We start from the raw sequence: 112549 nt of genomic DNA, 5'->3' as shown, positions 1-112549 counted from the left end.
ACGTTAACGGCAGCGACATCACCGTGCACGGCGATGTGTTCGGCAATATCCACTCCAGCGGCGGCACCATCATCCTGGGCCGCAACCTGGTGGGCGGCAAGGCGATCAACGCCAAAGGCGATATTCGCGTCGACGGCGTGGCGTCGGGGGCGGCCATCCAAACCGCCTGCGGCACCGTGACCATCAAGGGCCGGGCCGAAAGCTGCGTGATCAGCGCCCCCAGGGTGGTGATCGCGGAGGCCTCCAATTGCGAGATCTTTGCCGACGAAGTCGTCATGGAACTGGCCATCGGCTGCGCCGTCGCCGGGCGCAGCGTGGCGATTGAAAGCGCCGGCCCGCGCAAGAGCACCGAAATGTTCGTCTACGTGGTGGTGAACGACGTCGCCGGCCATGAGGCCGAGCTGGCGGCGCTGCAACACGAGGTGGCCGGGCACGCGGCGAAAATCGCCGCCTGGAGCGCCGAGCACGCGCGCCTGAACGGATTGGCCGAGGTGCGCAGTTACCTGACGCTGACGGAAAAGCTGCGCAAGGGCGAGATCCACCTGACCCCGGCCCAGGTGCCGCATCTGAAAAAGGTGGCGGCCGCGGTGGCGCCGCAGATCAAGGCGCTCGGCCAGCTGCTGCAATCGATCAAGCTGGGCGAGGAGGCCCTGAGCGGGGCCCGCGCCCGGCGCGACGCGCTGGAGGCCCTGACGCGTGAGGCGGCGGTCCGTTCCTCGGTGCGCATCAGCATGGTCGACGGCGAAGTGCTGGTGCGCACCTTGCCCCTGGGCGAAGCGGCGGCCGCCCATTTCATGGGGCAGCCCAAGGACTATAAGGCCCTGCTGCGCGGCCCGCGGGGCGACAGCCAGGCCATCTTTGCCGGCGCCCATGGCAGCGTCAACTGGCAGGGCGCCGCCCAGGTTGAGGCCGGTGTAGCCTAGCCGTACAATGGCCGAAGAATACCAATCGGGAGACATGGTGCCTGCAGATGCTGCCACGGCCGCCGCGGCGGCCGGCGATCTGCCATCGTCGCTGGTTCAGCGCGCCGATGGCGTCTATTTCAAGGCGGAAGCCCCAGCGGCCTCGCTGCAGGGCGCTGCCAACCAAGTGTTCCTGTCCGGTGCCTGTTTCCGCGGCCTCGATTACGGGGTCTTCATCCGCGCCCTGTACGGCGCCGGGCCGGAGCTGCCGGACGGCATGAAAGGCCAGCCGCTGTGGCGTTTTGCCGACGCTATCGTGGCGTTTCCCGCCGCCCGGCGCGAACTGTACAAATCGGTGCGCATCGTCGGCGGCGAGGCGGAATATTACTTCGAACCGGTGTTCATCGATGTGGTGGGGATTCCGCCGGTGCCGGCCCAGCTCGACTTCGGCGAATTCGTCGCCGACTTGTGGAGCAAGGGCGTGCGCTTCGGCATCGATGCCGCGGTCGTGCGCGAGGCCATCGCCAGCCGCAAGGTGGCGCGCCTGGTGGTGGCGCGCAAGCTGCCGGCGGCGCCGGGGCGCGACGCCGCCATCGTGGAGGTGTCCGAAAGCATTCACCGCTCCAACGCGCCGCGTCTGCTGGCCAACGGCCGCTTCGATATGCACACCTTCCAGAACCGCTTCCCGCAGGTGAAGGCGGGCATGCGCCTGCTGCGGCGCGAACCGCCGGCGCCGGGCACGCGCGGCTTCGAGCTGTCCGGCATTCTGCTCGAGCCGCCGGCGGCGCGCGACGTCGAGCTGGTCAGCGTGGCCGGCGAGGGCACGCTGGTCGAACACCATGACGGCATCGATTACCTGGTGTCGTCGACGGAAGGCTTCATCAACGTCGACAGCAAGAGCCAGCGCATTTCCATCGGCCCCAAGATCATCAGCCGCGAAGGCGTGTCGGCGCGCACCACGGGCAACCTGAAACTGGACGGCGACTACGAGGAATTCGGCGAAATCCAGGAGCAGCGCACCGTGGAGGGCGGCAATATCACGGTGCACGCCGACGTCTTCGGCAATATCAGCTCGCGCGGCGGCACCATCGCGCTGCAGAAGAACCTGATGGGCGGCAGCGCGTCCAACGCCGACGGCGATATCCGGGTGGCGGGCGTGGCCTCGGGCGCGCTGCTGCAGGCAAAGCAGGGCGAGGTGGTGCTGGGCAAGGCGCAGAACTGCGTGATTACCGGTACCCGCGTTGTGATAACCGAGGCTTACAATTGCGAGATCATGGCCGAAGAAGTGCTGATCAAGCTGGCGGCCGGCTGCGCCATCGCGGCGCGGCGCATCGAGATCGACAGCGCCGGTCCGCGCAAGCAGGCCGAAATGCAGCTGCACGTGATGGTGCCGGACACCGCCAAATACGACGAGAAGCTGGCCGAATGCGCGGCGCGCGCCGGCAAGCATGAACAGCAGGCCGAGCGCTGCAAGGCGCAGATGGACAGCATCACGGCGGAGCAGGAGATCCGCAACTACCTGCAGCTGGCCAGCAAGGTGCGCAAGCAGGAAGTGACGCTGAACCAGGAGCAGCTGGTGCTGTTCCAGAAAATGGCGCAGAAAGTCGGGCCCTCGCTGAAGATGGTGGCGCGGCTGCAGGTGCAGATGAAGGAAGCCCAGGCCGCGCAGCAGAAAGAGCAGGAGCTGGGCGAGCACGTCTACCGGCAAAAACTGGCGGTCATGGGCAGCGCGCGCTGCACGGTGCGGCAGGTGGCCGGCGACATGGTGGTGCGCACACTGGTGTTCAACCCGGACCTGGGCCCGGCCTACCTGCTGCCGCCCAAGGAAGTCAAGCTGCGCGTACGCGCCCCGCTGGGGCAGCAGCAGCCCCTGTTCGTCGGCAGCGCCGGCATGATCGACTGGAGCGCGGGTGCGGCATGAAAGCCGGGGTCAGCTCTGGCAATCGGACATTCCCCGCTTTCAAATTGCAGCGTAACAGGGCATGGCGCCGATGGGCAGGTCGTGGAACAGGTTGTGTTCCGTGTCGTTCAGCGCATTATTGGACTGCAGCATGCGCACTTTCGCGAGATAGTCGCCCACGGCCAGCACGCGCCCCATCGGCGACGCGATGCCGCCCTTGCGCGTGCTGGCCTGCTCGCGGATGGCCACGGTGACGGCGGGCGGGAAGCTCCAGGCTTCCGAGATGCCGGCGGAAATGCCAATGGCCTCGCTGGCTAGGCGGGCGCGGAAGGTGGCCGAGCCCAGGTCGCCGGGGCCGGCGTTGACGCTGTCCATCACCCGTAGCGCCGTCAGCAGGCCCGAATTGAACACCAGTCCCGCCAGGAAGGCTTCAAACGGGTCGACCCCGAATTCCGGCGCCAGCATGCGGCAGGCGACGGCGCTTTTCTCCGACTGCGTCCAGATGCGCGGCGCCAGCAGCTTGGTGTAGTGGCCCGAGTTCAGGTCGATGATCGGACGGAAGGCGACCGAGGTGACCAGGTGGCGCAAGCCTTCCTGCCCGACCACGATGACGGCGTGTTCGACGCTGTGGATGGTGGTCGGCTCGCCGCTGTTCTGGATCGCCGCATTGGCCAGGCGCAGCACCGAGCCCACCAGCACCAGGTCGTTGGAAATCTTGCGCGCGATGTCGGCGCCGGCGAAATTCTCGCTGCGCAGGCTTTGCAGCAGCTGCGGGATGACGCCGGGCATGCGGCGCAGCATGTCGGCCGCGTTGTGGCCCGACTGGGCGGCCAGGATCAGCTCGTGCAGCACGCGGCCTTCGGGCGCGGTGGCGTCCAGGAATTCGCGCTCGGGCAGGGCAAACAGCCAGCGCTGGAAGGCGGAATTGACCAGGTCTTTCTGTTCGAAATCGGGGCCGCCTTCGAGCGCGGGCGAGCGCACCGGTGCCGGGGCCGGCGGCGGGGAAGGCCGTTGTGGCGCCGGCGCGGCAGTTGCCGCCGCCGCTTGCGGGCCGTTGTCAGGTTTGGCGAGCAATCGCTTCAACCATTGGTACATGGAGGCATTCCCGGCAATTGTTATGCAAGCATTGTAGCCCAGGCGGCTTCCTTTGAGGATGCGCAACATGCTTGCTGTTGCGTAACGGTACGATGGTACAGCGTATCCGTGGAATCAGAGGAGCAATATGGAAGCCGACCTGCGACAGTACCTGACGTTCCGCCTGGGCGGCCTGGAATATGCGCTGGACTACCGCCGCGTGCAGGAGCTGCGCCCCTTGAGCGCGCTCGAGCGGGTGGCCGCGGGCGGCGAGATCGTGGCGGGGGTGGCTTTGTCGCGCGGGGTGATCATGCCCATCGTCGACATGCGCGTGGCGTTCGGCCCGCGTCCGCCGGTGCACGATCCGCGCATCGACGTCATCATCCTGAAGCTGTCGACCTGCGTGATGGGCATGGTGACGGATGGGGTGACCGACCTGGTGAGCTTGCCGGCGTCGGCGGTCCACCCGCTGCCGCTGGCGGGCGGCGAGGTGGACTACCTGCTGGGGATGGGGGAGCTGGGCGGGCGCCGCCTGATCATGCTCGATATCGACCGCCTGATGGCGGTGCGCGGCACGGCGCGCCAGCGTCAGGCGGCCAGCGCTTCCAGCTGCTCCTGAAGCTCAAGCCATTCGCCTTCCAGCTCTTCCAGCGCCTTGCTGCATTCGACCTGGTCGGCCAGCAGGGTTTTCAGCTTGGCCTTCTGGTCCGCTTCGTAGAGGGCGGGATCGGCCAGGGCGGCGTCGATCGTGGCTTTCTGCCCGCTGCGCTGGGCCATGGCGGCTTCCACCTTCTTCAGGCGGTTTTCCAGCGGCTTGCGCTGGGCCGACAGGCGCTGGCGCTGTTCGGCTTCCAGGCGCTTTTGCTCCTTGCGGTCGGCCGGGGAGGCGTCCGGCGCCGCGGCGCCGGCGCCGGCGGCTGGCACTGCGGCGGACGGCTTGGCCAGCTTGGTCTGCAGCAGCCAGTCCTTGTATTCATCCAGGTCGCCGTCGAACTCGCGCAGGCGGCCGCTCTCGACGATGATGAACTGCTCGGTGGTGGCGCGCAGCAGGTGGCGGTCGTGCGAGACCACCAGCAGCGTGCCTTCGAACTGGGCCAGCGCGTCGGTCAACGCTTCGCGCGTTTCCAGGTCCAGGTGGTTGGTCGGTTCGTCCAGCAGCAGGAGGTTGGGACGCTGCCACACGATCAGGGCCAGCGCCAGGCGCGCCTTTTCGCCGCCGGAGAACGGGGCGATCTTGCTGCTCACCATATCGCCCGGGAAGTTGAAGCTGCCCAGGAAGTTGCGCAGTTCCTGCTCGCGCACGGTCGGCGCCATTTTCTGCAGGTGCCACAGCGGCGATTCGTCGTGGCGCAGCATCTCCACCTGGTGCTGGGCGAAGTAGCCGATCACCAGGCCCTTGCCGGTGGTGGCGGTGCCCGTCAGCGGGTCGATGTCGCCGGCGATGGTCTTGATCAGGGTCGACTTGCCGGCGCCGTTGACGCCCAGCAGGCCGATACGCTGGCCCTGCACCAGGGAGAAGGTCACGCCGCGCACAATGGTCTTGTCGCCTTGCTCGGTGTGGTAGCCGCAGTCGACGTCCTCCATCACCAGCAGCGGGTTCGGTGCGCTGACCGGGTCGCGGAATTCGAAGCTGAATTCGGCGGCCGCGCGCAGCGGCGCCAGTTCTTCCATCCTGGCCAGCTGCTTCATGCGGCTCTGCGCCTGGCGCGCCTTGGTGGCCTTGGCCTTGAAGCGGTCAATGAACGATTGCAGGTGGGCGCGGGCGCGCTGCTGCTTCTCGATGGCCGACGCCTGCAGCACCAGGTGGGCGGCGCGCTGGCGCTCGAAGCCCGAGTAGTTGCCCGAGTAGCGCTTCAGCCTGCGCTCGTCGATGTGCACGATCACGTTGACGATCTCGTCGAGGAAATCGCGGTCGTGGGAAATGATGATCAGGGTGCCCGGGTAGCGCTTCAGCCAGTCTTCCAGCCAGATGATGGCGTCCAGGTCCAGGTGGTTGGTCGGCTCGTCCAGCAGCAGCAGGTCGGAGGGGCACATCAGCGCCTGCGCCAGGTTCAGGCGCATGCGCCAGCCGCCGGAGAAACTGGCCACCGGCTGCTGCATCTGTTCCAGCGAGAAGCCCAGGCCCAGTAGCAACTGCTCGGCGCGCGACTGCACGGTGTAGCTGTCGGCGTCGGCCAGGGCGGAATGCACGTGGGCGATCTCGATGCCGTGCTCAGGGGAGTCGGGCAAGGCTTCCAGGCGCGCCAGTTCGGCCTGCAGATCGCGCAGGTGGGCGTCGCCGTCGATGGCGTAGTCGATGGCGGTGCGCGGCAGGGCAGGGGTTTCCTGCGCCACGTAGGCCATGCGCCAGCTTTTCGGGAAGTCGATGTCGCCCAGGTCCGGGTGCAGCTCGTTGCGCAGCATGGCGAACAGGCTGGATTTGCCGGCGCCGTTGGCGCCGATCAGGCCGATCTTGTCGCCTGGGTTCAGGGTCAGGTCGGCGTTTTCCAGCAGCGGTTTCAGGCCGCGCATCAGGCTGACGTTGGTGAAGCGGATCATTTTTTGGTCGTTTTCTTCAAGACCGGTAAACCAGTGCCTGACCCGCAGGGTCAGGCACTGGGCCCGCGGCGGCCGCGTATCGGTGCCTGACCCTGCGGGTCGGACACCGTCTTACCGGTTCAGATTTTCAGTTGGTCGGCAGTGAGCAGGAACACCATATCATCGCCTTGGCTGGTGGTCAGCCAGGTCAGGCCCAGATGGCCGAAGGCCGCTTCCGCGAATTCCTTCTCGTTGCCGATCTCCACGATCAGCAGGCCGTCGTCGCTCAAGCGCTCGGCCGCGCCGGCCACGATCTGGCGCACCAGGTCCATGCCGTCGGCGCCGCCGTCCAGGGCGATCTGCGGTTCGTGCAGGTATTCCTGCGGCAGCGCGGCCATCGACGAGGAATTCACATAGGGCGGATTGGTGATGATCAGGTCGTACTTCTTGCCAGCCGGGACGTTCGCGTACAGGTCCGACTGGATCAGGTTCACACGCTCGCCCAGCTTGTAGGTCTCGACGTTCTTGCGCGCCACATCCAGCGCGTCGCCGGAGATATCGACCGCATCCACCTGCGCATCCGGGAAGGCGTCCGCCATCATGATGGCCAGGCAGCCGGAACCGGTGCACAGCTCCAGGATGTCCGACACGTTGTCGGCGTCGTTGACCCACGGCGCGAAGTAGTTCGGAATCAGTTCCGCGATATAGGAGCGCGGCACGATGGTGCGCTCGTCGACGTAGAAATTGTAGGTGCCCAGCCAGGCTTCCCGGGTGATGTAGGCGGCCGGCACGCGCTCGCTGGCGCGGCGCTCGATCACGGCCAGCACGTCGGCCACTTCCTCGGGCTGCAGGCGCGCGTCCATGAACGGCTCCAGGCGGTCCAGCGGCAGGGCCAGGGTGTGCAGGGTCAGGTAGGCCGCTTCGTCGTAGGCGTCGGCGCTGCCGTGGCCGAAGAACAGCTTGGCCTTGTTGAAACGGGTGACTGCGTGGCGAATCAGGTCGCGCGGGGTGGTGTACAGGGTGGTATCCATAGTCTTCTTCTTAGCGCAGGAGGTTTTCCAGGGTGCGGCGGTAGATGTTCTTCAGCGGATCGATGTAGCGGATTTCGATGTGCTCGTCGATCTTGTGGATGCTGGCGTTCGGGGGGCCAAATTCTATCACCTGGGGGCAGATCTGGGCGATGAAGCGCCCGTCGGAGGTGCCGCCGGTGGTCGACAGTTCGGTGTCGACGCCGGTTTCGTCCTTGATGGCGTGGCACAGCGCTTCGGACAGCGTGCCGCGCGGGGTCAGGAAAGGCTGGCCGGACAAGACCCAGTCCAGCTCATAGTCCAGGCCGTGCCGGTCGAGGATCGCGTGCACGCGCTGGCGCAGGCTCTCGTGGCTGGAGGCGGTCGAGAAGCGGAAGTTGAAGTCGATGTGCAGATCGCCCGGGATCACGTTGTTGGCGCCGGTGCCGGCCTTGATGTTCGACATCTGCCAGGACGTCGGCAGGTAGTACTCGTTGCCATGGTCCCAGACTTCAGCGACCAGGTCGGCCAGGGCCGGCGCCGCCAGGTGGATCGGGTTTTTCGCCAGCTGCGGGTAGGCGATGTGGCCCTGCACGCCCTTGATGGTGAGCACGCCCGACAGCGAACCGCGGCGGCCGTTCTTGATCATGTCGCCCAAGGTCTGGTCGGAAGTCGGTTCGCCGACGATGCAGTAGTCGATGCGCTCGTTGCGCTCCCGGAGCTGTTCCACCACCTTGATGGTGCCGTCGGTGGCCGGGCCTTCCTCGTCGGAGGTGATGAGGAAGGCGATCGAGCCCTGATGGTCCGGGTGGGCGGCAAGGAACTCTTCGCAGGCGACCACCATGGCGGCGATCGACGTCTTCATGTCGGCGGCGCCGCGGCCATACAGCTTGCCGTCGCGCTGGGTCGGGTAGAACGGCTCGGACGACCATTTTTCGACCGGGCCGGTGGGGACCACGTCGGTATGGCCGGCAAACACCAGCACCGGGCTTGCCGTGCCCTTGCGCGCCCACAGGTTGGTCACATCGCCCGAGATGATGGTCTCGCAGCGGAAGCCAAGCGGTTCGAGCCAGGATTTCAGGTGGTCCTGGCAGCCTTTGTCGTCCGGGGTCACGGATGCGCGGCCCAGCAGTTTTTCGGTCAGTTGAAGGGTGCGGGAAGCGCTCATGCTGCGAAGATTTCCTGGTACATGGCGTCGTTGAAGCCGACATGGGCGCGCGCGCCGGCGCCCACCAGCACCGGGCGCTTGATCACGGACGGGTTTTCCAGCATCAGGGCGACGGCGGCGTCGGCGCTGGTGACGGCGGCCTTGCGCGCGTCGGACAGGGCGCGCCAGGTGGTGCCCTTCTTGTTGACCAGCACTTCCCAGTCCAGGGTGTGCAGCCAGGCGCGCATGGTGGCTTCGTCCAGCCCCTGCTTCTTGAAGTCGTGGAAGGTAAAGTCGAGCTGCTGGCCGGCCAGCCAGACGCGGGCTTTCTTGACGGTGTCGCAGTTCGGAATGCCGTAGAGAGTAATCATCAGGTAAAAAGATTGGTGCGGGGGCGGCCTGGAGGCCGAAGGACGACATTATATCCCGCGGCAAACCCTGCAATCGGGTTTGCTTGGCCCCCTTGCTATTACATCTAGTTACACTTCTGTGGCAATATGACAACGTTATAGATAATGTAATTGACGAATTTGCACCGAAAGTGCTTTGATGTTCCCCTCATCCTCATGGAGAACATCGGAATGAAGTACAAAGTCTTACCTTTGGCAGTACACCTGGCCTTGACCACGTTGGCCATTGCGCCTGCGGCGCAAGCGCAAACCAGCGCCGGATCGGAAGCACAGCCGATCCAGCGTGTTGAAATCACGGGCTCGACCATTCGCCGCGCCGACAAGGAAACGCCAAGCCCGGTCCAAGTGTTGTCTGCCCAGGACCTGAAGAATTCCGGCTACACCACGGTCTCCGAGGTGTTGCGCAATGTAACGGCCAACGGCCAAGGCACCCTGTCCCAGTCCTTCAGCGGCGCCTTCGCTGGCGGCGCCAGCGGCATTTCGCTGCGTGGCCTGTCGGTGGGCGCAACCCTGGTGCTGATCGACGGCCACCGCATGGCGCCTTACGCGCTGTCCGATGACGGCCAGCGCAGCTTCGTCGACATCAGCCAGATCCCGTTCGAAGCCATCGAGCGCATCGAAATTCTGAAAGACGGCGCGTCCTCCACCTACGGCTCCGACGCCGTGGCTGGCGTGGTCAACGTGATTCTGAAGAAGACCGTGGTCGGCGGCAGCATTTCGGCCGAAGCCGGCCAAACCTCCAAGCGTGATGGCCGAACCGCCCACGTGTCGGGCATCTACGGCTGGGGCGACCTGGACGCCGATGGCCACAACACCTACCTCGCGGTCGAATACCGCAAGCAGAACAAGATCCTGCTGACCGACCGCCTGGGTAAAGATTTCACCCGCGCCGACTGGACCGCGCTGGGTGGCCGCAACCTGACCCGTGGCGTGCCGACGGCAAGCAATAGCCGCCGTCCTACCTCGATCACCGGCTACTTCCTCGACCCAAGCACCAAGGCCATCACGGGCTTCCTGCCGGGCTGCGACCAGACCATGTTCAATGCCGGGCAATGCGCGTATGTTGACAAGGACCTGGAGCTGCAACCGGAAACCAAGAACGTCAACGTCATGGGCTCGTTCGTGCAGAAGCTGGGCGCAGACTGGAAGCTGAACCTGAAAGGCTCCTTGTTCGAGTCGAAGGCCGAGCAGATCGGGCGCTTCTCCACGTCGAACGCAAGGCGCGCCGCCGGCCTGACCGGGCTGCAATACGGCCCGGGTTATCCGAATCCCGTTTCCACGCCAACGGACGGTGCCCTGTTCCTGACCGTGCCATCCACCTACCCTGGCAATAACACGGGCAGCGAGCAACTGCTGCAATACGACTTCCCTGAGCTGGGCGGCGGCCGTACCGGCCTGAAGTCCGACACCGTGCGCCTGGTCGGCGACGTTACCGGCACGCTCGGCCAATGGGACGTGACCGCGTCCGTGGGTTACAGCAAGAGCACGGTGAAACAGGCGATTGATGGCAGCTTCCACCTGGCGAACCTCCAGGCTGCGTTCAACGATCCGGTTCATCCTTACCTGGTGGGTGCGGCGGCCTCCGGCAATGCGGCAACCCTGCGCCAGTTCATCGCCCCGACCCAGCACGCCAAGGCCACCAGCACGCTGGAATACGCCAGCCTGCGCGGCTCGCGCGATCTGACCGATCTGCAAGGCGGCGCTCTGGCCTTGGGTGTTGGCGCGGAATACACCTACCGTAAGCTGAATGCACAGGCTCCTGACAGCGTCGCATCGGGCGCCCAGATCGGCAACAACGCCTGGGCCATCGGCACCCAGAAAATCGCGGCGACGTATGCCGAGTTGGTGGCGCCAGTGCTGAAGAACCTCGAACTGGATGCCTCGCTGCGTTATGACCACGTGCAAGGTGTCGCCAACTCGACCACGCCGAAGTTCGGCTTCAAATACGTGCCTGCCAAAGAGTTGACCCTGCGCGGCACGTACACGAAGGGCTTCCGCGCACCGAACCCGGCAGAGACCGGCAACACGGGCAGCTTCTTCGCCGCCAATGCAACGGATGATCCGATCCTGTGCGCCAACGACGGAGACGCCAAGGAAACCGTCGCTGGCAACTATCCGCAGCAGTGCAACCTCGGCCTGGCCGGCGTGCAGCAGCCTGGCAAGAACCTCAAGCCCGAAAAGTCCAAGTCGTACACCCTGGGCCTGATCCTTGAGCCGAGCAAGATGTTCAACCTGTCGGCCGACTATTACCACATTCGCGTCGACAACCAGATCATCAGCGCCTACAGCGATCCTGGCTACGATGCCATGGCGTACGTCGTGCGCGGTAATCCGGTTGCACAGCCATTCGTCCTGCCTGACGGTTCGCTGGGAACGCGTACTCCATCGGTCGGCAATATGCTGTTCGCGCCGTATCCGTATGAAAACGCCTTGTTCACTTCCACCCGTGGCCTGGATCTTGACATGCGCCTGCGCTTCAATGTGGAAGGCGTCGGCAAGATCTCGGCCGAGCTGATCGAATCCCACATGTTCAGCTACAAGCAAGGCACCAAGGGCGGCGAAACGGTGGAACTGGCTGGTACGCACGGTCCGTCCGGCGTGTCGGGCGATACCGGCAATCCGAAGGACCGCGCACAGTTGATCCTCGGATTTGAAAATGGCCCGCTGAACCTGACCGGCACGGTGAACTGGGTGAGCGGTTACAGCGTGACCGATCCTTCCAACGCCAATGCGCTGACCTGCCAGGATGCGATCGACAACGGTAGCGGCGCCTTTGCCAATGCGCCGGCTCAGTTCTGCCGCGTGAAGCATTTCACCTCGTTTGACCTGAACGCGTCGTACAAGCTGACCGACCGTTGGACCATTCACGGCTCGATCCTGAACCTGTTCAACAAGCAGCCGCCGCTGGACTTCCAGACCTACGGCAGCGCAGCGTCGACGTTCTACAACCCGGCGCTGCACCAGGCAGGCGCGGTTGGCCGCTTCTTCAATATCGGCGCCAACTACAAGTTCTAATCGATAGGGCTTGACCACTGCGTGCGCCGCTTGCCGATAAGGCAGGCGGCGCACGTTTTTTTTGGGGGGAAAGTGTGGCGCGGCTTTCAGCGGTTGCGCGCCGGGTGCATTGCAAATAGGCTAAAGCGCTGCAAAGGCCGGCAGGTAAATCCCGCTGAATTCCGGCGGCAGCCGCTTGGGACGGCCGCTCGAAAGCTCGATGCAAACCAGGTCCCAGCGGGCGCGCAGGACCGTGGTGCTGTCGCTTTGGCGCACTAGCTGGAAGCGGCGCTGCATCGATAGCGGGCTATCGCCTGGCAGCAGCCAGGTGCCGAGCAGCAGCGCCTCGCCTTGCCCGGTGGCGAAAATGTAGTCGAACTCGCTGCGCCGGATCGCCATGCCCCGGTCGAGGCGCTTGTAGTCGGCCAGCGTCAGTCCGAGCGCGTTGGAGTGTGCCCAGCCGGCTTCTTCGCACCAGCGCACGTAGACCGCGTTGTTGGTGTGGTCCAGGCCATCAATATCGGCCGCCTGGGGTGTCACTGGCAGGATAAAAGGACGGGGACTGTCCCAGCTTGGACCGATCATGGCTGGGGTGCCAGGGCCGGCGCAGGCATGAGGACAGGGGCGTCGTAGCTGCCCTTGGTCTTGATCCAACCGCGGAAGGTGTCGCGGAATTCAAGCAGTTCCGTGTGGTAGGCGAAACCGCCGAATTCCACTTTCAATTCTATGCAGTCCTTTGCCGCGGTGCCGGCAAGCAGACGGCGCTGCGGTGGGCTGTCGGGATAAATCACGTCGGAGCCATTGAAATTCTCGCCGATGTCGGCGATGCCCGGCTGCGGCTTTTCGAACCGGCCGAGCTGCTTGAGTACCGCCTCTGGCAAGTCGCTGAGCGATGCGATAGGACGCGCGTTGTCGGCCGGGCAGGCCTGCGCCGTGAATGTGCACAGCAGCGCCGGCAGCAGGATCGCCGCGCGCACGGTCAACGGCCCTTCAGGATCGAGCCCAGTACACCGCGGATGATTTCGCGCCCCACTTGCGAGCCGATGCTGCGGGCGGCGGATTTGACCATCGCCTGCACGGCGGAGTCGCGCTTGCCGCCGCCGCCAAAGATACCCCCCAGCACATCGCCAAAGATGGAGCCGCCGCTGTCGGCGGGGACGGGGGCTGGCGCCGGAGCTGGCGCCCGTCCGCTGGCTGCGCCAGTTGTGCTGCGGCCATCATACGTCCCGCCGTTGCCGCCGCGCGCATTGGCGTTGCCGGCGCCCACGCGCCCGGTCAGCTTCTCATAGGCCGATTCGCGGTCCACCGTCTGTTCGTAGACCCCGGCCACGACCGAGTTGTCGCGCGCAGCCTGGCGTTCGGCGGGGGTGATCGGGCCCAGTTGCGAAGCGGGCGGCAGCACGAAGGCGCGCTGCACGATCTGCGGCGTGCCTTTCTCGTCCAGGAAGGACACGAGCGCCTCGCCCACGCCCAGTTCCGTAATCACTTGCGCGACGTCAAGCGCCGGGTTGGGGCGGAAGGTTTCCGCGGCCGACTTGACGGCCTTCTGGTCGCGCGGGGTGTAAGCGCGCAAGGCATGCTGCACCCGGTTGCCCAGCTGGCCCAGCACGGTCTCCGGGATGTCGAGCGGGTTCTGGGTGATGAAGTAGACGCCGACGCCTTTGGAACGGATCAGGCGCACCACCTGTTCGATTTTCTGCAGCAGGGCTTTCGGCGCTTCGGCAAACAGCAGGTGGGCTTCGTCGAAGAAGAAGACCAGCTTCGGCTTATCCAGGTCGCCCACCTCGGGCAGGTTCTCGAACAGCTCGGACAGCATCCAGAGCAGGAACACGGCGTAGATGCGCGGCGCGTTCATCAGCTTGTCGGCGGCCAGGATATTGACCACGCCCTTGCCGGCGGCGTCGGTCTGCAGCAGGTCGTCGATGTTCAGCATTGGTTCGCCGAAGAACTGCTCGCCGCCCTGTTCCTCGATCGCCAGCAGCCCGCGCTGGATGGCGCCGATGCTGGCGGCGCTGACGTTGCCGTAGCTGGTCTTGTAGTCGGCCGCGTTGTCGCCCACGTGCTGCAGCATGGCGCGCAAGTCCTTGGTGTCGAGCAGCAGCATGCCGTTGTCGTCGGCGATCTTGAACACCAGCTGCAGCACGCCTTCCTGGGTGTCGTTCAGGTTCAGCATGCGCGCCAACAGGGTGGGGCCGAGGTCGGAAATGGTGGCGCGTACCGGGTGGCCTTGTTCGCCGAACACGTCCCAGAAGGTGACGGGGCAGCCGGCCCATTGCGGGGTGTCCAGTTTCAGCGCTTCCAGGCGCTTGGCCATCTTCTCGCCCAGCACGCCGGGCTTGGCCATGCCGGACAGGTCGCCCTTGATGTCGGCCATGAAGACCGGCACGCCGATATCGGACAGGGCCTGCGCCATGCGCTGCAGCGTGACAGTCTTGCCGGTGCCGGTGGCGCCGGTGATGCAGCCGTGGCGGTTGACCAGGTTGGACAGCAGGTCGAGGGAGAGGGTGTCGCTTTTGGCGATGGGCAGGGCGGTGCTCATGGGGGCGGAATTCTTGTTGATATGAAATTCCGATCATACCTCATCGCATGCCCTGCGTAAGTCACCGTAGCGATTCAGCGCGTTGCCATCGCGTGTCGCCAGGTAGTTGAAGCCAGATGTGTTTCCAGGCGTTGCGAGTGCCGCCGGCCACTTGATTGACCAGCTGGGCAGGCGTCACGGCGGCGCCTTCATAAACGATGCAATCGCCCTCGACGCTGGCATGATGTGTGGCCTTCCTGATGGTGAGCCGCAGTCGCGTGCCGGACGGAAGGAATAGCGTCTTCCATTGATAGCCGCCGAACGACGAGCCGCCGTCATGGGTCGGTGTGGCATGCTGGAGTGCGATCCATTCGCTGATCGCGCGACCTGCCACTTCGGCGAATTCTTCGGTTGACCGCCTGCCGTCGAGATATGCACTGAGATCGAGAAATACCTGGAATGGTATTGAGATGCCTATCAGGCCTTCCATTTTGCGCTCCTTCGCAAATTCTCCTTAAACCGGCTCGAATCGCAATAATCGTGCTAATTGCTGCTAAATACTTGCTCGAACTGACTTATTTCGCGCTCGATTTCTCTTGAAACTTCTCGTTTATGCTCGAAATGACTCGGCGCATGGAACAATTTTTGCGCGGGAACTCGAGTGGAAATGAGCAAAAACGAGCAAGAAAATGATCGGAACGAGCAACAATAGGGCAAAACGAGGCTGCAATAAGCAGCTTTAAGCAGCTTTAAGCAACTTTAAACAAGGTTATGCAAGTTTGAGCATCTTTGAGCCAAGGAGCCCTAAATAGGACGGGCCACAGGGCAGGAGATAAGACCGCGGCAGGAACAGGAAGTTCCTGCCGCGGCTCAGAGGGGTCAGGAATTCAGCGTGAACTCGGTGAAAGAAGCGTCGGTCGGCGTCTGCAGCTCTTCTTCCGTGGTTGGCGGCGGCGCTTCCAGGCCGTGGTTCAGCAGCCACAGCAAGTTGGTGGCCGAATCCGCGTTGGCCAGCGCTTCGTCCTTGGTGATCGTGCCTTCCATCACCAGCTTGTACAGGGCCTGCTCGAAGGACTGGGAGCCCGGCGAGAGCGACTTTTCCAGCGCTTCCTTGATCTGGCCGATTTCGCCTTTTTCGATCAGGTCGGAAATGTAGCGCGTGTTCACCATGATCTCGACCGCAGGCGTGCGTGTGCCACCGCCGGCTGAGCGGATCAATCGCTGCGACACGATAGCCTTCACCGACGACGACAAATCCTGCAGCAGCGCTGGGCGGTTCTCGATCGGGTAGAAGGAGATGATGCGGTTCAGCGCATTGTAGGAGTTGTTCGCGTGCAGGGTCGCCAACACCAGGTGGCCCGACTGCGAGTAAGCCATCGCGGCGGCCATGGTCTCGCGGTCGCGGATTTCGCCGATCAGGATGCAATCGGGCGCCTGGCGCATCGAGTTGCGCAGGGCGGTGTAGAAGTCCTTGGCGTCGCTGCCGATTTCGCGCTGGTTGACGATCGACTTCTTGTTACGGAACAGGTATTCGATCGGGTCTTCCAGCGTCAGGATGTGGCCCGAACGCAGTTCGTTGCGGTGGTCCAGCATGGAGGCGATGGTGGTGGACTTGCCCGAGCCGGTGGCGCCGACCAGCAGCACCAGGCCGCGTTTTTCCATGATCAGGTCGGCCAGTACCGGCGGCAGGCCCAGTTCGCCCAGCGGCGGAATGGCGGCCGGGACGAAACGGAACACGGCGGAAATGCTGCCGCGCTGGCGGAACGCCGACAGACGGAAGCGGCCCAGGTTGGCCATGGAGATACCCATGTTCAGCTCACTGGTGTTTTCCAGTTCTTCCATCTGTTCGGGCGAGCAGACTTCGGCCAGCAGGGCGAGCAGGTTTTCGGGCTCAAGCTTTTGCTGGTTGATCGGGATCAGGATGCCGTTGATCTTCAGGTGCACCGGCGAGCCTACGGCGAAAAACATGTCCGAGGCGTTTTTTTCCTTCATCAGCTGGAACAGGCGGTCCATTGCCATTTTTTTTGTATCTCCTTTTTAAGCCCGGTCGGGCAGGGTCCGGCCCAAGTGCCGGACCCGGGTCTGCGGGGCTTAAACGCCGCGCAGCAGTTCGTTAATGCCTGTTTTGGCGCGGGTCTGTGCATCCACGCGCTTGACGATCACGGCGCAGTACAGGTTGTACTTGCCGTCGGCCGACGGCAGGGAGCCCGACACCACCACGGAACCTGCCGGCACACGGCCATAGAATACTTCACCGGTGGTGCGGTCGTAAATCTTGGTCGACTGGCCGATGTACACGCCCATCGAAATCACCGAGTTTTCCTCGACGATCACGCCTTCCACGATCTCGGAGCGGGCGCCGATGAAGCAGTTGTCTTCGATGATGGTCGGATTGGCCTGCATCGGTTCCAGCACGCCGCCGATGCCCACGCCGCCGGACAGGTGCACGTTCTTGCCGATCTGCGCGCAGGAGCCCACGGTGGCCCAGGTGTCGACCATCGCGCCTTCGTCGACGTAGGCGCCGATATTGACGTAGGACGGCATCAGCACCACGTTCTTGCCGATGAAGGAGCCGCGGCGCGCCACCGCCGGCGGCACCACGCGGAAGCCGCCCTTGGCGAAGTCTTCCGCCGAGTAGTTGGCGAACTTGGTAGGAACCTTGTCGTAGAACTGCATGGTGCCGTCGGATGGCATGACCACGTTGTTCTCCAGGCGGAAGGACAGCAGCACGGCCTTCTTGATCCACTGGTTGACGACCCAGGCGCCGTTTTCCTTCTGGGCGACGCGCAGCGCGCCGTTGTCCAGGCCGGCCAGCACCTGGCTGACGGCGTCGCGCACGTCGGCGCTGGCGTTGGACGGGTTGATCTCGGCGCGGTTATCCCACGCGGTTTCAATGATTTGCTGGATGCTCATGGTTTGTTTAGTTGATGGCAGAATTGGACAATACGGCGCGCCGCTTCCAGGCCTTCCCCGGTTTCGGCAACCAGCGCCATGCGGATGCGGTTGCGGCCCGGGTTGCTGCCGTGGGCGTCGCGTGCCAGGTAGCTACCCGGCAGCACAGTGACATTGTACTCGGCGTGCAGGCGGCGGGCGAATTCGGTGTCGGACAGGCCGGTGCGGCTGACGTCGGCCCACAGGTAGAAGCTGGCGTCCGGCATTTGCACGTCCAGCACTTCCTGAATCAGGGGCGTGATGGCGGCGAACTTGGCGCGGTACTGGGCGCGGTTTTCCTCGACGTGGGTTTCGTCGTCCCAGGCGGCGACCGAGGCGGCCTGCACATGCGGGCCCATGGCGCTGCCGTGGTAGGTACGGTACAGCAGGTATTGCTTGAGCACTTGCGCGTCGCCGGCCACGAAGCCCGAGCGCATGCCCGGCACGTTGGAGCGCTTGGACAGGCTGGAAAACACCACCAGGCGCGCGTACGGCTCGCCGGCCCTGGTCAGGCCCAGGATATGGGCGGCCTGCATGGCGCCCAGCGGCGGCTCAGCGCCATGGTAAATCTCCGAATAGCACTCGTCGGCGGCGATGATGAAGTTATACCGTTCGGACAGGGCGAACAGGTTTTCCCAGTCGGTCAGCGTCAGCACCGCGCCGGTCGGGTTGCCCGGCGAGCAAATGAACAGCAGGCGTACGCGCTGCCAGACTTCTTCCGGCACGCTGTCGTAATCCGGCGCGAAATTGCGGGCCGGATCGGAATTGACGAAATACGGTTCGGCGCCGGCCAGGAACGCCGCGCCTTCATAGATCTGGTAAAACGGGTTGGGGCACATCACCAGCGCGCCGGTATCGGGGGCGATCACGGTTTGCGCGAAGGAGAACAGCGCTTCGCGCGAGCCGTTCACCGGCAGCACCTGGGTGGCGCGGTCCAGCGGCGGCAGGCCGTAGCGGCGCTCCAGCCAGGAAGCGATGGCGTTGCGCAGCGCCTCGCTACCGGCGGTCACAGGATAGCAGGCCAGTCCGTCCAGGTTGTCCACCAGCGCCTGGCGGATGAAGGCCGGGGTGGGGTGTTTGGGCTCGCCCATGCCCAGGCTGATCGGCTTGAATGCGGGGTTGGGCGTGCTGCCGGCGAACAGTTGGCGCAGCTTCTCAAACGGGTACGACTGCAGCTTGTCTAGATGTGGATTCATGGCGCTTACGGCTGGTTGAGCTATTGATTATATAGCGACACCGCGCAACGGTGGCATTGCTGCAAAATTGACAACGGGCTATGATCGGCCCATGGACGCCTCGCTCACCGACACGGAGCTTGCCGTACGCGATGCCGCCGTCACCGGACGCGTGGGGCGGTTGCGCCTCGCCGTCGGCCTGGCGCAGGGCGGACTGCTGTATTTCCTGTACCACGCCCTGCAGGCCGGGGCTTGGCCGGCCAGTCATCCGGGCCTGTTTTTTCCACTGGTGCTGAGTGGCGTCCTGCTGCCGGTCCTGCTGATTTCCAGCCTGGGCCACCTGGAGCGGCGTCCGCTGCTGCGCTGGCTGGGCGCCGCGGCCGCGGTGCTGGCCGTCACCGGCATGCACGAGGCGTGGCGCAGCGCGCTCGATCTGGCCCCGCAACGGCGGCCCTCGCTGCTGGTATTCCCCTTTTGCCTGGGCTTCTTCTTCATTGCCCACAGCCTGGTGCTGGCCGGCGCGCAGGACCGGCGCCGCATCGCCCATTACGCCACCTGCTTCGAAAGCGCATGGAAGCTGGCCATCCAGCTGTCGTTTTCCGCCATGTTCGTCGCTGCCGTGTGGCTGGTGATGTGGCTGGGCGCGGCCCTGTTCGCCCTGTTGAACCTGCATTTCCTTGAAGAGCTGCTGCGGCAATCGTGGTTCTCCGTACCGCTGGTGTGCCTGGCGTTCTCCAGCGCCATGCACACCACCGACGTGCGGCCCGCCATCGTGCGCGGCATCCGCAGCCTGCTGCTGGTGCTGATGGCCTGGATACTGCCGATCGCCGTGCTGCTGGAGGGCGGCTTCCTGGCCGCGCTGCCGTTCACAGGCCTGCAGGCATTGTGGCAAACGCGCCACGCCACGGCCGTGCTGCTGGCCAGCTGCGCCGTGCTGGTGGTGCTGGTGAACGCGGCGTTCCAGGCCGGCGATGCGGCGGCCGGGCTGGCGCGCAGCGTGCGCCTGGCCGCCCGCCTGGCCTGCCTGCTGTTGCTGCCGCTGGTGCTGCTGGGCGCGCACGCGCTCGGGCTGCGGGTGGGCGACTATGGCTGGACCATGGATCGCGTGCTGGCCGCCGCCTGCCTGCTGCTCGCCTTGTTTTATGCGGGCGGCTATGCGCTGGCGGCCGCGCACCGCGGCGACCCCTGGCTGGACGGCCTGCGCCGGGTGAACCAGGCCGCGGCGCTGCTGACGCTGGCCGTGTCGTTTGCCTTGTTCACCCCGGTCGCCGACCCGGCCCGCATCGCTGTGAGCGACCAGGTGGCGCGCCTGGAGCAGGGCGCCACCCCGGCCGAGAAATTCGACTATGGTTTCCTGCGCTTCCACGGCGCGCGCTACGGCATGGAGGCGCTGCAGGAACTGGCAGCGCGCGGCGCCGGCAAGCATGCGGACCTGGTGCGTACCCGCGCCGCCAGCGCCTTGCGCCAGCGCTATGAGGACCCCTCAGGCGCCGTATCGTCCGCGCCCGCCGATATTGCCGCCAACCTGGATGTGTGGCCGTCCGGGGCGCAATTGCCGGCGGGCTTTCTACGGCAGGATTGGGCGCCCGCCCAGCTTCCCGGCATGATGCCGGGCTGCCTGCGCCGGGCGGGCAGCAAATGCGATGCGTTCGTGCTGGATGCCGACGGGGATGGCCGGCCGGACGTGCTGCTGGTGGGGACGACGCGCGGCGACGGCGCCGTGCTGCTGGCCGAGCGCGGCGGCGCCTGGCAGGTGGTGGCGCGGCCGCCAGTGCAATTGGCGGGATGCGCCGGCATCCTGCAACGCCTGCGCGCCGGCGACTTCACCCTGGCCGAACCGCATCTGCGCGATATCGAAACCGGTGGCCAGCGCATCGTGCTGGCCCCGTCCGACGCGGCGCCGGACTGCGCCCAGCCCGCGGCCGCGCACTAAGAGGCTGTTCCAACATGGGCGTGGCTAGGCGCGGCGACGAAGGCAGTGCGCTTGCACGGCAAGGACCTGCGACAAGGCCATGGCCATGTTGAAACGGCCTCTAAGGCGTCGGCGGGGCGCCGATCCGCTGGCCGGGGCGGGCGCGGCCGAAATCGAAGAACGATATTTCCGCCACCGGTGCTGCGCCATGCAGGACAAAGGTCAAGGTGGAGTCTTTCTCGCGCATGAAGAAGCGCTCTTCGCTCTCTGGAATCAATTCCAGTTTTTGCGGTCCGAGCGGCGCCGCCTCGACAAACAGTTTGCCGTCCTGTGCCGTGACATGCAGCGGCAGGCCGCCCACGCTGTAGTCGCCGGCATAGCGTTCCAGGTGGGCTGGATAAGCCACCGCAGCCTTCTCGCGCTGGCGGTAGTCGGGCCAGCCATATTCGGCCGCGATGGCGCGCAGGATCTCGTCAATGAGCATGCCGCCATAATCGCCGTTGGTCATGATGACGGCGCCTTTGCCGGCTTCCGCATAGGCAAACAGCATGGCCTTGTAGCCCAGGTTGGAACCGCTGTGCCCAAATACCGCTTGCGGTCCGTCATGATCGAGCTCCATGCCCAGACCGTAACCGCCCAGCACGGGCGTCGTCATTTGCCGCGTCGAGGCAGGCTACCGGACCGCGCAAGCCATGTTCGACGCGCTGGATGCGTTGGCTGGATGCGGCGTGGGCGGCGAGCGGCAGCAGGGCGAACAGAAAAGCCAGGGACAGGTGCATGGAATTGCCAGCAATGCAAATCGGCGATTCTAGCAGGACTCCCGCTCGCCGCCAGCCACGCCCTGGCTGGCCAGCAGCACCTGCATGCGGCGCCAGTGCGAGCCGCGCCAGAAGACGCCGCGGCAGACATCGCAGGTCAGGAATGCATCGTGGGCGGCGCGCACCGATGGCGGCAGTTGCGCCGCCACCTCGGCCTTGGCAACGGGCTGCAGCGGGGCGTTGCATGCCAGGCATAGGGTGAATGGCCGGGCGCTGGCCGCCAGGTCCAGCCGCTGGAAGATCTCGGCAAACTGCAGGGCGGGTTTCAAGGCCCGCACATAGCAGCCATGCGTGATGCCGCGCCGTTTCAGCAGATCGCGGTCGCGGGTCAGGGCGATGCGGCCCTCGTCCTGCGACAGGGACGCCACCGTCGGATCGTCGATGCGGTTGTCGTACAGCGTATCGAAGCCGGCCATGCGCAGCAGGCGCGCCAGGCCGCCCAGGTGGGCATCGGCGACAAAGCGTACGGTGCGCAGCGGTTCGCCGCGCACGCGCAATAGCGGGCGTACGTCGAAGCGCTCGAATTTGGGATAGACTGCCACGCGGTCCCCATCGCACAGCGGGCGCTCGAAACCCGACGATTCGCCGTTGACCAGGATCAGCTCCACCTCGGTATGCGGCACGCCCAGGGCTTCGATCATGTGCTTGGTGGTGGCGGCGCGCGCGCAGGGCACGGTGAACGCCACCTTGCGACGTGCGCGCGGCAGGAAGTCGTTTAGTTCTTCGTAGAAACGGAATGTGGCGCTGACCATATGCCAGTATAGATTCCCGGCGCCGGCCGTCGCGCTTTGTCGATTTTGCGTTGCGCCAGCCGTCGTCGGTGCAGGACAACCCACTCAGGAGACGAGCATGCAGAAAATCACCCCATGCCTGTGGTTCGACGGCCAGGCCGAGGAAGCGGCCCGCTTTTACATCGGCGTTTTCAAGGACAGCCGGATCACCGAAACCAGCTACTATTCCGACGCGGGCAAGGAAACCCACGGCCAGCCGGCGGGCCGCGTACTGACGGTCGCTTTCGAACTCAATGGCCAGCCGTTTACGGCCATGAATGGCGGCCCGGCCTTCAAATTCAATGAGGCGCTGTCGCTGCAAGTGCCGTGCGACTCGCAGGAGGAAATCGACTATTACTGGGACAAGCTGGGCAACGGCGGCGATCCGGCGGCCCAGATGTGCGGCTGGCTGAAGGACAAGTATGGCCTGAGCTGGCAGGTCTTCCCGCGCGCGATCATGGACATGCTGATGGACCCGGACCGTGAGAAAGCCGGCCGCGCCATGACCGCCATGATGGGCATGAAGAAAATGGACCTGGCGGCGCTGCGCAAGGCCTACCACGGCTAGCCTGGCGCCGCGGCGGGCCGCAGCGGGCAGGGCGCCATCTGCGCCTCGAGCCGGCGCGCCAGTTCGCCGCGCAAGGATTGCAGGCCGTCGATACGGCGGTCGATCTCGGCCAGCTTGCCCTGCAGCGCGGCGCGCAAGGCGGCCGCGCTGTCAGTAGCGGGCGCCGTCAGTAGCGGCAGGTCCGCTTCGATTTCCTGCAAGGTGAAGCCAAGCGCCTGGGCGGTGCGGATATAGCGCAGCCAGTCCGCCGCTTCCGGCGGGTAGTCGCGGTAGCCGTTGGCGCTGCGGCGCGCCACCAGCAGGCCGCGTTTCTCGTAAAAGCGCAAGGTGTCGCGGCTGATGCCGGTCGCCTCGGCCAGTTCGCCGATCTGCATGCTGCGTCTCCGAAAAAAGTACTTGACCATGGAGTGTACTCCAGGGTTCACACTGCGCGGCATGCAACCTTCAACCATACAAAAACTCGTGCGCGCCAGCGCGGCCTACGACCTGCTGGTGACGGCGCCATTCGCCACCCCGTGGACCTTCGCCGTGGCGCGAGCCCATCTCTCCACGCTCAACGCAGCGCTGGGCGGCGCGCCGCTGCCGCCGTTCGGGACCCTGCACATCCTGTTCGCCTGCCTGCTGGGCAGCGTGGTGCTGGTGTGGTCGCTGTTGCGCCTGCGCGACCCGCAGCCGCGGTTCGCCACCTACGACGGCGCGGCGCGTTTTCTGTTTAGTACCTGGTTCGTCTGGGCGCTGGCCGGCGGCGGCCTGCCGCTGCTGTGGTTGTTCCTGCTGCCCGAGTTCGTGTGGGGGGTGGCGCAATGGTATGCTGTTCCTCCGTGGAGCAAAAAGGGAGGGTGATATGCAAGCGCAACCTCTGATTGCTGTCAGCAATGTCGAAGCGGCCAGCCGCTGGTACCAGAAAACCCTCGGCCTGCAGAGCGGCCATGGCGGCAACGACTACGAACAATTGCTGCACGACGGACGCATGGTGCTGCAACTGCACCGCTGGGACGCCCACCACCATCCGCATATCGGCAATCCCGAGCAGCGCCCCTACGGCAACGGTGCGCTGCTGTGGTTCTGGACCGATGAATTCGACGACGCGGTGGAGCGCGCCGCCGCGGCCGGGGCCACCGTGCTGGAAGGGCCGAAGGAAAACAGCAATGCCCAGCACCGCGAGCTGTGGCTGCGCGACCCCGAGGGCTATGTGGTGGTGCTGGCCGGGCCTTACGGCGACGTCGGCATGTGACTAGCGCCAGGTCGCGCGCGCCACGCGCAGCATATTGCGGCCCAGGACCTGTTCGATCTCGCCGGGCGACATGCCCAGCTTGCGCAATTCCAGCGGCAGCGATTTCCAGGCGTCGAGCGGCACGAAGGCGGGCGCGCGGCCGGCCCGGTAGCCCGCCGCTTCCGGCCACCACCAGGCGGGCGCGAAGCCGCCGGGCGGCGTGTCGTCCAGCTCCTTTTGCGTAATGCAGATATCCAGGCCGATGCCCACATGGGCCGGACCCACCAGGTCCGCCACATAGGCCGCGTGGCGCGCCACATCGGCCGCCGTGGGCTGTTCGCTGCCAAGGAACCAGGACAGGCCGGAAATGCACACCACGCCGCCGGTGGCGGCGCAGGCCTGGATCTGCTCGTCGGTGATATTGCGCCCGTGCGGCGCCAGCGCGAACGGATTGGCGTGGCTGAACACCACCGGCTTGCTCGACGCGGCCATGATCTCCAGGCTGCACAGGCGACCGCTATGGGCGCAATCGACGATGATGCCGGCGTCGTTGACCGCCTGCAGGACCTGGTGGCCCAACGGCGTCAGGCCGCGCGCCGTGTCGTGGCAGCCGTCGGCCACGCTGTTATTGCGGTTGTAGGCGAAGTGCATCTGGCGCACGCCCAGCTGGGCGTAGACGTCGGCCATTTCGGGCTGCTCCATCAGCGGCATGGCGCCTTCCAGGTCGAAACCGAGGGCCAGCACGCCGTCGGCGGCGGCCTGGATCACCTGGTCGGCTCCCGAGACCAGGCGGAAGCGTCCAGGATTGGCGGCGATGGTGGCGCGGTAGCCGGCGATCACCGACATCACCTGGGACACGGGGTTCATGTCCGCCCCCACATTGATCGACACATAATTCACGCCGGCGGCGTGCAGCCGGTCAAGCGGCGAGAAGTCGGCCTGGGGGTGCTGCGGCAGGCAGAAATGGGCGTCCCAATTGATCATGCTTCGATGGCGCTGGTGGTTGGATGGGCAGCTTATGGTCGCATGAAACGCCGTGCAAGGTATACTGCGGGCTTATCCAACCGAAGCACACCATGACATTTTCCAGCCTGGGCCTCGCGCCCGCCCTGCTCAACGCCATCACCGAGACCGGCTTCAGCACGCCCACCGCCATCCAGACCGCCGCCATTCCGCCCGCCCTGCGCGGCGCCGACGTGCTGGGACAGGCGCACACCGGCTCCGGCAAAACGGCCGCTTTCGCGCTGCCGCTGCTGAACGCCTTGCTGGCTGCCGGCCGCCCCGGCGCCGGCGCGCGCAAGCTGTACGCGCTGGTGCTGGCGCCCACGCGCGAACTGGCGGCCCAGGTGGGCGAAACGCTGCGCGGCCTGGCCGCGCACCTGCCGGCGCCGGTCAAGGTAGCGGTGGCCTTCGGCGGCGTCTCGATCAACCCGCAGATGATGGCGCTGCGCGGCGGCACCGACATCATGGTCGCCACGCCGGGCCGCCTGCTCGACCTGGTGGAACACAACGCCCTGAAGCTGGACGACGCCTCGGTGCTGGTGCTGGACGAAGCGGACAAGCTGCTGGATATGGGCTTCGCCGACGAAATCGCGCGCATCATGGCGCTGCTGCCGGCGCGCCGCCAGAACCTGTTCTTCTCCGCCACCTTCCCGCCGGCGGTGCAGGCGCTGGCCGACAAGCTGCTGCGGCAGCCGGTGCGCGTGGCCACGCTGGCGGATGACGCGCACACGCCCGACATCACGCAGCGCGCCATTGAAGTCGACGAAGCGCGCCGCACGCAGCTGCTGCGCGCCTTGCTGAAGGAAGAAGGCTGGCGCCAGGTGCTGGTATTCGTGGCCACCAAATACGCCTCCGAACACCTGGCCGACAAGCTGCGCCGCAACGGCGTGGCGGCGGAAGCCTTCCACGGCGACTTCAGCCAGGGCGCGCGCAGCTCGGTGCTGGGCGATTTCCGCGACGGCAAGCTGCAGGTGCTGGTCGCCACCGACGTCGCCGCGCGCGGCATCGATATCGCGCAACTGCCGGTGGTGGTCAACTACGACCTGCCGCGCTCCCCGGCCGACTACACCCACAGGATCGGCCGCACGGGCCGCGCCGGCGCCTCGGGCCTGGCGGTCAGCTTCATCGCGCCGGACGCCGAGCAGCACTTCCGCCTGATCGAAAAGCGCCAGAACGTCAAGGTCGAGCGCGAGCGGGTGGCCGGCTTCGAACCGGCGGCCGCCGCCAAGCCGCTGCCGCCGGGTGCCAGCGACGGCACCGGCGGCATCAAGGGCAAGCGCAAGAGCAAGAAGGACAAGCTGCGCGAAGCCGCCGCCAAGGCCGCCGGCTGAGGTCGTGGCAACCTTGGGGTCAGGCTCTTTGCTTGCCACGCGTGGCAATCAAAGAGCCTGACCCCAAGGTTGCTACGGACTGGGCTGTACAGGGCTGTACAGGGGGCGCTAGGGTGTGCTGGCGAGCTTGATGCGCCGGCGCAGGCGTTCGGCTTCGGCCATGTCGCCGGCCTTTTCGGCGCGCTGCAGCTGGATGTTCAGCCAGGCCAGCAGGGGGCGGCGCCAGCCTTGCGCGGAAGCGGTGTCGATCGCCATCGCCACCAGGGCCGGGGTGGCGCGGTTGGCGCGCAGCAGGGCGCCAGCGGCGACCAGGCGCGACAGCGGTTCGCCGATGGCCGCTGCCGCCGTTGCCGCGCCGGTGTCGCTGGATGCCGCCGCGACGGCGCGCTGCGGCTCCGGCAACTGGGCGGCGTCGGCCGGGGCGGCCTTGCCGGCCAGGTAGCGCGCGTAGGCCAGGTCGGCTGGCGTGGCGTCGGGCTGCAGCGCGGTGAAGCCTGCGCATTCGTCGAACACCAGGGCCGCCACCTGCACCGCGCAGCGCAGCAGTTCGACGCGGATCGCCAGCGCGGGCTGGCCGGTGCTGCCGACCTGGCTGCGCGCCAGGGCGAATTCGCGTTCGGCGATGGCGCTCCTGCCTTCCAGGTAGGCGGCGCCGGCGCGCTCGGTGGCGCTGGCGGCGTTCATTTGCCAGTCCGGTACGCGCGGGCCGCTGCCGCAGGCGGTGAGCAGGGCGCAAGCCAGGATGGCGGCAAGGCGGGTCTTCTTCATGGGAGTTTGACCTCCGGCTGGCTGCCTTTGAACGGCCATTTGCGGTTCAATTCATTGATCATCTGTTCGACCTTGCGCAGGTTGGCGTCGACTTCGGCGCGCAAGGCGCTGAGATCCTCGGTGGCGGCGCGCGTATTGGCGCCGACCGCCTGCGCCTCCACCAGGACGGCGTCCAGTTTCTTGAGCGAGGTGCGGGCGTCGGCCAGCAGGGCGTTCAGCTGCTGCACCGCTGCCTGGGCGTCGCTGGCCAGGCCTTTGTCGCCGAACACGCGCTTGTCGGCGTTGCCCACCAGGCTGTCGGCCTTGACCACCAGCGCGTTGGCGTTGCGCAGCAGCTCGCGCGCCTTCTGGTCTTCGCCGGCCAGCACGCCAAGCGCGCCGCCCGGGCCGTTCAGTTTTTCCGTCACGCCCTGCACGTTGCGCAGGCTGTTTCCCAGCGCCGATTCGTCGGCCGTCAGGGCCGCCAGGTTGTTCAGGAGGTCCTTGGCCGTTTGCAGCAGGCGCGGGATTTCAGCGGCCATATCGCCCACCAGCAGCGCGCGTTCGGCGTCCGGCGGCAGCGCCGGGTCGGACGGAATGCCGGTGAAGGCGCGCAGCTTGGCGCCGCCCACCAGGCTTTTTTCCAGCGTGAAGATGCTGCTGGTGCGCAGCCAGTGCGCGTCATGGGTCGGCACATCGACCAGGATGCGCGCCTTGCCGTCCGCAGCCAGTTCGATGCGCTGCACGCGCCCGATGGGAAAGCCGGCGAAGGTGACGTCCATGCCGACCGCCACGCCTTCCGAGTCGTCGGCGGTCAGCACCAGGCGCTGGGTGGGTTCGAAGGCGCCGCGCGCATACATCAGGTAGAGCACGGCGCCCAGCACCAGGGCCACCAGCAGGACCAGCAGGGCCATCGCCTTGGCTTCGGCATTGTGGACCGGGGCCGCTTCGGGCGCATTGGCCGCTTTGTTTGAATCGTCGCTCATATCGTTAATAGTAATTGCCCATCAGGGAAGCCGCTTCCACCACCAGGATCACGGAGAACACGCGCACCATGTCGGCCAACCCGTGCGCCGCGCCCATGCGTTGCAGCAGCGGGCCCGATGCCCCGCTGTAGTAAGAGGATGCGAGCGGGATCACCGCCACCGCGATGCTGAAAAATACCACCTTCAGCACCAGGATCAGGCACACGGCGGGATTGAAGATCTGGCCTACCACGCGCGTGTAACCGGGCAGCGCCCACGGGGTGAAGCCGTACATCATCAGGTAGGCCAGCACCAGGGTCATGGCGCAGCTGACCGCCGCCAGCATCCACACGGCAAACACGCCGGCCGCGGCGCGCGGATAGAACTGGGTGCGCAGCGCGGCGCGGGCGTCGGGGGCATTGCCGGCCAGCCTTTGCTGGGCGAATTCGACGCCGGCCGGCAGCGTGGTGCGCAGCGCCACGAACAGGGCGGCCGTCAGCGGCACCAGTTCCAGCACCAGCACGCGCACCACCATTTCCAGCGCGTAGCGCGAGAGGCCGTAGCTGGCCGAGGTGACCACGACGATGCGGATGATGACAAGGCTGATCAGGGCGCACAGGACCGAAAACCAGGCCAGGTTGACCGTGGTGGCGACCACGATCTGTTCGGACAGCATGCGCCGGTTGTCGCGCCGGTAGCTGGATGGCGCCATGGCGCGCGTGAGCAGCAGGGCGGCGAATTGCAGCAGCTGCCACCAGCTGCCCAGCCATGCGATTGCGGAGCGGTGAGCGTTCATGCCGCGATACTAGCACTAAGGATGGCCTATGGTGTATCGTACAGCGTTATGAAATCACTAAAACTGCTCCTGGCCGCGGCCCTGGCGGCGTGCTCTTTCGTGGCTTCGGCCGCGCCCGATCCGGCCGCCTTGCTGCCGCTGGACCCGCAGATCAGGATGGGCAAGCTGGCCAACGGCCTGACTTACTACATCCAGCAGAACCGGCGTCCGGAAAAACGCGTCGAGCTGCGCCTTGTGGTGCGCGCCGGGTCGGTGCTGGAGGATGAGGACCAGCTCGGCCTGGCCCACTTCACCGAGCATATGGCCTTCAACGGCTCGACCCACTTCAAGCGCCACGAACTGGTGTCCTGGCTGCAGTCGGTGGGCGTGAAATTCGGCGCCGACCTGAATGCCTACACCGGCTTCGACGAAACCGTCTACATGCTGCCGCTGCCGGTCGACCGCAAGGAAAACCTGGACAAGGGCTTGCTGGTGCTGGAGGACTGGGCCCAGGGCGTGACCTTCAACGATGCCGATATCGAGAGCGAGCGCGGCATCGTGCAGGAGGAGCTGCGCCTTGGCAAGGGCGCCACCGACCGCATGAACAAGGTGCTGCTGCCCAAGCTCTTCAACGGTTCCCTGTATGCGAGCCGGCTGCCGATCGGCAAGGCCGACGTGCTGGCCAGCTTCAAGCCGGCGGCGATCCGCCGCTTCTACAAGGACTGGTACCGGCCTGACCTGATGGCGGTGATGGTGGTGGGCGATATCGATCCGAACGAGGCGGAGCGCCTGGTGGCCAGTCATTTCTCGAAACTGGTGAATCCGGCCAAGCCGCGTCCGCGCCTGTACCCGGCGATCCCGGAGCGCAAACAATCGGAAGCCGTGGTGGTGACCGACCGCGAGGCGCCTTCCAACGCGGTGACGATCCGCTATCCCTTCGTGCAGCGTTCGGAAGCGAAGACGGTCGGCGAGTACCGGCAGAACATGGTGGAGTCGCTGTCGGCGGCGATGCTGAGCCAGCGCATCGCCGAACTGTCGCAGCAGACCAATGCGCCGTTCATGCAGGGCTTCAGCAGCATGGCCACGGCGGTGCACGGCTACCGCGCCTTCGTCTCGAGCGCGGTGGTCGGCAAGGCCGGCGCGCTCCCGGCCATCGTGGCCCTGGTGGAAGAAGGCGAGCGGGCCCGCCAGCTGGGCTTCAGCGCGGCGGAATTGGAGCGCGCCAAGAAAAATATGACGCGCTTCATCGAGAACCTGTACAGCGAGCGCGACAAGACCGAATCCGCCCTTTACGTGGGTGAATTCACGCGCCACTTCCTGGACGGCGAATCGATGCCGGGCATCGAAAACGAATACAACTACTATAAGGACTTGCTGCCGGGCGTGACGCTGGAGGAGGTCAACGCCCAGGTGCGCAGCGCGATCCCGGTGGGGCAGAAGAAGCTGATCATCTTCATGGGCAACGATAAGTCGGGCACCGTGGTGCCGCAGGCGGAGCAGATGCTGGCCACCGTGGAGGAGGCCGAGAAGGCCACCGTGGCGGCGCACGCGGAAAAAGCGCTGGCCGCCAGCCTGATGGCGCGGCCCCCCAAGCCCGGCCACATCGTCAAGGAAAGCGCCGACAAGGCGCTCGGCACCACCGAGCTGCTGTTGTCGAACGGCGTGAAAGTGATCCTGAAGCCGACCGATTTCAAGAACGACGAGGTGATGATGACGTCCACCCGCTTCGGCGGCCAGTCGCTGGCGGAAGAAGCCGATATCGTCAATGCGCGTTACGCCAGCGCGATCCTGGCCAGCATGGGCGTCAAGGACTACACGCCGCTGGACATGCAGAAAATCCTGGCCGGGCGCAGCGTGCGTTCGGCCTATGCCATCGGCGCCTTCACGGAAGGCTACGGCGGCGGCTCCAGCAGCGCCGACGTGGAAACGCTGCTGCAGCTGGTCTACCTGCAGATGACCGAGCCGCGCCGCGACCAGGCGTTGTTCGATGTCTTCATCGACAAGCAGCAGGAACAGGCGCGCAACGCGCTGGCCCGTCCCGACGCCGTGCTGACCGATACGGTGCGCACCGCCATCTACGGCAACCATCCGCGCGTGGGCCTGACGCCGCGTCCCGAGGAACTGGACGGCATCCGCCTGGAGCGCGTGATGGCGCTGCACCGGGAGCGCCTCGCCAGCGCCTACGGCATGACCTTCATCTTTGTCGGCAGCTTCGACCCGGCGAAGATCAAGCCGCTGCTGGCGACCTATCTGGGCGGCCTGCCGGCGCCGAAGATCGCCACCGAGTACCGGGACCGCAATGTGCGTCCGGTGCGCGGGGTGGTGAAGAAGGAAGTGCGGCGCGGCCGCGAGCAGAAGAGCCAGGTCAGCATCTCCTTCACCGGCGCGGCCGCCTTCAGCGAGTTGGAGCAGATGCGCCTGCGCGCCCTGGTGGAGATCATGCAGATCAAGGCCACCGAAGCCTTGCGCGAGCAGCGCGGCCTGGTCTACGCCGCCAGCATCGGCGGCGGCATGAGCCGCCATCCTTACGCCAGCTACTCCATCCAGATCGGCCTGCCGACCGCGCCGGAAAATGTGGACAAGGCGATCGAGGCGACCTTCGCCGAAGTGCGCAAGCTGCAGGAGAAGGGGCCGGAAGCGGCCGACCTGGCCAAGGTGAAGGAAAACTGGACCAGCAATTACCGCAAGGCGCTGCATGAAAACGCCTGGTGGCTGGCCGGCCTGCAGCAGTCCATCGTCAACAAGACCGATGCCAGGATGCTGCTGCGCCAGAACGACCTGATCGCCGGCCTGACGGCGGCGGACGTGCAGGCGGCGGCCCGGCGCTATTTCGACTTCGGGAATTATGTGCAGGTCGTGCTGCAGCCGGCCGAGGGCAAGTCCGGCGCAAAGGCGGAGGCGCCCGCGGAAGCTGGTAAACTGCCGCTTGCCGATTGATTTCCTGTTGCAATAAATGCATTTTCGTCCCGACCTGGCCCGCTGGCGCCAGCTGCCATCGCCGACATGGCTGGCGCACCTGCTCGCTGGCGCGCCCGTGCCGGCGGCGCCGGGCGGGGCGTGGCGCCTGTTCGAGGTAGGCTGCGACAGCCTGCCGGCCTATGCGGCCGGCCATATTCCGGGCGCGCGGTATATCGACACCAACCGCCTCGAGCGCCAGCCGTTGTGGAACAAGGTGTGCGACCATGCCCTGCTGGCGCTGCTGCTGGAAAACGGCATCCGCCACGACACCACCGTCATCCTGTACGGCCGCAGTTCGCTGGCGGCGGCCCGCGCCGCCCACCTGATGCTGTATGCCGGGGTGGCCGACGTGCGCCTGCTGGACGGCGGCTTCGACGGCTGGCTGCGGGCCGGCCAGGTCCTGGAGCAGGGCGCCGGAGCGGCGCCGCAGCCTGCAACGTCCTTCGGCGCCGCCTTCCCGGCCAGGCCCGACTACCTGATCGACACCAGCCAGGCGCGCGAGCTGCTGCGCCAGCCGGACGGCGCCCTGGTCAGCATCCGCACCTGGCAGGAGCATGTGGGCGCCACCTCCGGCTACAGCTATATCGATGCGCGCGGCGACATTCCCGGCGCGCGCTGGGGCCGGGCCGGCAGGGACGGCGACGTCCACAGCATGAGCGAATACCAGCATGCCGACGGCACCATGAAAGCGCCGGCGGAAATCAGCGCCTTGTGGCGCGAGGCGGGCATCGTCCCGGGCCAGCGCACCGCCTTCTATTGCGGCACCGGCTGGCGCGCATCGCTGGCCTTTTTCTATGCCTGGCTGATGGACTGGGAGCGTATCAGCGTATACGACGGCGGCTGGTGCGAGTGGAGCCGCCTGCACCCCCGGTGTTAAAGTAGGACTTCCACAAAAGAGGAGGTGCGCAATGGATCACCTGCCTGGCCCCGCCGGCTTGCCGCTGGTGGGTAATGTCGGACTCGATACCTCGGCCTTTCACCATACGCTGGAGCAGTGGGCGCGCGAATTCGGCCCGCTCTACCGCTTCCGCATGATGGACCGGCGCTTCGTCGTCACCAGCCGGCGCAGCGATATTGCGCAAATCCTGCACGACCGGCCCGAGCAGTGGCGCCGTTCGCGGCGCGTGGCCGGCATCATCGACGAGGCGGCGGCGCGCGGCGTCTTCTCCGCCGAGGGCGATGAGTGGCGCCGCCAGCGCAGGCTGGTGATGCAGGCGCTGACGCCGGAAGTGATCAACCGCTTCCATCCCACCTTGCAGGCCATGACCGAGCGGCTGCGCCGGCGCTGGCTGGCGGCGGCCGAAGGGGGGCAGCCCCAGCGTTTGCTGCGCGACCTGAAAGCCTTTGCGCTGGACGTCATCATCGGCATGGCCATGGGCCAGGACCAGGACATGCTGGCGCACGAGGACAACCCGCTGCAGCGGGATATCGAGTTCGTCTTCGGCCAGGTGGCGCGGCGCATGGTGGCGCCGGTGACCTACTGGCGCAAGGTCAAGCTGCCGGTGGACCGCGCCACCGAAGCGGCAGGTCTGCGCATCCGCGCGGCGGTCGACGGATTCATCGCCGATGCGCGCGCCCGCATGGCGGCCAACCCGGCCCTGTTCGACAAGCCGGGCAACCTGCTGGAAGCCATGCTGGTGGCGCGCGACCGGCCCGATTCGGGCATCAGCGACCAGATCGTGCAGGCCAACGCCATCAATATGGTGTTCGCGGGCGAGGACACCACGGCCAACACCATCGGCTGGCTGCTCTATCTCTTGTCGCGCGCGCCGCAGGCAGCGGCGCGGCTGGCCGAGGAGGCCGATGGAGCGCCCGGCCTGGAGCAGATGCCCTACCTCGATGCCTGCGTGCAGGAAGCGATGCGGCTCAAGCCGGTGGCCCCCATCATGGGCGCCGAAGCCGTGCACGATGTGGCGCTGGACGGCGTGCAGGTGCCGGCCGGCGTGGTGGTCTTCATGCTGCTGCGCCATTCCTTCGAGCGCGAAGTGCCGCTCGACGATGGCGGGCAATTCCGTCCCGAGCGCTGGCTCGACCCCGCCATGAAGGAAAAATTCGACGATCCCGGACGCAAGATGGTGCCCTTTGGCGGCGGCCCGCGCTTTTGCCCGGGACGCTACCTCGCCATGTGCGAGATCCGCACGGTGATGTCGATGCTGGCGCGCAGCTTCACCATCGAGGCAGTGCCCGATGCGCCGCCGGTGCAGGAGTTGTTCACGCTGACCATGACGCCCAGTGCATTGCCCGTCGTGCTGCGGCCGCGCGCCCCGGCATAGCTTTGCCTGTCTGATAATATGCTGCGGCAACAGGGAGGTGCAATCGGGCCAACAGGACTATACTGGTCCTAATCATTCCCCGGGGGCTGCCATGAAACCAACCTTGTTGTTTGCCGCAGTCCTGCTGGCTGGCCAGAATGCACTGGCCGCCGCCCCGCTGCGCACCGACCATCCGATTGTCGGCACATGGCGCTTTGAATTGCCGGACGGTTCCTGCCACGAAATGTACCGCATCCGCTCGGACGGCACGGCCTTGATCACCAGCGCCGCTGAAATCGCGGAATCGGAGTTCGTGATCGACGACCAGCCCGATGGCGACGGCTTCTACCGGTCCAACGACAAGATCGTCAAGGACAACGGCAAACTGGACTGCACCGGAGAAGTGACCGCGGTCGGCCACCAAATCCAGTCCTTCATCGTGTTCCATCCCTCGAACAATATGTTCCTCATGTGCCAGCGGCGCGATATGGCCAGCTGCATCGGGCCCTTCATCCGCGTGCGCGGCACTGAAATCTAGCGTGCGGCGGCGCGCCATGCCCCCGGGTTCATGCCGGACCACTCGCGGAAGGCATGGGTGAAGGCGCTTTGCTCCTGATACCCCAGCAGGAAGGCGATATCGACCAGGGACAGGCCCGGCTGGCGCAGGTAGTCGCGCGCCAGCGCAAAGCGCGCCTCGTCCAGCACCTGCTGGAAGCTGGCGCCGGCGTCGGCCAGCTTGCGCTGCAGGGTGCGCGGCGACATGCCCATCTCTTCGGCCACGCTGGCCACCCGCACCTGGCCCTGCGCCAGGCGGCGCACGATGGCCTGGTGCACCTGCGCCGCGATGCCCGCGGCGGCCGGCACGGCACGCTGCCGGAGCAGCTGCTCGGCGTGCTGCTGCAGCACCGGATACAGGCTCACATCGGCGTTCGGCACCGGCCAGGCCAGCATGGCGGCGTCGAATTGCGCCACATTGGACGGGGCGTTGAAGCGGGGCAGGGCGCCGAACACGCGCAGGTATTCGGCATGGCCGGCCGGGTCGCCGCCGTCGTGCGCCAGCGACAGGCTGGCCGGCGGCAGCGTGGCGCCGGCCAGCCAGTTGCCGAACACGCGTATGCCGGCGAACACGCTGTCGGCCAGGTGGCGGCAGTGCGCCGGGTAGTTCGAATGCCAGGCATAGTCGGCCAGCGCGCCGTGCACCTGCAGCGTGGAGCGCCCCAGGTCGTGCGCCAGCTGCTCATAGCGCATGGTCTGCTCGAAAGCCTGGCCGAAGTCGCGGCAGGAGAGCAGGATCAGGCCGTACACGGTGTAGGTGCCCAGTTTCACGCGTTCGCCCACGTGCAGGCCGAAATGCGGGTCGCCCGCCAGGTCGGCGGCCAGCTCCAGCAGCGTCACATAGGTGTCGGCCGGCAGCGCCTCCGGCAGGGGTTCCAGGGCGCCGGCGGGCAGGCCGGCGGCCAGCGCCAGGGCTTGCGCGCTCACGCCGCGCGCAGCGGCCGCCTCCAGCATCGGTTGCAGGTAGGAGCCCGCGACGCGGGCGTGCTTGGCATGATCTAACAATTCGGCTGGCATGAATACGCAAGACTGTCGGGCGGCGATGGTTTAATCTCTATTGAGTAAAGTATAACAAGGGATTGCATATGAAACGTTGGAACGGTTGGGGCGAGGAGACATTCGAGTATGCGCTGCATGGCGAGGCGCTGGCCTTCCTGGCCGAGCGTGTCGGTCCCGGAACGGCGGTGCAGGATGCCAGCTTTGAGGCCGCCTGCGCTTCGCTGGCGCCGTCGCGCCTGGCGGCGCACCCGCAGGTGGACGCCAGTCCCGCCACGCGCCTGCGCAACGCCCTCGGCCAGAGCCTGCCGGACTGGCTCAAGCTGCGCTACGGCCGCATCGGCACGGCGCCGGACGGCGTGGCTTATCCGGAAAGCGCGCAGCAGGTGCGCGAGCTGATCGACTATGCCCAGCGCCAGGGCTTGTCCTTGATCCCGCAGGGCGGCGGCACCAGCGTGGCCGGCCACCTGACCGCGCCGGACGGCGACAAGCCGGTGCTGGCCGTGAACATGACCCGCATGGGGCGCCTGCACCACCTGGACAAGCAATCGCAGCTCGCCACTTTCGGCGCGGGCGTGCTGGGGCCCGACCTGGAAGCGCAGCTGCGCGCCCACGGCTATATGCTGGGCCACTTCCCGCAATCGTTCGAATATTCCACGCTGGGCGGCTGGGTGGTCACCCGCTCGTCCGGCCAGCAGTCGCTGCGCTATGGCCGCATCGAGCAGATGTTCGCCGGCGGCGTGGTGGAAACGCCGCAGGGGCGGCTGGACATCCCGACCTTCCCGGCATCGGCCGCCGGCACCGACCTGCGCGAAATCGTGCTCGGTTCCGAAGGCCGCATGGGCATCCTGACCGAAGCGACGGTGCGCGTCAGCCCCGTGCCCGAGTATGAAGCCTTCCACGCCGTGTTCTTCCCGGACTGGGAGCGCGCCGAAGCGGCGGTGCGGGCGCTGGCGCAGGCGCGCGGCGGCCTGTCCATGCTGCGCCTGTCCAATCCCCTGGAAACGGTGACCATGCTGGCGCTGGCCGGCCACAAGCGCCTGATCGGCCTGCTGGAAGGCTGGCTGCGCCTGCGCGGCTGCGACCAGGGCAAATGCATGCTGATGCTGGGCGCCAGCGGCCCGCGCGCCCAGGCCCGCGCCGCGCTGCGCAGCGCCATCGCGGCCTGCAAGGGCTACAACGGCGTGCACGTCGGCCGCCGCATGGGCGACAAGTGGAAGGAGGGCCGCTTCCGCAACGTCTACCTGCGTAACGCGGCCTGGAAGCACGGCTATGTGATCGACACGGTGGAGACCGCGGTCGACTGGCCGCGCGTCGGGCAGATGATGCGCGCCGTCGAGGCGGCGGCCACCGATGCGCTGGGCGGCCTGGGCGAGAAAGTGCATACCTACACCCACCTGTCGCACCTGTATGCGCAGGGCGCCAGCGTCTACACCACCTTCGTCTACCGCCTGGGCGGCGACTACGACACCGATATGGCGCGCTGGCGCGCGCTCAAGCACGCGGTCAGCTCGGCGATCGTCGCCAACGGCGGCACCATCAGCCACCAGCACGGCGTGGGCAGCGATCACGCGCCATACCTGGCGGCGGAAAAGGGCGCGGCGGGTATCGCCGCCATGCAGGCGCTGTTCGCCCACTTCGACCCGCAGGGCATCATGAACCCGGGTAAGCTGCTGCCGGCGGGGCAGGCGGCATGACAGCGGCGCACTGGGCGCCCGGCGGCCGCGCGCTGGCGGCGGGCCTGCTGGCGCAGGAATGGGACCTGCTGGTGGTCGGCGGCGGCATCACCGGCGCCGGCATCCTGCTGGAAGCGGCGCGGCGCGGCCTGCGCGCACTGCTGGTCGAGCAGCGCGATTTCGCCTGGGGCACCTCCAGCCGCTCCTCCAAGCTGGTGCACGGCGGCCTGCGCTACCTGAAAGAGGGCCAGTTTTCGCTGACGCGCGAATCGGTCCATGAACGCGACGCCCTGCTGCGCGACGCACCCGGCCTGGTCGAGCCGCAAAGCTTCGCCTTCGGCGACTATGCCGGCCGCAAGCCGGGCCGCAAGACCTTCCTGCTTGGCCTGGCAATCTACGACCGCATGGCCGGCCAGCATGCGCGCCATTACTTCCGCGCGCAGGAATTCCTGGCCATGGCACCGCATATCCGCACCGACGGCCTGCAGGGCGGCATCTGCTACCAGGATGCAAAAACCGACGATGCGCGCCTGGTGCTGCGCGTGCTGCAGGAAGCCCAGGGTCTCGGGGGCGCGGCCCTCAATTACTGCGCGGTGCAGGCGCTGCTGCGCGAAGACGGCGAGGCGGGCCGCGTGCGCGGCGCACGCCTGCGCTGCGGCATCAGCGGCCAGACGCACGAGGTGCGCGCCAAACTGGTGGTCAACGCCACCGGCGCCTGGGCCGACCGGCTGCACGCGCAGCCGGCCGTGCGCCTGCGCCCCTTGCGCGGCAGCCACCTGGTGCTGCCCGCCTGGCGCCTGCCGCTGGCGCAGGCGATCAGCCTGATGCACCCGAAAGACGGCCGCCCGGTATTCGCCTTCCCGTGGGAGGGCGTCACCATCGTCGGCACCACCGACGTCGACCACCGCGCCGACCTGCAGCAGGAAGCGGCCATCACGCAGGAAGAAACCGACTACCTGATGGCGGCCCTGCACGACCAGTTCCCGACGCTGGCGCTGGCCGAGCGCGATGTGCTGGCGACCTACGCCGGTGTGCGTCCCGTGATCGACACCGGCAAGGCCGACCCGTCGAAAGAGGCGCGCGACCACGTGCTGTGGCAGCAGGACGGCCTGTTGACCGTCACCGGCGGCAAGCTGACCACCTTCCGCGCCATCGCCCTGGACGTGCTGCGCCATGCCGCGCCGCAGCTGCCGCACTGGCAGCCCGATTTCGATCCACAGCCCATCTTCGCGCCGGCGCCGGTGCCGGACGGCGGCCGCACTCCGCACCTGCCGCCCGGCCAGGCACGCCGCCTGCAAGGGCGCTACGGCGCGCAAGCCGCTGCACTGGCCGCCGCCGCGCAGGCGGGCGAACTGGAAGCGATCCCCGGCACCGAAACCCTGTGGGCGCAGCTGCGCTGGGCGGCGCGCCACGAATCGGTCCAGCACCTGGAAGACCTGATGCTGCGCCGCAGCCGGCTGGGCATCCAGCTGGCGCAGGGTGGGGCGGTCATCCTCGACCGCGTACGCGCCATCTGCCAGCCGGAACTGGGCTGGGACGGCCAGCGCTGGGCTGCCGAAGAAGCGGCCTATCTGGCATTATGCCGATCCCATTACAGCTTGCCGAAAGCACGCGCATGAGCAAATACCTTCTCTCCATCGACAATGGCACGCAAAGCGTGCGCGCGCTGCTGTTCGACCTGCAAGGCAATCTGCTGGCCAAGACCCAGGTGCACCTGGAGCCGGCCTACTATTCCGAACAGCCCGGCTGGGCGGAACACAAGGCCGAAGGCTACTGGGACGCCGTATGCGCCGCCTGCCAGCGCCTGTGGACCGTGACCGATATCCCACGCACGGCCATCGCCGGCGTTGCCGTCACCACCCAGCGCGGCACCGTGGTGGCGGTCGACAGCGACGGCAAGCCGCTGCGCGCCGCCATCACCTGGCTCGACCAGCGCCGCACGGAACAGGTGCCGCCCATCAGCCCACTGTGGAAGGCCGCCTTCAAGCTGGCCCGCGTGGACGGCACCATCGACTACTTCCGGCGCGAAGCGGAAGTGAACTGGATCAAGGCGCACCAGCCCGGCCTGTGGGACCGTACCCACAAATTCCTGCTGCTATCCGGCTACTTGAACTACTGCCTGAGCGGGCGCTATGCCGACTCCACCGGCTCGCAGGTGGCCTACATGCCCTTCGACTACAAGCACCACGCCTGGGCCGGCGCGCGCGACTGGAAATGGCAAGCCCTGGCCGTGCGGCCGGACCAGCTGCCGGAACTGGTGCAGCCGGGCAGCGTGATCGGCGCCGTCAACGCCTTCGCCGCCGCCGCCACGGGCATCCCGGAAGGCGTGCCGCTGGTGGCGGCAGCCGCCGACAAGGCCTGCGAAGTGATCGGCGCCGGCGGCCTGGAACCGCACATCGGCTGCCTCAGCTACGGCACCACGGCCACCATCAACACCACCACCAGCAAATACGTCGAAGTCACGCCCTTCATCCCGCCATACCCTGCGGCCATTCCGGGCGCCTACAGCACCGAAGTGCAGATCTTCCGCGGCTACTGGATGGTGAACTGGTTCAAGGAGCAGTTCGGCCACCTGGAACAATCGGCGGCGATGGAGCAGGGCATGCCGCCGGAAGCGCTGTTCGACCGCCTGGTGAACGACGTGCCGCCCGGCTCGATGGGCCTGATGCTGCAGCCCTACTGGAGCCCCGGCATCAAGGTCCCGGGACCGGAAGCCAAAGGCGCCATGATCGGCTTCGGCGACGTGCACACGCGCGCCCACATGTACCGCGCCATCCTGGAAGGCCTGGCCTACGCCCTGCGCGAAGGGCGCGAGCGCATCGAAAAGCGCAGCGGCACGCGCATCACGGAACTGCGGGTGGCGGGCGGCGGCTCGCAAAGCGACGCCGCCATGCAGCTCACGGCCGACATCTTCGGCCTGCCGGCCGCGCGCGCCCACGTCTACGAAACCAGCGGCCTGGGCGCCGCCATCGCGATCGCAGCGGGCCTGGGCCTGCACCAGGACTTCCACAGCGCGATCAACGCCATGACGCGCAAGGGCCGCGTCTTCCAGCCCGACCCGGCGCACCGCAAGACCTACGACCAGCTCTACCACCGGGTCTACCTGAAGATGTACAAACGGCTGCAGCCGATGTACGCCGAAATCGCCGACATTACCGGCTATCCCGAGAAGCTTTAAAAGAGAAAGCCGGGGTCAGCTCTGGCTTTCAACTTTATCGTTTGGCGAGGGCGGCGCGGGCCGCTTCGATGGCGGTGGTGGGCGGGCGGGTGGCGCGCACCTGGTTGCGGCCGTCTTCCTTGGCGGCGTACATGGCGCGGTCGGCGGCGACGAACAGCGATTCGATATTGTCCGCCGGCGTCGGGCATAGCGTGGCCACGCCGATGCTGACCGTGATGTGCGGCGAGGTCGCCGAACGCGGATGCGGGATGCGCAAGGCTTCCACGTGCAGGCGTATCGATTCGGCCATCTGGAAGGCGGAATCGGCGTCGGTTTCGGCAAACAGTAGCACGAATTCTTCGCCGCCGTAGCGTGCCGCCAGGTCGGTCACGCGCAGCGCGTGCGCGCTGATCGCTTGCGCCACCTGCTGCAGGCACAGGTCGCCTTGCGCATGGCCCAGCGTGTCGTTGTACAGCTTGAAGTGGTCGACGTCGAGCACCACCAGCGACAGCGGGGCGCCGGTGCGCATGGCGCGCTGCCATTCCTTTTCGAGGAAGGAGTCGAAGTGGCGCCGATTGGCGATCTTGGTCAGCGGGTCGATCATGGCCGCCCGCTGCAGCGCGTCTTCCGACAGCTTGTGGTGCGTGATGTCGTGCAGCAGGCCGATGAACAGCGGCTGGCGCAGGAACATCGGCGTCAAGGTCAGGTCCATGCACACCGATTTGCCGGTGCGGTGGCGGATGATCACTTCGCGCGTGCCGTGGCTATGCGCCGCTTCCGGGTTGGCGGCGTAGCGCGCGAAGTATTCCAGGTATTCGTTGGCGACCAGCGGGTTGAGCAGGTCGGAAATCGTCTTGCCCGCCAGTTCGTGCGACATATACCCCAGGTACTGGTCGCAGGCCGGGTTGGTGAACTGGATGCGGCCGTCGGCTTCGATGATCAGCAGGCCTTCGGCCATATTGTTGACGATCGTGCGCAGGCGCTCCGATTGCTCCTGCTGCGTCTCGGTGGCGAAGCGGATGTGCAGCTGCGTGCGCACGCGCGCGCAGACTTCGGCCATGCGCAGCGGCTTGCCGATGTAGTCGACCGCGCCCAGTTCAAAGCCGGCCACCACGTCTTCCTGTGCGTTGCAGGCGCTCATGAACAGCACCGGGATGTCTTCCGTGGCGGGATGCGATTTGAGCTGGCGGCAGGTTTCAAAACCGTCCATGCCGGGCATGACCACATCGAGCAGGATCAGGTGCGGATGGACGCGGCGCGCAATCTCCAGCGCGCGCTCGCCGGAATTGGCGACATAGGTCTGGTAACCCTGCTCGACCATCGACTTGCGCAGGACCGAGAGGTTGTCCGGCGCATCGTCGACAATCAATATCACAGCGTCACGCCGTGGAGTAAAGCTGGTACCGCCTTGGTTCATGCTGACAGTGGGGTGTGGAGGATATGCCGACGATAATACCGTGTTGCCAATTGGAATTGTCAAAATTCAAGGTCGCTTTGGTTGAAAAAAGACGTTCCCATGGGGTTCGGTCGGGATAGTTTCCGCGGCTGCATGGGATTTGTGACATTGTGTGCATATCTGACTACATTTGCTGACATTCCGGCAACGGTAATCCGCCCGTCTTTTGCATGTTTTTTATCTGTCTGAAGAGCAATAGAATGATGGCTCATTCAACTTTTCGAGATCACCATGAAAAAACCTGCACTCCTGCTGCCACTCCTGTTGACCGCTGTCGCCCTCAGCGGCTGCAAGGTGATCGACACCGGCGAGGTGGGCTTGCGCGTCAACTTCGACAAGACCGTCGAAGCCGAGGAGCGCGTGGCGGGCAGTTTCAACCAGACCATCATCGGCTCCATCCTGACTTTCCCGATCAAGGATGTCAGCGTCGACGTGCGTGACCTGATGCCGCTGGCGTCTGACAATTCGACCATGAAGGACTTCGACCTGGCGGTGATCTACAACATCACGCCGTCGGCCGTGTCCGACCTGTGGGTCAACAAGAGCCGCGCTTTCCACACCACCGATGCCAGCGGCGATATCTACCTGATGCACGCCTACATCTACCAGACCGCGCGCAATGCGGTGTACAAGGTGGCGCGCAAGTACGAGGCGCTGAACATGAACGACAACCGGGCCCAGATCGAGCAGGAGATCCAGGCCACCATGATTTCCACGCTGGCCGACGAGAAACTGAACGGCATCGTGATTTCCCAGGTGCGTGTGGGCAGCATGGTACCGAGCGATGCGGTCAAGGCCAGCGCCGACAATCTGGTGCGCGCCAAGAACGAGGAGAAGACCAAGGAGGTCGAGGTGCAGATCGCGAAGAAGGAAGCCGAGCGTATCGCGGCCCTGAACGCCAATGCCGGCGCCATCTCCTATATGCAGGCGCAGGCCCAGATGAAAATCGCCGAGGGCATTGCGGCGGGCAAGGTGCAGACCGTCGTGATCCCGTACGACTTCAAGGGCATGGTCAACGTGTCGAGCAAATAAATGGGCGCATCCGCTGCCCCGTGTCATAATCGAAAGCAGCGATTGGCGACATGGGGAGGGCGGCATGCGGAGCTTCTGGCGCAGCGTGGCATTTCTGCTGGCAGGTTCTTGCCTGCCGGCGTATGCGGAAAAGATCCCGGCGCCAGCCTGTCCGGCCCGTCCCATCGTGGTGGGCCTCTACGAATTCGGCAACTTCTATCACGCTGGCGCGGGCCTGGACAAGGATCTGGCGGAGGAGCTGCGCAAGCGCAGCGGCTGCAATTTCACCTATAAGGTCATGCAGCGGCGCTTGATCTGGGCCGGCCTGCAAAGCGGTTCGGTCGATATGACCTTTTCCGCCGCGGTCACGCCCGAACGCCTGGTCTTCGCCTGGGCCGAACCTTATATGTGGGTGAAGAATATGGTCGTCCTGCGCAAGGATGCCGGCGCCAACGTGCACTCCCTGGCCGAGTTCATTGCCGACCCCGGCCTGCGCCTTGGCTATGGGCGCGCGTATGCGGCGGGACCGGCGTACGAGGAGTTCGTGACCCAGCTGCGCAATATTGGCCGCGTCGAGGATGTCGACGATGGCGAACGCCTGTACGCCATGTTCAAGGCGGGGCGCTTCCAGGCGCTGCTGGCGCCCAAGCTGGTGTATGCCAGTTATCTGAAGGATGAAATCGCGGCCGGGGACGTGCGCGTCGAGGACTGGAGCGCGCCCAGGCCGCATGGCGCCGCCAGCATGATGATGGGTAAAAAGCTGTTCAGCCCCGAGGCGGCGCGGCGCTGGGGCGGCTTGCTGAAGGAGATGCGCGCCGACGGCACGCTGCTGCGCCTCATTGCCCGTTATGCCGAGCAGGATGAGGCGGGCAAGATGCTGGTGCCGGCGCCTTAGAGGCTGTTTCAAAATGGGCGTGGCTAGGCGCAGCGACGAAGGCAGTGCGCCTGCACGGCAAGGAGCTGCAACAACGCCATGGCCATTTTGAGACGGCCTCTTAGGGCTTATTGCCGCAGCGTCGGCGCGGAGTAGGCCGCCACACGCGCCAGCTCCTCCTGCGTGAAAGCGGCGCGCGCCTGGCCGCAGTCCGCGTTGCCGGCGCAGGCCGCCTGCAAGGCAGCCACCCGCCGGCGCCAGTCTGCTTCGGCCGCCTCCATCCGAGCCAACGCTTCCATTTGCTGCGCCGTCAGGCTTGCCGCGCGCAGGCGATGGACCTCCTGTTCGCCTTTACCCTGCCGGCGCGCATCGTGCACGCGGGCTTCGACGCTGGCAATGCCGACTGCGGCGCTGGCAGCGGGAGGTGCCGCAGCGGGCGGCGTTGCCTGCTCCCGGGGCATGGGTGCGTTGGCGCCGGTTGCCCTGGATGCCGCTGGTGCGGGCGCGGGCGGCGCTATCCCCGCGCCGGAGCGCCATAGCGCCGCCGCCAGGCCGAGCGAGGCAAGGGCCAGTGTGGTGCGCACGCTTACAGCCCTCCGATGATGCCGAGAAGGTTGTCGTAGATCGGGTAGACCGCCCATGTCGGCGAATCCCAGCCGATCACGTCGAAGTGGTCGTATTGGTCGTAGTAGCCGATATAGTTCCAGCTGCCTTTGACCGGCCTGCCGTCGAAGTTGCGCTGCGCCTGGCCGGATGGCCCGCGCATCGAGCTGGTATTCACCACGCCGTCGTTGGCATACCATTCCGGCCCGCGGTAGGAGCCCATGCCGCGCTGCAGGATGGACGGCACCACCCATTCGCCGGCGGTGTTCTTCAGGAAGAAGATCATGTCGTTGCGGGCGTACTGGTAGTCGCTGTTCTGGAACGGGGCGATGACGCGGTCCGTGTTGTTGCAGCACCAGCTGCCTTGCTCGGTGGCGCGCGAACCGATGGAGAAGTAATAGACATTGGGCGACGTCTTGACCCAGGCGTTCAATTGCGCGGCGCCGTCGGGCGCCAGGTCCCACTGCGCGGCGTCGTGGTTGGACAGCTGCCAGAACGGCGCACCGCGCGTGCGGCCGATGAAGTCGCCGATCGATTCGGCGGGGCCCTGCGCCAGTCCGTATTGTTCGAGGCGGAATTTGTAGCCGCTGCCGCCCGATCCGCCCAGCCCCGCCAGCTGAACGATGCTGCCAGCCAGCTCTGAGACTTTCGGCACAAAATCGATGACCACGTCGCGCAGCGTGGTGCCGTTGTGGGGCGAGGAGATGGAGGTGGCGCTCTTGACCCAGCCCGTTTTGCCGCCCGCATACAACTCGCCGCCGCCTTCGCTGCCGGCGCCGTTCGGGGCGCCGTTTTCCAACAGCTGGACCAGGGTGCGGATGGTTTGCCCGCCCTGGCTGTGCGAGACGAAATGCACTGGATGCTGGGCGTCCCATTGCGGGTAGAGCGCCAGCGGATAGCTATTCGGGTTGTTGTTGGGATCGGCGGCCCAGCATTTGCCGGATGGCTTCTGGAGATGGCCGGCGGCCGCATTGTCGGCCGTATGGCGTGCGCCATAGTCGGCGCAGCCGCCCTTGATCTGGTAATACAGTTCGACCGCGCGGTCCCAGTTCGAGCTGACCGGCCCGACGCCGGCGGTGAATACCGGGCGCTGGGTCGCACGGATATGCGCGGCGATGTCGTTGAAGCCGCCCCAGTATTTGAATCCTGTGGCGGCGAAGGTGTCAGGCCCGAAGCCGAGGAAGCCGTGCACCAGCACGACCGGATCGTTGTTCGCGGCATGGGCGGAGGAGGCGGCCAGGCAGGCGGCCAGCGCGAGTTTGGATAGCACTTTCATGCGGTGTCTCCCGTGGTTTTTTAGTGTGATTCATTTCACCACGGTGCGCGTGCGCACGGTTGCGGGACAACCGTGCCTGCGGAGCCAATCGCCATGCACGGCGAGCCATCCGGCCCCGCTAGTCCAGCCCGGCCAGGATCGCCATCAGCCTGTCGTACATCTTCAGGGAGGCGGATGGCTTGCCGTCCCAGCCGATCACGTCGAAGTGATCGGCGCCCTTCATGAGCTCCAGGTGATTCCAGACGCCCTTGGCCGGCTTGCCGTCCAGCGCCTGGATCCTGCTGCCTTCGGGGCCAGCCATGCTGATCGTGTTGACCACGCCGTCGTTGGGGAACCAGCGTTCGTCGGTGGGCACGCGGCCCGCTGCGGTTTGCTGGAAGGAGCCCATGCCGCGCTGCCCGAAGGAAGGCACCACCCATTCGCCGGCGGTGTTCTTCAGGATCAGGGACATGTCGGCGCGCGGGTACTGGAATTCCTTGCCGAACAGGGTGAGCGACTCGGTCGCTTGCGCGCTGACGGAAAAATAGTAGACGCTGGGCGAGGTTTTCACCCAGCTATTCAATTCCCTGGCGCCATCCGGGGTCAGGTCCCATTGCGCGGAGTCGTGGTTGGCCAGGTTCCAGAACGGATGGCTGCGGGTGCGATCGAAAAATTCCTTGAACGATTCGGCGGTGCTGGCGGCCATGCCGTACTGCTCGAGGCGGAACTTGAAGCCGCTGCCGCCCGACCCGCCTGCGCCGGTGGCCTGCACGGCCAGGCCGGCCAGGGTCGACGTGTCGGGCAGCCAGCCAACCACCACGTCGCGCAGGGTGGTGCCATTGTGCGGCGTTGCGATGGACGTCGCGCTGATAACCCAGTGGCTGGCCCCGGCCTGACCCACGGTGCCCTGGTCCAGCATCTGGATCAAGGTGCGGATGGTTTGCCCGCCCTGGCTATGCCCGAGCAGGTGGATAGGGTGGTTGGCATCCCACTGCGGATACAGGGCGAGCGGGTAGTTGTTCGGATTGTTGGTGGGGTCGGCCGCCCAGCATTTTCCAAGCGGCTTCTGAATATGCCCGGCGCCCGCGTGCTGAGCCGCGTGGCGCTCGCCATAGTCGGCGCAGCCGCCCTTGATCTGGTAATACAGCTCGATCGCGCGGTCCCAGTTGGAACTGACGGGACCCACGCCAGCCGTGAAGACGTCCCGGCCGCTGCCAGCTCGGATGTACTGCGCGATATCGTTAAAACCGCCCCAGTACAGGAAGCTGCCGCCCATGGTGCTGCGGTCGAAGCCGAGGAAGCCGTGCACCAGTACCAGCGGCGGCTTGCTGGCCGCTTGCGCGCCGCCGGCGGCCGCCAGGCATGCGGCGAGGAGGAGCCGCGCTATGGTTTTCATTGTCCTTCTCCATGAAAAACGGGGCATGCCCTGCATAGGACATGCCCCGTTCGATTCAGCAAGCCAGGCTTACATGCGTGCTTTGATCAGCTTGCCCAGCACTTCGATGCCGGCGTGGATACGCTCCGGCGGCACGGTCACGAAGGACAGGCGCAGGGTGTTGGTGGCCGGTTCGTTGGCGTAGAACGGCGCGCCCGGCACGAAGGCAATCTTGTTCTTGATCGCTTCGTCCAGCAGTTCCATGGCGTTGATGTGCGCTGGCAGCTCGACCCAGATGAACATGCCGCCGTCCGGCTTGGTCCAGGTGGCTTCTTTCGGGAAGTGCTGGTCCATGGCGTCCAGCATGGCCTTGCACTGGTTGCCGTACAGTTCGCGGATGGTCGGGATGTGCTGGTCCAGGAAGCCGTCCTTCACCACTTCGTGCACCACCATCTGGGTCAGCTGCGCGGTGTGCAGGTCGGCGGCCTGTTTGGCCAGCTCCAGGCGGCGCACCATCGGCAGCGGCGCCACCACGTAGCCCAAGCGGATGCCGGGGGTCAGCACCTTGGAGAAGGAACCCATGTAGATCACGCCTTCCGGATTCATGGCGATCATCTTCGGGCTTGGCTGGCCGGTATACGACAGCGCGCCGTATGGATCGTCTTCGATCAGCGGCAGGTTCAGGCGGGCGCAGGTCTCGACCAGCTCCTGGCGGCGCTGCACGGACAGCGAGCGGCCGGTCGGGTTCTGGAAGTTCGGCAGCGCGTACAGCAGGCGCGCACCTTCGGCGATGGCGTCCAGCGACGATGGAATCAGGCCGTGTTCGTCCGATGGCACCGAATGGAATTCCGGACGGTACACCGAGAACGCTTGCAGCGCGCCCAGGTAGGACGGGGTTTCGACCAGCACCTTGCTGCCTTCGTCGATCAGCACCTTGCCGATCAGGTCCAGCGCCTGCTGCGAGCCCGACACCATCAGCACCTGTTCCGGCGAGATCTTGGCGCCGTTATGGGACAGCGAATCGGCGATCCACTGGCGCAGCGGCATATAGCCGTCGGTCGGGCCGTATTGCAGGGCGACTTTGCCGTGGGTCGACAGCACCTTGTCGAACGCTGCCTGCATGATCTCCACCGGGAAGGTGGCTGGCGATGGCAGGCCGCCGGCGAAGGAGGTGATTTCAGGCTGCTGGGTGACCTTCAGGATCTCACGGATGAAGGAAGCCTGCATGCCTTTGGCACGCTTGGAGAAATTCCACTGCAACGGGTTTGGGGTCTCGATTTTCATTTTTCAATTCTCAAGCGGTGAGGCGGGATTAAGCGGCGATTTCAGCGATCAGTTCAATTTCCACGCAGGAGCCAAGCGGGATCTGCGCCACGCCGAACGCGGAGCGCGCATGCTTGCCGGCGTCGCCGAACACCTCGCCCAGCAGCTCGGAGCAGCCGTTGGTGACCAGGTGCTGTTCGGTGTAGTCGGGAGTGGAATTCACCAGGCTCATGACCTTGACGATGCGCTTGACGCGGGTCAGGTCGCCGCCGCAGGCTTCCTGCAGGGTGCCCAGCATGGTGATGGCGATGGAGCGTGCTGCCTGCTGGCCTTCTTCGGTCGAGATATTCTTACCCAGCTGGCCAACCCAAGGGGTGCCATCGGCCTTCTTTGCGATGTGGCCGGACAGGAATACCAGGTTGCCGGTTTGTACATGCATCACATAGGCGGCGACCGGGGCGGCCGGCGCGGCCAGGGTGATATCGAGCGACTTCAGTTTTTCGTAGACAGACATGTAATTTCCAGGAAAAGGGGTGCCGTGAAAACGCTATTGTACTCTGCGGCTTGCCGAATTCGTCACGGTCAACGGGCCACTTTCATGCGTTTTCCTGCGCCGACGACGGCAATTACGGCAAAAGTGAACAGAATATGCTCAATATGCAAAGTTTCGTTCAGGACCAGGGCGGCCGCCGCCAACGATAATCCGGGCTGGGCCAGCTGGACCTGGCCGACCCGCGCCACGCCGCCCAGCGCCATACCGCGATACCAGAAGAAGAAGCCGATAAACATGGAGAACACGGAGACGTAGCTGAAGCCCAGCCAGGCGCTGGCCGGTGCGGCGGCAATGCCGGCCCAGTCGCGCCACAGCAGCCAGGCAGCGGCCGGCCCGGCCAGCGGCAGGGACAGCACCAGGGCCCAGCCGATCACCTGTTCGCCGCCCATGCTTTGCGACAGGCGGCCGCCTTCGGCATAGCCCATGGCGGCCAGGCCCACGGCGGCGAAAATGGCCAGGTCGGCGGCGTGCAGTCCTCCACCCGATTGTTTCAGCGCGAAGCCGACCACCAGCGCGCTGCCGGCAGCGGCCATGATCCAGAAGCCGGCCGAGGGGCGCTCATGGCCGCGCAGCGCGGCGAACAAGGCCGTGGCCAGCGGCAGGATGCCGACCAGGACCGCGCCGTGAGAGGCGGGCAGGGTGCGCATGGCGATGGATGTCAGCAATGGGAAGCCGAGCACGCAGCCGATGGTGACGGCCAGCAGGGTTGGCAACTGGGCGCGCGTTGGCAGGGGCGCGCGTTTCCAGCGTAGCCAGCACAGTGCCAGTACAGCGGCCGCCACAGCGCGGCCCATGGCCACAAAGAGCGGGTCGAGGCCGGCCACCGCCAGGCGCGTGAAAGGGAGCGTCAGGCTGAAAATGGCGACGCCGATGAAGCCGAGCAGCATGCCTTGCGATTCGCCGGCCAAAACCGGTAAACCAGGGTCTGACCCAAGGGTGAGACCCGCACCTTCAGCCGCCGCAAGCTCGGGTCTGACCCTCGGGTCAGACCCAGGTTTACCGGTTTGGCGCTTCGCCTCCCACCGCGGAAAATCATGCGAATACGGCGTCACGGCAGCACCTCCGACAGCACCCGCATCGCCTTGTCCGCATCGACATTGGCGCCCGTCAGCGGCAGGCCCACCTTGCAGCCCGCCACGCGCGGATCGTGCTTCAGGCGCAAGGCCGCCGCCAGCGCGGCCGCCCCGGCGCCTTCGGCCAGGTTATGCGTAGCCCGGTAATAAAGACGGATCGCCCGCGCCACTTCCTCATCGCTGACGGCAACCACCTCCTCCGCATAACGCTGCACCACTTCCAGCGACCCGGCATGTGGCCGGCGGCAAGCCATGCCGTCCGCCAGTTCGGTGGTCGACGGCGCCTCGCGCAGCTCTCCGCTGCGGTAGGAATCGAGATAGGCCGTGGCATGCCCGGACACCACCCCGATCACGCGGGTGCGCAGGCCGAGCGCCTCGCGCGCCGCAATCGCCGCGCAAAAGCCCGAGCCCTGGCCGATCGGTACGAACACCGTGGCAAGCGCCGGCTGGGCATGGAATAGCTCCATCCAGTAGCTGGCCACGCCTGCCACGTTGTCCGGGTGGCAGGACGGCACCATATGCAAGCCTTCGCGCCGCGCCAGTGCCTGGGCGTACTCGTGGCTGGCCTGGAAATCGTCGCCATATTCGACCAGCTCCCCGCCGAGGGCGCGCACGGCGGCGTTCTTTTCAACGCTGTTACCGTGCGGGACCACGATGACGGCCCGCACGCCATGGCGCCGGGCGGCGTATGCCACCGCCTGGCCGTGGTTGCCGCGCGTGGCGGCGATCACTCCGGGCAGCCCCGGCTCGCGCTGCATCAGCTGGTGCATATAAACCAGGCCGCCGCGTACCTTGAAGGCGCCAGTCGGCGTATGGTTTTCGTGCTTGACCCAGGCTTCGGTGCCCAGGGCGTCGTTCAGCAGCGGCCAGGAATACTGTGGGGTGGCCTGCATGGCGCCATAGACGATGGCGGCGGCGGCGTCGAGTTCCGTGCGGGATGGCAGCAGGTTCATGGCAATCTCTCTGGTAATTTCTTTGGCAATTGAGGGGGAATGCGTGTATCGTAGAATAAGTGACCAGTACAGTACCAGTACACTTAAGCGGATAATTTCACGCACTGTGATGGTGATATGACCAATACAATCCTCCTCAGCCGCGCGGGCGGCGAGTCGCTCAGCGACCAGATCGTGCGCAGCGTGGCCGCCCGCATCGACGACCGCGTGCTGCGCGCCGGCGCGCGCATGCCCTCGATCCGGCAGTTCGCCAACGCGCACGGCGTGTCGCCCTTCACCGTGGTTGGCGCCTACGACAAGCTGGTGGCGCGCGGCTATCTGGAGTCGCGCCGCGGCGCCGGCTTTTTCATCCGCGACCGCGCGCCGCTGCAGGCGCCGCCGGCCCCGCGCGACGCCGGGCTGGCGCCGCACGAGGGCACGCAGGGCCTGGACGTGGTCTGGCTGGTGCGCAATATGTTCCGTACCGTGCCGCACCAGTACATGCCCGGCACGGGCGTGCTGCCGGCTGACTGGCTGGACGGGGTGGCGATCGGCAACGCGCTGCGCGCCATCAGCCGCCAGCACAGCAGCATCCTGCTGAACTACGGCGTGCCGCAGGGCTATCTGCCGCTGCGCCAGCACCTGCAGCACAAGCTGGCCGAATTTGAAATCGGCGCGGCGCCCGAGCAGATCGTCACCACCGCCGGCGTGACGCAGGCGCTGGACATGGTGGCGCGCGAATTCACCCGGCCCGGCGATACGGTGTTCGTGGACGATCCGGCCTGGTTCCTGATGTTCGGCTCCTTCGCCGCCCTGGGCGCGCGCGTGGTCGGCATCCCGCGCCTGGCCGACGGGCCCGATATCGCGCAGCTGGCCGAGCTGGCCGCGCTCCACAAGCCCAAGCTGTACGTGATCAATTCGGTGCTGCACAACCCCAGTTCAAGCTCGCTGTCGGCCGCCAAGGCGTTCCAGATCCTGCGCATCGCCGAGGAGCACGACATCACCATCGTGGAAGACGATATCTACTGCGACCTGCACCCGGGCAGCAGCGTGCAGCCGGCCACCCGCATGGCGGCGTTGGACCAGTTGCAGCGGGTGATCTACCTGGGCGGCTTTTCCAAGACCATGGCCGCCAACCTGCGCGTGGGCTTCATTGCCACCTCGGAGGAGCTGGCGCAGCGCCTGGCCGACCGCAAGATGCTGCAGACTCTGACCACCAGCGACATCGGCGAGCGCGTGGTGCACAAGGTGCTGTCGGAGGGCAGCTACCGCAAGCATACGGAGCGCATCCGCACACGCCTGGACGGCCTGCGCGCGCGTACCGTGCGCCAGCTGGAAAAGACGGGAATGCGCATTGCCAGCGCACCGCCGGCGGGCATGTTCGTGTGGGTGGACGCGGGGCGCGACACCAATGCGCTGACCGAAAAAGCGATGGCGCAGGGCTTGCTGCTGGCGCCGGGCAGCCTGTTTTCGCCCAGCCAGCTGCCGTCGCAGTTCATGCGGCTGAACATCGCCGCGCTGCAGGCGCCGGAGATCTGGCGTTTCCTGCAGCGCGAACTGGGGGCCTAGGCTATTTGCCGTCCTGCATGGCGACCAGGGACAGGCCGGCCGCTTCGGTAGCGGCGGCCAGGCTCAGTTGGGCGTCCTTGCCCAGCACCAGCCGGACGTCGCTGCTGGCCAGCTGTTTGCTGGAGAGCTGCGCCTTGCCTTGCAAGGCTTTTTGCAAGCCGGCCGCCTGCTTTTCGAAGCCGGGGCTGTACTGGATGGTGGTGCTCACCTGCTTGTACGGCTTGTCGTTGCTCAGGCGTTCGACCGGGATGCCCATCTGTCCCAGCACATTGCGGAAGCGGCGCGCCATGCCGGTGACGCCGTTGCCGTTGGCCACCTCCAGGCGCGCCATGCGGACCTTGTCGGCCTGGGCTACGGCCTGCACGGCGGGCTTGGGCGCGACGGCGGCAACAGCTGGCGCTGCCGTCGCAGCCAGGGTAGCCGTGGCGGCCGGTGCCGCCACCGGATCCGCGGCCACGCGGGCTTTCAGCTCGTAGACATTGCCGGCGACCTTGACCAGCTCCATATGGCTGGCCACCTCTGGCGACGACGATGGCAGTACTGTCAGCAGCTGCGGCTCGCGGCGCGGCGCGGGGGCTGGCAGCGGCACAACCGACGGGGCCTGGGCCGAAGGGTCAGGCACGGAAGCGGCGACGGCGGCCGCCGCGGCAGTGGCTGGGGCAGTGGCTGGGGCTGGGGCAGGTGCCGCAGCCAAGCGCGGCTCGGCGCCGCCAGGCGCCTTGCCCAGCGCCGCTTCAGCCAGTTGCAGGTTCTGGAACGCCTTCGGCCCGGCGCCCAGCGCCATTGCGCGGTGCAGCGTTTGCGCGGCGCCGGCATGGTCGCCCATCAAGTGCAGCACATAGCCAAGGTTGGTATGCGGCTGCGCCTCGCCGGGAAAGTCATTGACCAGGGCCACCAGCGCCTTGCGCGCCGCTTCCAGGTCGCCCTGCTGCGCCTCGATCACCGCCACGGCGTTGCGCGCCTCGAGCTGGTTGGCGTCCAGGGCCAGCGACTGGGCGTAGGCGCCGAGCGCCAGGGCCAGCTGCCCGCGCTCATGGTGGAAGCGCCCCAGCCGGTTCCAGCTGGCGGCCTGGTTGCCCGGCATGTCGCCGCGCACGACCGGCTGCACCGCGAGCGGGCGGGCAGGAGGGGGGGCGCCGCAGCCCTGGATGAGGCCGCAACCCATTACGGCCAAGGCGATTGGCTTGAGCTTGATCATGGCAATTCCTTTCTAGCCGCCTTCGCCGCCCATGGTGGGCAGCAGCACGCGGTAAATCGAGATAAAGGCAGGCCCCATCAACACCACCAGCAAGGATGGGAAGATGAAGAAGATCAACGGGAACAGCAGTTTCAGCGAAATCTTTGCCGCGGCTTCCTCGGCGCGCTGGCGGCGGCGCGTGCGCAGCTGCTCGGACTGCACGCGCAGCGAATCGGCGATGCTGGTGCCGAAGCGTTCGGCCTGGATCAGCATGGCCACCAGCGCATCCACGTCCTCCACCCCGGTGCGCAAGGCCAGGTTGCGCAGGGCGCGCTCCTTGGACAGGCCGGCGCGCAGTTCGAGGGTCACCAGGTTCAGTTCATCGGCCAGGATCGGACTCTTGATGCCGATTTCGTCGGCTACGCGCAGCAGGGCGGCGTCCATCGCCAGGCCGGCTTCCACGCACACGGTCATCAGGTCCAGCGCGTCGGGGAAGGATTCGAAAATCTCCAGCTGGCGGCGGTTGACTGCGCGGCGCAGTACGAAATTTGGCAGGTAATAACCGAGGGCGGCGGCCAGCAGCAGCCAGAACATCAGGCCATTGCCGGACAAGCGTGAATTGGCCACCACCAGTGAGGCGTACAGTGCCATCGGCAGCATGATCGCAAGCGCCGTCTTGGCGGCGAAGTACAAGGGACCCATCGAGGCATGGCGCAGGCCGGCATTCATGAAGCGCGTGCGCAGCGCCGATTTTTCCCATTCCTCCGTTTCGCCTCCCGACAGCTTGGCGACCGGCGCCAGCCAGGCCGCGATGCGTGACAGCAGGTTCGGATTGATGCGCTCTCGCCGGCGCGAAGTGCCCGGCAAGTCGCTCACCTGTTGCAGCCTACCCTGGACCGGGTTGCCACTAAAACGCAGCATGAACGCATATGCGGTGCCGAATACAAGCAGGAACACCAGGGCCAGGAAAGCCATTTGAAGGACGTTCATAGCAATCTCCCTCTAGACGCGAATCCGGATAATCTTGCGCATGGCCAGTACCCCTAGCACCATCATGGTGAGGGCGCCCGCGACCATCTTTTGGCCGGCCGGGTCGGTATACAGCACGGCCAGGAAGGTCGGGTTGGTAATCTGGATCATCAGTGCGGCAGCGAAGGGCAGCAAGCCGAGGACCCAGGCCGACATGCGCCCCTCGGCCGACAGCACGCGGATCTGCCCGAGCAGCTTGATGCGCTCGCGCACGATCTTGCTGATGTTGTCCAGCAGCTCGGCCAGGTTGCCGCCGGTCTCGCGCTGGATCATCACGGCGATGACGAAGTAGCGCAGGTCGGTGCTGGGGACCCGCGTGGCCAGGTTCATCAGCGCATCGTTCATCGAGATGCCGAAATTGACCTCGTCGAAGGTGGTCTTGAATTCGTCGGCGATCGGCGCATTCATTTCATCGCCCACCATTTTCAAGGCGGTGGGGAAGGCGTGTCCAGCGCGCAGGGCGCGGCCGATCAGGTCCAGCGCATCGGGCAATTGCTGGTCCACTTTTGCCAGGCGTTTGCCTTTGGCGCTGACCACCAGCAGCAGCGGGATGGCGACCGAGAAAGCCATCAAGGGCAGTATCGCGAGCAGCGGCAGGCGCAGGAACAGGGCGAGACCGCCAACCAGCACGGGGCTGACCAGTGACAGAACGAGCAGGTCCGATACGGTCCATGTCATGCCCGATTGCTCCAGCAAGCGGTCAAGCTGGCTGACGCGCGGCATTTGTAGCAGCAGGCGCTGCATGACGGGCGTCTCGCTGAGCAGGCGTTTCTTGATCATCGAGGCGCTTTCTCCGCCGGCGTGGCCGCCGGCCGACATCATGCGCAGGCGGCGCGCGATGCGTTCCGCCTCTGGCCCCTTGGCTGAATTCCAGGTCAGGTACATCCCTTCGATCATCAGCACCACGGCCAGGAAGACCAGGATGCCGGTTGCGTAGTAGAGGTAATCCATGGCTTACATCCTCTTTTGCACGGTGGGGTCGAACATGTCGTCGGCCAGAGTGACGCCGAAGGTGCGCAGGCGCTCGCCGAAGCGCGGCCGCACGCCCGTGGCGCTGAAGAAGCCCTGCACCGAGCCGTCGGTGCCGACGCCGGTCTGCTTGAAGCAGAAGATTTCCTGCATGGTGATCATCTCGCCTTCCATGCCGGTGATCTCCTGGATCGACATCAGCTTGCGCTTGCCGTCGGTCAGGCGCGCCACCTGCACCACCACGCCGATCGCGGAGCTGATCTGCTGGCGCATGGCTTTTACCGGCAGGCCGGGGGCGCCCATGCTGATCATGTTTTCCAGGCGGGTCAGCGCGTCGCGCGGGGTGTTGGCGTGGATGGTGGCCATCGAGCCTTCGTGGCCGGTGTTCATCGCCTGCAGCATGTCCAGCGCTTCGGCGCCGCGCACCTCGCCCAGGATGATGCGGTCGGGGCGCATGCGCAGGGCGTTGCGCACCAGGGCGCGCTGCGTCACTTCGCCCTTGTTTTCGATATTCGGCGGCCGGGTTTCCAGGCGCACGATGTGCGGCTGCTGCAGCTGCAGTTCGGCGGCGTCCTCGATGGTGACGATGCGCTCGCTGTGGTTGATGTAGCCGGAAATGGCGTTCAGCATGGTGGTCTTGCCGGAGCCGGTGCCGCCCGAAATCAGGATATTGACCTTGCTCTTGCCCAGCGCCTGCAGGATGGTGGCCATGGCCTCGGTCATCGAGTTGAAGCTGATCAGCTCGGCCAGGCCGAGCGGGTCGGCCGAGAAGCGGCGGATCGACAGCACCGGGCCGTCGATGGCCAGCGGCGGGATGATGGCGTTTACGCGCGAGCCGTCCGGCAGGCGGGCGTCGACCATCGGGCTCGATTCGTCGATGCGGCGCCCCACGCGCGAGACGATCTTGTCGATGATCTTCATCAGGTGGGCGTCGTCGTTGAAGGTGATCGGGGTCAGCTCCAGGCAGCCCTTGCGCTCGACGTACACCTGGCGCGCGCCGTTGACCAGGATGTCCGACACATTGGGGTCGGCCAAGAGCGGCTCAAGCGGCCCGAAGCCCAGCACCTCGTACTGGATGTCGCGCGTCAGGTTGCGCCGCTCGCTGTCGTTGATCACGACCATGTTCTCTTCCAGCAGGCGCTCGACCAGCACTTTGAGCTCGTCGCGGATCTGGTCCTGCGTCAGGCGCTGCATGCCTTCCAGGTCGACCCGGTCGAGCAGCGTCTGGTGGATGCGGTGCTTGAGCTGCTGGTAGGCGCGATTGTCGATCGCCTCGGAAGTGCGCAGTGCGGCGACGTTGCTGTTGACCGGCGCGTTGGCGCCAAGGCGGTTGCGGAGGGTCTGGGCTGGGATCTGCATGGTCGGCTCCATGGGCTAGGCGTGGGTGCGGCTTATGCGCGCTGAAGGATTCGGGATAGCCAGCCGCGCGCCTCGGTACTGCTTTCGCCGGCCAGGGTGCGTGCCAGGTCTTGCAGGGCCTTGGAAATTGGGCTGGCGCGCTGCAGCTGTAAGATCGGCACGCCCTGGTTTACGGAGGCGGCTGCTGCTTCGTAGTGATTGGGGATGGTGCGGAACATCTCCATCCCGTAGGCCTGCTCGCAATCGCGCAGGCGGATGTCGCCGGTGTTGGAATGGCGGTTGACGATCAGGTGAATTTTGTCCTTGCGGTAATCCAACGAGCGGAATACCTGCAACAGCCGCTTGCCGTCGCGGATATACGGCAGCGTTGCTTGCAGAATGGGGAAAATCATGTCGGCCTGGTCGAGGGCACGCACGGACACGGCGTCCAGGCTGCGGCCGACGTCCAGCAGCACGAAGTCGTAGTGCTGGCGCGCCAGCCTCAGCAGGGCGTCGATGTGTTCCGGATGCACGTCGTTGGCCTGGGTAGGATCGTCCGGCGCCGCCAGCACGTGGAAATTCGGGGTCACCTGCACCATGCTGGAAAACAGCAACGACGCGTCGAGACGGTGCATTTGTCCCGCCACGCTGGCAACGCTGGCAGCCGGGCGCTGGTCGGAAACGAACAGGGAGGCGTCGCCGAACTGCAGGTTTAGGTCGAACAGCGCCACCTTCTTGCCCTCGGCGGCCGCCAGTGCATAGGCCAGGTTGGCGGCCAGGAAGGTGGCGCCACTGCCGCCCTTGCATGAAATGAAGGCCAGCACTTTGCCCAGCGAGCGGGTGCTGAAATTGCGCTTGTCGTCGATGCGCCGTACCGCGGCCTGCAACGCGGCCTGGTCGATGGGCATCGGCATCACTTCGCGCACGCCGGCGCGCATGGCCTGCAGCAGGAAGTCGGGGGTTTGCTGGCCGCAGGCGACGATGATCGCCATGTCGGGATGTTGCGCGCTGAGTGTTTCCAGCCGCTCGAGGTCCGCGCCGTTAAGCAAGGGTTGCGCCACCAGCAGCAAGTCCGGTGCGCCATGCTCGAAACGGGGCAGCTTATCGACCAAGCCAGGCAGAACGTCCACCTGGTCGGACTGGCTGCGCTCACGCAGGATGCGGGCGATGTCGAACAGTTGCTTATCGTTGCTGGAGATGGTGGTGATCTTCATGGGATCGCTCAGTTGGTGAAGCCGAGGCTTTCGGCGTAGACGATGGTGGTCGCTTGTGGCATGGCGTTGGTGGGCCGCGAGGTGGTGACCGCGCCGGCTTTGAAAATCAGCGGGCTGAATTGGACGTTCTTGACGGAGACTTCGACGTACATAATGCATTCCGTGGTGCGGGTGATATCGTTGCAGGCGGACAGGTTGTCACCTGCGTCTAGCGGCACGGTGGTGACCTCGTCGACGCCGTTGGCGCGCAGGTAGCGGATGGAGATGTTCGAGCTCGTGATCTCGGGACCGCCCGGCAGGGTGGTCGCGCCGAATAGCGCCACGCTCTTGATGGCGGCGGCGTCGCTGACCCAGCGCACGGTCGCCTCGCGCGCGCCGCGCCGGCTGATCTCCTGCATGGTGTTATACACGAACATCATGCGGCCGAACTCGAAGATGGCGTAGATGAAGGCCAGCAGCAGGCCGCCGATGATGGCAAACTCCACGATCGCGGCGCCGGTCTGGCGCCTCAGGCTGGGGCGGCGGGCCGGATTTTTCATGGCATCCTCACAGCATATAGCGCATGGTGGTGCGCGGGGTCAGGTTGATCAGGCGCACGGAATTGCCGATCAGCGGGATGGTCTGGCCGATATTGACCGAATAGTTCGTGATCTCGACCCGTATCCCGCCGGGCGCGGTGCCGTCGACGCAGTTGCTGTCGTTGTAGGAGGCGTCCAGGCAGGTGACCACCACATTGCTGCTGGTGAAGCCGGGGACCTTGGCGGCGTTGGCGGCGGCCACCACCACGCTCTTGGCGTTGCTGACAGAGGCCGAGTTGATGGTGGCTTTTTTTGCCACGCTCATGTAGCGGGCGCCGTCGCGCGTGGCCTTGCTCAGGGCGTCGTAAAAGGCGAAGGCGCGGCCGAATTCATACGTGCCTGCCAGCAGCAGAAAAAGGATCGATGCCACCAGTGCGAATTCGACCAGGGCGGCGCCGGATTGTTTGTTGGAGGGATGGCTGCGCATGGCATTCACTTGTATAGTTTGACTTCGGACGAAGGCACCGGCGCCACAAGGCCCGTGAACTCAACGTTCAATTTCTTCGGCGAGCCGCTGAAGTCGGCCTTCTTCTGCATGAAGAATTTTCCAATGCCGACTGCGTTCATGACGCCGCAAGAGCCGCTTCCCGCCGGCGCAGTGCGACAGTCAATCAGGACGATGTTCAGGATGCGGCGATCCTCTACCCCTGTGTGTCCGGAAGGGGCCAGGAAGTTCGCGCCGCTGGCCTGGTTGTAAGGCGCGGCATGATCCGACGTGAAGCCGGCGCCGATGCTGGTGGGGTAGGTGGCGGCGTTGATGTAGTCGAGCGACCCGCCGGTGAGCGATCCGTACATCTTGCTTGATGCTTTGGTGCCGTTGGCCTGGGCCGGCGTAATAGCGGTCGTGCCGTCGGCCTGCACGGCCGGCGTGTACGACCACATCACCCCGTATTGCGGATATGTTGCCGGCGTGGGAACGCGCGTCGATGCCGTGCTGGGATAGGCGCGTTCGAACGGCAGCGAATACTTTGGAGTATCAAGGCCGCCACTGCTGACAGTGTCGACCGACTGCTGGCTGGGCAAGTTGGTGGTGCCGGAATCTTGCCAGGCCGCCGGCGGGTTGCCGGTGCCCGGCAGGTACTCCTTGATATTTTTATCGGGCGGAGCGGTAGCGGGATCGCATTTGGATCCGCCCGAATAATCGTTGAAGCGCGAGTTGAGCGCCTTGTCCAGCGAGGCGGTCATGCCGGTGTTGGTGTAGACCTGTCCGACGCCGGTGGTCAGCACGGCGCTATTACCGATGCACATGAACGGTGCTGTGGAATTGGCCGAGCTGTTGGAAGCGTTACAGGCATTGGGCGGTGAATTGACCGGATTGATCTGATAGGGATCCGAGGCTGCGCCGCCCAGCGAACCCAGATCGAATATATTGTACGAGACCCCACGGCGGAAGCCGTATTCGACAAGTTCGGTAAATGTACCGTAGTTATAGCTGGCGTTGCGCCGGGTCGGGTCGATGGCGCAGACACCGATCGGCGTTACATAATTGATGAAGCGCCCCGCCACCGCCCAGCCGTAGGTCGAGGTGCTGTTGTCGCCGGCGATGCGCATCAGCCAAGTATTGATCGATTGCTTGGTGCCGCCGGTGCCGCCGACCCGGGTGTCGACTTCAACGAAGGTACGGCCATTGGCGTTGCCCAGGCTCTGCGCCAGGGTGTACCACGGGCCGTCCGGGCTGGCGGCGAAGCGGAAGTTGGCGTCCTGCAGCGTGAGCGTGCTGCCGAAATTGTAGCGGTTCTTCAATGCGAGCGCCTTGCCGGCGGCGACCGCCTTGTTCAGGCCGGTGTCCGAGTTGTCCAGGTCCTTGGCGGCCGCCAGGGCCGCCGAGTCGGACATGTTCTGCAGTTCGGTCTTGACGATATACAGGTGGCCAAGGTCCAGCACCAGGCCGCTGACCGGGATCAGGACGAACATGAGCAGCAGGCCGGTCATCACGGCGACCCCGCCGCGTTGCTTGTGCTGCTGTTGGATGCGCTGGACCATGGCAGTCTCCTAGTGACCGACGCCGATCAGGAAGGTGTTGTTGTTCTTCTCGGGCGCCTTGAACGATTTCTGGTACTGGTCGTAGGCCGAGGCGGCGGCGGCGCCGTCAAGCCCGTTCGGCACCGCCGTATTGCGCTCGGCGCCGGGATTGATGATCTGGGCGTTGCGCATATCGGTCATCGCCTTGCCCAGGTTGCGCTCGACATTGGGCGCCGGTTCCATGCAGGCTGCCAGAGCCAGGGGGAGCAGGGCGCCGGCGGCGCGGCGCAGGAAAGTGGTGTTCATATGGCCTCCTAGTTCACGTCAAAACCGCCGGACTGCTGGGCAGATTGTTTCTGCGATGGCTGCTTGGCAGGCGGCGGGTCGCCTTCCATCTTGCCGTTGAAGATGCGGGCGGCGCGGCTGGGCTCGGTCACGTTCGAGGTCGGCAGATTATTCGCAAAGTCCGGCGGCAGCGGCTTGACCAGGCGCGGCGTGATCACGAACACCAGTTCCGAGCGGTCGGTCTGGAAATCGTTGGAGCGGAACAGGGCGCCCAGCACGGGGATTTCGCCCAGGCCCGGCACGGCCTTGATATTGTTGGTGGTGTTGTTCTTGATCAGACCACCGATGGCGAAGCTCTGGCCGTCGAACAGCTGCACCGTGGTGGCGGCGCGCCGCGTGGTGAAGGAGGGCAGGATGGCTGTGCCGTTGATGCCGGAAGCCGAAATGCCCACGCCCTCCTTGTTCAGTTCAGACACTTCCGGCGCCACCTTCAGGTTGATGCGGCCATCGGCCAGCACGGTGGGGGTGAAGCGCACGGCGACGCCGAATTCCTTCTCCTCCAGCGTGATGCGGGTGATGCCGCCTTCCGGGGTGGAGGCGACCGGGATGAAGATCTTGCCGCCGGCCAGGAAGCTGGCCTCCTGGCCGCTGATGGCCATCAGGTTCGGCTCGGCCAGCATCTTCACCAGGCCGTCGCGCTTTTGCGCGTCGATGGAGAAGAAGTTGCCGTTCGAATTCTTGGTGGCCGCCGCCAGCGAGGGATTGCCGCTCAACAGGTTCGACAGCAGGGTATAGGTCCAGTTGCCGATGCTGTGGCCGACGCCGATGCTGGCGCCCAGCTGGTCGACCAGGGTCTTGGACACTTCGGCCACCTTCACTTCCAGCATCACCTGCTGCGGCGCGGCGACGGTCATCATATTGATGATCTTGAGCGACATGCCGCCCTCGGTGGGCGCCGGCGCCGTGCTGGCGCCGGCCGGGGCGGCCGAGCCGGTGCCGGGGCCGCCCGCGGCGGGGCGCGGACGGGTGACGAAGGCATTGGCCATCTGCAGCACGTGTTCGGCCACCACCACGTCGGGCACGGTGCCGCTCAGCATGATGGAGTCGGCGGCGGCGCTGACCTTGACCATGCCGGCCTGGCCGGTCAGCTTGTCGACGCCGGACTGCAGCGCGGCGGTGTCGGCGCTGACGGTCAGGTCGGCAATGACGGTATCGCCGGTCTTTTGCCAGACCATCAGGTTGGTGGCGCCGACCGTGCGGCCCAGGACATAGACTTCGCGCTGGTTCAGCAGGATCACGTCGGCGATGCGGGCGTCGCCCACCGCCACCCGCGCCGCCGGGTGCTGCAGGCGCACGATGCTGGACTTGCCCTCGGCCAGCTGCAAGGCCGGCGCCATCTCGGTGCGTCCCTCCGGCATGGCGGCCACCGGCGCCTCGGCCTTCTTGCCCGGGGCGCTGGCGCCCTTGGCCTTCATCTTCGGCTGCTGCGCGACGACGGCCGCTTCGGCGCCCACCTGGGCGTGCGCCGGCAGGGCCAGGGCGGGCAGGACCAGCAAGGCGCCCAGGAGGTTCGGTACCGCGGTGCTTAGACTTTTCATGGGAAGCTCCGTATGTTCGGTCATGCGATCAGAATTGTTGGCTGCTGCGGTCGAGGCCCTTGATCATTTCCACTTTCACTCCTGGCGGCGGTACATTGGCGACCTTGCGCACCGCGACTGGCTTGGGTGCTGGCGCCGCTTCGGCTTTCGCCGCCGGCGCCGGCGCGCTCTGGGCGCCCAGCAGGGTGGACTTGGTGGCGCCGGTGGTCAGCGAAGGGTTCGGGTCGACCTGGTTGCGCAGCACCAGCGACAGGCTGCCGACGCTGCGCGCCAGGTCCAGCTTCTCCACCTGTTCCGGGGTCAGTTCCAGCGTCACGGCGTTGACCACCTTCGGCTTGGTTTCATCGCGCGACGATTCCTGCGCCACGGCCAGCACCAGGATGCGCTCCAGCACGATCTTGGAAATGGTCGGGTCCTTGGTCTGGGTGCGCTGGCCTTCCTCCTGGGTGTTGACCAGGATGTCGACGTAATTGCCCGGCAGCGCGAAGCCGGCCACGCCCACCACGTCGTTGACCCGCACCGTCATGGCGCGCTTGCCTTCGGCCACCACGGCCGACAGCCCGCCCTGGGTGCCGGGCGGCGCCAGCTTCGATTCCAGGATGGCCTCGCCGCGCGTGATGCTGGTGCGCGTGACGCGCGATTCGAGCAGCTTGTCGTCCTTGATGGCGCCGGGCGGCTGCACCGAGGCGGGCCAATCGACCAGGCGCACCATGTCGGGTGTGATGCGCGCGCCCAGGTTGATGTCGACCTGGGCCACGGCCACTTTGGCGGTGTTGCCGCTGGCCTGGGCGTTGATCCAGCGCGCCGCCACCACAACGGCCACGAAGGCCAGGGCGATGGCAACCACCATCATGATCATTGCACGTGTGTTCCTCATGATTATCCCCTTGGTGTGCTACGGTTCAGACAGCGGCAAAATAGTTATTCCAGGCCCATTCCAGCGACGCGATATCGAGGCTGGGCAGACGTCCTTCATAAGCGGCCAGGTCGCGCAATTGCGACACCAGGTCGCGCGGGTAGCAGGCCATCAGCGGCCGCTCATGCAGCTGGTGGTGGCGCATCAGCCAGGCGAAGCTCTCGGCCTCGAAGGGCACCGAGAAGCGCTGGCAGACCTGGCGGAACACGGTTTCGTACTGCTCCGGCTGCATCGCGCCGACATGGATCTTGTAGCCCAGGCGGCGCAGGAAGGAGCCGTCGGCCAGCGATTCGGGCGGCAGGTTGGAGGAGAAGATCACCACCACGTCGAACGGCACCGGGAACTTGTAGCCGTTCTGCAGCGACAGGTAGTCGACCTGGCGGTCCATCGGCACGATCCAGCGGTTCATCAGCTCCACCGGCGAGCAGCGTTGGCGGCCCAGGTCGTCGATGATGAAGATGCCGCCGTTGGCCTTCAGGTGCGGCGGCGCCTGGTACAGGCGGCTGGCCGGGTCGAAGCGCAGATCGAGCGCTTCCAGGGTCAGTTCGCCGCCGGTGATGACGGCGGGGCGCTGGCAGCGCACCCAGCGCTGGTCGCGCGGCGTGCGGCGGTCGAACAGCATGCCCGGTGGGGCGCTGTCCTCGATGGCGCTGTGCACCACCGGGTCGAAGACGGGAATGATGTCGCCGTCGACCAGCAGGGCGTGCGGCACGGCGATCTGTCCCTGCAGCAGGCCGTTCAGGCGCTCGGCCAGGTAAGTCTTGCCGCTGCCGGCTGGACCATGGATAAAAATGGCGCGGCCACTATTCATGGCCGCGCCCAACTGGTCAAGCACTGCGGGGCTGGCGACGATGCCGTCGAACGTCTTGCGGATATGTTCGCGCTTGACGCGCATCTGCGCCACGCTATGGGCGCGCACGCGTTCGGCATAGTCGCTAAAGGTGACCGGGGCGGCGCCGGCATAGGCGTCGCGCCGGACGAATTCGGCGCCGCGGGCGCGGCCCGTGTCGCTCAGGTTGTAGACGATGTCGGCGTCGGTATTGCTGCTGCCGCGGCGCTGCATCTCGGCCAGCTTCTCGGTGCGCATGAAGGCCAGCACCGGATCGAGCACCGAGGGCGGCAGCTTGAGGTGGCCGGCCAGCTCGTTGAGCTTGATCTGCCCGCGCTGGTACAGCACCTTGCTGGCCAGTTCCACCAGCAGCAGGAAGGGCAGCCCGGTTTCCTCCACCGTGCGCGGAGCGGGGACGCGCAGCGGGTCGTCGGCCCAGGAGCGCTTGCTTGGTTCTTCAAAGTCGGCGGGCATGGCGAACCTCTCTTAAAACACCATTGGCAGGACGCGATATTTCACGCGGCGCATATACAGGGCATACTCGCTATCGCGCGACAGGAAGCGTTCCTCGCGCTGCAGCCTGGCCAGCAGCAGCAGGGAGGCGACCAGGCAGGTGGCGACATTGCCGGTACTGGTATTCGACAGCACGTAGCCGGTGTAGCTGAGCAGGTAGCTGGCGTACAGCGGATGGCGGATCCAGCGGTACAGGCCGGACGTCTTGATCTGGCGCTTGGCGGCCACCAGGCCGAAACTGCGGTTGAGCGAGAGCAGGCCGCCGATTTGCAGCAGCACGCCTAGCACGATCAGGACGCGCGCGGCCGGCAGCAGGCCTTCGCCGCTGGGGGCGAAGAAGAAGGGGGCGCCGGTGGAGGTGATGGCCAACAGCCAGTCGAGCGGCGAATGCGAGACGGCGGCCGGTTCCGAGCGCAGCATGAAGAGCGCCGCCACCAGGGTTTCCGAGGCCACGAACAGCAGGTAGGTCCAGTCGCCGCTGGCGCTGAAGGCGCGCGCATGGGCGACCGAGAACAGCAGCCAGGTGGCGACCAGGGCCGTGGTGGCCAGCAGGCCGACGGGGCGCGAGGCGAGGATGGGTCGGGCATTCATAGCAGGCTCCAGCCAAAGTAGCGGGTCAGTAACAGGTAGCTCACGGTGCCGCAGGCAATCGCCACGGCATAGGGCAGTTGGCCGGTGGCCGCCAGCGGGGCGTCGATGCGGGCGCTGCCGCCGGACATGCCGCGCAGCACGCTGCCCAGCACCATCTGCCGGACATTGCCGCTCACCTTGCGCAGGCTGCCCTGGTACAGCGCGACGCCCAGGGACAGCAGGCCGCCGGCGACGATGCTGGCCAGCCCGGCGCCCAGGATGTCGAGCGGGCCGAGGAAGGTGCCGACCATGGCTAGCAGCTTGGCGTCGCCGGCGCCCATGGCGCCCAGGGCGTACATGGGCAGCAGCAGCGCCAGGCCGAGCGCCAGGCCGGCGCCGGCCTTGAGCAGGCCCAGCGCGCCGAACGGTTCGCTGAACAGGCCGGCGCCCGGGGTCACCAGGCCCTGCAGCGCCAGGCCGGCCAGCATGCCGGCCAGCACCAGGCGGTTGGGGATGCGGCGGCTGCGCACATCGGTGGCCACGGCCGCTGCCAGCAGGCAGGCCAGCAGCGCGGCGGGCAGCAGGGCGCGGGGATCGACACTCATGGCGCGCTCCTGGCCAGCAGCTTGCCGCACAGGGTCCAGATCAGATAGGCGCCGATGGCGCCGGCATAGCCGTCGAGGGCGTAGTGCCAGCCCAGGTGGACTGAGCCCAGCTGAATGAGCACGGCAAACACGGTCAGGGCGATGCCGGCCAGGCGGTGCAGGCGCCAGCCGAGCAGGGCCAGCAGCACGGAGCTGGCCACATGCATGCTGGGCATGGCGGAAATGCTGAGGGCGTTGCTGCCCTTGTGCGCCGTATAGTCCTGCCACAGGGTGTCCTGCACTTGCAGGGCCATGACCGGGATGCTGTCGTTGGCGCCGCGCAGGTAATGCATCAGGCCGGCGAACGGGTCGGCGCCCTGCACCATGAAGCCGTAGTAGCACGGGCCGACTGATGAAAACAGCATGGCCATCACATTGCCCAGCAGAATCCAGCTGAGCACGAAACTCAGCATGAACTGCATGCGCAGCTGGCGCCGCTCCAGGTTGAAGGCCAGCCAGTACACGCTGGCCAGGACCAGGAAGAACCACAGGTGGTAATTGAAATTGAGGATGGCGGTCACGAGCGGATGGCCGAGCAGCGGCTGCAGCACTTCCCACGGCTGGGCGCCGCCGTGCAGCCAGGCGTCGGCGGCGGCCAGGCGGGCATCCCAGGCATAGGGCTGGACCATGGGCACGGCAGCCTTCAGCACGGTGAAGCTGGCGGCGAACAGCGGCATCAGGCCCAGCACCGGGGCGGCAAACAGCAGGCGCTCGCGGGTCAGGTAGGCCGCCAGGTGTTCCTTCAGGTAGCGCACCAGGTGGTCGGGGCGTTGGCACAGCATGACGTAGATGCAGTAGCCGCACAGGGCGAACACCAGGCCCATCGCCAGGGTGGCGAGATAGCCTTCCAGTTGCAGATTGTGGCGGTATTTGTCCGGGTAGGCCGCGCAGAGCGCGAGGGCGGCAGCCAGTTCCAGGCCGACGATGGCCAGCAGCAGGCCGTGTTCGCGCAGCAGGGCGCGGGGCAGGCTGGGGCGGGTCGCGATGCGTTGGATCAGGACAGCGCTCATGATGTGGCCAGTAAGACTTGGGATTTGACGAAGGTGAACAGGGCCAGCAGACGGGTGCCGGCCGTGCTGACACTGACAACGATGACGACTGCGATCAGTCCCCCGAGTAACGCGTACTCGATCGCCGAGACGCCGGAGTCGTTGTGGAGGAAGCGTAGGAGTTTGTGGAACACGATCGACCTCCTGAAAAAATTCGTCCGGGAGGCAGGGGGATCGCCTCGCCGGACGCAGGGACAAGCATTAGCCGTTGGCGGTGGTCAGGGCCGTGCCGATCTTGTCGAAGGTTTTGTCCAGCTGGGTACCGATCAGTTTGACGGCGGCGATGATCACCACGGCGATCAGGGCGGCGATCAGGCCGTATTCGATTGCAGTCACGCCGTCTTCGTCGCGGATGAATTTTTGGATGGCTTTCATGATGATTCCTTTCAGGATGTGTAATTAACTGCACCAAAGTGTTTGCAGCTTCACGGAACAAGCCCGCTTCACCTGCCTTTTCCAAGCGCTAGAAGCACAATGATGCCGACGACAACTGTCAGTGAGGCTACAAGCACATATTCGTAAAACGCCCGGCCATCCTCTTCGGCGATGAAGCTTGCGAATTGTGGCGGCAGGAATCGGTCACGCATTCTGTACTCCGGACATGGTTGTGTTGGCCTTGCCTGGTTCTAGTCTCAGCCGACATGTCTGCCGTGCTGATGTGTTCACTTTAGGCGTATGCGTTTTGACTTCCATCAACGTTCTGTCCTTTTCTTGCTGGGACAGAACTCCTCTTTTTGGGTGAGGAAGCGTGACATTTGTCACGGTTCAATGAACGTGTGTAGATGGAAATATTTTTGACGCCACTGCCGGTAGTGGGCAAGCGGCAGGGATGGCGCTACAGGTCGGCTTGATCGAGCCTGTGCTTGGTGGCGAAGACGTACAGGTCCAGGCGGTTCGACACGCCCAGCTTGTGGTAGATGGCCGTCAGATGGTTGCGCAAAGTGTGTTCCGAAATAAACAGCTGTTGCGCCAACGCCTTGTTCACGGCACCGCCGCCTGTTGCAATCAGGCTGCAGATGCGCCTTTCCTTGGCGGTCAGCTGGGCGATCTTGTCCAGTTCGGGGTCTTGGCGCCGGTTGCCCTGCGGGTTGCGCATGGCTTCGAACACGCGCATCAGCATGACGCCGTCGAGCCAGAGCTCGCCGCCGTGCACTTTTTCGATGGCTTTCAAGACGGTATCGGCGGGCTCGTCCTTGCTGACCACGCCGCGCGCGCCCAGCATCACGGCGCGGTCCAGCAGCTCGCGGTCGCGCGTGCCCGACAGCACCAGGACCTTGGCGCCGTCGCAGCCGGTCAGCAGGCGCGGCAGGATGTCGAGCGAGCAGGTGCCGCCCAGGTCGATGTCCAGCAGGATCACGTCGGGCAGCACTTCGGCGGCCATGGCCAGGGCGCTGTCGCAGTCGCGCGCCGTGCCCACCACGATCATATGGATCGCTTCGCTTTCGATCAGCTTGCCCAGGCCCCACAACAGGGTCTTGTGGTCGTCGACCAGCATGATGCGGATTCGTTTGTCTGCCTGCCCCATAGACACCTCACACCGGGATCACGATCTGTACGGCCGTGTTGTTCTGACGGCCGCGCTGCACGCGCGCTTCGCCGCCCAGCGCGGCGGCCCGTTCGGCAATTGAGCTCGGTGTAAAGTCTAGCACCGGCTGGCCTGAACATTCATTCTCGATCCGCACCGTGAGCTGGCCGGCGGTGCAGGCCAGCTCGATATAGCCGTTGCGCGCCGTCGTATGCTTGCAGATATTGCTCATGCCTTCATTGACGATCTGGAACACCTCGGCCGCCAGGCGGTCGCTCATATGCAGCTCGCCCTTGGTGTCCACATTGATGTGCACATCGTAGAACTGGCGCACCTGGGCCGCCTGGCGCCGCAGTGCGATCAGCAGCTCCGGCTCCTTCATTTCCAGGCCGCCGCGCAGGCTCTTGGCGTAGTTGCGCAAGTCGCGCACCACCTGGGAGGTGACGTCGAGCAAGTTGTCCAGGTCGGGCACCAGCGGATTGCCGGGATCGGCTTTCAGGCGGATGCCCGAGACGCCGTGGCGCAGGCCGATATAGGGCTGAATCGTAGTGTCATGCAAGTCGCGGGCGATACGCTCGCGCTCGCGCAAGACCGCCTCCGAGGCCATGCGGTCGAGCAATTCGATATTCTCAATCACGGGGAAGGCCTGGGCCGCAATCTGCAGCAGGAACAGGGCATCGGATTTGCTGAAGGCGTGGCGCTGCGAGACCACGATCAGGCGCCCCGAGCCGCGCCGCAGCGGCAACGGCACCGCGATCAGGGAAAAGCCGTCGAGCAGTTCGGCCAGGGTTTCCCCCGCCTCGGCATCCTCGGGCACCCAGCGCTGGCTGGCGCTGTCGTAGCGCTTGATCTGCAGCACGCGGCGCAGCCAGGCCCTGCGCGGCTGGCGCAGCAGCAAGATGGCGTCCTCGCCGCACACCAGCAGCGGGGCGGCGGCCTCCGGCGCCAGGTTGCTGGCATGGATCGGCCGGCCCGCATTGGCCGAACTGGCGGCGCGCAGTGTCCAGCTGGAAGCGCCGTTATCGTGCATCAGCAGGATGCAGCTGTGGGCGTGGTAGAACAGGCGCGTCTGTTCGAGCACCGAGCTGATGGTGCGGTCCACGCCGAAGCGCGGATTGGACATCTGGCTTACCGCATGCAGCAGGGCCATGCGCTGGCGCTGGATCGTGGCCATGCCGCCCCAGTGGGCGATCATATAGCCCAGGGCCAGCAGGAAGGTGGCGCGCAGCAGCAGCAGGGCGATTTCGGCCTGGTTCTGGGTGTACAGGGAAGTCAGGGCGAAGGCCAGCGAGGCCACCATGGTGATGCGGGCGCCTTCCTCGAAGCCGTGGCTGAAGGAGGCGGTCAGGATGGCAAAGAAAAACAGCAGGAAATAAAAGCTGGAATTGCCGCCCGAGACATAGACCATCAGGGTGAACCAGCCCACGTCGAGCCAGTACACCAGCTTGTTGCGCACGAAGATGGCGCGGCTGGCCAGCATCAGCAGCGTGATGCTTTGCAGCAGGTAGGCCAGGAAGACGCCCAGCGACAAGGGGTCGGCGCGGCCGAATGGCTCGACCAGCAGGGTGAACAGGCAGGCCACGGCCAGCACCAGGCGCATCCAGCGCACCATGGAAGCGTCCGAAGTATCCTTCGGCAAAGTCGCGTTCAGCAGGCCTTCGTTGATCACAGTGTCTCCGACGCGTTGTTGTTACCATGCTAAGAGAAGCACCTGGCATTGTCCATCACAAGGTTGTATTTTCGAAACGTTGACGGGACTTGAAATCGGCGCGTGGCGTCCCCATGTGGGCGATTCCGCAGTTCCGTATAAGACTATTGAGGTAGAAATGGCAGAAAACAAACAAACCATGGGCTTCCAGGCGGAAGTGAAACAGTTGCTGCAGCTGATGATCCACTCGCTGTATTCCAACAAGGAAATTTTCCTGCGCGAGCTGGTCTCGAATGCGTCCGATGCCGCCGACAAGCTGCGCTTTGAAGCGATCAACAACGACGCCCTGTACGGCAACGACCATGAATTGCACATCCGCGTGGCGTTCGACAAGGACGCGCGCACCATCACCATTTCCGACAACGGCATCGGCATGAGCCGCGACGAGGCGATTTCCCACCTCGGCACCATCGCCAAGTCGGGCACCAAGGAATTCTTCGGCAAGCTGTCCGGCGACCAGCAGAAGGACGCGGCCCTGATCGGCCAGTTCGGCGTCGGCTTCTACTCCGGCTTCATCGTGGCGGACAAGATCACCGTCGAATCGCGCCGCGCCGGCCTGGACGCCGCGCAGGGTATCCGCTGGGAATCGGCCGGCGAGGGCGACTACTCGATCGAGCCGATCGAGAAGGCTGCGCGCGGCACCGACATCATCCTGCACCTGCGCGAAGGCGAGGACGAGCTGCTCAACGACTGGAAGCTGAAATCCATCATCCGCAAGTATTCCGACCATATCTCGCTGCCGATCCAGATGAAGAAGGAAGGCTCGGACGAGCTGGAAACCATCAACCAGGCCAGCGCCCTGTGGGCCCGCAACAAGAGCGAGGTCACGCAAGAGCAGTACGAAGAGTTCTATAAGCACGTCTCGCACGACTTCGGCGCACCCCTGACCCACACCCACAACCGGGTCGAGGGCCGCAGCGAATACACCCAGCTGCTGTACATCCCGGCCAAGGCCCCGTTCGACCTGTGGGACCGCAACAAGCGCGGCGGCATCAAGCTGTACGTCAAACGCGTCTTCATCATGGACGACGCCGAGCAGCTGATGCCGACCTACTTGCGCTTCGTCAAGGGAGTGATCGACTCGGCCGACCTGCCGCTGAACGTGTCGCGCGAGATCCTGCAGGAGTCGCGCGATGTGAAAGCCATCCGCGAGGGCTCGACCAAGCGCGTGCTGGGCATGCTGGAAGAGCTGGCCAACGCCGACGAGCAGGAAAAGAAGGACAAGTACGCCGCCTTCTGGACCGAATTCGGCCAGGTGTTGAAAGAGGGCATCGGCGAGGACTTTGCCAACAAGGAGCGCCTGGCCAAGCTGCTGCGCTTTGCCTCGACGCACAAGGACAGCGAAGTGCAGGACGTGGCGCTGGAAGCCTACGTGGCCCGCATGAAGGAAGGCCAGGACAAGATCTACTACGTCACCGCCGACAGCTTCGCCGCCGCGAAAAACTCGCCGCACCTGGAAATCTTCCGCAAGAAGGGCGTGGAAGTGCTGCTGCTGACCGACCGCGTCGATGAATGGATGCTGTCCTTCCTGAACGATTTCGACGGCAAGGAGCTGCATTCGGTGGCCAAGGGCGGCCTGGACCTGGGCACCCTGGAGGACGAGGCGGAGAAGAAGGAACACGCCGAGACCGAGACCCAGTACCAGGAACTGGTCGGCAAGATGAGCGAAGCGCTGGCCGACAAGGCCAAGGAGGTGCGCGTCACCTTCCGCCTGACCGATTCGCCGGCCTGCCTGGTGGCCGACGAGCACGAACTGTCGGGCAACCTGCTGCGCATGCTGAAAGCCGCCGGCCAGGCCGCGCCGGAATCCAAGCCTATCCTGGAAATCAACCCGCAGCACCCGCTGGTGACGCGCCTGAAGTATGAGGACGCGGCGGGCGCGGCGTTCAAGGACTGGGCCCACCTCCTGTTCGACCAGGCCTTGCTGGCTGAAGGCGGCACCCTGGCCGACCCGGCGTCCTTCGTCAAGCGCATGAACGAGATGTTGCTGGCGAAATAAAGACTTGCAGGATGGGCGTCCTGCGTTAGATTTGGTGAGACTTTAGCAGCTTGTCAAGGGTCATAATCAAGGCAAACCCGCTTCGTCGAGGATTGCATGACGGAAGTCCGCAAGCAGCGCATTCTCATCGTTGACGACCAGAGCGCCCATACCGTCGCGCTGTGCGATGTGCTGCGCCAGTACCAGTTTGATGCCGAGGGGTGCGAAAGCGCCGAGGCGGCGCTGGAACTGCTGCGCAGCCAGTCGTTCGACCTGATGCTGTCGGACTTGAATATGCCGGGGCTGGACGGCATCGGCCTGGTGCGGGAAGCCTTGCAGTACGACCCGGAACTGGCCTGCATCATCATGACCGGCGAGGGCAGCGTCGCCACCGCCGTGCGCGCCATGCAGGGCGGCGCCCTCGACTACATCGTCAAGCCTTTCAAAGCCTCCTCGCTGCTGCCGGTGCTGGCGCGGGCCCAGGCCACGCGCGCCCTGCGCCTGGCCAATGCCGAGCTGGAACGCCAGGTGCGCCAGAATGTGATGGAACTGGCCGAAGCCAACTATCGGCTGGAACAGGCGCGGACCGAGGCCGAACACGCCAACGCGGAAAAGTCGCGCTTCCTCTCCAATATGAGCCATGAGCTGCGCACGCCGCTGAACGGCATCCTCGGCTTCGCGCAGATCCTGGCGGCCGACAAGCTGCCGGCCACCCAGCTGGAAAAGCAGCGCTTCGCGCGCAATATCGTGCAATCCGGCCAGCACCTGCTCAAGCTGGTCAATGAAATCCTCGACCTGGCGCGCATCGAAGCGGGCAAGGTGCCGCTGGCGATGGAGGCGGTCGACCTGCCCACCGTGCTGCAGGAGTGCCGCATGATGGTGACCCCGCTGGCGGCCAAGCGCGATATCACCCTGGGCTTCGGCGTGGTGCCGCCGCAGCGCCTGCGCGCCGACCGCACGCGCCTGGTGCAGGTGCTGATCAATCTCTTATCCAACGCCATCAAGTACAACCACGAACAGGGCCGGGTTGACCTGGCCTGCACCGTGGACGGTCCCCGCCTGCGCATTGCCGTCAGCGATACCGGGCCGGGGCTGGAGCCGGACCAGGTGCAGCATATTTTCCAGCCCTTCCACCGCCTGGGGCGCGACGAAGAGGAGGAGGGCAGCGGCCTTGGCCTTGCCCTCACCCGGCGCGTGGTCGAGGCGATGCAGGGCGCCATCGGCGTCGAGAGCCAGCCGGGCGAGGGCAGCACCTTCTGGGTGGAACTGCCGCTCGCGCCGGAAACCACCCAACAGGTGCAACATGCGTAACCGAACCATGCAGGTGCTTGCCGTGCTGTTCTTCTTGCTGGCCGCCGGCGTGGCCTGGCTGTGGCGCCAACAGCGTGCCCCGGCCCCGCCCGCCCAGCCGCTGGTGATTGCCGCCAATACCGAATATGTCGGCACCTGTGCGGTGGTGGCGGCGCAGCAGCGCGGCTTCTTCGCCGCGCAGGGCTTGCAGGTCAAGGTCTTGCCCTTCTCCAGCGGCAAGGCCTCCATGCAGGCCGTGATCGACGGCCGGGCCGACGTGGGGACGGTGGCCGACATTCCCATCGTGTTCGCGGCCATGGACGGCGTCCCGGTCAAGGTGCTGGCGACCTTCTTCCGCACCGCCAAGGACCACGGCATCATCGGCCGGCGCGATCACGGCGTCCTGTCGCCGGCCAGCCTGAAGGGCAAGCGCATCGGCGTCACCCAGGGCACCTCGGGCCAGTTCACGCTCGACGTCTTCCTGAACTGGCAGCGCATGGATGGCAGCGAGGTCACCATGGTCAATTACAAGCCGGAAGAGCTGGGCCAGGCGCTGCAGCGCGGCGAGGTCGACGCGGTGGCCGGCTGGGAGCCCTTCCTCGGGGCGATGCGCCGCGCGCTGGGCGATACGGCGGTGAGCTTCTCCGGCGAGCAGGCCTACGAAAGCATTTACAACCTGGTGTCGCTGCAGGGCTTTACCGGCAAGCATGCGGCCGTCATCCCGCGCCTGCTGGCGGCGGTCGAACAAGGCTCGGCCTGGTGCGAAAGCTCGCCGCAGGAGGCGCAGCCGCTGCTGCCGGCGACGGCCAAGCTGAACCGGGACGAGGTGCTGGCAGCCTGGCCGACCTACCACTTCGGCCTGGAGCTGGACCAGTCCCTGCTGCTGGCCTTCGAGGACCGGGCGCGCTGGGCCATCCGCAACCGCCTGGCCAGTTCGCGCGAGGTGCCGAATTTCCTCGACAATATGTACCTGGAGGGCCTGGGTGAAGTGCGGCCGACCGCCGTCACCGTCATCCACTGAGCCATGAAGATCATTACCCGTCTGAAGTGGGCCCAGTGGCTGTGCGTGGCCGGGGTCGCGCTGGCGGTGCTGCTGATGCTGGGCGCCACGCGCCAGGTCCGGCAGGAGCTGCAGCGCAACGAACGCGCCGGCGATATCGCGGCAGGCGTGGTGGCCTTGCGCTACCTGTCGCTCGAATATGCGCAAACCCAGGAACGGCGCTCGCACGTGCAATGGAAGCTGCGCAAGGATTCGTTGCAAAGCTTGCTGCTGCGCGACGATTTGTTCAAGGACCCCGACGAGGAGCGCCTGCTGCACGATCTGCAGGAGAGCTTGCCGCTGCTGGCCAATCACTTCTCCGAGCTGCTGCTGGTGCGCCGCGAATTGCAGTCGACGCCGGAACGGGCCGAGGTGCTGCACTTGCTGGAAGCGCGCCTGTTCGGCCAGTTGATGGCGCGCACCCAGGACATGATCCGCGATGCCGAGGACCTGGCGCGGCGCAGCCGTCAGGGCGTGCTGCAGGCGCAGCAGAACGCCTCGATCGTGGCAGCGGCGCTGGGCCTGCTGCTGGCACTGACCGTGCTGGGCGCGCTGTCCATGACCATCCGCAGCGTGGCCCACCCGCTGGAGCGGCTGCGCCGCGGCGTTGAACTGGTCGGCTCCGGCAAGCTGGACTTTCGGATGAATATGGCGGCGGCCGACGAGGTGGGCGACCTGGCGCGCGCCTTCGACGCCATGACCGAACGCCTGCGCGCGACCACGGTGTCGCGCGATGAACTGGTGCACGCCAACGCCGCCCTGCACGACGAGATGGAAGTGCGCCAGGGCGCCGAATTGAAGGTGCAGGCCCAATTGGGGCGTCTCAGCCTGCTGCACCAGATGACGCGCTCGATCGGCGAGCGGCAGGACTTGCGCAGCATCCTGCAGGTGCTGGTGCGCAACCTGGAGGACCAGCTGCCGGTGGATTTCGCCTGCGTCTTCCTGCTGCAGGAAGGCGTGCTGGAGGCGAGCTGCGTGGGCCTGGGCAACGCCCTGCTGCCCGGCGAGGCGGCGCTCAAGGAAGGCGCCCAGGTATCGATCGACACCAACGGCCTGTCGCGCTGCGTGAAGGGCCAGCTGGTGTACGAGCCCGATATCAGCGGCAGTGAGTATCCCTTCCCGCACCGGCTGGCGCGCGGCGGCCTGTGCTCCCTGGTGCTGGCGCCCCTTCAGGCCGAGAGCGTGGTGTTCGGCGTGCTGGCGGTGGCGCGCATCATTCCGAACGCCTTCGCCAGCGGCGAGTGCGAATTCCTGCGCCAGCTGAGCGAACACGCGGCGCTGGCGGCGCGCCAGGCGCAGTTGTACGGCGCCCTGCAGCAGGCCTACCACACCCTGCATGAGACGCAGCAGTCGGTCACGCGCGAGGAGCGCCTGCGCGCCCTGGGCCAGATGGCCAGCGGCATCGCGCACGATATCAACAACGCCATTTCGCCGGTGGCCCTGTACACCGAAACCCTGCTGGAAACGGAGACCGGCCTGAGCGCCAGCGGGCGCGGCCACCTGCAGGTGATTGCACGGGCCATCGACGATGTCGCCGCCACCGTGGCGCGCATGCGCGAACTGTACCGCCGCCGCGAACCGCAGATGGAGCTGGCCAGCGTCAGCCTGAACGTACTGGCGCAGCAGGTGGTCGACCTGACGCGGGCGCGCTGGAGCGATATGCCGCAGCAGCGCGGCGTGGTGATCTCGATGAAGCTGGAGCTGGCGCCCGGCCTGCCCGCCGTGATGGGGGCCGAGAGCGAAATCCGCGAGGCCCTGACCAACCTGGTGTTCAATGCGGTCGACGCCATGCCCGAAGGGGGCGCGCTGACGGTGCGTACGCGCAGCACCGGCGAGCACGCGATTGTCGACGTGGTCGACAGCGGCGTCGGCATGGACGAATCGACGCGCCGCCACTGCCTGGACCCCTTCTTCACCACCAAGGGCGAGCGGGGCAGCGGCCTGGGCCTGGCCACCGTCAATTCGATGGCCGAACGCCACAGCGCGGTGGTGCAGGTGGAATCGATGATCGGGCAGGGCACCACGATCTCGCTGGCCTTCCCGCTGCCGCCGGCGCATCCGGCCATCCCGCCGCTGGAAGCCCAGGCCACCTCGGTGGCGGTGGCCGAACCCATGCGCCTGCTGGTGATCGACGACGACCCGGCCGTGCTGGCCTCCATGACCACCATCCTGCAGCGCGACGGGCATACGGTGGTGGCGGCCAACGGCGGCGCCGCCGGCATCGAGCAGTTCCGCGCATCGCAGGCCTCGAGCCAGCCTTTCGATGCCGTGTTCAGCGATCTTGGCATGCCGCACGTCGACGGGCGCAAGGTGGCCGGCAGCATCAAGGAGCTGTCGCCCGCGACGCCGGTGATCCTGGTCACCGGCTGGGGCCAGCGCCTGATCCCGGAAGGCGATATCGACGCCAAGCCCGCCAGCGTGGACGAAGTATTGAGCAAGCCGCCGCGCGTGCGCGAACTGCGCGAGGTGCTGCTGAAAGTGCATAAGGTCGGGTATAGTCCTGCCTCATGAATGATCCAACCGTGTTTGATGCGCTGCGACCGCGCTTGTTTGCCCTCTCGTACCGCATGCTCGGCGTGCGCGCCGATGCCGAAGACGTGGTGCAGGACGCCTGGCTGCGCTGGCAGGGCGCCGATACGCGCGGCCTGCAATCGGCCGAAGCCTGGCTGGTGACCGTGACCACCCGGCTCTCGATCGACCGCCTGCGCGCCGCCATCGCCGAGCGCGAGGCCTACGAGGGGCTGTGGCTGCCCGAGCCGCTGGTGGCGGTCGACGAAGAGACGCCGGAAGTGCAGGCCGAACGTGCCAGCGACCTGTCGCTGGCCTATATGTGGATGCTGGAGCGCCTGGGCCCGGAAGAGCGCGCCGCCTTCCTGCTGCGCCAGGTGTTCGACTACGACTATGACGAAGTGGCCGCCCAGCTGGGCAAGTCGGAAGCGGCCTGCCGCCAGATGGTGAGCCGGGCCGGCGAACGGGTGCAGAAGCCGCAGTCCCGCTTCGACATCCCGGCGGCGACCCACCGCCAGCTGCTGCAGCGCTTTGTCGAGGCGTCGGCCAGCGGCGACAAGGCGGCGGTGCGCGCCTTGTTGGCGGAAGACCTGGAACTGGTGGGCGACGGCGGCGGCAAGGTCAAGTCCTTCGGCATCGTGATCACCGATCCGGACAAGATCGCCGCCCTGTACGCGGGCATGCACAAGCTGGGCGCCATCGAGTACCGCGCGGCCCAAGTGAACGGCGAGCCCGGCCTGCTGCGTTTTGTGGACGGCAAGCTGGAATCGGCCCAGGGCTTCCTGAGCGACGGCCAGCGCATCACCGGCATTTACGTCGTGCGCAACCCGGACAAGTTGGCGCACATTTCCTACTAAACGGCGGGCCAGGGCGCAGCGGAGGAATGGGATATGTTGAGCGAAACTTCCGAGCGCGCCACGCGGGTGGGTCTGACGGACTTGCTGCGCGCCATGCAATATCTGCCGGTCGGCATGTCGATCATGGACCGCGACCTGCTATTCCGCTTCTGGAACGACAGCTTTTGCCAATGCCTGGACTTCCCCGACAGCCTGATGCAGGAAGGGGTGTCCCTGGAGGACCTGTTCCGTTTCAACGCCCGGCGTGGCGAATTCGGGCCGGGCGACCCGGACGCGCAGGTGCGCGAGCGTATCGGCCTGGCACGCCAGTTCGTCGCGCACCGCTTCCGGCGCACGCGCGCCAATGGCACCGTGCTGCAAGTGACGGGCCGCCCGATGAGCGATGACGCGGGGCGGGTGGTGGGCTTTGTCACCATTTACGAAGACGTGACCACCGAGGCGCGCCAGCAGCAGGAGCTGGAGCAGGCGCACCGCAAGCTGCTCTCGGCCTACGAAGACCTGCGGCGCGCCCAGCTGGATAACTCGGCGCTGGAAAAAGACCGCTCCAAATACTACCAGCTGGCGGTGCGCGACGCGGTGACTGGGCTGTACACGCGCCACTATATGGAAGATGCCGCCGCCCGGCTGCTGGAGCAGCATGAACGCGACCATGCGGAACGGCTCGGCCTGCTGGTGTTCGACGTCGACCGCTTCAAGTCCATCAACGACAACCACGGCCACCTGGCCGGCGATACGGTGCTGCAGCGCATAGGGGAATTGTTGAACAGCCACACGCGCCGCATCGATATCGCGGTGCGCAACGGCGGCGACGAATTCGCCATCTTCCTGCCCAAGCTCGATCTCAGACTTAGCCTGCAGTTTGCTGAACGCCTGCGCGGCGAGGTGCGCGCCCTGCGGCTGGGCGGCGAGCTCGATGGGATCGCGTTGTCGATCAGCGCCGGCGTGGCCGAACACCAGCTGGGCGAGTCGCTGGGCGATCTGCTGCAGCGGGCCGATGCCGCACTGTATGCGGCCAAGCGGGGAGGGCGCGACCGGGTCTGCAGCTTCCCGGCCCACCCTGCATGACCCGCTTTTCCGAAATATTTGCGCTGGCCTGTCACAAACTTCCAGGCTGCTCCGTCTAATGGATAAGAAGGCCGCACTGTGCGGTTTTCACCATCAGACCGAAAGGATTCACCATGAGCACCCTGCGTTACAACTACTTCCAGCTGTCCCAGAAATCGTTCCAGAACCTGCTGGCCCTGTCGAATGGCCTGAACCGCGAGCTGCTGGGCAAGAAACTGGTGGACCTGGTGTTGCTGCGCATTTCACAGATCAATGGCTGCGGCTTTTGCATCGACATGCACTACACGGACCTGCTGAAAATGGATGTCGACCCGCGCCATGTCAATGCGGTGGCCGGCTGGCGCGAGGCGCCATTCTTCTCCGAGCGTGAGCGCGCGGCGCTGGAATGGGCTGAATTGATCAACGCCATCCCGGTCCGCGATCCCGACGACGCGGCCTATGCCCGTGTCCAGCAGCATTTCTCCGCCGCAGAGATCGCGGAACTGGGCTTCGTGGTTGCGGTCATCCGTTCCTGGAATATGCTGAACGTCGCATCGCGCAACCCGATTTCCCGTTAATCCCTCCTCCTGCGCAGGAATAACAGCAAGGGCAGGCCGGCCAGCAGCATGGCGGCCTGGGCCGGTTCAGGAATCGGCGCCGCCAGGAAGCCGCGGATTTCGCCGCCGGGGTAGGCGTCGCTGTGGATGTTGAAGTAGCTCGAACCGGCGTCCAGCGCCGCCGCCAGGGCTGCTTCGGCGCCGGCCGTGGTGCCGCCATGGCTGGTGACGAAGGACGGGTTCCAGAACGCGGCTTGCGACGTGTCGAAGAAGGCGGCATAGCTGCCGCTGGTTTCGCCGGCCGGGAAGCCGGTGAAGGTTGGCAGCATGGTGGCGACGCCGGCATTGCCCTCGCCCGGCACGGCGGTGCAGCAATGGATGTGGGCGGCTGCACTGCCGCCCGCCAGGTCGCTGAAACTTGCCGCGATCGTGAAGTAGTGGTGGTCGAGATCGAACAGCACGCTGACATGGCCCGTGGCGGCCGATGCATTCGGCGGATTTTCCGCCGTGCCACTTAGCGTGGCGCTATAACTAAGTGGATCCGCTTGCGCCGTGGCGCAAGCGGCCAGCAGGGCCAGCGCAGCCAGCCCTTTGCCCAGATGAGTTTTCATCGTTGGCTCCTCCAGTTCGCGAGCCCGCGTTGACGGTTCCCCCCGTGTTGCAGCTTGCAGGCGCGCAGTACAGCGTGCTGATTGTCGCCTTAAGCATGCCGCGTGCGGCGCACGAATCCGAGAAGCAACTCCTCGCCCTCCGGCCATGGGCCGTAACCGGCATCGCCATTGATGTGGCCGGCATCTCCCATCAGGTGCAGTTCGCTGCCCCAGGCCGCCGCAAACTGCCGGGCGCGCGCGGTGCTGACGTAGAGATCGTCGCTGCTGGCCACCACGATGGACGGAAATGGCAGGGGCGCCAGCGGCATCGGCTGGAAGCCGCTGGTGCAGTCCGGATAGCTGGGCGCATCAACATCGCTGGGCGCCACCAGGAAGGCGCCGGCCACGCGCTGCGCCGCATGGTCGCGATGGGCCGCGGCCCACCAGCCCACCAGGGCGCAGGACAGGCTGTGGGCGGCCAGCACAGGCGGCTCGGCGCAGGCGGCGATCGCCTCGTCCAGCTCGCGCACCCATTCTGCGCGTACCGGGCTTGCCCAGTCGCGGTGCGGGGCGCGCGTCCAGCCGTGTTTCTGTTCCCAATGGGTCTGCCAATGCTGCGGGCCGGAATTCCACAGTCCGGCCAGGGTCAATACCGTCATCGCACGTTCTTCATCAGGAAGGTCGCCTGGCCGCAGCTCTTTTGCGAATAGGAGATCGCTTCCGGCGAGCAGCTGCGCGATTTGCCGTCCTTGGCGAAGCACACCCGCGCCTCGCGCAGGAAGCGGCCGCCGGCGCCGCATACGGGCAGCACCGAGTCCCTGGCCAGCCATGGATTGGCCTTATGGAATGCCGCCTCGAAATCGCCGGGCGTGACGCGCACCGGCTGCTGCGGGCGGGCATAGGCGGCCGGGATCTTCAGGCTGTCGCGCAGCCTGGCGCTCAGGGCCAGGTAGTCCTGCGGCGCCAGGCCGGAGCAGGAGCCGTGCTTGTTCCATTCGTGGAACAGCAGCTTGGGCGAGGGATACAGCGACGCATACTGGTCGCGCAGGCCGTTGGAAATCCTGCTGCGGCCGCAGCTCTCCGGGTAGCCGCGCTCGAACTGCGGCCACAGGCCATGCAGCACGAAGCCGAGCTGGCGGCCGGTAGCGCATTGCTCCTGGTCAGCGCCGCCGCGGCCGGAGCAGAACTCCGGCGACCAGGACAGCGACATGGTGTAGTAGTCGAAGACGCCGGGGCGGTCGTCGCGCGCCAGGGCTGGCAGCGCGCACGCCGCCGCCAGCAAGGCGGCGATCAAGCGTTTCACAGGGCGGTCCTCAAAGCGAACAATTCGGGGAACAGTACCACATCCAGCATCTTGCGCAGGTAGGACACGCCGGCAGTGCCGCCGGTGCCCGTCTTGAAGCCGATCACGCGCTCCACCGTGGTGACGTGGCGGAAGCGCCAGAAGCGGAAGGCGGTTTCCATGTCCACCAATTTCTCCGCCAGTTCATACAGCGCCCAGTGGCGGCTGGTGTCGCGGTAGACTTCCAGCCAGGCATGCTTGACCGATTCGTTGGCCACGGTCGGCTGGGTCCAGTCGCTGTCCAGGCGGGCGGCATCGATCGCCAGGCCGTTGCGCGCCAGCAGGCGGATCGCTTCGTCGTACAGGGACGGCGATCGCAGCGCGGTTTCGAGACGGGCGTGGTTTTCCGCCGTCTGCTGGTGCACCGCCAGCATATTGGGATTCTTGTTGCCGAGAATAAACTCGATCTCGCGGTACTGGTGCGACTGGAAGCCGGACGAGGCGCCCAGGTAAGGCCGGATGGCCGTGTATTCGGGCGGCGTCATGGTCGCCAGCACGTCCCAGGCATGCACCAGCTGGTCCATGATGCGCGCCACGCGGGCCAGCATCTTGAAGGCCGGCGGCAGGTCGTCGCGGCGGATATGGTCGACCACGGCGTGCAGCTCGTGCAGCATGAGCTTCATCCACAACTCGCTGGTCTGGTGCTGCACGATGAACAGCATTTCATTGTGGTTGGGCGAGAGCGGGTGCTGGGCGCTCAGGATTTTCTCCAGGCCCAGGTAGTCGCCATAGCTCATGGACTTGGTGAAGTCCATTTGCGCGCCGTGCCATGCGGCGTCTTTCTTTTCTTCGGTCATAGGTGTCTCAGGTTACAGCGCCGCGGGCGGCGGTGATGTCGTAGGCTTTATCGTCCAGGATCCGCTTCAGGATTTCCACCGCATCCCAGACATCGGCGAAGCTGGTGTACAGCGGGGTGAAGCCGAAGCGCATGATTTGCGGTTCGCGGTAATCGCCGATCACGCCGCGCGCGATCAGGGCCTGCACCACCGCAAAGCCGTGCGGGTGGGTGAAGCTCACCTGCGAACCGCGGCGTGCATGCTCGCGTGGCGTGACCAGGCCCAGCGGGTGGTCCGGGCAGCGCTGCTCCACCAGGGCGATGAACAGGTCGGTCAGGGCCAGCGACTTGGCGCGCACCGCCGCCATCGTGGTCTGGGCGAAGACGTCGAGGCCGCATTCCACCATAGCCAGCGAGGTGACCGGCTGGGTGCCGCACAGGGCGCGGCCGATGCCCTTGACGGGAGCGAAATCGGGCGTCATGGCGAAGGGATTGGCATGGCCCCACCAGCCGGACAGCGGGTGGCTGAACTTGTCCTGGCTGCGTTGCGGGACCCAGATGAAGGCCGGCGCGCCGGGGCCGCCGTTCAGGTATTTATAGGTGCAGCCGACGGCGAAGTCGGCGCCGTCGGCATGCAGGTCGAGCGGCACCGCGCCGGCCGAGTGCGCCAAGTCCCACACGACCAGCGCGCCGTGCTGGTGGGCGAGGGCGCTGGTGGCCGCCATGTCGTGCTGATAGCCGGTGCGGTAGTTCACATGGGTCAGCATGAGCACGGCGGTGTCGGTATTGATGGCCGCGGGGAGCTGGTCCGGGCTGTCGACCAGGCGCACCTCGTAGCCGCGTTCGAGCCAGGAGGTCAAGCCCTGGGCCATATAGATATCGGTCGGGAAGTTCGAACGCTCGGTAATGATCACCTTGCGGCCGGTATGCGCCTGCGCGTGCAGGGCGCCGGCCAGGGCTTTGAACAGGTTGATCGAAGTGGTGTCGGTGACCACGACTTCGCCGGCCCTGGCGCCGACCAGCGGGGCCAGTTTGTCGCCCAGGCGTTTCGGCATCTCGAACCAGCCGGCGCTGTTCCAGCTCGTGATCAGGTCCTTGCCCCATTCCTTGGCGATGACTTCGGTGGCACGGGTGAGGGCGGCTTTCGGGCGGGCGCCCAGGGAGTTGCCATCCAGGTAGATGACGCCGGCGGGCAGGTCGAACTGCTCGCGCAGGGGTGCCAGGCTATCCGCGGCGTCGCGGGCCAGGCAGTCGGTACGGGAAATCATGCGGGCGGTTTCCTTGAGACTTAAAGAAAGTGGGATTGTAACAACCTTTTGCGGCCCCAAGCGGCAAGCCGGCATCCGCCCCGCCGGGGCAGGCAGCGGTCCACAGGGGGCAGCGGATGGAACTAAAGGGGCCGTCGGTGTAACTCACCAAGACAACCTCCTCTTGTACTGGACCCTATGAACATCCAACCTTCAACACATAGCGCCCCAATTCGACCGGCGCACAATGACTCGCCGACCGTGCCAACGTCGGTCTCATCGTCTGGTCAACTGCCGCCGCGTTCGACGTCGCCCACCGTCGTGCGCGGCGGGAACTCCACGGTAGAATCCTCACTGAGAAAGCAACTTTCTTCGACCCAAGAGCCTGAGGCGACTAGCGCTGCGAATGCCAGCGGGCAGGTGGCGCCGGCACACGCAAAGGAAGTCAAAGGCTTCGAGGAGGTTTACGCGAAGGCGCCTGCGGCAAAAGTAGAAATTGATAAAATTGCTGACGAGATTGCGCAACAGTTCGGGGGTAAAGTCGCTAAGGCTCCGATTAAGACAGAGGAGAGTGCTCTGCGGAAAATCAATAAGGATTACGGCGGCGATCCAACGCGTATCAAAGATTTGGCGAGAAATACGATTATCGTTGACGCGAAAGATATTCAAGCGGTCACTGCGCAATTACAGGCCAGGGGCGCCAATGTGAAAGTGATCGACGGTGCGGAAAATCCGCTGGGTTATAGCGGCGTTAATTCAACATTGACGACCGCGGCGGGCATTAGTGGAGAAATTCAAGTCAATTCGCCGGCGATGATCTACGCAAAAGAGCCGGAAGCGCTGGCACGAACGCTATTGGGCGACGGCGTGTATGATGATGTATCCAAGCGATCAGGCGAAAAAGGCGGCCTTGGCCATAGTTACTACGAAGACTGGCGTGTACTGCCGTCGGACAGTAAGGAAGCATCGAAAATTGCGGATGATAGCCGCGCCTACTATAACCAAATCAGGAGCGCAAATGGGAATTAATAAAGGTCAGGTCTTTGCGGAAAATGATGTCTTCATCGATTATTCATTTGAAAAAGTGATGTATCGCTGGGATCACGTGGCGAAGAAAGTCTACGTTCGATTTTATGGCGAAGACGAGCGTCTCGAACCCGTCCCGCATGATAACCGCTTGTACAACGAAGCCATTTTGTCCGGCGATCAAATCGATCGTGAAAACTATGAAAAAGGGCGGATGAACGATGGGCAATCTTGACGCTGCGATTGCCTTAGCCGTGAAAGTGCATGCAAGTCAGGAGGATAAGTCTGGGCGGCCGTATATTTTGCATCCGCTCAGACTGATGCTCAAGTTCGAAGATGAAGTGGAACAAGTAGTTAGCGTGCTGCATGACGTCGTTGAAGATGGCGACGTCACGCTCGATGAGCTGCGGCAGCTGGGGCTGCCAGAAATCGCGGTTGCCGCAATTGATTGTTTGTCGAAGAGGGCTGGTGAACGCTACGAGGATTTTATTTCGCGCTTGTCTTCGAATGCCTTGGCCAGGAAGATAAAAATCGAAGATATTAAAGATAATCTGGACGTAACGCGATTGCATTCTATGTCTGACGTGGATCTCGCTAGAGTTGCGAAATACCACAAGGCATTGCAATTTCTGAAGACGTGCTGATTCGCCACCGCACTCCTCGCAGCGCGACCCGGCACCAAGGCGCGTCTTGTGCGCCAGCACCTGTGGGCGCGCCGGGTTGAACCACCTGCCGGGAAAAAACAAAACGGTCAAGGTCACCAGCTGGCACGCGAAACTGGCGTGCCAGCTGGTGTCAAGCCGATCGAATGGCACCTGCTGACCAACCGCGCGCTGGATCTCGTGGTGGCGTGGCGCATCGCCTACCCGATGCGCATGGGATGCACCTGCCCGGACCTGGGCGCCAAACTGTTCTTTGATCCCGATCAGATCCGGGCTGCCTACCGGCTAAACCAGACAGGCGCCGCTACCGGGCTGCCGTACTCAATGCTAAGTCATTGATTTAAAAGGATTTGAAATTTTTTTCAAATTTTTTCAAAAAACCCTAAAGTTCCCCCAAGTCCTGCCGTTACCGATTTTAGAAGCCCGGTAAAAGGCTTGCTGTTCGGCGGTTTGGATGGGGCGAAAAAACTTTAAAATTTTTTGCTCGGAACCCTAAAGTTCTTCCAAACCCTGCCGTTACCAGTTTAGATGTCGCAAAAAAGCGTCGCCGCGACCGCGATTTTTACCTTCGGCTCCTGCGTTTTCAGCGAGACCGAACGCCCCGCAAACCCGCGCCAATCCTGGCGCCGCCCCTCTATGGGCAGCCCTTTGTAGGATAAACTCCTACAGGGTCACTTCGCCTATTCCCGACCGAAAATACGGTGCGCCACCTCTAGTCGGCTTTTCCCGACTGCAGCAGAATGTATCTCAACGGCAACGAATATTCGCGTTGCAAGCTGAAACTGACTGGAGATGGACATGACCGCAAACGACATGATGGCTGAAATCCGCGATGCGAACCTGAGCTACCTGATGCTGGCGCAGCAGATGATCCGCGCCGACAAAGTCACCGCGATCTTCCGCCTGGGCATTTCGGCTGACATCGCCGACCTGATCGAAGGCATGAGCAATGCCCAGATCCTGAAGCTGGCTGGCGGCAATATGATGCTGGCCCGCTTTCGATTCGATGACAGCGCCATCCTCGGCATGCTGACCAATTACAATAAGGACCGTTCCCTGGCCCAGTCGCACGCCGCCATTCTGATGGCCGGCCAGCCCGTCGAAGAAATCGCTTGAGGAGCGCGTCATGACCAAGAAGAGTGTGGTGACCGAAGCGCAGGAAATCCAGCTGGCGATCGAGCTGATCAACCTGGGCGCCCGCCTGCAACTGCTGGAATCGGAAGTGTCGCTGTCGCGCGAGCGCTTGCTCAAGCTGTACAAGGAGTTGAAGGGCGTGTCGCCGCCGAAAGGCATGCTGCCATTTTCGACCGACTGGTTCCTGACCTGGCAGCCGAATATCCACTCGTCGCTGTTCATGAATATCCATAACTTCCTGATCGAGCACGCTGGCGCCAGCGGCATCCAGGCGGTGATGAAGGCTTACCAGCTGTACCTTGAGCAGATGCCGCCGGCTGCCGACGAAGAGCCGCTGCTCTCGCTCACCCGCGCCTGGACCCTGGTCAAATTCTCCAGCAGCAGCATGCTGCAGATGAAGGCGTGCACTTGCTGCAAAGGTAAGTTCGTGGTCGATGCCATGGACTTGAACCGCGACTATAAATGCGGTCTGTGCCATATGCCTTCGCGTGCCGGCAAGACCCGCAAGGCCAAGGATGCCGCGGACGCGCTCGCTGCTTGACACGCCCGCGCTGCAGGCGCTGCTGGTCCAGGCCGGCGCGCTGCTGCCATGCGCCGCGCTGGCGGCAGCGCTGGACACATTCGGCCACGGCTTGACGCTGCTGCAGGCCGCCCTGCTGCAGGGCGCGCTGGCCGCGTCCATCGGCTGGAAAGTCGGCCTGGCGCGCTGGTGGCTGCCGATCCTGCTGCTGTTCCCCCTTGCTTTGCTGGCAGGCCTGGCCCTGCACCTGCCGCCATGGCTGGCGGCGGCCGCCTTCCTGGTGTTGCTGGGCTGGTACTGGTCCACCTATCGCACCCAGGTTCCCTACTATCCCTCCAATCCCGCCGTCTGGCGCGCCGTGCTGGCCGAGCTGCCGCAGGGCAGGGCCTTGCGCCTGATCGATATCGGCAGCGGCCTTGGCGGCTTCACCTTGCATATGGCGATGGCGCGGCCCGAGTCGGCCGTGGAAGGGATCGAATTGGCGCCGGTGCCTTGGCTGGTATCGCGGCTGCGCGCGGCCTTGTCGGGTAGCCGCGCGCGCTTTCTGCGCGGCGACTACGAGCGCTTGAATTTTGCCGAGTACGATCTGGTGTTTGCCTATTTGTCGCCGGCCGCCATGCCTGCCTTGTGGCACAAGGCGCAGCGCGAAATGCGGCGCGGCAGTTTACTTGTCAGTTATGAATTCGAAATTCCAGTGGTAAACGGCGTCAAGGCCATTCGTACCACAGAGGGTGGTCCGCTGCTTTATATAAGAGCCATTTAACGGCTGTTTTTCTTGCCGCAGAGGCGTCTTCACGTTATTGTGGTTCCACCGTGGAATATTATTGCTGTTAACTAGCTATCGGGGAGTCTGCGCGCTTGTTAGTCATTGTCGGATATATCATCGTCCTTGGCGCCGTGTTCGGTGGTTTCGCACTATCCGGCGGCCACCTGGCGGCACTGTTCCAGCCGCTGGAGCTGCTGATGATCGGCGGCGCCGCCTTGGGGGCTTTCTTTGTCGGTAACAATGGCAAATCCATCAAGGCCACGCTGGCCGCCTTGCCGACGTTGCTCAAGGGTTCGCGCTACACCAAGGACCTGTATATGGAGCTGATGTCGCTCCTGTTCGATGTGCTGTCCAAGGTGCGCAAGGAAGGCCTGATGTCGATCGAAGGCGATATCGACAAGCCGGAAGACAGCCCGCTGTTCAGCAAGTATCCCTCGGTGCTGGAAGACCACCATATCGTCGAGTTCATGACCGACTACCTGCGCCTCATGGTGTCGGGCAATATGGACGCCTTCCAGATCGAGAACCTGATGGATAACGAAATCGATACCCACCACCAGGAGGGCCATGTGCCGGCGCACTGCATTGCCAAGCTGGGCGACGGCTTGCCGGCCTTCGGTATCGTGGCGGCGGTGATGGGCGTGGTACACACCATGGAATCGGTGGGCATCCCGCCGTCCGAGCTGGGCATGCTGATCGCGCACGCGCTGGTCGGTACCTTCCTCGGTATTTTGCTGGCCTATGGTTTCGTCGGCCCGCTGGCGAGCCTGCTGGAGCAGAAGCTGGAAGAGTCGACCAAGATGTTCCAATGCGTCAAAGTGACCCTGCTGGCCAGCTTGAACGGCTACGCGCCGGCGCTGGCGGTGGAGTTCGGCCGCAAGGTGCTGTACTCGACCGAACGTCCGAGCTTCTCCGAGCTGGAAGAACATATCAAGAAATCGAAGTCGAAGTAATGGAAGCGAGGTTCTGCCATGGCTGAAGAAGGCCTGCGGCCGATTGTCGTCAAGAAGATCAAGAAGGGCGGTGGCGGCCACCACGGCGGCGCCTGGAAGATCGCATACGCCGACTTCGTGACGGCGATGATGGCGTTCTTCCTGCTGATGTGGCTGCTGGGCTCGACCACCAAGGGCGATTTGAACGGGATTTCCGAATACTTCAAGACGCCGCTGAAAGTGGCGATGCAGGGCGGCTCGGGCAGCGGCGACAGTTCCTCGGTGATCCAGGGCGGCGGCTCCGATCTGTCGCGCCGCACCGGCCAGGTCAAGATGACCGACGATCCGGCGCAGAACAAGACGTACAACCTGGATGCGGCCAAGAAGGCGCTCGAGGCGGAAGAGCGCAGCCGCCTGCAGGCGCTGCGCCAGCGTATCGAAATGACCATCGACACCAGCGCCGAACTGAAAAAATTCAAGGAGCAACTGTTGCTCGACTTTACCAGCGAAGGCTTGCGCATCCAGATCGTCGACTTGCAGAACCGGCCCATGTTCAACGCCGGCAAGGCCGACCTGCAGCCGTATGCCGGCGAGATCCTGGAAGCCATCGCGCCGGCCCTGAACGACGTGCCAAACAAGATCGGCCTGTCCGGTCACACCGACTCCACGCCATACTTCACCGAAAGCGGGTACAGTAACTGGGAACTGTCGGCCGACCGTGCCAATGCCTCGCGCCGTGCGTTGCTGCATGGCGGGCTGGCCGACAACAAGATCCTGCGCGTGGTGGGCCTGGCCAGCGCCGCCCACCTGGACCGGGCCGATCCTTTCAACCCGATCAATCGCCGCATCAGCATTATCGTGATGAACAAGCGGACCGAGGAGAACGTGCTGCGTGACGGCGGCAAGTTGCAAGTCGGCCTCGATACGGAAGCCACGCAGGCCGCGGCGGCAGCGGCGCCGGCGGGGAAGAAATAGAGACCGTTATGACGAGAAAGAAAATCCTTGGTTCCCACGTGAAGCGCCTGCTGTCCGGCGTCTCGGACCATGGCCGCAAGCACCTGACGGAAGTCGAGACCGACCTGCTGCAGACCAATCTGCTGCTGGAAGAGGCGATCGACAAGCTGACCCGCAATTTCATGGCCATCCATGAAGCGGTGAGCGCGCAGCAGGCCACCATCGAGCTGCTGCTGCAGGGTGGCGACCCGTCGGCGGAAGACAAGGCGCGCCTGCAGGAAATGAATGAACAGGTGAGCGGCTTCGTCAACGCCGCCATCACCAGCATGCAGTTCCAGGACATGACCAGCCAGTTGATCGACCGCACCTTGAAGCGCGTGACCGGCCTGCGCGAATTCCTGGGGACGCTGGGGGCGCATGGCGCCGAGGTGGTGCCGGAATCGGGCAGCGACGAAATCGTGGACCTGCTCAGCAAGGTCAGCATGGCGCTGGCGATCCAGAGCCTGGAACTGCGCAGCGTGCTGCGCAAGGCGGTCAGCCAGAAGCACCTGGAAAGCGGCGACATCGAACTGTTCTGAACACAGCAAAATTTAACCAAGTGAGAAAAAGAGATGGCTAAAACAATTCTTGCAGTCGACGACTCCTCCTCGCTGCGCCAGATGGTGGCGTTCAGCCTGAAGGCCGCCGGCTACCAGGTGGTGGAAGCGGTCGATGGACAGGATGGCCTGGAAAAGGCCAAGCTGCAGACCGTGGATCTGGTGCTGACCGACCAGAACATGCCGCGCATGGATGGCCTGCAGCTGATCAAGCTGCTGCGCGAGCAGCCTGCCTACGCCAAGGTCCCGATCCTGATGCTGACCACCGAATCGTCCGACGAGATGAAAGCCAAGGGCCGGGCTGCCGGCGCCAACGGCTGGCTGGTCAAGCCTTTCGACCCGCAACGTCTGATTGAGGTAGTGAAAAAGGTCATTGGCTAATAAAGGGGTGTGGCATGACCATCGATATTAGCCAGTTCTACCAGGTCTTCTTCGACGAAGCGGAAGAACTGCTGGCTGAAATGGAGCGTCTGCTGCTGGGCGTCGACGTCGCGTCGCCCGGCGAGGAAGACTTGAACGCGATTTTCCGTACCGCGCACTCGGTCAAGGGCGGCGCGTCGACGTTCGGCGTGACCGATATGAGCGAAGTTACGCACGTGCTGGAAACCTTGCTGGACCGCATCCGCAAGGGCGAGATGGCGCTGACTTCGACCCATGTCGACGCCTTCCTGGCAGCCAAGGACATCCTGAAGATGCAGCTGGACGGCCACCGCCTGGGCAGCGCCGTCGACCAGGAAGCCGTGGGCGACGTGCGCATGATGCTGCAGGAGCTGGCGCAGGACGTGCATATCGAAGCGATGGCGCCGGTGGCGCCGGCCTTCAACGCGCCGGACGCGCAGGTGGACCACCGCGGCGGCAAGCGCTTCCGCCTGGAACTGCCGCCGATGGTGCACCGCGAGGTGGAAGCGCTGGCGGCCGAACTGGGCCTGATGGGCCATGTGGAGCTGATGCCGCTGGACGCGGAACGCCACGCGATGATCGTGACCACCCATGAATCGCTGGACGACCTGGTGGCCATCTGCTCCTTCGTCATCGATGCCGAGCAGATGAAGGTGAGCGAACTGCCGGCCCTGAGTCCGACCCAGGCCGCGCGCGAGCACGCTGAGCGCGACCGCAAGGAAGCGGAGCTGGGCTACGGCTTCTTCGATCCGCTGCCGGCCGGCGGCGCGCCCGCCGCGGCGGCCCCGGCGCCGGCCGCGGGCGAAGGCTACGGCTTCTTCCAGCCGCTCGAGGAGATCCGCGGCAATGCCGCCGGCGCGGCCGAGGATGCGGCCGGCTACGGCTTCTTCCAGCCGCTGGAAGTGATACGTGCGCAGGCCGGCATCAAGGACCAGCCGGCGGAAGCGGCCAAGCCGAGCGAAGAGCCGGACAAGAAAAGCGCGCGCAAGGACGCCGAGAAGCAGGCCCACGCGCCGGCCGGCGGCGAATCGTCCTCGATCCGCGTGTCGGTGGAAAAAGTCGACCAGCTGATCAACCTGGTGGGCGAGCTGGTGATCACCCAGGCCATGATCGAGCAGCGCGCCGGGACCCTGGATCCGGTGCTGCACGAGAAGCTGATGAGCGGCATCTCCCAGCTCACGCGCAACACGCGCGACCTGCAGGAATCGGTGATGTCGATCCGCATGATGCCGATGGACTTCGTGTTCTCGCGCTTCCCGCGCATGGTGCGCGACCTGGCCACCAAGCTGGGCAAGAAAGTCGAATTCGTCACCAGCGGCGCCGCCACGGAACTGGACAAGAGCCTGATCGAGCGCATCGTCGATCCGCTCACCCACCTGGTGCGCAATTCGATCGACCATGGCATCGAGATGCCGGAAGTGCGGCGCGCGGCCGGCAAATCCGAAACGGGGCGCCTGTTCCTGTCCGCCTCGCACCAGGGCGGCAGCATCATCATCGAAGTGGCGGACGACGGCGGCGGCTTGAACCGGGACAAGATCCTGGCCAAAGCGCGCGAGAATGGCTTGCCGCTGAGCGAGAATATGACGGACGCCGATGTCTGGCAGCTGATCTTCGCGCCCGGCTTCTCGACCGCCGACCAGGTGACCGACGTCTCCGGGCGCGGCGTCGGCATGGACGTGGTCAAGCGCAATATCAGCGCCATGGGCGGGACCGTCGACATCCGTTCGGCCAAGGGCTTCGGCACCACGATGTCGATTTCGCTGCCGCTGACGCTGGCCATCCTGGACGGCATGCTGATCCAGACCGGCGAGGAAGTCTACATCCTGCCGCTCGGCTTCGTGCTCGAATCGCTGCAGCCGGCGCCGGAAGACGTCAAGGAAATCAGCGGCAAGGGCCGCGTCATCAAGGTGCGCGGCGAATACCTGCCCCTGATCCCGCTATACCAGATTTTCGAGATCGCGCCGCGCTTTACCGATCCATGCCAGGGTATCCTGGTGATCGTGGAAACCGAGGGCAAGAAAGCCTGCCTGTTCGTGGACGAACTGGTGGGGCAGCAGCAGGTCGTGGTCAAGAACCTGGAATCGAACTACCGCAAGGTGACCGGCATTTCCGGCGCCACCATCCTCGGCGACGGCGGCGTGTCGCTGATCCTGGACGTGATGGCGCTGGTGCGCTCCTCGCGCCAGCTGCTTGACGAATCAAACTTTGTGAAGGAAGAACCATGAGCGACGCAATTCAGGAATTCCTGGCGTTCAAGCTGGGCGCCGAGGAATACGGCATCGATATCCTGAAAGTGCAGGAAATCCGCGGCTATGAAGCGGTCACCCGTATCGCCAATGCACCGGAGTTCATCAAGGGCGTGATCAACCTGCGCGGCATCATCATTCCGGTGGTCGACATGCGCATCAAGTTCAAGCTGGGCGAACCGGTGTACGACCAGTTCACCGTGGTCATCATCCTCAATATCAACGGCCGCGTGGTCGGCATGGTGGTCGATTCCGTATCGGACGTGACTTCGCTGAGGCTGGAGCAGATCAAGGCGGCGCCGGACCTGGGCACGGCCTTCAGCTCGGAATACATGATCGGCCTGGGCACCATCGACGAGCGCATGCTGATCCTGGTGGACATCGGGCGCCTGATGTCCAGTCCTGAAATGGGATTGAGCGAGAAACTCGCGGCCTGACCCGCCGGCGACCAGTGACCAAAACAGGATACAAGGGAGAGAAGAACATGAACGTGCGCGAATTCAAAATAGGCACGCGGCTCGGTTTCGGTTTCGGCATTATCCTGCTGATCCTGGTCGGCACCGTGCTGCTGACCAATGTGCTGAACTACCGTAACAAGTCGGCCCTGATGACCGGGCTGGAGCTGTCCAGCGCCAAGGAATTGCAGGCGCAGACCATGAAGAGCGCCATGCTGGAAACCGGCATCGCCATGCGCAATATCGGCCTGCAGTCGGACGTCAGCCTGATGCAGAAGGAAGAAGAGAAGGTCAAGGCCAACCGCGCCCGCTACGACGCCGCGCGCGGCAAGCTGCAGAGCCTGGGCTTGAACGACGCCGAGAAGAAGGTGTTGAACGATATTTCAACGCTGCAGAACGACGTCGACGCCGCCTTCAAGGAAGCCATGGGGCAGATCATGGCCTTCAATGCCGAAGGCGCCGCCAAGGTGATCGCCGGCCGCATCGATCCGCTGAACCAGCAGACCCTGACCGCGCTGAACAAGCTGGTCGACCTGCAGCAGGCCGCCGTGAGCGAATTCAAGGAAAGCTCCAACAAGGGCGACCGCAACCTGACCGTGTGGATGGTGGTGCTGGCCGCGGTGGGGGTTGGCGTGGGCATCCTGTGCGCCCTGGTGATCACCCGCTCCATCACCGGACCGCTGTCGGGCGCGGTGGAGGTGGCGCAGAAAGTGGCGGCGGGCGAACTGACGTCGCAGGTGACGGTGGAAGGCAAGGACGAGACTTCGGAGCTGCTGCAGGCGCTAAAGGACATGAACGACAGCCTGGTGCAGACCGTGGGCCAGGTGCGCGCGTCGACCGACACCATCACCACCGCCTCGCAAGAGATCGCAACGGGCAACGCCGACCTGTCGGCGCGCACCGAATCGCAGGCCTCCTCGCTGGAGGAGACCGCGTCCTCGATGGAGAACCTGACTTCCACCGTGAAGCAGAACGCCGATAACGCGCGCCAGGCCAACCAGCTGGCCGTGTCGGCCTCCTCGGTGGCGGTGAAGGGCGGCACGGTGGTGTCGCAGGTGGTCGACACCATGGGCTCGATCAAAGCGTCCTCCAGCAAGATCGTGGACATCATCGGCGTCATCGACGGCATCGCCTTCCAGACCAATATCCTGGCGCTGAACGCCGCCGTGGAAGCGGCGCGGGCCGGCGAGCAGGGCCGCGGTTTCGCGGTGGTGGCTTCCGAAGTGCGCAACCTGGCGCAGCGCTCCGCCGCCGCCGCCAAGGAAATCAAGGCCTTGATCGACGACTCGGTCGAGAAGGTCGACGCCGGCGGGCGCCTGGTGGACGAAGCCGGCCAGACCATGGGCCTGATCGTGACCTCGATCAAGCAGGTGGCCGACATCATGGGCGAAATCACCGCCGCCACCCTGGAGCAGAGCCAGGGCATCGAGGAAGTGAACTCCGCCATCGGCCAGATGGACGAAATGACGCAGCAGAACGCCGCCCTGGTGGAAGAAGCGGCGGCCGCCGCCGAATCGATGCAGGAGCAGGCCAACAACCTGGCCCAGGCGGTGTCGATCTTCAAGCTGGCCGGCGACGAACTGGCCAAGCGCGCGGCGCCGCCGCCGGTGCGCAAGGCCAAGCCGGCCGCCCCGGCGCGCAGCACCGCCGTGGTGCCTGCCGCTGCGTCGGCCGCGCCGCCCAAGCCGCCGAAGAAGCTGGCCGCGGCCGCCCCGTCGGGCGACGAATGGGAAGAGTTTTAACGTCCACGTAACCGCGGAGAACCAAGCAAATGGCGCTGACCAAAGAGACCGTGAAAGAGTTTGACTTCAACGGCAAGGATTTTGAACGGGTCCGCGCGATGATTTACAAGCGGGCCGGCATCGCGCTGGCCGACTCGAAGCAGGAGATGGTCTACAGCCGCCTGGCGCGCCGCCTGCGTGCCACCGGCATCAACAGCTTCGTGCGCTACCTGGACGACCTGGAAGCGGGGCGCATGGGCGACGGCGAGTGGGAGGCGTTCACCAATGCGCTGACCACCAACCTGACCTCCTTCTTCCGCGAATCGCACCACTTCCCGCTGCTGGCCGAGCATCTCAAGGCCCGGCGCGGCGAAACCATCAATATCTGGTGCTCGGCCAGCTCCACCGGCGAAGAACCGTATTCGATCGCCATCACCTGCTGCGAAGCGTTCAATACGCTGACGCCGCCGGTGCACATCCTGGCCACCGATATCGACACCAATGTGCTGGCCACGGCCGCCAACGGCGTGTACCCGATGGAGCGCATCGACAAGCTGTCGGCCGAACAGCAGCGCCGCTTCTTCCTGAAAGGGCGCGGCGCCAACGAGGGCATGGCGCGCGTACGGCAGGAGCTGCGCCAGCTGATCACCTACCGGCAGCTCAATCTGCTGGACGAGCGATGGGACATCCGTCCCGGCTTCGACGTCATCTTCTGCCGCAATGTGATGATCTACTTCGACAAGGGCACCCAGCGCAAGATCCTGTCGCGCTTCGTGCCCCTGATGAAACCGGATGCCCTGCTGTTCGCCGGCCATTCCGAGAACTTCCTGTACGTGTCGGACGCTTTGAAGTTGCGCGGCAAGACCGTCTACGAGCTCGATGAGCGCAAGAGGGCATGACATGGATAAAGAGCAATTCGCGACCAATGTCTATTACGACCGGACCTTCGACTGCGACGCGGCCAAGATCCTGCCGGGCGAGTACTACTACACCCAGAAGGACATGCTGATCGTGACCGTGCTGGGCTCCTGCGTGTCGGCCTGCATCCGCGACCGCAACTCGGGCCTGGGCGGCATGAACCACTTCATGCTGCCGGACGGCGGCTCGGATGCCGGCAGCCCGGTGTCGGCCTCGGCGCGCTACGGCACGTATGCGATGGAGGTGCTGATCAACGACCTGCTGAAGGCCGGCGCGCGGCGCGACAACCTGGAGGCCAAGGTGTTCGGCGGCGGCGCCGTGCTGAAGGGCTTCACCGCCATCAATGTCGGCGAGCGCAACGCCGCCTTCGTGCAAAGCTTCCTGAAGAACGAAAAGATCCGCGTGGTGGCCGAAGACCTGTGCGACATTTACCCGCGCAAGGTGTATTTCTTCCCCAAGACCGGCAAGGTGCTGGTCAAGAAACTGATGCAGACCCATAACGATACCCTGGCGCAGCGCGAAAACGATTACGCCAACCGCCTCAAGGCCAAGCCTGTGGCCGGCGAGGTCGAGCTGTTCTAAACCAGGGTCAATGAGCTAGGTGTACACCATGAACAAGATCAAAGTCCTGATTTGCGACGATTCCGCCTTGATCCGCAGCGTGATGAGCGAGATCATCAAAAGCCAGCCCGATATGGAGGTGGTGGGCGTGGCGCCCGATCCGCTGGTGGCGCGCGAGCTGATCAAGCAGACCAATCCGGACGTGCTGACGCTGGACGTCGAAATGCCGAAGATGGACGGCCTGGACTTCCTGGAGCGCCTGATGCGCCTGCGCCCGATGCCGGTGGTGATGGTGTCGTCGCTGACCGAGCGCGGCTCCGAAATCACGCTGCGCGCGCTGGAACTGGGCGCGGTCGATTTCGTCACCAAGCCCAAGATCTCGATCCAGAGCGGCATGCGCGAGTATGCCGACCTGATCTCCGACAAGATCCGCGCCGCCTCCAAGGCGCGTGTGCGCGCGCGCACCCTGCCGGCCGCCGGTGCGGGCGGGGAGGGCGGCGCGCAGTTGCCGCAATTACGGAACCCATTGATGTCTTCGGAAAAACTGATTATTGTCGGCGCCTCGACGGGCGGCACGGAAGCCATCCGCGAGTTCCTGGTGCAGATGCCGTCCGACTGCCCGGGCATCCTGATCACCCAGCACATGCCGGAAGGCTTCACCAAATCCTTCGCCAAGCGCCTCGATTCGCTGTGCAAGATTTCCGTGGTGGAAGCGCAGGGCAACGAGCGCGTGCTGCCGGGCCACGCCTATATCGCGCCCGGCCACTCGCACCTGCTGTTGACGCGTTCCGGCGCCAATTACATGACCAAGCTCGACCAGGGCGAGCCGGTCAACCGCCATCGTCCCTCGGTCGACGTGCTGTTCCGTTCGGCGGCCCAGAATGCGGGCAAGAACGCGGTCGGGGTGATCCTGACCGGCATGGGCAAGGATGGCGCCGCAGGCATGTTGGAGATGAAGAACGCCGGGGCGTATAATTTCGCCCAGGACGAAGCGAGTTGCGTGGTGTTCGGCATGCCCCGCGAAGCGATTGCGGCGGGTGCCACGCACGAGGTGGGCGCCTTGCAGGCACTGCCCGGCATGGTATTGGGTTACTTGGCACAGCATGGCTCGCGCGCATTGCGCGTTTGATACGGCGTAGTGGTGAGAAGTTCGCCTTGATGCAACGGAAATGCTATCCTACAACTTGCTGGGAACACCACCTTAATTAATAACCGCGTAAGTAGAAACAACGGAGCAATTCATGGCTGATCCAAAGATGAAATTTTTGGTTGTTGACGATTTCTCGACGATGCGCCGCATCGTGCGAAATCTCTTGAAGGAACTGGGTTACGCCAACGTGGACGAGGCAGAAGACGGCGTGATGGCGCTGGCCAAACTGCGCGCGGAGCAGTTCGACTTCGTGGTGTCCGACTGGAATATGCCGAACATGGATGGCCTGACCATGTTGCAGAATATTCGTGCCGACCCCGCACTGGCCAAACTGCCGGTGCTGATGGTGACCGCCGAAGCCAAAAAAGAAAACATCATCGCGGCTGCGCAAGCGGGCGCCAACGGCTATGTGGTGAAACCATTCACCGCCGCCACCCTGGATGAAAAGCTGAACAAGATCTTCGAAAAGCTCGGCGCTTGATCGCAGCTTTACTAGTAGTCAGCGGCGGCAGCCATGGCCGCCGCTGTTCCATCCTGAGCAAAGCATAAGACTACGTATGCATCAGACACATTTCCTGGTTCGCGAGCCCCTGCTTGATCCCGAGCAACGCGTGGTCGGCTACGAACTTACCTGGCAGCAGGACGCTGCCAACCACATCCCCTCGCAGGCCGAACTGGAAGATCTGGTCGGTTTCGTCGCAGGGCAAGTCAACCACCCCGAACACGGCTGGCTGCTCAAGCAGAAGACCCTGTTCCTGCAAGCCGTGCCCGGCATGTTGTCGGTCGATGCCATGTTCGACCTGCCGCCCGAACACACGGTGCTGTCGCTGAAAACGTCCGAACTGGCCAACCCGACCACGCTGGCGGCCGTGCAGGCCCTGCGCGCCGGCGGTGTCGGCATCCTGCTGCGCGAAGCCGATCTGACGCGCGTGGGCAGCCGCCTGGGCACCATCTGTTCCTATGTGGAAGTGCGTTTCACCGGCGCCGACGTGGGCGCGCAGGCGCGCGCCTATTCGCTGCTGAAAACCTCAACGATCCGCATGGTGGGGCGCCCGGTGTCCACCTGGGCCGATTTCGATGCCTGCGCCGCGCTGGGACTGGACGCCTTCGTCGGCAAGCTGCACCTGACGCCGCGCCCGGGCAGCGAAGGCCAGGGCCTCAACCCGTCGCAAACCATCATCCTGCAGCTGATGCAGATGGTCAACGCCAACGCCGATATCGCCCAGCTGGAAAGCGCCCTGAAGCGCGACGCGGCCCTGTCGTACAAGCTGCTGCGCTACATCAATTCCGCCGGTTTCGGCGCGGGGCGCGAAGTGCAATCGCTGAAGCAGGCGATCCAGCTGATGGGCTACCAGCCGATGTACCGCTGGCTGACCCTGCTGCTGGCAACGGCGTCCACCTCCGGCTTCTCGCCGGTGCTGCTGGAAACGGCCGTGGTGCGCGGCCGCCTGGCTGAATTGCTGGGCCAGAAGGCGCTGGGCAAGGCCGACGCCGAGAATATCTTCGTGGCCGGCATGTTCTCCCTGCTGGACCGCCTGCTGGGCATCCCCATGAAGGAAGTGCTGCAGGAAATCCAGCTGAGCGAGGAAGTGGTGAAGGCGCTGTTGACGCGCGGCGGCAGGTACGGCCCCTTCCTGGCGCTGGCGGAAGCCTGCGAACTGAACAGTAATCTGGTCAGCTCGCTGGCCGAATCCCTGTCGCTATCCCCCGAGGACGTCAACAAGGCCCACCTGTCGGCCCTGGCCTGGACCCAGAGCGTTACGACTTAAGCCGCAGCGGCTCCATGACCTGGGCCACGGCCGTGGCGGCCAGCTCCAGGTTGCCGCCCACCAGGAAGATGCCGGGGCCCAGGTTGGCGGTTTCCAGCCGGCCGCCCGACTGATCGCGCACCTTCGACGCAAAATCGAAGAAGAAGGCGCGGTGCGTCAGGGTCTGCGGCGTCGCCAGCAGGTCCAGCTCGACTTCCATATTGCCCATCAAACGCAGTTCCGGCACTTGCGGCAGCGCGTAGCCGGTCAGCTGGCGGCGCTCCAGCACCGCTTCGCGCGGCAGCGGGCGGAACGTGTCGCCGCCATCCAAGAACAGGTTGGCGTAAGGGATCAGCGCGCTGCATTCCACGCCGTCGCGCACCGTGCGCACGACTTCCACGCCGATGGTCTGGCAACCGTCGACGGTCCCGGCATGGACATAGGGCGAATCGCGGTGGCAGAACTGCACGCGCTGGCCCTTGGCACGGATCTGGCTGCCTTTGCCGTCGCGCAGGGCGACCGAAGCGGGCAGCTCGCCCTCCGGCGTCACCACGCCATGGTCGCGCAGGATCACCAGGAAGGCTTCGAAGCAGTGCGCGGCCTGGATGTAGAACGCGGAATCGGCGGCGGAGGGCTGGCTGGGCCGGCCGTAGCCATAGTTCACCACCTGGTTGTAGCCGCCGCGCTGGTAAATACTGAGGGTGGTCCTGGCATCATCCAGGATGGCTTTCAAGCGGTCGACATTGAAATAGCGCAGCAAGCCTTCCAGGCTGATGCGGCCGCCGCACATGTCTTTCAGATTCTGCTCCATGGCGCTGTGCACGCTCGAGCCATGGTCGCCGGTGGCCAGCAGGCCCACCATCGCGGCATGGTTCTTGTCGTTGGTCGGATGAATCCGTTCAGCGTGGCGCAGCACGGCTGGGAAGGCGTGGAAGGCTTCCGGAATCCCGTCCAGGCTGCTTTCCGCAATGAACTCGCGCTCGATGGTGGCGCAAGCGCCGCAATCGTCCAGCGCCGTCTGGTAGCGGTTGGCGGTGCGCAAGTCGATGCCGCGCTTGACCGTCAGCGAGGGCATGGCCAGGGCGCGTTCCGCGTCGGCGACGCTGCGGCCCAGCAATTTGGCGAGTTGGACGGCGATTTCGGATTGCACGGCATCCTTGCGGGGGCCGCGCAGCGTGACGCTGAAAGACATCATGGGGCGATCAGATTTCGAGGTTGTCGATGAGGCGGGTGGAACCGAGCTTGGCCGCGGCCAGCACGACCAGCTTTTCGCCTTGCGCCAGGTCGCCGGCATTCGGCGGTTGCAGGTCGTTGCGTTTGCGGATCGAGATATAGTCGGGCTTCCAGCCGCGAGCGGCCAGTTCGTCCATCGCCTTGTGCTCCAGCTGGAACACGTCGAGGTGGCCGGAGCGCACTTCGTCGGCCACCTGGTTCAGGGCGCGGTACAAGGCTGGGGCTTCGGCACGTTCGTCGGCCGACAGGTACATATTGCGCGAGGACAGGGCCAGGCCGTCGTCGGCACGGTAAGTCTCGGCAGCGATGATCTCGGTCGGCATGCCCAGCTGGCGCGCCATATTGCGCACGATCATGAGCTGCTGGTAATCCTTCTTGCCGAACACGGCCACCTTCGGCTGCACGCAGGAAAACAGCTTGGTCACCACGGTGCACACGCCGCCGAAGAAGCCGGGACGGAACTCGCCTTCCAGGGTGTTGCCCAGGCCTTCAGGCGGTTGCACGCGATACTCCTGCGGCTCCGGGTACATGTCTTTCTCGGTCGGCGCGAACAGCACGTAGACGCCTTCCTTCTCCAGTTTTTCCACGTCGGCCTGGAAGGTGCGCGGGTATTTGTCGAAGTCTTCGTTCGGGCCGAACTGCAGGCGGTTCACGAAAATGGAAGCCACAACAGGGTCGCCATGCTTGCGCGCCAGGCGCATCAGGGACAGGTGGCCTTCGTGCAGATTGCCCATGGTTGGCACGAAAGCGGTGCGCAGCTGGCCGCTAAGCTGGTCGCGCAGTTCTTCGATATTGGAGATGATTTTCATAGTTTTTAGCGTTAAGCGGGCGAATACGCGAGACGCACGTAAATCGGTGCGAACGGTTCCGCCTGGGTAATTTCAATCAGGGTTTCCTTGGCCAGCTCGAGCATTGCCACGAAGTTCACGACCACCACCGGCGGCGGCGACGCGGGGTTGAACAGCTCGGTGAATTCGATGAAGCGGCTCGATTGCAGCTTGCGCAGGATGGAGGTCATATGCTCGCGCACCGACAGTTCCTCGCGCGTGATCTTGTGGTGCTGCTTGAGCGTGGCGCGCTTCATCAGCATGCGCCAGGCATCCTGCAGGTCGACCACGGCCACTTCCGGCCAGGTCGGCACCAGGCTTTGCTCGATGAAGATCTGGGTGCGCACGAAGTCGCGGCCGACCTGGGGCAGGGTATTGAGTTCGTAGGCGGCCAGCTTGATCTGCTCGTATTCGAGCAGGCGGCGCACCAGTTCCGCGCGCGGGTCGTCCGCTTCCACGTCAAGGTCGTGCTGGCGCTGCGGCAGCAGCATGCGCGACTTGATCTCGATCAGCATGGCTGCCATCAGCAGGTATTCCGCCGCCAGCTCCAGATTGGTCTTGCGGATTTCCTCCACATAGCTCAGGTATTGCAGCGTGACCTGGGCCATCGGGATGTCGAGGATGTTGAAATTCTGCTTGCGGATCAGGTACAGCAGCAAGTCGAGCGGGCCTTCGAAGGCTTCCAGGAAGACTTCCAGTGCGTCGGGTGGGATGTACAGGTCGTTGGGCAGTTTCAGCACCGGCTCGCCATACAGGCGTGCAAAAGCGGCGCCCTGGTCTTCTGCCTGGGCGCTCGCTTCGGGTGGCGCGCCATCCGCGCCGCTGCTTGCTCCGCCTGCGTCAGGCGGCAAATCCGCGGCGACGGCCAGTTCAGCCTGTTCGGCCTGATCGTCCGCCGCGTCTTTTGGCAACATGCTGTGTGCCGTCCCGGCTCTTATACCTTGTTCTGGTACACGTAAGCCTGTTGCTTGACGGTCGACGCCTTGTTACGGGCCTGCTCGTCCAGCGAAGTGATTGGCTTGTCCCACAGGAGGGAGCGGCCGGCCTGCTGGCCCGCTTCGATTTCAGGGTGCTTGGCCTTCAGTTCCTTGATGAACAAAGAGTGGTCCGACTCGTATTTATGGTTCTGCTTGAGAAATTTCATATCGTGGAAAAATTACGGGATTCAGCAGCTGACATTCTAACTTCTTTTCTTGTCAGAAACGATGCCTGAGGCCCGCGATGTAGGTATTTCCCTTGCTAGCGTTGCTAATTTTGTCGTACATCAGCACAGCATAGAGGTCGGTGCGCGGCGACAGGTTGTAGTCATAGCCGGCGGCGCCGGTGTCGCGATGGAATTTTGGCACTACTTTTGCCTGTTCTGTCAGACGCGACCAGGACACCATCCAGCGTCCGGCGCCGCCATGGGTTGGCACCGTGAAACCAGCCTGGACGGAGTGGCCCTCGCGCTCGCTGACCTTGGCGTTGTGGTCGGAATACGAGGCAAACAGTTTGACCACCTGGAAATCGTAGGCGGCAGCGGCCAGGTAGGTGCGCTGTTCCGGCACCGTGGCGCTGACGCCGGGGCCGACGCGCACGTTCTGGGCGCCCAGCGTCACCGCCAGCTCCTTGCCCACGTATTTGGCGACGGCGGCCCAGTTATTGTTGTGCGCGCCCGGCTGCTCGCCCAGCGAGTACTGGGCGATGAAGGTGGTGTCGTGCACGGGGTTGGAGGCGTACTGCAGCGAATTGCTCCAGCCGGTATCGCCCAGCGTCGCATTGCCGCCGGCCGCCGTGAAGATCTGGTTGATTAACGGCGAAAAGCGGGTCGATGGGCCAAAGGGGTTGATCTGGCCCGCCGCGATGAAGAGCGGGTTGCCGATCCGTCCCAGCCGCACCAGCCCGAATTCGCCGCCCAGGCCGACGTTCGCGTTGCGGGCGAACATGGCTTCGCCAGGGAAGCGTCCCGCTTCGCCGGTATCGCCACGGAAGAAGCCTTCCAGCTGGAATTGCGCCTTCATGCCGCCGCCCAGGGCTTCGGTGCCGGAAAAGCCGTAGTAGGAGGTGATCATGCCGCCGCTGTTGACGGCGCTGACCGCCTGTGGCGCGCTGGCGGTCGCTGTGCGGCCGGCGTAGGCATCGAGCACGCCGTATATGGACACCTGGTTTTGCGCCGATGCGGCGAAGGGAAGGGTGAGGGCGAATGCCGGGAGCAGTTTTTTCATGTGTGAGTCGCTTCTTAATATTGTTGTTTAGGCCTCATGCTGCGTCCCATTCTCCCTGCTGCCCAGTTCGCCGACAAGCAAAACTTCCCCTGCCGTGGGCGCCGAGCCACGCCCGGCACGCCATTGCAATATCGAGTATGCTTCCCGGCAACATGAAGACCCGCACCGCCATCCTCCTGACGATCCCGCCGATGCTGTGGGCCGGCAATGCCATTGTGGGGCGCATGGTGGCGCAGGATGTTCCGCCCCTCATGCTGAACTTCCTGCGCTGGGCGATCGCCTTGGTCTTTTTATTGCCTATGGCGGGGCAGATTTTCCGACGGGATAGTGGACTGTGGCCGAACTGGCGCCGCTTCACGGTGCTGGGCCTGCTTGGTATCGGGCTCTATAACGCTTTCCAGTACTTGGCATTGCAGAGTTCAACGCCTATCAACGTGACGCTGGTTGCATCGGGGATGCCCGTCTGGATGGCGCTGACCGGCTGGCTCTTTTTTGGTGCTGGCGTTTCACGCCGCCAAATTGCGGGCGCGCTGTTATCAATTGCGGGGGTATTGCTGGTCCTGGCGCGCGGCGAATGGGAGCATTTAATGGAATTGCGCCTGGTGAGCGGCGATATTTTCATGATCCTGGCCACGATCGCCTGGTCTTTGTACAGCTGGCTATTAACCCGCACGAATGGTCCGGCGCATATTCGCGGCCACTGGGCGAGGTTTTTGCTGGCGCAAGTGGCTTTTGGCGTTGTCTGGTCGGGACTATTTGCCGCGGGCGAGGCGGCAATATCTGCCGCGGCTATTCATTGGAGCTGGACATTAATCGCAGCGCTGGCTTATGTGGCCATCGGGCCGGCGATTATCGCGTTCCGCTGCTGGGGTGCCGGCGTTCAGCAGGCCGGACCTGCGGTAGCGTCATTCTTCGTTAATCTCACGCCTTTATTTACGGCGCTTCTTTCCTTGCTGATTCTTGGGGAAGCGCCAAAACTCTATCACGCGCTTGCGTTTTTATTGATTGTCGGGGGAATCGTTATTTCCTCTGGCCGTGCGACAGCGCGGCGCTGAATCTGATATTTTCAGATTTTGCGCCGGAGGTTGCCATGCGTTTCCTCCCCCTTGCCGCGCTGGCTGCGGCCATCTTGCTCACGGCTTGCCAGAAGCCCCCGCCCAAGCCGCCGCAACCCATTGTTTATTCGCTTTTCTTTAGCCAATTGGTGGCGTGATCGTGCTAATAGTTGGCTTATCTGCTGAACGGACATAGGCTTGCCGATAAGGTGGCGTCACCATTGGGGTAGATTGGAAGTACGCGCTGATATCTGTGCAAAGTGACGGGGAATTACGTTCAGCAGGCGCGGACTATTTAAATAGATGGAGATTCAAGGGCTAACGGGCCTTCGGCAATAAGTTCCAGCCTGTCGCCGCCGCAAATAATAATGGACTTGCATCGCCAAACATTTTGCTGGAACGCCCTGGTTCATCCTGGCGCCGCATCACCCATTTTTAATGCTTCAACATCCGGCGCATAACCAATGGCGCCGGCTCCAGCGGGTTGGCATGCGAATATTCCAATTCTTCAGCCAGGGTAAATTCGTAGGCGGTGTAAAAGTCGATCAGCTTGGGCTGGTCGCTGCGCACGGCAAGGCGCAGTTCTTCGATGCCAATGGCCAGCGCGTGGTGAATCACGGCTTCGAGCAAGTGCTGCGAGAGGTTGGTGCCGCGGTACTCGGCTAATACACCCATGCGCAGGATTTCCCACACATCGGGTTCCGCATCAAGCGGCAGCCAGCGCACGGAACCAATCGGCGTTTCACCATCGAGCATAATAAAACCGCCGCCGTCGCGCAGATGGTCGGCGACGTAGACGGCGGTTTCACGGTGTCCGCTGGAGGTGACGCTGACCTTGCCGGCCCACGCTTTGCGCGTGAGCTCGGCGATCAGGGGCGCATCTTCAGTGGTCGCTTCGCGAACTAGTATGTCCATGCTTAGCTGATGCGCATGCCCGGAGTGGCGCCTGGCCATGGGTTGAGGATGTAGATGCCAGGGTTTGCCTTCTCATCTACCGCCGATGCCGCCATTACCATGCCTTCCGACACGCCGAACTTCATCTTGCGTGGCGCCAGGTTGGCAACCAGGACGGTCAGCTTGCCGACCAGCTCTTCCGGCTGGTACATCGCCTTGATGCCGGAGAAGACGTTGCGGTGGCGGCCTTCGCCCGCGTCCAGCGTCAGGCGCAGCAGCTTGTCGGAGCCTTCCACATGTTCGCAATTGACGATTTTGGCAATGCGCAGGTCGACCTTGAAGAAATCGTCGACCGAGATTTCCGGCGCGATGACTTCGATGCCGGTCTCGGTGACGGCTGGGGCAGCAGGGGCCTTGGATTTGGCGGCCTTCTCAGGCTTGGCGGCTGCAGCGGGAGCGGCGGCGGCCGGTGCCGGGGCATCGAACAGTTCTTCGATCATCTTTGGCTCGACGCGGGTCATTAGGTGGCTGTAAGCGCCGATGGTACGGCCCAGCATCGGCTGCCATGCGGCGCCCGATGCGACGGCGGTGTCGGCCCAAGTGAAGGCGGCATCATTCAGGAAGCTGCGCACATTGGCGGCCACGCCTGGCAGCACCGGCGACAGCAGGATCGACAGCTGGCGGAACAGGATCAGGGCGGCGGTGCAGACGTCGTGCAGTTCGGCCAGTTTCGCGTCGTCCTTGGCCAGCACCCATGGCTTGTTCTCGTCGACAAAGCGGTTGGCCACGTCGGCGATTTCCATGATTTCACGCAGGGCCTTGCCGAATTCGCGCGACTCGAAGTTGGCGGCGATGGATGCCTGGCGTTCGCTGCCGTTCTCGGCCACCAGCGCCTTTTTGATCCATTCCTGCGACGAGGCGGACAGGGCCGATGCCAGCTTGCCGTCGAACTTCTTGGCGATGAAGCCCGCGCAACGGGAGGCGATGTTGACGAACTTACCGATCAGGTCCGAGTTCACACGCGCCACGAAGTCGTCGCCGGTGAAGTCCAGGTCTTCGACGCGGGAGTTCAGCTTGTAGGCCAGGTAGTAGCGCAGCCACTCCGGGTTCATGCCCAGGTTCAGGTAGCGCAGTGGCGAAATGCCGGTGCCGCGCGACTTGGACATCTTCTCGTTGTTCACGGTCAGGTGGCCGTGCACGGCAACCTTCATGCGGTCGATGGTCGGGTGCTTGGCGAATTGCAGCATCGCAGGCCAGAACAGCAGGTGGAAGGAGACGATATCCTTGCCGATGAAGTGGATCTGTTCCGTGCCCGGATCGGCCAGCAGGGTATCGTAGTCGATGCCTTTCTTGCCGCAGTAGTTCTTCAGCGACGCCAGGTAGCCGACCGGCGCGTCCAGCCAGACGTAGAAGTACTTGTTCGGCGCGTCGGGGATCGGGATGCCGAAGTAGGGCGCATCGCGCGAGATATCCCAGTCGGCCAGCTTTTCACCGGCTTCGCCCAGCCACTCCGACACTTTGTTCACCATCTCCGGCTGCAAACGGCCCGGGGTGTTCAGCCAGTCGCGCAGGAATTCGAAGCAGCGCGGGTCGGACAGCTTGAAGAAGTATTGCTCCGAAGGCTTGAGGATCGGGGTGGCGTTGGTGAATACCGAGAACGGGTTAATCAGTTCGGTCGGCTGGTAGGCGGCGCCGCACACCTCGCAGTTGTCGCCGTATTGGTCCTTGGCGTGGCACTTTGGACACTCGCCCTTGATGTTGCGGTCGGCCAGGAACATGCCCTTGACCGGATCGAAGAAGCGGTCGACGGTCTTGGTCTGGATCAGGCCAGCGTCGCGCAGCTTGCGGTAGATGCCCTGGGACAGTTCCACGTTTTCCGGCGAATCGGTGGAGTACCAGTTATCGAAGGCGATATGGAAGCCGTCCAGGTATTGCGGACGGCCGGCGGCGATCTTGGCCACGAATTCCTGCGGGGTGATGCCTTCCTTTTCAGCGGCGATCATGATCGGAGTGCCGTGGGTGTCATCGGCGCCCACGAAATGCACTTCGCGCAAACCGTCGCCCTCGGCCTGCATTCGCTGGAAACGGACCCAGATGTCGGCCTGGATGTACTCCATCATATGGCCGATGTGGAAGGCAGCGTTTGCGTATGGCAGGGCAGTGGTGACGAACAGCTTGCGAGTCATAATTGATGCGCTATTAAGGTGGATAAAAAGAGCATTTTACCAGCGGATGCGCTAGACTGCGCCATCACCAATGGAGAATTGCATGAGTATCACCGTAGATGACGTCAAATCAGCACTGTCCAAAGTAATTGATCCTAACACTAGCAAGGACTTTGTCTCCTCCAAATCGGTCCGCAACCTGAAGGTCGAAAGCGGCGAAATCAGCCTGGATATCGAGCTGGGCTACCCGGCCAAGTCGCAAGTCGAATCGATCCGCGCCAATGTGCTGGCTGCCTTGCAGCCGCTGGGCGCGAAGGTCAATCTGACTGTCGGCAGCAAGATCATTTCGCATTCCGTGCAGCGCGGCTTGAAACTGATGCCGAACGTGAAGAATATCATTGCCGTCGCATCTGGCAAGGGCGGCGTCGGCAAATCGACCACCGCCGTCAACCTGGCGCTGGCGCTGGCCGCCGAAGGGGCCGCCGTTGGCGTGCTGGATGCCGATATTTACGGCCCGTCGCAGCCGATGATGCTGGGCGTATCCGGCCGCCCGACCACGTCCGACGGCAAGACCATGGACCCGATGGAAGGCCATGGCGTGCAGGTCTCCTCGATCGGCTTCCTGATCGATCCGGATGAACCGATGGTGTGGCGCGGTCCGATGGTGACCCAGGCCTTGCAGCAGCTGCTGGAGCAGACCAACTGGCGCGATCTGGACTACCTGATTGTGGATATGCCGCCTGGTACCGGCGACATCCAGCTGACGCTGTCGCAGAAAGTGCCGGTCACCGGCGCCGTGATCGTGACCACGCCGCAGGACATCGCGTTGCTGGACGCGCGCAAGGGCCTGAAGATGTTCGAGAAAGTCGGCATCCCGATCCTCGGCGTAGTGGAAAACATGAGCACCCATATCTGCTCGAACTGCGGCCACACCGAAGAAATCTTCGGCCACGGCGGCGGCGAAAAGATGTGCGCCGACTTCGGTGTGGACTTCCTGGGCGCGCTGCCGTTGAAACTGGCAATCCGCGAGCAGGCCGATTCCGGCAAGCCGACCGTGGTGGCCGAGCCGGATGGCCCGGAAGCTGCAATCTACAAGGCGATCGCACGCAAGGTGGCCGTGAAGGTGGCCGAAAAAGCCAAGGATATGAGCAGCAAGTTCCCTAGCATCGTCATCAAGCACGACTGATGCGGCGCGCCTTGACCTGTGCGGCGCTGGCCGCGTTGACCGCTTGCTCGACGCAACCGGTCCCGGATGCGCCGGCAAAGGGATGGCTGCCACAGCCCCACGCTGGCGACGCTGAGTTGCGCGGACTGTCGGTCCTGAGCGATCAGGTTGCATGGGCCAGCGGCGCCAAGGGGACTGTCCTGCGCACGGCGGACGGTGAACACTGGGACCTGATGACCGTCCCAGGCGCGGAAACCATCGACTTCCGCGACATCGAGGCCTTCGACGACAAGAATGCAATCGTGATGGGTGCCGGGCCCGGGGAGGCTTCGCGCATGTACCGCACCCGGAACGGCGGCCTCTCATGGCAACTGGTGGTCGTGAACAAGGAGCCGGAAGGCTTCTGGGACGCCATGGCATTCTGGGATGCCCATAACGGCATCGTCTTCGGCGATCCGGTGCGCGGCGCGTTCCAGGTTCTAGTGACGACCGACGGCGGCGAAAGCTGGCGGCCGGTTGAAAACCCGACAGGATTGGCCGCATTGCCGCAGGAAGGCGCATTCGCCGCCAGCGGCACCTGCCTGAGCGTGGGCGGCCTTGGCGACGCCTGGTTTGTCACCGGCGGCGCCGGCCAGGCGCGCTTGTTCCGTTCCGTAGACCGCGGACATAACTGGCAAGCGGTCACGCTGCAAATTCCTGCTACGGCACCGAGCAAAGGCGCCTTCTCCGTCGCTTTCGACGGCAACCGGCGCGGCCTGGTGGTTGGCGGCGATTACAAGGAACCCACGCTGGGCACGCTGAACGGCTCGATCAGCGCGGATGGCGGCGCTGGCTGGTGGCCGGCGCAAATCCTGCCGACAGGCTTTTTATCGGCGGTGGTTCCGGTGCCGGGAGCGCGGGGCACCTTCGTCGCAGTCGGCCTGGCCGGCTCGGGCTACACCCGGGACGGGGGCAAAAGCTGGACAATTATCGAAAAGGAAACGAAACTGAACGCCGTTGGCTTTTCAGCTTCCGGCGCCGGATGGGCGGTCGGACCGAAAGGCCTGATCGTCAAATACATTGGCACCCCACTCAAGTAAGGAGACAACGATGCAAAAGATTCTCGCGGCCCTGACCATGGCCCTGGTTGCAGGCACTGCGATGGCGCAGTCCGTGGACTTTACCGAACCGAAGAACGGCGCGGTAGTCAGCAGCCCATTCAAGGTGAAGTTTGCCGTGACCGGCATGGAAGTGAAGCCGGCCGGCACGATGGACAGCAACACCGGTCACCATCACCTGATCATCAACGGCGACAGCATGAAGGTCGGCGAATCGGTTCCGTTCGACGAAACCCACCTGCACTTCGGCAAAGGCCAGACGGAAACCGACGTCACCCTGCCGCCAGGCACCTACAAACTGACCATGCAATTCGCCAACGGCGCCCACCAAAGCTACGGTCCAGGCCTGTCGAAGAGCATCACCGTCACGGTCAAGTAAGGAAAGCGGCAAAAAGCCAAGTCAGTTACAAATAAAAAGCCGGCGTCAGCTCTGGCAATCGGACATGCGCGGAGCGAATGTCCGATTGCCAGAGCTGACCCCGGCTTTTATATCAGGACCTGCCTAGCATGCGCCGCAGTGTGTTGTCCTTGTCCACGAAGTGGTGCTTGAGGGCTGCGCCGACGTGCAGGGCCGCCAGCGCCAGTAGGCCGTAACCGATCCAGCTGTGCATCGCTTGCCCCAGCTCCGATAGGCCTGCGTCGAGCGCTACTGCTTTACCGGCCTCGTAGTGGCTGCCTACCATCTCCAAGCCGAAAACGCCGAAACCATGGCCGCCCATGCCCGAATAAATCATGCCGGTAACGGGCAGCGCCACGGTCGCGGCCAGCAGCAGCCAATGAGCGGTCTTGCTTGCCAGATGTTCCCAGCGAGCGGCGTCCCGCACCGGCGGCGGCAGGCCTTGCTTCAGCCGCCACGCCACGCGGGCCAGGATGAAGCCAAACAGGATCAGGCCTATCGATTTATGCCAGTGGAACAGGCCCCAGGATTCTGTCTGCACCATGTAGATCCCGAGTGCGCATAGTCCGAGCATGGTGAGGGCGATCAGCCAGTGCAGCGCGATCGTGGTGCGGCTTAACTTGGTTGTGGTGTCCATAACGCCAAGCTTCGGTGCGGAGGGGGTGGGCGGTCAACTGGTTTTGCGATCATGGGATACCACTTTAATCGCACGCCAGTATTCATGCGGCCTCGAATGCATACCAGCAGGGAAGTGGTCCCGACGCTCTTTGCAGGTAAAATAACGCCTTTATATTTTCTGCATTCCACTCGAAATGACTCAAGTCCGTACCCGTTTCGCACCTAGCCCGACCGGTTTCCTGCACGTCGGCGGCGCCCGCACCGCGCTGTATTCCTGGGCTTTCGCCCGCCACTTTGGCGGCACTTTCGTACTGCGCATCGAAGATACCGACCTGGAACGTTCGACCCCGGAAGCAGTGCAGGCCATCCTGGACGGCATGAAGTGGCTCGGCCTGGATCACGATGAAGGCCCGTTCTACCAGATGCAGCGCATGGACCGCTACCGCGAAGTCGTGGCGCAAATGCTGAAGGAAGGCACCGCCTACCATTGCTATTCGTCGCAGGAAGAAGTGCAGGCCATGCGCGACAAGGCGACCGCCGCGGGCGAAAAGCCGCGCTATGACGGCACCTGGCGTCCGGAAGAAGGCAAGACCCTGCCCGCCATCCCGGCCGACCGCAAGCCGGTGGTGCGCTTCAAGAATCCGCTGGATGGCGATGTGACCTGGATCGACGTGGTCAAGGGCCCAATCACGATCGCCAACAAGGAGCTCGATGACCTGGTCATCGCCCGCCCTGACGGCACCCCAACCTACAACTTCTGCGTGGCGGTCGACGACTGGGATATGAAGATCACCCACGTGCTGCGCGGTGATGATCACGTGAACAACACGCCGCGCCAGATCAATATCCTGCGCGCGATCGGCGCCGAACTGCCGCAGTACGGCCACCTGCCGATGATCCTGGGTTCCGACGGCGCCAAGCTGTCCAAGCGCCATGGCGCTGTCAGCGTGATGGAGTACCCGGCGCAGGGCTATCTGCCGGAAGCCATGCTGAACTACCTGGCCCGCCTGGGCTGGTCGCACGGCGACGACGAGCTGTTCTCGATGGAGCAGTTCTGCCAGTGGTTCAACTTGGAGAACCTGACCGCGTCGCCGGCCCAGTTCAACTACGACAAGCTGGCCTGGGTCAACAACCACTGGATCAAGCAGTCCGACAACACCCGCCTGGCCGAACTGGTCACGCCAAAGCTGCTGGCCGATGGCGGCGTGCTGGAAGGCGCGCCCGAGTTGCCGCTGGTGCTGGCGCTGCTGAAAGACCGCACCAACACCATCAATGAGCTGGCCGACGCCGCGCTGCTGTTCTACCGTGCGCCGAACCCGGATGCGGCCCTGATGACCCAGCACTACACGGACGCGGTAAAGCCGGCGGTGGCCGACTTCGCTGCCCGCATCGCTACCGTTGAGTGGACCAAGGAAGCCATTGCCGCCATGATCAAGGAAGTGCTGGCGGCCCACGGCCTGAAGATGCCTCAGCTGGCCATGCCGCTGCGCCTGATGGTGGCCGGCCAGCTGCAGACGCCTGCGATCGATGCGGTATTGCAATTGTTCGGCCGCGACACCGTGGCAGCCCGCCTGGCCAAGTTCGCCTAAATATTTTTCGTCAATCTTGCAAAATAGAATTTGCAATTTCAAGAAGGGCTGCTATACTTCTGTCTCCTTCGAAAACGGGGGTATAGCTCAGCTGGGAGAGCGCTTGCATGGCATGCAAGAGGTCAGCGGTTCGATCCCGCTTACCTCCACCA

Annotated in this window: 110 protein-coding genes, 1 tRNA gene and 1 pseudogene (1 of these 112 only partly in view); 51 read left to right on the top strand and 61 right to left on the bottom strand. The window is 64.8% G+C overall.

The window, feature by feature from the left end; all coding sequences use genetic code 11:
* Positions 1-923 carry the end of a flagellar assembly protein A gene (locus H597_RS32205; protein WP_051294050.1) on the top strand. The gene continues 967 nt to the left of window position 1, outside the view, so 923 of the gene's 1890 nt are visible here — the last part of the coding sequence; the start codon falls outside the window, past its left edge; it ends in the stop codon at positions 921-923.
* Between the two features lie 34 nt (positions 924-957).
* On the top strand, positions 958-2823 hold the full coding sequence (locus H597_RS0123270; RefSeq protein WP_051294094.1) for a flagellar assembly protein A: 1866 nt from the start codon (positions 958-960) through the stop codon (positions 2821-2823).
* Positions 2824-2862: 39 nt separating this feature from the next.
* Here the strand turns inward: H597_RS0123270 and H597_RS32200 are convergent, their stop codons facing one another.
* A complete protein-coding gene (locus H597_RS32200; protein ID WP_051294049.1) occupies positions 2863-3897 on the bottom strand; it encodes an HDOD domain-containing protein in 1035 nt (344 codons plus the stop codon).
* A 127-nt stretch (positions 3898-4024) separates the two neighbouring features.
* On the opposite strand from H597_RS32200, the gene H597_RS32195 reads away from it, so the two are divergent.
* Complete coding sequence (locus H597_RS32195) at positions 4025-4495, top strand: chemotaxis protein CheW (protein ID WP_035375047.1); 471 nt, start codon at positions 4025-4027, stop codon at positions 4493-4495.
* Here the strand turns inward: H597_RS32195 and H597_RS0123255 are convergent.
* The 4 genes from H597_RS0123255 to H597_RS0123240 form a co-directional block, all read right to left on the bottom strand.
* Positions 4465-6414 (bottom strand): ATP-binding cassette domain-containing protein, encoded by a 1950-nt coding sequence (locus H597_RS0123255; protein WP_028104220.1) that lies wholly within the window; start codon positions 6412-6414, stop codon positions 4465-4467. The genes H597_RS32195 and H597_RS0123255 overlap by 31 nt on opposite strands.
* Before the next feature lie 119 nt (positions 6415-6533).
* Positions 6534-7424 (bottom strand): 50S ribosomal protein L3 N(5)-glutamine methyltransferase, encoded by an 891-nt coding sequence (gene prmB, locus H597_RS0123250; protein WP_028104219.1) that lies wholly within the window; start codon positions 7422-7424, stop codon positions 6534-6536.
* 10 nt (positions 7425-7434) lie between these two features.
* A complete protein-coding gene (dapE, locus tag H597_RS0123245) occupies positions 7435-8568 on the bottom strand; it encodes a succinyl-diaminopimelate desuccinylase (protein WP_028104218.1) in 1134 nt (377 codons plus the stop codon).
* Complete coding sequence (locus H597_RS0123240; RefSeq protein WP_028104217.1) at positions 8565-8921, bottom strand: ArsC family reductase; 357 nt, start codon at positions 8919-8921, stop codon at positions 8565-8567. Before H597_RS0123240 ends, dapE begins: the two co-directional genes overlap by 4 nt.
* A 207-nt stretch (positions 8922-9128) precedes the next feature.
* On the opposite strand from H597_RS0123240, the gene H597_RS0123235 reads away from it, so the two are divergent.
* A complete protein-coding gene (locus tag H597_RS0123235) occupies positions 9129-11972 on the top strand; it encodes a TonB-dependent receptor domain-containing protein (protein WP_035375045.1) in 2844 nt (947 codons plus the stop codon).
* A gap of 120 nt (positions 11973-12092) precedes the next feature.
* Here the strand turns inward: H597_RS0123235 and H597_RS0123230 are convergent, their stop codons facing one another.
* The 7 genes from H597_RS0123230 to dapC all read right to left on the bottom strand — a co-directional run bounded on the left by H597_RS0123230 (position 12093) and on the right by dapC (position 18596).
* Positions 12093-12536, bottom strand: a complete 444-nt coding sequence (locus tag H597_RS0123230; RefSeq protein WP_028104215.1) for an acyl-CoA thioesterase — start codon at positions 12534-12536, stop codon at positions 12093-12095.
* On the bottom strand, positions 12533-12934 hold the full coding sequence (locus H597_RS0123225; RefSeq protein WP_028104214.1) for a hypothetical protein: 402 nt from the start codon (positions 12932-12934) through the stop codon (positions 12533-12535). The genes H597_RS0123230 and H597_RS0123225 overlap by 4 nt, the downstream gene beginning before the upstream one ends.
* The gene (locus tag H597_RS0123220) at positions 12931-14490 is read right to left on the bottom strand and encodes a helicase HerA-like C-terminal domain-containing protein (protein WP_028104213.1); all 1560 of its coding nucleotides are present in this window, start codon (positions 14488-14490) and stop codon (positions 12931-12933) included. Before H597_RS0123220 ends, H597_RS0123225 begins: the two co-directional genes overlap by 4 nt.
* 61 nt (positions 14491-14551) lie before the next feature.
* Entirely contained in the window at positions 14552-14959 is a 408-nt protein-coding gene (locus tag H597_RS33525; RefSeq protein WP_051294048.1) for a hypothetical protein, read from the bottom strand.
* Between the two features lie 389 nt (positions 14960-15348).
* Positions 15349-16488: a PilT/PilU family type 4a pilus ATPase gene (locus H597_RS0123210; protein ID WP_028104212.1), complete on the bottom strand. Its 1140-nt coding sequence runs from the start codon at positions 16486-16488 to the stop codon at positions 15349-15351.
* Between the two features lie 72 nt (positions 16489-16560).
* Positions 16561-17382, bottom strand: coding sequence for a 2,3,4,5-tetrahydropyridine-2,6-dicarboxylate N-succinyltransferase (gene dapD / locus H597_RS0123205; RefSeq protein WP_035375044.1), 822 nt, complete (start codon positions 17380-17382; stop codon positions 16561-16563).
* A complete protein-coding gene (gene dapC / locus H597_RS0123200) occupies positions 17379-18596 on the bottom strand; it encodes a succinyldiaminopimelate transaminase (RefSeq protein ID WP_028104210.1) in 1218 nt (405 codons plus the stop codon). Before dapC ends, dapD begins: the two co-directional genes overlap by 4 nt.
* 91 nt (positions 18597-18687) lie before the next feature.
* Here dapC and H597_RS0123195 point away from each other — a divergent pair, with 91 nt between their 5' ends.
* The gene (locus H597_RS0123195) at positions 18688-20508 is read left to right on the top strand and encodes a DUF4153 domain-containing protein (RefSeq protein WP_028104209.1); all 1821 of its coding nucleotides are present in this window, start codon (positions 18688-18690) and stop codon (positions 20506-20508) included.
* 100 nt (positions 20509-20608) lie between these two features.
* On the opposite strand, the gene H597_RS0123190 is transcribed toward H597_RS0123195, so the two are convergent.
* Entirely contained in the window at positions 20609-21142 is a 534-nt protein-coding gene (locus H597_RS0123190) for a serine hydrolase (RefSeq protein WP_028104208.1), read from the bottom strand.
* Positions 21143-21295: 153 nt separating this feature from the next.
* Positions 21296-22057, bottom strand: a complete 762-nt coding sequence (locus H597_RS0123180) for a Mut7-C RNAse domain-containing protein (protein WP_028104207.1) — start codon at positions 22055-22057, stop codon at positions 21296-21298.
* A gap of 97 nt (positions 22058-22154) precedes the next feature.
* Here H597_RS0123180 and H597_RS0123175 point away from each other — a divergent pair, with 97 nt between their 5' ends.
* Positions 22155-22643: a VOC family protein gene (locus H597_RS0123175; protein ID WP_028104206.1), complete on the top strand. Its 489-nt coding sequence runs from the start codon at positions 22155-22157 to the stop codon at positions 22641-22643.
* On the opposite strand, the gene H597_RS0123170 is transcribed toward H597_RS0123175, so the two are convergent.
* The gene (locus H597_RS0123170) at positions 22640-23017 is read right to left on the bottom strand and encodes a MerR family transcriptional regulator (protein ID WP_028104205.1); all 378 of its coding nucleotides are present in this window, start codon (positions 23015-23017) and stop codon (positions 22640-22642) included. The genes H597_RS0123175 and H597_RS0123170 overlap by 4 nt on opposite strands.
* A 61-nt stretch (positions 23018-23078) precedes the next feature.
* On the opposite strand from H597_RS0123170, the gene H597_RS0123165 reads away from it, so the two are divergent.
* Positions 23079-23486: a hypothetical protein gene (locus tag H597_RS0123165; protein WP_035375043.1), complete on the top strand. Its 408-nt coding sequence runs from the start codon at positions 23079-23081 to the stop codon at positions 23484-23486.
* A 1-nt stretch (position 23487) separates the two neighbouring features.
* Positions 23488-23877 (top strand): VOC family protein, encoded by a 390-nt coding sequence (locus H597_RS0123160; protein ID WP_028104203.1) that lies wholly within the window; start codon positions 23488-23490, stop codon positions 23875-23877.
* Here H597_RS0123160 and H597_RS0123155 read toward each other — a convergent pair whose 3' ends face one another.
* Entirely contained in the window at positions 23878-24840 is a 963-nt protein-coding gene (locus tag H597_RS0123155) for a dipeptidase (RefSeq protein WP_028104202.1), read from the bottom strand.
* A 92-nt stretch (positions 24841-24932) separates the two neighbouring features.
* On the opposite strand from H597_RS0123155, the gene H597_RS0123150 reads away from it, so the two are divergent.
* Positions 24933-26189 carry a DEAD/DEAH box helicase gene (locus H597_RS0123150; RefSeq protein WP_028104201.1) on the top strand — a complete coding sequence of 419 codons (1257 nt, stop codon included), beginning with the start codon at positions 24933-24935 and terminating at the stop codon, positions 26187-26189.
* A 108-nt stretch (positions 26190-26297) separates the two neighbouring features.
* On the opposite strand, the gene H597_RS0123145 is transcribed toward H597_RS0123150, so the two are convergent.
* The 3 genes from H597_RS0123145 to H597_RS0123135 are packed head-to-tail and all read right to left on the bottom strand — an operon-like array spanning position 26298 to position 28697.
* A complete protein-coding gene (locus H597_RS0123145; RefSeq protein ID WP_028104200.1) occupies positions 26298-26957 on the bottom strand; it encodes a hypothetical protein in 660 nt (219 codons plus the stop codon).
* Entirely contained in the window at positions 26954-27922 is a 969-nt protein-coding gene (locus H597_RS0123140) for an MlaD family protein (RefSeq protein WP_028104199.1), read from the bottom strand. The genes H597_RS0123145 and H597_RS0123140 overlap by 4 nt, the downstream gene beginning before the upstream one ends.
* A gap of 4 nt (positions 27923-27926) precedes the next feature.
* Positions 27927-28697, bottom strand: a complete 771-nt coding sequence (locus H597_RS0123135) for an ABC transporter permease (RefSeq protein WP_028104198.1) — start codon at positions 28695-28697, stop codon at positions 27927-27929.
* A 48-nt stretch (positions 28698-28745) separates the two neighbouring features.
* Here H597_RS0123135 and H597_RS32185 point away from each other — a divergent pair, with 48 nt between their 5' ends.
* From H597_RS32185 to H597_RS0123115, 4 genes are all read left to right on the top strand, one after another.
* Complete coding sequence (locus tag H597_RS32185; RefSeq protein ID WP_051294046.1) at positions 28746-31613, top strand: M16 family metallopeptidase; 2868 nt, start codon at positions 28746-28748, stop codon at positions 31611-31613.
* Between the two features lie 16 nt (positions 31614-31629).
* Positions 31630-32511 carry a sulfurtransferase gene (locus H597_RS32180; RefSeq protein ID WP_035375042.1) on the top strand — a complete coding sequence of 294 codons (882 nt, stop codon included), beginning with the start codon at positions 31630-31632 and terminating at the stop codon, positions 32509-32511.
* A 31-nt stretch (positions 32512-32542) separates the two neighbouring features.
* Positions 32543-33907, top strand: coding sequence for a cytochrome P450 (locus H597_RS32175; protein ID WP_051294045.1), 1365 nt, complete (start codon positions 32543-32545; stop codon positions 33905-33907).
* Positions 33908-33998: 91 nt separating this feature from the next.
* Entirely contained in the window at positions 33999-34424 is a 426-nt protein-coding gene (locus H597_RS0123115) for a hypothetical protein (protein ID WP_229632235.1), read from the top strand.
* On the opposite strand, the gene H597_RS0123110 is transcribed toward H597_RS0123115, so the two are convergent.
* Positions 34421-35458, bottom strand: coding sequence for an AraC family transcriptional regulator (locus tag H597_RS0123110; RefSeq protein WP_028104196.1), 1038 nt, complete (start codon positions 35456-35458; stop codon positions 34421-34423). The genes H597_RS0123115 and H597_RS0123110 overlap by 4 nt on opposite strands.
* 68 nt (positions 35459-35526) lie before the next feature.
* Here H597_RS0123110 and H597_RS0123105 point away from each other — a divergent pair, with 68 nt between their 5' ends.
* The 3 genes from H597_RS0123105 to H597_RS0123095 are packed head-to-tail and all read left to right on the top strand — an operon-like array spanning position 35527 to position 40291.
* Positions 35527-37134, top strand: coding sequence for an FAD-binding oxidoreductase (locus H597_RS0123105; protein ID WP_028104195.1), 1608 nt, complete (start codon positions 35527-35529; stop codon positions 37132-37134).
* Positions 37131-38732 carry a glycerol-3-phosphate dehydrogenase/oxidase gene (locus H597_RS0123100; protein ID WP_028104194.1) on the top strand — a complete coding sequence of 534 codons (1602 nt, stop codon included), beginning with the start codon at positions 37131-37133 and terminating at the stop codon, positions 38730-38732. Before H597_RS0123105 ends, H597_RS0123100 begins: the two co-directional genes overlap by 4 nt.
* Positions 38729-40291, top strand: coding sequence for an FGGY-family carbohydrate kinase (locus H597_RS0123095; protein WP_028104193.1), 1563 nt, complete (start codon positions 38729-38731; stop codon positions 40289-40291). The genes H597_RS0123100 and H597_RS0123095 overlap by 4 nt, the downstream gene beginning before the upstream one ends.
* 34 nt (positions 40292-40325) lie before the next feature.
* Here H597_RS0123095 and H597_RS0123090 read toward each other — a convergent pair whose 3' ends face one another.
* Positions 40326-41687, bottom strand: coding sequence for a diguanylate cyclase domain-containing protein (locus H597_RS0123090; RefSeq protein WP_028104192.1), 1362 nt, complete (start codon positions 41685-41687; stop codon positions 40326-40328).
* Between the two features lie 270 nt (positions 41688-41957).
* Between H597_RS0123090 and H597_RS0123085 the strand changes: the two genes are divergently transcribed.
* Both H597_RS0123085 and H597_RS0123080 read left to right on the top strand, forming a co-directional pair.
* Positions 41958-42758 (top strand): SPFH domain-containing protein, encoded by an 801-nt coding sequence (locus tag H597_RS0123085; RefSeq protein WP_028104191.1) that lies wholly within the window; start codon positions 41958-41960, stop codon positions 42756-42758.
* A gap of 64 nt (positions 42759-42822) precedes the next feature.
* Entirely contained in the window at positions 42823-43632 is an 810-nt protein-coding gene (locus H597_RS0123080) for a substrate-binding periplasmic protein (protein WP_028104190.1), read from the top strand.
* A gap of 107 nt (positions 43633-43739) precedes the next feature.
* On the opposite strand, the gene H597_RS0123075 is transcribed toward H597_RS0123080, so the two are convergent.
* From H597_RS0123075 to H597_RS0123045, 7 genes are all read right to left on the bottom strand, one after another.
* Positions 43740-44195 (bottom strand): hypothetical protein, encoded by a 456-nt coding sequence (locus H597_RS0123075; RefSeq protein WP_154668236.1) that lies wholly within the window; start codon positions 44193-44195, stop codon positions 43740-43742.
* A 2-nt stretch (positions 44196-44197) separates the two neighbouring features.
* Positions 44198-45490, bottom strand: coding sequence for an esterase/lipase family protein (locus H597_RS0123070; protein ID WP_028104188.1), 1293 nt, complete (start codon positions 45488-45490; stop codon positions 44198-44200).
* Positions 45491-45608: 118 nt separating this feature from the next.
* Positions 45609-46865 (bottom strand): esterase/lipase family protein, encoded by a 1257-nt coding sequence (locus tag H597_RS0123065; protein ID WP_028104187.1) that lies wholly within the window; start codon positions 46863-46865, stop codon positions 45609-45611.
* A gap of 69 nt (positions 46866-46934) precedes the next feature.
* Positions 46935-48128 carry an aminotransferase-like domain-containing protein gene (locus H597_RS0123060; RefSeq protein WP_028104186.1) on the bottom strand — a complete coding sequence of 398 codons (1194 nt, stop codon included), beginning with the start codon at positions 48126-48128 and terminating at the stop codon, positions 46935-46937.
* Between the two features lie 28 nt (positions 48129-48156).
* On the bottom strand, positions 48157-48621 hold the full coding sequence (locus H597_RS0123055; protein WP_028104185.1) for a RidA family protein: 465 nt from the start codon (positions 48619-48621) through the stop codon (positions 48157-48159).
* Between the two features lie 68 nt (positions 48622-48689).
* Complete coding sequence (locus H597_RS0123050) at positions 48690-49547, bottom strand: DMT family transporter (RefSeq protein WP_083941270.1); 858 nt, start codon at positions 49545-49547, stop codon at positions 48690-48692.
* Between the two features lie 161 nt (positions 49548-49708).
* Positions 49709-50686: a threonine dehydratase gene (locus H597_RS0123045; protein WP_028104183.1), complete on the bottom strand. Its 978-nt coding sequence runs from the start codon at positions 50684-50686 to the stop codon at positions 49709-49711.
* A 117-nt stretch (positions 50687-50803) separates the two neighbouring features.
* Between H597_RS0123045 and H597_RS32170 the strand changes: the two genes are divergently transcribed.
* Complete coding sequence (locus tag H597_RS32170) at positions 50804-52234, top strand: aminotransferase-like domain-containing protein (protein ID WP_035375038.1); 1431 nt, start codon at positions 50804-50806, stop codon at positions 52232-52234.
* Between the two features lies 1 nt (position 52235).
* Here the strand turns inward: H597_RS32170 and H597_RS0123035 are convergent, their stop codons facing one another.
* The 20 genes from H597_RS0123035 to H597_RS0122940 form a co-directional block, all read right to left on the bottom strand.
* Complete coding sequence (locus H597_RS0123035; protein WP_028104182.1) at positions 52236-53432, bottom strand: LytR C-terminal domain-containing protein; 1197 nt, start codon at positions 53430-53432, stop codon at positions 52236-52238.
* Positions 53433-53444: 12 nt separating this feature from the next.
* The gene (locus tag H597_RS0123030; RefSeq protein ID WP_028104181.1) at positions 53445-54401 is read right to left on the bottom strand and encodes a type II secretion system F family protein; all 957 of its coding nucleotides are present in this window, start codon (positions 54399-54401) and stop codon (positions 53445-53447) included.
* 12 nt (positions 54402-54413) lie between these two features.
* A complete protein-coding gene (locus H597_RS0123025) occupies positions 54414-55391 on the bottom strand; it encodes a type II secretion system F family protein (protein WP_028104180.1) in 978 nt (325 codons plus the stop codon).
* 3 nt (positions 55392-55394) lie between these two features.
* A complete protein-coding gene (locus H597_RS0123020) occupies positions 55395-56768 on the bottom strand; it encodes a TadA family conjugal transfer-associated ATPase (protein WP_028104179.1) in 1374 nt (457 codons plus the stop codon).
* 32 nt (positions 56769-56800) lie between these two features.
* Positions 56801-57961: a CpaE/TadZ family protein gene (locus H597_RS0123015; protein ID WP_028104178.1), complete on the bottom strand. Its 1161-nt coding sequence runs from the start codon at positions 57959-57961 to the stop codon at positions 56801-56803.
* Positions 57962-57969: 8 nt separating this feature from the next.
* Entirely contained in the window at positions 57970-58500 is a 531-nt protein-coding gene (locus H597_RS0123010) for a TadE/TadG family type IV pilus assembly protein (RefSeq protein WP_028104177.1), read from the bottom strand.
* 7 nt (positions 58501-58507) lie between these two features.
* Complete coding sequence (locus H597_RS0123005; protein ID WP_028104176.1) at positions 58508-58966, bottom strand: TadE/TadG family type IV pilus assembly protein; 459 nt, start codon at positions 58964-58966, stop codon at positions 58508-58510.
* A gap of 5 nt (positions 58967-58971) precedes the next feature.
* Positions 58972-60522, bottom strand: a complete 1551-nt coding sequence (locus H597_RS0123000; protein WP_028104175.1) for a pilus assembly protein TadG-related protein — start codon at positions 60520-60522, stop codon at positions 58972-58974.
* Between the two features lie 9 nt (positions 60523-60531).
* Complete coding sequence (locus tag H597_RS0122995; protein WP_028104174.1) at positions 60532-60807, bottom strand: hypothetical protein; 276 nt, start codon at positions 60805-60807, stop codon at positions 60532-60534.
* Positions 60808-60815: 8 nt separating this feature from the next.
* Positions 60816-62384, bottom strand: a complete 1569-nt coding sequence (locus tag H597_RS0122990) for a type II and III secretion system protein family protein (protein WP_028104173.1) — start codon at positions 62382-62384, stop codon at positions 60816-60818.
* 28 nt (positions 62385-62412) lie between these two features.
* The gene (gene cpaB / locus H597_RS0122985; RefSeq protein WP_028104172.1) at positions 62413-63261 is read right to left on the bottom strand and encodes a Flp pilus assembly protein CpaB; all 849 of its coding nucleotides are present in this window, start codon (positions 63259-63261) and stop codon (positions 62413-62415) included.
* A gap of 25 nt (positions 63262-63286) precedes the next feature.
* Complete coding sequence (locus H597_RS32165; RefSeq protein ID WP_051294044.1) at positions 63287-64603, bottom strand: ATP-binding protein; 1317 nt, start codon at positions 64601-64603, stop codon at positions 63287-63289.
* A gap of 12 nt (positions 64604-64615) precedes the next feature.
* A complete protein-coding gene (locus H597_RS0122975; protein WP_028104171.1) occupies positions 64616-65233 on the bottom strand; it encodes a methyltransferase family protein in 618 nt (205 codons plus the stop codon).
* Entirely contained in the window at positions 65230-65817 is a 588-nt protein-coding gene (locus H597_RS32160; protein ID WP_035375037.1) for an A24 family peptidase, read from the bottom strand. Before H597_RS32160 ends, H597_RS0122975 begins: the two co-directional genes overlap by 4 nt.
* On the bottom strand, positions 65814-66866 hold the full coding sequence (locus H597_RS32155) for a phosphatase PAP2 family protein (RefSeq protein WP_051294043.1): 1053 nt from the start codon (positions 66864-66866) through the stop codon (positions 65814-65816). The genes H597_RS32160 and H597_RS32155 overlap by 4 nt, the downstream gene beginning before the upstream one ends.
* Positions 66863-67039 (bottom strand): Flp family type IVb pilin, encoded by a 177-nt coding sequence (locus H597_RS34355; protein ID WP_229632234.1) that lies wholly within the window; start codon positions 67037-67039, stop codon positions 66863-66865. The genes H597_RS32155 and H597_RS34355 overlap by 4 nt, the downstream gene beginning before the upstream one ends.
* 67 nt (positions 67040-67106) lie before the next feature.
* Positions 67107-67280 (bottom strand): Flp family type IVb pilin, encoded by a 174-nt coding sequence (locus H597_RS34350; RefSeq protein ID WP_083941249.1) that lies wholly within the window; start codon positions 67278-67280, stop codon positions 67107-67109.
* 68 nt (positions 67281-67348) lie between these two features.
* Positions 67349-67492: a hypothetical protein gene (locus H597_RS35095; protein WP_154668235.1), complete on the bottom strand. Its 144-nt coding sequence runs from the start codon at positions 67490-67492 to the stop codon at positions 67349-67351.
* A gap of 248 nt (positions 67493-67740) precedes the next feature.
* On the bottom strand, positions 67741-68430 hold the full coding sequence (locus H597_RS0122945) for a response regulator transcription factor (RefSeq protein ID WP_035375035.1): 690 nt from the start codon (positions 68428-68430) through the stop codon (positions 67741-67743).
* 7 nt (positions 68431-68437) lie between these two features.
* Complete coding sequence (locus H597_RS0122940; RefSeq protein ID WP_051294042.1) at positions 68438-70099, bottom strand: sensor histidine kinase; 1662 nt, start codon at positions 70097-70099, stop codon at positions 68438-68440.
* 157 nt (positions 70100-70256) lie between these two features.
* On the opposite strand from H597_RS0122940, the gene htpG reads away from it, so the two are divergent.
* From htpG to H597_RS0122905, 7 genes are all read left to right on the top strand, one after another.
* A complete protein-coding gene (gene htpG, locus H597_RS0122935; protein WP_028104168.1) occupies positions 70257-72137 on the top strand; it encodes a molecular chaperone HtpG in 1881 nt (626 codons plus the stop codon).
* A 96-nt stretch (positions 72138-72233) separates the two neighbouring features.
* Complete coding sequence (locus H597_RS32150; protein WP_051294041.1) at positions 72234-73427, top strand: ATP-binding response regulator; 1194 nt, start codon at positions 72234-72236, stop codon at positions 73425-73427.
* Entirely contained in the window at positions 73420-74427 is a 1008-nt protein-coding gene (locus tag H597_RS0122925; protein ID WP_028104167.1) for an ABC transporter substrate-binding protein, read from the top strand. The genes H597_RS32150 and H597_RS0122925 overlap by 8 nt, the downstream gene beginning before the upstream one ends.
* A 3-nt stretch (positions 74428-74430) precedes the next feature.
* Entirely contained in the window at positions 74431-76956 is a 2526-nt protein-coding gene (locus H597_RS0122920) for an ATP-binding protein (protein ID WP_028104166.1), read from the top strand.
* Positions 76953-77810, top strand: a complete 858-nt coding sequence (locus tag H597_RS0122915) for an RNA polymerase sigma-70 factor (RefSeq protein ID WP_028104165.1) — start codon at positions 76953-76955, stop codon at positions 77808-77810. Before H597_RS0122920 ends, H597_RS0122915 begins: the two co-directional genes overlap by 4 nt.
* Positions 77811-77843: 33 nt before the next feature.
* Positions 77844-78875 carry a diguanylate cyclase domain-containing protein gene (locus H597_RS0122910; protein ID WP_229632233.1) on the top strand — a complete coding sequence of 344 codons (1032 nt, stop codon included), beginning with the start codon at positions 77844-77846 and terminating at the stop codon, positions 78873-78875.
* A gap of 113 nt (positions 78876-78988) precedes the next feature.
* Positions 78989-79432, top strand: a complete 444-nt coding sequence (locus H597_RS0122905; RefSeq protein WP_028104163.1) for a carboxymuconolactone decarboxylase family protein — start codon at positions 78989-78991, stop codon at positions 79430-79432.
* On the opposite strand, the gene H597_RS0122900 is transcribed toward H597_RS0122905, so the two are convergent.
* The 5 genes from H597_RS0122900 to kynU form a co-directional block, all read right to left on the bottom strand.
* The gene (locus tag H597_RS0122900) at positions 79429-80022 is read right to left on the bottom strand and encodes a CHRD domain-containing protein (RefSeq protein WP_028104162.1); all 594 of its coding nucleotides are present in this window, start codon (positions 80020-80022) and stop codon (positions 79429-79431) included. The two genes, H597_RS0122905 and H597_RS0122900, sit on opposite strands and share 4 nt — an antisense overlap.
* Positions 80023-80111: 89 nt before the next feature.
* Entirely contained in the window at positions 80112-80660 is a 549-nt protein-coding gene (locus H597_RS0122895) for an RBBP9/YdeN family alpha/beta hydrolase (protein ID WP_035375033.1), read from the bottom strand.
* Positions 80657-81304: a ribonuclease T2 family protein gene (locus H597_RS0122890; protein ID WP_028104160.1), complete on the bottom strand. Its 648-nt coding sequence runs from the start codon at positions 81302-81304 to the stop codon at positions 80657-80659. Before H597_RS0122890 ends, H597_RS0122895 begins: the two co-directional genes overlap by 4 nt.
* The gene (kynA, locus tag H597_RS0122885) at positions 81301-82140 is read right to left on the bottom strand and encodes a tryptophan 2,3-dioxygenase (protein WP_028104159.1); all 840 of its coding nucleotides are present in this window, start codon (positions 82138-82140) and stop codon (positions 81301-81303) included. The genes H597_RS0122890 and kynA overlap by 4 nt, the downstream gene beginning before the upstream one ends.
* Positions 82141-82147: 7 nt before the next feature.
* Positions 82148-83386 carry a kynureninase gene (gene kynU, locus H597_RS0122880; RefSeq protein ID WP_028104158.1) on the bottom strand — a complete coding sequence of 413 codons (1239 nt, stop codon included), beginning with the start codon at positions 83384-83386 and terminating at the stop codon, positions 82148-82150.
* A gap of 177 nt (positions 83387-83563) precedes the next feature.
* Between kynU and H597_RS32145 the strand changes: the two genes are divergently transcribed.
* The 19 genes and pseudogenes from H597_RS32145 to H597_RS0122785 all read left to right on the top strand — a co-directional run bounded on the left by H597_RS32145 (position 83564) and on the right by H597_RS0122785 (position 99174).
* Complete coding sequence (locus H597_RS32145; protein WP_154668234.1) at positions 83564-84394, top strand: hypothetical protein; 831 nt, start codon at positions 83564-83566, stop codon at positions 84392-84394.
* A complete protein-coding gene (locus H597_RS34345; RefSeq protein WP_083941248.1) occupies positions 84384-84626 on the top strand; it encodes a hypothetical protein in 243 nt (80 codons plus the stop codon). Before H597_RS32145 ends, H597_RS34345 begins: the two co-directional genes overlap by 11 nt.
* Positions 84613-85035 (top strand): GTP pyrophosphokinase, encoded by a 423-nt coding sequence (locus H597_RS0122865; RefSeq protein ID WP_028104156.1) that lies wholly within the window; start codon positions 84613-84615, stop codon positions 85033-85035. The genes H597_RS34345 and H597_RS0122865 overlap by 14 nt, the downstream gene beginning before the upstream one ends.
* 15 nt (positions 85036-85050) lie before the next feature.
* Positions 85051-85347 (top strand): annotated as a pseudogene (locus tag H597_RS0122860) (IS4 family transposase); the annotation flags it as partial.
* Between the two features lie 504 nt (positions 85348-85851).
* Positions 85852-86169 (top strand): flagellar transcriptional regulator FlhD, encoded by a 318-nt coding sequence (gene flhD / locus H597_RS0122855; protein WP_028104154.1) that lies wholly within the window; start codon positions 85852-85854, stop codon positions 86167-86169.
* A 10-nt stretch (positions 86170-86179) separates the two neighbouring features.
* Positions 86180-86728 carry a flagellar transcriptional regulator FlhC gene (gene flhC / locus H597_RS0122850; RefSeq protein ID WP_028104153.1) on the top strand — a complete coding sequence of 183 codons (549 nt, stop codon included), beginning with the start codon at positions 86180-86182 and terminating at the stop codon, positions 86726-86728.
* Positions 86703-87470 carry a class I SAM-dependent methyltransferase gene (locus H597_RS0122845; protein WP_028104152.1) on the top strand — a complete coding sequence of 256 codons (768 nt, stop codon included), beginning with the start codon at positions 86703-86705 and terminating at the stop codon, positions 87468-87470. The genes flhC and H597_RS0122845 overlap by 26 nt, the downstream gene beginning before the upstream one ends.
* A gap of 95 nt (positions 87471-87565) precedes the next feature.
* Positions 87566-88426, top strand: coding sequence for a flagellar motor stator protein MotA (gene motA / locus H597_RS0122840; RefSeq protein ID WP_028104151.1), 861 nt, complete (start codon positions 87566-87568; stop codon positions 88424-88426).
* Positions 88427-88444: 18 nt separating this feature from the next.
* On the top strand, positions 88445-89380 hold the full coding sequence (motB, locus tag H597_RS0122835) for a flagellar motor protein MotB (protein ID WP_028104150.1): 936 nt from the start codon (positions 88445-88447) through the stop codon (positions 89378-89380).
* An 8-nt stretch (positions 89381-89388) separates the two neighbouring features.
* Positions 89389-89937, top strand: coding sequence for a hypothetical protein (locus H597_RS0122830; protein ID WP_028104149.1), 549 nt, complete (start codon positions 89389-89391; stop codon positions 89935-89937).
* Between the two features lie 33 nt (positions 89938-89970).
* A complete protein-coding gene (locus H597_RS0122825) occupies positions 89971-90336 on the top strand; it encodes a response regulator (RefSeq protein WP_028104148.1) in 366 nt (121 codons plus the stop codon).
* A 14-nt stretch (positions 90337-90350) separates the two neighbouring features.
* Positions 90351-92579, top strand: coding sequence for a chemotaxis protein CheA (gene cheA, locus H597_RS0122820; protein ID WP_028104147.1), 2229 nt, complete (start codon positions 90351-90353; stop codon positions 92577-92579).
* Positions 92576-93037 (top strand): chemotaxis protein CheW, encoded by a 462-nt coding sequence (locus tag H597_RS0122815; protein ID WP_028104146.1) that lies wholly within the window; start codon positions 92576-92578, stop codon positions 93035-93037. Before cheA ends, H597_RS0122815 begins: the two co-directional genes overlap by 4 nt.
* Before the next feature lie 47 nt (positions 93038-93084).
* Positions 93085-94797, top strand: coding sequence for a methyl-accepting chemotaxis protein (locus tag H597_RS0122810; RefSeq protein ID WP_028104145.1), 1713 nt, complete (start codon positions 93085-93087; stop codon positions 94795-94797).
* Positions 94798-94826: 29 nt separating this feature from the next.
* Positions 94827-95675, top strand: coding sequence for a CheR family methyltransferase (locus H597_RS0122805; RefSeq protein ID WP_028104144.1), 849 nt, complete (start codon positions 94827-94829; stop codon positions 95673-95675).
* Positions 95656-96276 (top strand): chemoreceptor glutamine deamidase CheD, encoded by a 621-nt coding sequence (gene cheD / locus H597_RS0122800; RefSeq protein WP_211232077.1) that lies wholly within the window; start codon positions 95656-95658, stop codon positions 96274-96276. Before H597_RS0122805 ends, cheD begins: the two co-directional genes overlap by 20 nt.
* Positions 96277-96304: 28 nt before the next feature.
* The gene (locus H597_RS0122795) at positions 96305-97384 is read left to right on the top strand and encodes a protein-glutamate methylesterase/protein-glutamine glutaminase (RefSeq protein WP_028104142.1); all 1080 of its coding nucleotides are present in this window, start codon (positions 96305-96307) and stop codon (positions 97382-97384) included.
* A 112-nt stretch (positions 97385-97496) separates the two neighbouring features.
* The gene (gene cheY / locus H597_RS0122790; RefSeq protein ID WP_028104141.1) at positions 97497-97886 is read left to right on the top strand and encodes a chemotaxis response regulator CheY; all 390 of its coding nucleotides are present in this window, start codon (positions 97497-97499) and stop codon (positions 97884-97886) included.
* A gap of 76 nt (positions 97887-97962) precedes the next feature.
* Positions 97963-99174 (top strand): EAL and HDOD domain-containing protein, encoded by a 1212-nt coding sequence (locus H597_RS0122785; protein ID WP_028104140.1) that lies wholly within the window; start codon positions 97963-97965, stop codon positions 99172-99174.
* Here H597_RS0122785 and H597_RS0122780 read toward each other — a convergent pair.
* The 5 genes from H597_RS0122780 to H597_RS0122760 are packed head-to-tail and all read right to left on the bottom strand — an operon-like array spanning position 99164 to position 103417.
* Positions 99164-100348, bottom strand: a complete 1185-nt coding sequence (locus tag H597_RS0122780) for a hypothetical protein (RefSeq protein WP_028104139.1) — start codon at positions 100346-100348, stop codon at positions 99164-99166. The two genes, H597_RS0122785 and H597_RS0122780, sit on opposite strands and share 11 nt — an antisense overlap.
* Before the next feature lie 7 nt (positions 100349-100355).
* Complete coding sequence (panC, locus tag H597_RS0122775) at positions 100356-101195, bottom strand: pantoate--beta-alanine ligase (protein ID WP_028104138.1); 840 nt, start codon at positions 101193-101195, stop codon at positions 100356-100358.
* An 11-nt stretch (positions 101196-101206) separates the two neighbouring features.
* The gene (locus H597_RS0122770; RefSeq protein WP_028104137.1) at positions 101207-102127 is read right to left on the bottom strand and encodes a segregation and condensation protein A; all 921 of its coding nucleotides are present in this window, start codon (positions 102125-102127) and stop codon (positions 101207-101209) included.
* 20 nt (positions 102128-102147) lie between these two features.
* On the bottom strand, positions 102148-102357 hold the full coding sequence (locus tag H597_RS0122765; RefSeq protein WP_028104136.1) for a DUF3460 family protein: 210 nt from the start codon (positions 102355-102357) through the stop codon (positions 102148-102150).
* 52 nt (positions 102358-102409) lie between these two features.
* Complete coding sequence (locus H597_RS0122760; protein ID WP_028104135.1) at positions 102410-103417, bottom strand: porin; 1008 nt, start codon at positions 103415-103417, stop codon at positions 102410-102412.
* Between the two features lie 152 nt (positions 103418-103569).
* Between H597_RS0122760 and H597_RS0122755 the strand changes: the two genes are divergently transcribed.
* Positions 103570-104472, top strand: coding sequence for a DMT family transporter (locus tag H597_RS0122755; protein WP_035375109.1), 903 nt, complete (start codon positions 103570-103572; stop codon positions 104470-104472).
* Between the two features lie 435 nt (positions 104473-104907).
* Here H597_RS0122755 and H597_RS0122750 read toward each other — a convergent pair whose 3' ends face one another.
* Together H597_RS0122750 and metG are read right to left on the bottom strand one after the other, a co-directional pair.
* A complete protein-coding gene (locus H597_RS0122750; RefSeq protein ID WP_028104133.1) occupies positions 104908-105387 on the bottom strand; it encodes a GNAT family N-acetyltransferase in 480 nt (159 codons plus the stop codon).
* Positions 105388-105389: 2 nt separating this feature from the next.
* Complete coding sequence (gene metG, locus H597_RS0122745) at positions 105390-107552, bottom strand: methionine--tRNA ligase (protein WP_028104132.1); 2163 nt, start codon at positions 107550-107552, stop codon at positions 105390-105392.
* Positions 107553-107634: 82 nt separating this feature from the next.
* On the opposite strand from metG, the gene apbC reads away from it, so the two are divergent.
* Genes apbC through H597_RS0122730 form a run of 3 tightly spaced genes read left to right on the top strand, consistent with a single transcriptional unit; the run spans position 107635 to position 110172 of the window.
* Positions 107635-108717 (top strand): iron-sulfur cluster carrier protein ApbC, encoded by a 1083-nt coding sequence (gene apbC / locus H597_RS0122740; RefSeq protein WP_028104131.1) that lies wholly within the window; start codon positions 107635-107637, stop codon positions 108715-108717.
* Positions 108717-109775, top strand: a complete 1059-nt coding sequence (locus H597_RS32140; protein WP_035375031.1) for a WD40/YVTN/BNR-like repeat-containing protein — start codon at positions 108717-108719, stop codon at positions 109773-109775. The genes apbC and H597_RS32140 overlap by 1 nt, the downstream gene beginning before the upstream one ends.
* A 10-nt stretch (positions 109776-109785) precedes the next feature.
* Positions 109786-110172, top strand: coding sequence for a DUF4399 domain-containing protein (locus H597_RS0122730; RefSeq protein WP_028104130.1), 387 nt, complete (start codon positions 109786-109788; stop codon positions 110170-110172).
* Positions 110173-110284: 112 nt separating this feature from the next.
* On the opposite strand, the gene H597_RS0122725 is transcribed toward H597_RS0122730, so the two are convergent.
* On the bottom strand, positions 110285-110827 hold the full coding sequence (locus H597_RS0122725; RefSeq protein ID WP_028104129.1) for a cytochrome b: 543 nt from the start codon (positions 110825-110827) through the stop codon (positions 110285-110287).
* Positions 110828-111002: 175 nt separating this feature from the next.
* Here H597_RS0122725 and gltX point away from each other — a divergent pair, with 175 nt between their 5' ends.
* Both gltX and H597_RS0122715 read left to right on the top strand, forming a co-directional pair.
* On the top strand, positions 111003-112397 hold the full coding sequence (gene gltX / locus H597_RS0122720) for a glutamate--tRNA ligase (RefSeq protein ID WP_028104128.1): 1395 nt from the start codon (positions 111003-111005) through the stop codon (positions 112395-112397).
* Between the two features lie 76 nt (positions 112398-112473).
* Positions 112474-112549: transfer RNA gene (locus tag H597_RS0122715), tRNA-Ala, on the top strand.

It is taken from the genome of Pseudoduganella violaceinigra DSM 15887, assembly GCF_000425385.1.
Taxonomy (GTDB): Bacteria; Pseudomonadota; Gammaproteobacteria; order Burkholderiales; family Burkholderiaceae_D; genus Rugamonas; species Rugamonas violaceinigra.
The sequence above is the reverse complement of the archived record's forward strand: the minus strand, read 5'-3'. Positions and strand labels throughout refer to the sequence as shown.

Coding starts and splice junctions, on each gene's coding strand:
- H597_RS0123270 (WP_051294094.1), top strand. CDS start 958: ATGGTGCCTGCAGATGCTGCCACGGCCGCCGCGGCGGCCGGCGATCTG.
- H597_RS32200 (WP_051294049.1), bottom strand. CDS start 3,897: ATGTACCAATGGTTGAAGCGATTGCTCGCCAAACCTGACAACGGCCCG.
- H597_RS32195 (WP_035375047.1), top strand. CDS start 4,025: ATGGAAGCCGACCTGCGACAGTACCTGACGTTCCGCCTGGGCGGCCTG.
- H597_RS0123255 (WP_028104220.1), bottom strand. CDS start 6,414: ATGATCCGCTTCACCAACGTCAGCCTGATGCGCGGCCTGAAACCGCTG.
- prmB (WP_028104219.1), bottom strand. CDS start 7,424: ATGGATACCACCCTGTACACCACCCCGCGCGACCTGATTCGCCACGCA.
- dapE (WP_028104218.1), bottom strand. CDS start 8,568: ATGAGCGCTTCCCGCACCCTTCAACTGACCGAAAAACTGCTGGGCCGC.
- H597_RS0123235 (WP_035375045.1), top strand. CDS start 9,129: ATGAAGTACAAAGTCTTACCTTTGGCAGTACACCTGGCCTTGACCACG.
- H597_RS0123230 (WP_028104215.1), bottom strand. CDS start 12,536: ATGATCGGTCCAAGCTGGGACAGTCCCCGTCCTTTTATCCTGCCAGTG.
- H597_RS0123220 (WP_028104213.1), bottom strand. CDS start 14,490: ATGAGCACCGCCCTGCCCATCGCCAAAAGCGACACCCTCTCCCTCGAC.
- H597_RS33525 (WP_051294048.1), bottom strand. CDS start 14,959: ATGGAAGGCCTGATAGGCATCTCAATACCATTCCAGGTATTTCTCGAT.
- H597_RS0123210 (WP_028104212.1), bottom strand. CDS start 16,488: ATGGCAATGGACCGCCTGTTCCAGCTGATGAAGGAAAAAAACGCCTCG.
- dapD (WP_035375044.1), bottom strand. CDS start 17,382: ATGAGCATCCAGCAAATCATTGAAACCGCGTGGGATAACCGCGCCGAG.
- dapC (WP_028104210.1), bottom strand. CDS start 18,596: ATGAATCCACATCTAGACAAGCTGCAGTCGTACCCGTTTGAGAAGCTG.
- H597_RS0123195 (WP_028104209.1), top strand. CDS start 18,688: ATGGACGCCTCGCTCACCGACACGGAGCTTGCCGTACGCGATGCCGCC.
- H597_RS0123190 (WP_028104208.1), bottom strand. CDS start 21,142: ATGACGACGCCCGTGCTGGGCGGTTACGGTCTGGGCATGGAGCTCGAT.
- H597_RS0123180 (WP_028104207.1), bottom strand. CDS start 22,057: ATGGTCAGCGCCACATTCCGTTTCTACGAAGAACTAAACGACTTCCTG.
- H597_RS0123175 (WP_028104206.1), top strand. CDS start 22,155: ATGCAGAAAATCACCCCATGCCTGTGGTTCGACGGCCAGGCCGAGGAA.
- H597_RS0123170 (WP_028104205.1), bottom strand. CDS start 23,017: ATGCAGATCGGCGAACTGGCCGAGGCGACCGGCATCAGCCGCGACACC.
- H597_RS0123165 (WP_035375043.1), top strand. CDS start 23,079: ATGCAACCTTCAACCATACAAAAACTCGTGCGCGCCAGCGCGGCCTAC.
- H597_RS0123160 (WP_028104203.1), top strand. CDS start 23,488: ATGCAAGCGCAACCTCTGATTGCTGTCAGCAATGTCGAAGCGGCCAGC.
- H597_RS0123155 (WP_028104202.1), bottom strand. CDS start 24,840: ATGATCAATTGGGACGCCCATTTCTGCCTGCCGCAGCACCCCCAGGCC.
- H597_RS0123150 (WP_028104201.1), top strand. CDS start 24,933: ATGACATTTTCCAGCCTGGGCCTCGCGCCCGCCCTGCTCAACGCCATC.
- H597_RS0123145 (WP_028104200.1), bottom strand. CDS start 26,957: ATGAAGAAGACCCGCCTTGCCGCCATCCTGGCTTGCGCCCTGCTCACC.
- H597_RS0123140 (WP_028104199.1), bottom strand. CDS start 27,922: ATGAGCGACGATTCAAACAAAGCGGCCAATGCGCCCGAAGCGGCCCCG.
- H597_RS0123135 (WP_028104198.1), bottom strand. CDS start 28,697: ATGAACGCTCACCGCTCCGCAATCGCATGGCTGGGCAGCTGGTGGCAG.
- H597_RS32185 (WP_051294046.1), top strand. CDS start 28,746: ATGAAATCACTAAAACTGCTCCTGGCCGCGGCCCTGGCGGCGTGCTCT.
- H597_RS32180 (WP_035375042.1), top strand. CDS start 31,630: ATGCATTTTCGTCCCGACCTGGCCCGCTGGCGCCAGCTGCCATCGCCG.
- H597_RS32175 (WP_051294045.1), top strand. CDS start 32,543: ATGGATCACCTGCCTGGCCCCGCCGGCTTGCCGCTGGTGGGTAATGTC.
- H597_RS0123115 (WP_229632235.1), top strand. CDS start 33,999: ATGAAACCAACCTTGTTGTTTGCCGCAGTCCTGCTGGCTGGCCAGAAT.
- H597_RS0123110 (WP_028104196.1), bottom strand. CDS start 35,458: ATGCCAGCCGAATTGTTAGATCATGCCAAGCACGCCCGCGTCGCGGGC.
- H597_RS0123105 (WP_028104195.1), top strand. CDS start 35,527: ATGAAACGTTGGAACGGTTGGGGCGAGGAGACATTCGAGTATGCGCTG.
- H597_RS0123100 (WP_028104194.1), top strand. CDS start 37,131: ATGACAGCGGCGCACTGGGCGCCCGGCGGCCGCGCGCTGGCGGCGGGC.
- H597_RS0123095 (WP_028104193.1), top strand. CDS start 38,729: ATGAGCAAATACCTTCTCTCCATCGACAATGGCACGCAAAGCGTGCGC.
- H597_RS0123090 (WP_028104192.1), bottom strand. CDS start 41,687: ATGAACCAAGGCGGTACCAGCTTTACTCCACGGCGTGACGCTGTGATA.
- H597_RS0123085 (WP_028104191.1), top strand. CDS start 41,958: ATGAAAAAACCTGCACTCCTGCTGCCACTCCTGTTGACCGCTGTCGCC.
- H597_RS0123080 (WP_028104190.1), top strand. CDS start 42,823: ATGCGGAGCTTCTGGCGCAGCGTGGCATTTCTGCTGGCAGGTTCTTGC.
- H597_RS0123070 (WP_028104188.1), bottom strand. CDS start 45,490: ATGAAAGTGCTATCCAAACTCGCGCTGGCCGCCTGCCTGGCCGCCTCC.
- H597_RS0123065 (WP_028104187.1), bottom strand. CDS start 46,865: ATGAAAACCATAGCGCGGCTCCTCCTCGCCGCATGCCTGGCGGCCGCC.
- H597_RS0123060 (WP_028104186.1), bottom strand. CDS start 48,128: ATGAAAATCGAGACCCCAAACCCGTTGCAGTGGAATTTCTCCAAGCGT.
- H597_RS0123055 (WP_028104185.1), bottom strand. CDS start 48,621: ATGTCTGTCTACGAAAAACTGAAGTCGCTCGATATCACCCTGGCCGCG.
- H597_RS0123050 (WP_083941270.1), bottom strand. CDS start 49,547: ATGCTGCTCGGCTTCATCGGCGTCGCCATTTTCAGCCTGACGCTCCCT.
- H597_RS0123045 (WP_028104183.1), bottom strand. CDS start 50,686: ATGAACCTGCTGCCATCCCGCACGGAACTCGACGCCGCCGCCGCCATC.
- H597_RS32170 (WP_035375038.1), top strand. CDS start 50,804: ATGACCAATACAATCCTCCTCAGCCGCGCGGGCGGCGAGTCGCTCAGC.
- H597_RS0123035 (WP_028104182.1), bottom strand. CDS start 53,432: ATGATCAAGCTCAAGCCAATCGCCTTGGCCGTAATGGGTTGCGGCCTC.
- H597_RS0123030 (WP_028104181.1), bottom strand. CDS start 54,401: ATGAACGTCCTTCAAATGGCTTTCCTGGCCCTGGTGTTCCTGCTTGTA.
- H597_RS0123025 (WP_028104180.1), bottom strand. CDS start 55,391: ATGGATTACCTCTACTACGCAACCGGCATCCTGGTCTTCCTGGCCGTG.
- H597_RS0123020 (WP_028104179.1), bottom strand. CDS start 56,768: ATGCAGATCCCAGCCCAGACCCTCCGCAACCGCCTTGGCGCCAACGCG.
- H597_RS0123015 (WP_028104178.1), bottom strand. CDS start 57,961: ATGAAGATCACCACCATCTCCAGCAACGATAAGCAACTGTTCGACATC.
- H597_RS0123010 (WP_028104177.1), bottom strand. CDS start 58,500: ATGAAAAATCCGGCCCGCCGCCCCAGCCTGAGGCGCCAGACCGGCGCC.
- H597_RS0123005 (WP_028104176.1), bottom strand. CDS start 58,966: ATGCGCAGCCATCCCTCCAACAAACAATCCGGCGCCGCCCTGGTCGAA.
- H597_RS0123000 (WP_028104175.1), bottom strand. CDS start 60,522: ATGGTCCAGCGCATCCAACAGCAGCACAAGCAACGCGGCGGGGTCGCC.
- H597_RS0122995 (WP_028104174.1), bottom strand. CDS start 60,807: ATGAACACCACTTTCCTGCGCCGCGCCGCCGGCGCCCTGCTCCCCCTG.
- H597_RS0122990 (WP_028104173.1), bottom strand. CDS start 62,384: ATGAAAAGTCTAAGCACCGCGGTACCGAACCTCCTGGGCGCCTTGCTG.
- cpaB (WP_028104172.1), bottom strand. CDS start 63,261: ATGAGGAACACACGTGCAATGATCATGATGGTGGTTGCCATCGCCCTG.
- H597_RS32165 (WP_051294044.1), bottom strand. CDS start 64,603: ATGCCCGCCGACTTTGAAGAACCAAGCAAGCGCTCCTGGGCCGACGAC.
- H597_RS0122975 (WP_028104171.1), bottom strand. CDS start 65,233: ATGAATGCCCGACCCATCCTCGCCTCGCGCCCCGTCGGCCTGCTGGCC.
- H597_RS32160 (WP_035375037.1), bottom strand. CDS start 65,817: ATGAGTGTCGATCCCCGCGCCCTGCTGCCCGCCGCGCTGCTGGCCTGC.
- H597_RS32155 (WP_051294043.1), bottom strand. CDS start 66,866: ATGAGCGCTGTCCTGATCCAACGCATCGCGACCCGCCCCAGCCTGCCC.
- H597_RS34350 (WP_083941249.1), bottom strand. CDS start 67,280: ATGAAAGCCATCCAAAAATTCATCCGCGACGAAGACGGCGTGACTGCA.
- H597_RS35095 (WP_154668235.1), bottom strand. CDS start 67,492: ATGCGTGACCGATTCCTGCCGCCACAATTCGCAAGCTTCATCGCCGAA.
- H597_RS0122945 (WP_035375035.1), bottom strand. CDS start 68,430: ATGGGGCAGGCAGACAAACGAATCCGCATCATGCTGGTCGACGACCAC.
- htpG (WP_028104168.1), top strand. CDS start 70,257: ATGGCAGAAAACAAACAAACCATGGGCTTCCAGGCGGAAGTGAAACAG.
- H597_RS32150 (WP_051294041.1), top strand. CDS start 72,234: ATGACGGAAGTCCGCAAGCAGCGCATTCTCATCGTTGACGACCAGAGC.
- H597_RS0122925 (WP_028104167.1), top strand. CDS start 73,420: ATGCGTAACCGAACCATGCAGGTGCTTGCCGTGCTGTTCTTCTTGCTG.
- H597_RS0122920 (WP_028104166.1), top strand. CDS start 74,431: ATGAAGATCATTACCCGTCTGAAGTGGGCCCAGTGGCTGTGCGTGGCC.
- H597_RS0122915 (WP_028104165.1), top strand. CDS start 76,953: ATGAATGATCCAACCGTGTTTGATGCGCTGCGACCGCGCTTGTTTGCC.
- H597_RS0122910 (WP_229632233.1), top strand. CDS start 77,844: ATGTTGAGCGAAACTTCCGAGCGCGCCACGCGGGTGGGTCTGACGGAC.
- H597_RS0122905 (WP_028104163.1), top strand. CDS start 78,989: ATGAGCACCCTGCGTTACAACTACTTCCAGCTGTCCCAGAAATCGTTC.
- H597_RS0122900 (WP_028104162.1), bottom strand. CDS start 80,022: ATGAAAACTCATCTGGGCAAAGGGCTGGCTGCGCTGGCCCTGCTGGCC.
- H597_RS0122895 (WP_035375033.1), bottom strand. CDS start 80,660: ATGACGGTATTGACCCTGGCCGGACTGTGGAATTCCGGCCCGCAGCAT.
- kynA (WP_028104159.1), bottom strand. CDS start 82,140: ATGACCGAAGAAAAGAAAGACGCCGCATGGCACGGCGCGCAAATGGAC.
- kynU (WP_028104158.1), bottom strand. CDS start 83,386: ATGATTTCCCGTACCGACTGCCTGGCCCGCGACGCCGCGGATAGCCTG.
- H597_RS32145 (WP_154668234.1), top strand. CDS start 83,564: ATGAACATCCAACCTTCAACACATAGCGCCCCAATTCGACCGGCGCAC.
- H597_RS34345 (WP_083941248.1), top strand. CDS start 84,384: ATGGGAATTAATAAAGGTCAGGTCTTTGCGGAAAATGATGTCTTCATC.
- H597_RS0122865 (WP_028104156.1), top strand. CDS start 84,613: ATGGGCAATCTTGACGCTGCGATTGCCTTAGCCGTGAAAGTGCATGCA.
- flhD (WP_028104154.1), top strand. CDS start 85,852: ATGACCGCAAACGACATGATGGCTGAAATCCGCGATGCGAACCTGAGC.
- flhC (WP_028104153.1), top strand. CDS start 86,180: ATGACCAAGAAGAGTGTGGTGACCGAAGCGCAGGAAATCCAGCTGGCG.
- H597_RS0122845 (WP_028104152.1), top strand. CDS start 86,703: ATGCCGCGGACGCGCTCGCTGCTTGACACGCCCGCGCTGCAGGCGCTG.
- motB (WP_028104150.1), top strand. CDS start 88,445: ATGGCTGAAGAAGGCCTGCGGCCGATTGTCGTCAAGAAGATCAAGAAG.
- H597_RS0122830 (WP_028104149.1), top strand. CDS start 89,389: ATGACGAGAAAGAAAATCCTTGGTTCCCACGTGAAGCGCCTGCTGTCC.
- H597_RS0122825 (WP_028104148.1), top strand. CDS start 89,971: ATGGCTAAAACAATTCTTGCAGTCGACGACTCCTCCTCGCTGCGCCAG.
- cheA (WP_028104147.1), top strand. CDS start 90,351: ATGACCATCGATATTAGCCAGTTCTACCAGGTCTTCTTCGACGAAGCG.
- H597_RS0122815 (WP_028104146.1), top strand. CDS start 92,576: ATGAGCGACGCAATTCAGGAATTCCTGGCGTTCAAGCTGGGCGCCGAG.
- H597_RS0122810 (WP_028104145.1), top strand. CDS start 93,085: ATGAACGTGCGCGAATTCAAAATAGGCACGCGGCTCGGTTTCGGTTTC.
- H597_RS0122805 (WP_028104144.1), top strand. CDS start 94,827: ATGGCGCTGACCAAAGAGACCGTGAAAGAGTTTGACTTCAACGGCAAG.
- cheD (WP_211232077.1), top strand. CDS start 95,656: ATGAGCGCAAGAGGGCATGACATGGATAAAGAGCAATTCGCGACCAAT.
- H597_RS0122795 (WP_028104142.1), top strand. CDS start 96,305: ATGAACAAGATCAAAGTCCTGATTTGCGACGATTCCGCCTTGATCCGC.
- cheY (WP_028104141.1), top strand. CDS start 97,497: ATGGCTGATCCAAAGATGAAATTTTTGGTTGTTGACGATTTCTCGACG.
- H597_RS0122785 (WP_028104140.1), top strand. CDS start 97,963: ATGCATCAGACACATTTCCTGGTTCGCGAGCCCCTGCTTGATCCCGAG.
- H597_RS0122780 (WP_028104139.1), bottom strand. CDS start 100,348: ATGATGTCTTTCAGCGTCACGCTGCGCGGCCCCCGCAAGGATGCCGTG.
- panC (WP_028104138.1), bottom strand. CDS start 101,195: ATGAAAATCATCTCCAATATCGAAGAACTGCGCGACCAGCTTAGCGGC.
- H597_RS0122770 (WP_028104137.1), bottom strand. CDS start 102,127: ATGTTGCCAAAAGACGCGGCGGACGATCAGGCCGAACAGGCTGAACTG.
- H597_RS0122765 (WP_028104136.1), bottom strand. CDS start 102,357: ATGAAATTTCTCAAGCAGAACCATAAATACGAGTCGGACCACTCTTTG.
- H597_RS0122760 (WP_028104135.1), bottom strand. CDS start 103,417: ATGAAAAAACTGCTCCCGGCATTCGCCCTCACCCTTCCCTTCGCCGCA.
- H597_RS0122755 (WP_035375109.1), top strand. CDS start 103,570: ATGAAGACCCGCACCGCCATCCTCCTGACGATCCCGCCGATGCTGTGG.
- H597_RS0122750 (WP_028104133.1), bottom strand. CDS start 105,387: ATGGACATACTAGTTCGCGAAGCGACCACTGAAGATGCGCCCCTGATC.
- metG (WP_028104132.1), bottom strand. CDS start 107,552: ATGACTCGCAAGCTGTTCGTCACCACTGCCCTGCCATACGCAAACGCT.
- apbC (WP_028104131.1), top strand. CDS start 107,635: ATGAGTATCACCGTAGATGACGTCAAATCAGCACTGTCCAAAGTAATT.
- H597_RS32140 (WP_035375031.1), top strand. CDS start 108,717: ATGCGGCGCGCCTTGACCTGTGCGGCGCTGGCCGCGTTGACCGCTTGC.
- H597_RS0122730 (WP_028104130.1), top strand. CDS start 109,786: ATGCAAAAGATTCTCGCGGCCCTGACCATGGCCCTGGTTGCAGGCACT.
- H597_RS0122725 (WP_028104129.1), bottom strand. CDS start 110,827: ATGGACACCACAACCAAGTTAAGCCGCACCACGATCGCGCTGCACTGG.
- gltX (WP_028104128.1), top strand. CDS start 111,003: ATGACTCAAGTCCGTACCCGTTTCGCACCTAGCCCGACCGGTTTCCTG.